Source organism: Streptomyces musisoli (assembly GCF_016741855.1).
GTDB lineage: Bacteria > Actinomycetota > Actinomycetes > Streptomycetales > Streptomycetaceae > Streptomyces > Streptomyces musisoli.
The window spans coordinates 1-110,903 of sequence record NZ_JAERRH010000020.1 but is presented as its reverse complement, the minus strand read 5'-3'; the positions used below and the strand labels follow the sequence as shown (position 1 = coordinate 110,903).

Below are 110,903 nucleotides of genomic sequence, written 5' to 3'. Positions count from 1 at the left end.
GGGCACGTCGTAGCTGGGCGGCGGGGACGTGGGCTCGGGCGTCTCGTGGCGGGGCTCGGGCACGGCGTGGCGGGGTGCGGGTGTGGCCTGGTCGCGGCGGTGCGTGGGCGCGCCGTAGGGGGCCGCAGGCGCGTCGTGGCGGGGCTCCGGGGGTGTGTGCCGCTCCGCAGTGTCGCCGTGCCGCTCCGGGGTGTCGTCGTGCCGCTTCGCGGTGTCGCCGGAGGGCCGCCGGGCCCTTCCGGACCGCCAGCGTGCCACCGTGCCCATCACGAACATCGTGAGGACGAAGAGGACCATCAGCTGGCCGATGAACAGACCCCAGAACAGACCCCAGCCGGACAGCCCGGCCGGCGGGGTGTCCGGCCAGGCGCCGGCGATGTCGTGCGGCCGGCCGATGAGATGGCGCATGGCCAGGGGGGTGCGGGTGAAGGTGACGCCGCCGGGCCAGGCGCCCCGGGCGAACCAGGCGGCGAGGCCCGTGGCCGTCCACACCAGGACGGTCATGCCGAGCAGGAAGGCGAGCAGGCCGATCAGCAGGCCGTCGGGGATGCCGCCCTGGCCCTGCCGGCTGCTGTCACGGCGATCGTCCGGTCTCACCCTGCACTCCCCTTACGCCACCGTCGACTCGGAGTCGCCCAGGTGCTGTTCCACGAAGGCCGCGGCCCGCTGCTCGGCCTCCAGCTCGGCGGCGCGCAGGGCGTCGTCGGGCGTCAGGTCGCTGGACGACTCGGTCATCGCGCGGTCGGTGAAGACCAGTGGCCGTTCCGTCTCCGTGATCAGGTGTTTGACCACCTGGACGTTGCCGTTGACGTCCCAGACGGCGATGCCCGGGGTGAGCGTCGGGATGATCTCCACGGCCCACCGGGGCAGGCCGAGGACCCGGCCCGTCGCCCTGGCCTCGTCCGCCTTCTGGGCGTAGATCGTCCTGGTCGACGCCATCTTCAGGATGGCCGCCGCCTCCTTCGCCGCGGCCCCGTCGACCACGTCGGACAGGTGGTGGACGACCGCCACGAAGGACAGGCCCAGCCGGCGCCCGAATTTCAGCAGCCGCTGGAAAAGCTGGGCCACGAAAGGGCTGTTGATGATGTGCCAGGCCTCCTCGACCAGGAAGATGCGCTTCTTCCGGTCGGGGCGGATCCAGGTGTGCTCCAGCCACACGCCGACGATCGCCATGAGGATGGGCATGGCGATGGAGTTGCGGTCGATGTGGGACAGGTCGAAGACGATGAGGGGCGCGTCGAGGTCGATGCCGACCGTCGTCGGGCCGTCGAACATGCCGCGCAGGTCACCGTCGACGAGCCGGTCGAGGACCAGGGCGACGTCCAGGCCCCAGGCCCGTACGTCGTCTATGGCGACGTTCATCGACTCGGCCGACTCCGGCTCGGGGTGCCGCAGCTGGTCGACGATGTCGGTCAGGACGGGCTGGCGGTCGACGATGGTCTCGTTGACGTACGAGTGCGCGACCTTCAGGGCGAAGCCGGAGCGTTCGTCCAGGCCGTGGCCCATCGCGACCTCGATGATGGTCCGCAGCAGCGCGAGCTGGCCGGTGGTGGTGATCGCCGGGTCCAGCGGGTTGAGCCGGATCCCGTGGTCCAGCGCCGCCGTCGGGTCCAGCCGGATAGGAGTTATCCCCAGCTCCTGCGCGATGAGGTTCCACTCGCCCACCCCGTCCTCGCCCTGCGCGTCCAGGACGACGACCTGACGGTCCTTGAACCGCAGCTGGCGCAGGACGTACGTCTTCTCCAGCGCCGACTTGCCGTTGCCGGACTCACCGAGGACCAGCCAGTGGGGGGCCGGGAGTTGCTGGCCGTAGAGCTGGAAGGGGTCGTAGATGTAGCCCTTTCCGGAGTACACCTCGCGGCCGATGATGACGCCGGAGTCACCGAGGCCGGGCGCGGCCGTGGGCAGGTAGACGGCCTGGGCCTGGCCCGTGGAGGTGCGTACCGGCAGCCGGGTCGTCTCGACCTTCCCGAAGAGGAAGGAGGTGAAGGCCTCGGTGAGGACGGACAGCGGATCCCGCATCGGTGAATCAGCCCCTACCTTCGGATGCCGGTGGCGAAGGGAAGTGTGTTCACGAAGGCGCGGTGGTGCTCTCGGTCGCACCACTCCAGCTTGAGGTACGACTTTCCCGCGGAGGCTCTTATCGTCCGCTTGTCGCGGGCGAGGGCGTCCGGGGTGCGGGAGGAGACGGTGATGTAGCCGACGAGGTTGACGCCGGCGGCGCCGCTGGCGAGGTCCTCGCCCCGCTGGTCGAGGCGGTTGTGCGCGGCGATGTCCCGGGGGTCGACCGTCCGGTTCATCTTGGCGGCGCGGGACGCCTCGGCCTCGTCGTTGGTCTTCTCGGTCAGCATCCGCTCGATGGCGACCTCGGTGGGCTCGAGGTCCATCGTGACCGCGACCGTGCGGATGACGTCCGGGGTATGGACGAGGAGCGGGGCGAGGAAGTTCACGCCGACCGGGGTCATGGGCCACTCCTTCACCCAGGCGGTGGCGTGGCACCAGGGCGCGCGGGTGGTCGACTCCCGGGTCTTGGCCTGGAGGTAGGTGGGCTCCATGGCGTCCAGCTCGGCCGGCCAGGCGTTGCGCTGGGTCATCGCCTGGATGTGGTCGATGGGGTGGTCGGGGTCGTACATGGAGTGGATGAGGGAGGCCAGCCGTCCCTGACCGAGCGGCTGCCGTACCCGGATGTCGGCCTCCTGGAGCCGCGAGCAGATGTCGGTCAGCTCACGGGCCATGACGACGGCGAGCCCGGCGTCCCGGTCGACCTTGCCGCCGTGGGCGCGGGCGGCACGGGCCATGGCGTGGGCCTCCGCGGCCAGTTCGCGGTTGTAGTGCATGCAGGCGACGAGGTAGGCGCGGTGCTGCTCGCTGCTGGTGGACACCATGGACTGGAGCTGGTCGTACGACTGCTGGAGCCAGTCCAGGGAGCGGTCGTCGCCGCGCAGGGCGACGTCCTTGGCGTGCGCGTCCGGGTCGGCGGGCAGGGTCCGGGCGAGCATCTGGAGCCGGGTGACGAACCCGTCGCCGTTGGCGACGTGCTTGAGCAGGGTGCCGAAGCGGTCGACCAGGGCCTCCTGGTCCTCGGAGTCGCGCAGGCCGACGCCGGGGCCCTCGATCTCGATGGCGGCCGTGACCGTCTTGCGGTCGGCGTGCAGGAGGACGGCGATCTCGTCGGGCCCGAAGGGCGCGGCGAGCCAGCTGATCCGGCCGATGCCGGGCGGCGGCCCGACCTCGATCTCCCGCCCGTCGAGCCGGGTGCCCGCCTCCACGGCGCCGGACCGGTAGACGGCGCCGTTCTTGAGGGTCCGCTTGAAGCTGCGGTTGATCTCGAACCACTTGTAGAAGGTGCGGCGCTTGTACGGCACGTAGACCGCGGCGAGCGCGAGCAGCGGGAAGCCTGTCAGCAGCACGATCCGCAGCGACAGGACGGGTACGAGCAGGCCGCACATCATGCCGAGGAACGCGCCGGCGATGATCAGGGCGATCTCGCCGGACTCGCGGTTCCGGCCGACGATCGCGTTCGGCCGGGCGCGGCCGATGAGATACGTACGGCGGGGCGTGACCGGATGGGACAGGTGGGACTCGGTCGTCAACGCCCTTCACCTCCCGAGCGGTTGTTGCGGGCGTTGCTGGCGTGCGGGGTGTTGACCGGGCTGGACGCGCGGGGTGCGGGCGTGGCGGAGGGGACGGCTCCGCCGACGCCCCCGGCGGGGGTGCGGCTGCTGTGGGCGGCGACGCCGCCGGAGGCCGGGTTGGCGGGGCGCGGTGTGCTGCCGCCCTGGCCGCCTCCGTTGCTGTCGGCGCGGGTGCTGTGGGTCTTGATGCCCTGGGCGACGAGGGTGGCGGGGGAGCTGATGACGGCGGCGGCCTTGCCCTCGGCGCCCTGCATGATGCGGTTGTTGCGGCCGCTGGCGATCTCGTCGCCGAATCCGGGGACGAAGCGGTAGATCATCGCGCTGGCGAAGATGGCGAGCAGGATGATGGCGAGGCCGGAGACGACGGCGGAGAAGGCGTCGGGGCCGTTGTCACCGGAGAGCGCGCCGGCGAGTCCGAGGACGATGACGATGACGGGCTTGACGAGGATGACGGCGATCATGATGCCGGCCCAGCGGCGTACGTGGCCCCACAGGTTCTTGTCGACGAGGCCCGCGTAGACGACGGTGCCGAGGAGGGCGCCGACGTAGAGGAGCGCGGCCCTGATGACGAGTTCCAGCCACAGGACGCCGGCGGCGAGGATGCTGACCAGGGAGACGACGATCAGCATGATGGGGCCGCCGCCGATGTCGGTGCCCTTGTTCAGGGCGCCGGAGAAGGTGCCGAAGAACGTGTCGGCCTGGTCGCCGGTGGCCTTCGCCAGGACGTCCGTCACTCCGTCCGTCGCCGATACGACGGTGTACAGGATCAGCGGGGTGAAGGCGGAGGCGAGCACGGTGAGCCAGAGGAAGCCGACGGCTTCGGAGATGGCGGTGGTGAGCGGTACGCCGCGCACGGCTCGCTTGGCGACGGCGAGCAGCCACAGGAGGAGGGTGAGGATGGTGGAGGCGGCGAAGACGATGGCGTACTGCTTCAAAAAGGCCTGATTGGTGAAGTCGACGGTGGCGGTCTCCTTCACGGCGTCACTGAGCTTGCCGACGGTCCAGGACGCGGCGTCGGCACACCCCTTCGCCAGCGAGGCGAGGGGGTCGAGGGTGTCGGTGAGGGGGGCATTGGGCGAGCCGGAGGACCCCTTGGAACCATTGTCCTTCTCGCAGAACTCCTTGGCTGCATCGCGAATCAGCGCACAGGGATCGCTGCTCTTACTGGGAGAAGGAGTAGGCGCGGCAAAAGCGCGAGCCGTCAACAGGAACGGGATCGTTTGCGCGGCGCCTAGGACAGCCGTGATCCTGAGTACGCGGTGGTTAGCGCGCATACGTGAACCCTCCGTACTCCTCGACGGCCTTCGTCATGTCGTCAGCGGTGGAGGCCGTCTGGTCACGACCTACAGGGACCGGACCGTCCTTCTGCTGGAAGTCGGCGATCTTCCAGTCACCCTCGACCCACTTCAGCGTGTACGTCGTGGTGTACCAGCTCTCGGTCACCGGATTTTTGGAGGCCTCACCGGAGAGGCCGAACAGCGAGGTGTACCAGACCTCGACCGTTGTGCTGTCCGCTCCCGACGCGGTGACTTTGGTGCCGACGGGGACGACCCGGGAGACGAACGTCTGGCCGGTAGGGGCCGCGCCGTTCTTGGCCAGGCCGATGTTGGCCAGGAACTTCTCATTGGAGTAGGCGCTGTCCATGGCCGACTGCTTGGCAGTGGCCGCATCCGGGGTGTAGACCGTGCCCACGATCTGGTGCCGCCAGGCGGTGTTGAACATGTCGGCCGATCCCAGCGCCACCGCGTAGTTCGCCGCCGCGCTCTGGGCTCCTTGGTCCGTGTGGGGGAAGCCTGTTGGGATGTTGCCGGACTTTGTCTCCACCGGTTTGCTTCCGCTCGCCGCGGTGGTCGCGGCTCTCGGCTGGTCGTCCTTCGTCGGCGCCCCGTCGGCGGGCGAGTCGTCCCCCCGATTGGCCAAGGCGATGGCCGCGATGAGGAGGACTACTACGCCGACCACCGTCACCAGGCTTCTGGAGGAGGAGCGGTTGGGGCGGCGGGGGGCGCCGCCGTAGGGGTCGGTGTCCGGGAGGCGGGTGCGGGTGTGGCCCGTCTCCGCGTAGTCGCTGTAGCCCTGCTCGTCTCCGGGACTCATGCCGCGTACGCCCCCTCCACCTCGTAGACATACGACGGTAGCCGTGCTGGTTCCCGCGCGGGCGCGGTGTGGTGACTCGACATCAGGGAAACGCAACCTCAGCCGGTGGGCACGACGGGTGGGTGGGGTGGAGGGGACAGCCGCGACCGGGCGTACCCGGAAGGGGTGGGGCTACACCGCCATGCCGTACACGATGGTGAACAGTGTGCCGAGGGAGCCGATGATGAAGACCCCGGTGAGGCCGGCGATGATCAGGCCCTTGCCCTGTTCCGCGCTGAAGGTGTCCCGGAGGGCCGTGGCGCCGATGCGCTGCTTCGCCGCGCCCCATACCGCGATGCCGAGGCAGAGGAGGATGGCCACGGCCATGACCACCTCGATCATCACCTTGGCCTCGTTGCCCAGGCTGCCGAAGGGGCCCCAGTCCGGAGCGATCCCGCCGATGATGGTGTTGATGTCTCCCTTGTCGGCCGCAAAGAGCATGTAAGTCACCGCCCCTGGTGGGTAGTTCCGTGAGTGCCCCTGCGGTGTGCAGAGGTCAGGCCTCATTGTCGCCGACAACGTCGCCAACGTATGTCGACTTGACGTCATTGACTGGCGGGTTTCGTACGAATAGCACGTATGGTCACTCTGTGTATCACGGCAGGTCACGCCGGGCAATGAGGTCCGACCGGAACCTGTCGTGTGGTTCTGTCGTTGTCCTCCTCTACGACCTGGCACGGTTTCTGACGGCCGGTCGGGTGAGGCGTCGCGTCGATGTTCTCACGGGTGCGCAGGGGCGGCGGACGGTGAGGCGGGGCGAGGCCGGTGCCGCCGGGGGCGGGCCGGCCGGCGCCGGGCGGTGCGGGTCAGCGCGGGCGCAGGCCGTGCAGCAGCAGGTGGACGTGTTCGTCCAGGCCGGCCAGGGTCTCCTGGGCGTCGAGTGCGCAGCCGGCGATGAGGGCGGCCAGGCCGTGCAGGCTCGCGGCGGCGACGGTGGTGATGCGCTCGGGGTCGCCTTGGACGATCTCGCCGCGCTCCTGGCCGTCCGCGATCATGCGGGTGAAGGAGCCGAGGGAGCGGTCGACGGCCGACGCGAGCTGGGCGGAGCTGTCCGGGTCGTGCTTGCGCGCGAACATCAGCTCCAGGAGCTCGGGGTTGTCGACGGCGAAGCCGAGGTAGGCGCGCGCGAGGGCGGTCACCCGCTCCTGGAAGGTCTGGTCCGGGCGGTCGGCGGCGGTGGCCAGGGCCTGGTTCATGCGCTCGTACCCGTCGAGCGCCAGGGCGTCCAGCAGGGCCTGCTTGTCCTTGAAGTGGCGGCCCGGAGCGGCATGGCTCACGCCGATGTCCCGGGCCAGTTCGCGCAGCGAGAGTGCGCCGGCCCCCTTCTCACGCAGGGTGCGTTCGGCGCTCCGCAGCAGGGCGGCGCGCAGGTCTCCGTGGTGGTAGGGGCGGCTTGTGGGCATGCGGACCATCGTAACTCGATGTTGACATCGGCAGCTTTGTTGGCGACGCCAGCATTGTTGTCGTTGACAGCATTGTTGTCGTTGCCTACATTGAGGGTATGGCTGACAAGAGCGAAGCGCGCGGTGCGCGCACATGGAACGCGACCCACCTCCCTGATCTGACCGGCCGTACGGCCGTGGTCACCGGTGCCAACAGCGGCATCGGCCTCGCCGCCGCCCGGGCGCTGGCCGGCGCCGGGGCGCACGTGGTGTTCGCCGTACGGGACCTCGCCCGGGGCGGCGCCGCCGCGGCGCGGGTGAGCGGCAGCACCGAGGTGCGCCGGCTGGACCTGGCCGACCTCGACTCGGTGCGCGAGTTCGCCGCCGGCTGGGACCGCCCGCTGGACCTGCTGATCAACAACGCCGGCGTGATGATGCTGCCGGAGCAACGCACCGCGCAGGGCTTCGAGATGCAGTTCGGCACCAACCACCTCGGGCACTTCGCGCTGACCAACCTGCTGCTGCCCCATGTGACCGACCGGGTGGTGACCGTGTCCTCCGGCGCGCACCGCATGGGCGGCAAGGTGATCCACTTCGACGACGTGAACCTGCGCGGCGGCTACGGCCCCACCCGCGCCTACGCCCAGTCCAAGCTGGCCAACCTCCTGTTCACCCTGGAGCTGCAGCGCCGGCTGACCGAGGCCGGGTCGGGCGTACGCGCTCTCGCGGCCCACCCCGGTTACGCGGCGACCAACCTCCAGAGCCACACCGCGAACCCCTTGGCCCGGGCTCTCATGGCGGTCGGCAACAGGTTCCTCGCCCAGGACGACAAGGCCGGCGCCCTGCCCACCCTGTACGCGGCGACCCAGGACCTGCCCGGTGCGGCCTACGTCGGCCCCGACGGCCCGGCCGAGATGCGGGGCGCCCCGACGCTGGTCGGCCGCAGCGCGGCGGCGAGCGATCCGGTGGCGGCCCGGCGGCTGTGGACGCTGTCCGAGGAACTGACGGGCGTGGGGTGGAAGCTCGCGGCCGCGCCGCGGTGACGGCCGGCCGGGGTTCACAGAAAAATCTCAGCTGAACCGAGGCGCGTTTCTCAGGTTGGCGGGAAAGAGATGGGGCGTGATGAAGCGCACCCCACGCATCTCGCCGACCTCACGGCCCGCGCTGCTCGGCGCCGTTGCGCTGCTCGCGCTGACCTCGGTCTCCGTGGCCACGGCCGACGAGGGGCGGCGCCCCCACGGCGCCACCGCCGGCACCTCCGGCAGGGCGGGCACGGCCGATGCCGCCGGCACCCGCGTCGTCGTCGGCGCCCCGCCCGGTGACCGCGTCGGTGCGCTGTTCGCGGCGGACGGGGCGGGGGGAGCGTCCGGCGGCCACTTCTGCACCGCGTCGGTGGTGCACAGTCCGCGGGGCGATCTCATCGTCACCGCGGCGCACTGTGTGGACGCCGACAACGGGGACGTGGTGTTCGCGCCGGGGTACCGGGACGGCCGGGCGCCGTACGGGATGTGGGAGGTGACGCGGCGGTTCCTGTCCGACGGGTGGGCGGAGGACCAGGACGAGGACAGCGACCTCGCCTTCGCCGTCGTCGCCGAGCGGGACGGCAGGCGGCTGGAGGACGTGGTCGGGGCCAACCGGTTCGCGACCGGGACGGTCACCGGTGCGGCCGCGGTGACCGTCACCGGCTACCCGGACTCCCGCGAGACGCCCGTCGCCTGCACCAACCGGCCGGCCCTCCAGAGCGGTACGCAGCAGCGCATCGCCTGCCCCGACTTCACCAGCGGCACCAGCGGCAGCCCCTGGGTCAACGGCGACCACCAGGTCGTCGGCGTCCTCGGCGGCCACGAGAAGGGCGGCGCCACGGCCGACGTCTCCTACAGCGTGGTGCTGGGAGAAGCGGCGGCGGACCTGTACCGGGAGGCCACGGGGGCTTCCTGACGCGTCGTGTGGTGGAGGATGCGCCTCACGCAGACACCTGCCGGATGAGTGGCCTGCCGCTCTTGCAGGTGCCCGTCTTTTCGACCGCTCCTCGTCGCGTCGGCCACGAGCCGGTTCCACTCTTCCCACGACATCGAGTCGCCTTTGCCGCCCTCGGCGTCCGTCTCGGTACGGTCCGGTGTTGCGCGTGCCGATGTGGGGGCCCGGCAGAGGACCATGGGGCTTGGCCGATGTTCTCGTGCCGTGACGCGTCCGCTTTTAGACTGCTCGCGATGGACTGGCCGACGGCGAGGGGCGGTTGACGGTGCGTAAGGCCTGGATCGTCGGTGGCGCCCTCGTGGGCACCGGGTTGAGCTTCGTCATGGTGCTCGTCGTCGGCGTCTACATCGTGGCCGGGAATCTGGTGAACGGGGTGACGACGGGGAGCCGGGGGCTCGCCAAGGGGGCCGTGCCGGCCGCCTACAAGTCGCTCGTGCAGCAGTGGGGCGATCTGTGCCCGGCGCTCAGCCCCGCGCTGCTCGCCGCCCAGCTGTACCAGGAGAGCGGCTGGAACCCGACCGTCGTCAGCCCGGCCGACGCCCGCGGCATCGCCCAGTTCATCCCCAGCACCTGGGCGACGCACGGCATCGACGGCGACGGTGACGGCAAGCGCGACATCTGGGACCCGGACGACGCGATCCCGTCGGCCGCCTCGTACGACTGCGAGTTGGCGAAGTACGTGAAGGACGTGCCGGGCAACGTCTCCGACAACATGCTCGCCGCCTACAACGCCGGCGCCTACCGGGTCATCAGGGCGGGCGGGGTTCCGGCCATCAGCGAGACGCAGAACTACGTCCAGCGGATCCGCAGTCTGGAGAAGAGCTTCGCCGCGCCGGTCACCAGGATCGACCCCACCCGGCAGGCCGCCGGCGCCATCGCCTTCGCGCAGAGCCGGCTCGGCACCCCTTACCTGTGGGGCGGCAACGGCACGGCCGACCAGGGCGGCCGCTTCGACTGCTCGGGTCTGACCAAGGCCGCGTACGAGAAGGTCGGCATCACCCTGCCCCGGGTCGCCAACGACCAGTACAACGCGGGCCCGCACCCCTCGCGGGACCAGCTGCTCCCGGGTGACCTGGTGTTCTTCTCGGACGACCACACCGATTCGCGGGCCATCCGGCACGTGGGCATCTACGTCGGCGGCGGGTACATGATCGACGCCCCGCGCACCGGTGCCGTGATCCGTTTCGACCCGGTCGACACCCCCGACTACTTCGGCGCCACCCGGGTGACCGAGGATGGCGCGAAAGCACTCCCCACGACCGTGTGAACCGAGCGTGAAGTCAGGCCCTGAGCTGCAAAGATGAGTCTCTCTTCGATAACGTCTGCGTGATCATTCAGTGGAGAGTGGAACGTATTGATGGTGTCCGTGCGTTCCTGTTGACGTAGCCGAGCGGACGTCAGTACGGCAGTGCAGCGGAAGCGGATCTACGTACCACGGGGGGCAGGAGCGACGCACACCCGGTGCGTCCGGACGAACGACGAAGGGGCCGCAGCACCATGGCTGTACTCGCCGAATCCGGATCGAACCCCGACGTCGACCTGCTCTACGACATCAACGGCCTGGCCAAGGACGCCCCCGGCTGGTTCGACCGGGTCATGGAATTCGTCGGCGAGTACGGCCTGTTGCTCGCGATGGTGCTGCTGGTCCTGTGGTGCTGGTGGTCCGTGCGGCGCCGGGGCGGCGAGGACGCGGCGCCCTCGGTGGCCGCGCTGGTCTGGGCCCCGCTCGCGGCCGGCCTCGCGGTGCTGGTGAACGTGCCGATACGCGGTTTCGTGGAGCGGCCCCGCCCCTTCGTGGACCACCAGGGCCTGGACGTCCTCGTCGACGGCAAGTCCGACTTCTCCTTCGTCAGCGACCACGCGACGATCACGATGGCGCTCGGTGTGGGACTCTTCGTCGCCAACCGGCGCTTCGGGCTCGCGGGCATCGGCCTGGCCCTGCTGGAGGGCTTCTGCCGGGTCTACATGGGCGTGCACTACCCGACGGACGTCGTCGGCGGCTTCGCCCTCGGTACGGCGGTCGTCCTGCTGCTGTCCCCGCCGGCCATGGCCCTGCTCACCCCGCTGATGCGGGCCGTGGAGCGTTCGCCCCGGGCGGGCCGGCTCGTCCGCCGCCGGCCGGCCGCCGGCAGCGGCCGCGACGCCCTGCTGCCCGGCGCCCGCAAGCCGGTGGAGACCGAGGAGCGCGACCTGGCGGCGTGACCGCACGCTCCGCCGCATGAGCGAGTCCTCCGCCACGGTGGGCCTCGCCCCCGAGGCCGCCGTGGCCGGCGTGCTCCACCACTGCCGACAGCCCCGCCCCCCCGCGGACCGTGTCCCGTCGCCGCAGCTCCTGCGTGCCGCCGGCAGTCGCTGCGCGCCGCCTACTGCCCCCGCGTGCCGCCTACAGCCCCTGCGCGCTGGAGAAGAAGCGCTGTGGGTCGTAACTCTTCTTCACCTTGGCCAGCCGGGCCGCCGCGTCCCCGTAGTACGCCTTCTTCCAGTCCTTCAGCGTCGGGTCGGTGTAGTTCTGGTAGGCGGCCCCGGAGGCGTACGGCCTCATCGCGTCGTGGGCCGTGGTCAGCCAGGACTGGGCGGTGCCGCCGGAGCCGCCCGCGCCCCAGGAGGCGATGTACTGGGTCAGCATCCGGGAGCGGCGGTGCACGAACGCGGTCGCGGTCGGGGAGACCCGGTTGACCGCGCCGCCGAGCGCGGTGAACGCGATGCTGCCCCCGCCGCCGCGCACCGCCGCGATCTGCTTCAGGACGGTCTGGATGCCGGCCGCGGACAGCGAACGGTCGAAGAAGTCGGAGCGGGCCGCGTACGTCTCGCGGCCCAGCTCGCCCTGCGGTGAGCGGCCCGGGGTGGAGCCGGGCAGATGGCACTGGGCGTCGGTGGAGAAGGAGGAGCAGCCGGCGTAGATCTCCATCGCCTCCTCGTAACCACGGCGGCGCAGCGAGACGGAGGCGGCGTTCGCGCCGGCCATGTGGGCCAGGCGGTCCACGGCGTTCTGCAACTCGCCGTAGGTGCCGAGGGAGAAGCAGGACACGGAGATGCTCGGGGTGCGGCCGGGGGAGCAGGACAGGTGCAGGGAGGACCAGATCTCGTCGGGCTGGTTCGGGCCCCAGTCCTGCCAGGCCTTGAGCACCTTGGCGGCCTTGGACCAGGGCCACGTCATGTAGGCGGTCACGGCCTGCGGTGCGGTGTGGGTCTTGAAGTGCAGCTCGGTGACGACGCCGAAGTTGCCGTTGCCGGCGCCGCGCAGCGCCCAGAAGAGGTCGGAGTGGTGCGTGGCGTCCGCGGTGACCTGGGTGCCGTCCGCCGTGATCAGGGTGGCCTGGGTGAGGCTGTCGCAGGTCAGGCCGTAGGCGCGGGAGGCGACGCCGTGGCCGCCGCCGAGCACCAGCCCGGAGACGCCGACGGTGGGGCAGGAGCCCGCGGGTATCGTCACGCCCTTCGCGGCCAGCCCGCGGTAGACGTCGATCAGCTTGGCGCCGGCGCCGACGACGGCCTGGCCGCCACCGACCCGGATCCGGTTCAGCCTGGACACGTCGACGATCAGCCGGTCGTTGCCGGAGGAGTAGCCCGCGTAGGAGTGGCCGCCGTTGCGTATCGACACCTTGATGCGGTGCGCGTGCGCGTACGCCAGGGTCGTACGGATGTCGGCGGCGTGCTGGACGTAGGCCACGGCGGCCGGCTTCAGGCCGTCGAAGCGGGTGTTGTACAGCTGGTGGGCCGTCTTCCAGGAGGCGTCGCCGGGCCGCACCAGGGTGCCGTCCAGGTCACGGGCGAGGGCCGCCCAGTTCGCGGCGGCGCCTGCGCTGGTGGTCTTCAGGTTGGCAAGAGAGGATGAACGCGACGGCGTACCGGTGTGCGCCGTCGCGGAGGAGTCCCCGCCCGCACTGCACGCGGCCAGTGCGGTCGTCGCCAGGGCGGCCGCGCCGCCCGAGATGAACGTACGCCGTTCCATGTCCGTCGCCTTTCCTCGGCTCTCCTGGAACGAGACGACGGCCCGCACCGCGGGGTTCCCCCGATCGGGTGATGAACGCCGGATCCGCCCGCGTGGAGGGGGCTGATGGAGGCCATGGAGACCCCGTCGTCGGAACCTGCGTGTGCCCTCCCCGTAAGCATTCCGTGACCTAACCAGGCCGACGGCAGGGGTTCACCCTCCGTTTACTTCTGGCCATCGGCGGCTTCACCTGTTCTGCCTAATTTCGGCCTTACCCGGTGCTGAGTGCGGTCGCAGACACGCTCTCGCACCAACCCTCGCGCGCCGCCGACAGCGGCGGCTCCTGGAAGGAACCCCTGAAAGTGAAGCTTCAGCGCAAGAACCGGCTGCGCGCCCTCTCCCTCGGTGCTGTCGCCGTCTCCGGCGCCCTGGCCCTGACGGCGTGCGGCTCCGACGACAACGGCGACGGCGGCACGGCCTCGGGCAACCCGTCCACGGCCGCCGCCGGCTCGATCAAGTGTGACGACGCCAAGGGTCAGCTGCTCGCAGACGGCTCCTCCGCGCAGAAGAACGCGATCGACGCCTGGGTCAAGCAGTTCTCCCAGGCCTGCAAGGTGCAGATCAACTACAAGGGTGGCGGCTCCGGCGCCGGTGTCACCGCGTTCACGCAGGGCCAGGTCGCCTTCGCCGGTTCCGACTCGGCGCTGAAGCCCGAAGAGGTCGCCACCTCCAAGAAGATCTGCAAGGGCGGCCAGGGCATCGACCTGCCCATGGTCGGCGGCCCGATCGCCATCGGTTACAACGTCCCGGGTGTCGACAACCTGGTCCTGGACGCCCCGACGGTCGCCAAGATCTTCGACAGCAAGATCACCAAGTGGAACGACCCGGCGATCGCCGCGCTGAACAAGGGCGTGAAGCTTCCCGACCTGAAGATCCAGGCCTTCCACCGCTCGGACGAGTCCGGCACCACGGACAACTTCACCAAGTACCTGATCGCCACCACCCCGGACAACTGGAAGTACGAGGGCGGCAAGGCCTGGCAGGCCAAGGGCGGCCAGTCCGCTCCGCAGTCCGCGGGTGTGGCCCAGCAGGTGAAGCAGACGTCCGGCGCCATCGGCTACTTCGAGCTGTCCTACGTCAAGGACGGCATCAAGGCCGTGTCCATCGACACCGGTGCCAGCAAGCCGGTCGCCCCCAGCTCCGAGAGCGCCACCGCCGACATCGCCGCCGCGAAGGTCGTCGGCACCGGCAAGGACCTGTCCCTGAAGCTGGACTACAAGACCAAGGCCGAGGGCGCCTACCCGATCACCCTGGTCACCTACGAGATCGTCTGCGACAAGGGCAACAAGGCGGACACCCTGCCCGCCACCAAGGCCTTCCTGCGCTACATCGCCAGCGAGGACGGCCAGAAGATCCTCCCGAGCATCGGCTACGCGCCCGTGCCCGACGAGATCATCGCCAAGGTCCGCACGACCATCGACGGCCTGAGCTGACCTGATCCGTAAGTGCGGCCCGGTTTCTCCACGACACCGGGCCGCACCGTCCGGTGCACCGCCGCCACGAGCCGGACCCCCTCACGGGTGTACGGCTCCGCAGACCGGAGATCCCGATGGACATATCGACGACAACAGACGCTCCTCCTCCCCAGCACAAGGTGGCCGAGCGGAAGCGCGACGCCCGCGGCGCGACCCGCCCCGGTGACCGCATCTTCCTCGGCCTGTCCCGCGGCTCGGGCATCCTGCTGCTGGTGATCATGGCCGCGATCGCGGGCTTCCTCACCTACCGCGCAGCCATCGCCATCGGCAAGGACCACGGCAACTTCCTGACCACCTTCGAGTGGAACACCAACGTCCAGCCGCCGACCTTCGGCATCGCGGTGCTGGCCTTCGGCACGATCGTCTCCTCGGTCGTCGCCATGGCCATCGCGGTCCCGGTCGCGGTCGCGATCGCGCTGTTCATCACGCACTACGCACCGCGCCGCATGTCCGGCCCGGTCGCCTACGTGATCGACCTGCTCGCCGCCGTGCCGTCCATCGTGTACGGCCTCTGGGGCGCGCTCGTCCTCGTGCCGCACATGAACGGCCTCTTCGGCTGGCTCAACGACTTCTTCGGCTGGACCGGGCTCTTCTCCTGGGAGGAGGGCGCGCCTCGCTCGATGCTGACCGTCGGCATCCTGCTCGCGATCATGATCCTGCCGATCATCACCAACGTGAGCCGCGAGGTCTTCCGCCAGGTCCCGCAGATGCACGAGGAGGCGGCCCTGGCCCTCGGCGCCACGCGCTGGGAGGTCATCCGCATGTCCGTGCTGCCGTTCGGCCGCTCCGGCGTGATCTCCGCCTCCATGCTCGGCCTCGGCCGCGCGCTCGGCGAGACGATGGCCGTGGCCACCGTCCTCTCCCCGTCCTTCGACATCCAGGCCAGCCTGCTCAACCCCGGCGGCGGCACCTTCGCCCAGAACATCGCCAGCAAGTTCAGCGAGGCGGACGAGTTCGGACGTGACGCGCTCATCGCCTCCGGTCTCGTCCTGTTCGTCATCACCCTGGTGGTCAACGGCGCGGCCCGGCTGATCATCGCCCGTCGCGCGGAGTACTCGGGGGCCAACGCATGAGCACCGCAGTCGTCACCGACAAGCGCCCCAGCACCCTGCGCGCCGCCAGCCTGCCCAAGTGGACGCCGTGGGCGATCGCCGCGGGTTCCGTCGCCCTGGGCCTCGGCATCAGCGCGGCCGCCGGCCTGGACAGCAAGATCCAGTGGGCTCTGATCGCCGCCCTCCTGTTCGTCCTGGGCACGTACGGCATCGCCGCCCGCGTCGAGGGCCGCCGCCAGGCCAAGGACCGCGTCGCGACCAGCCTCGTCTGGGTCGCCTTCCTGCTCGCCGTGATCCCGCTGGTCTCCCTGATCTGGGTGACCGTCGCGCGCGGCGTGAAGGTCCTCGACATCCACTTCCTGACCCACTCGATGGGCATCGTCGCCGACACCGAGCCCGGTGGCGGCATCTACCACGCCATCATCGGCAGCCTGGAGCAGGTCGGCCTCGCCACCCTCATCGGCGCCCCGATCGGCGTGCTCACCGCGATCTACCTGGTCGAGTACGGCCGCGGCCGGCTCGCCAAGGCCGTCACGTTCTTCGTCGACGTGATGACGGGCATCCCGTCGATCGTCGCGGGTCTGTTCATCCTCAGCCTGATGCTCATCTTCGAGATGCAGCCGTTCGGCTTCGCTGGGTCGCTGGCCCTGGCCATCCTGATGATGCCGGTGGTCGTCCGCTCCACCGAGGAGATGCTCAAGCTCGTCCCGAACGAGCTGCGCGAGGCCTCCCTGGCACTCGGTGTGCCGAAGTGGCGGACCATCCTGAAGGTGGTCCTGCCTACCTCGATCGGCGGTATCACCACCGGCATCATGCTGGCGGTCGCGCGTATCGCCGGTGAGACCGCGCCGGTGCTGCTGCTGGTGTTCGGCAACCCGTTCATCAACAACAACCCCTTCGAGGGCGCGCAGGCCTCGCTGCCGCTGTACATCTACCAGCAGTTCGCCAACAGCGCGGGCTCGGGTGCGGCGTACGACCGCGCGTGGGCGGCGTCGCTCACGCTGATCGCCTTCGTGATGATCCTCAACCTGGTGGCTCGCGGGATCGCCCGCTGGAAGGCCCCCAAGACCGGTCGCTGAGCATCGATCAGCGGCTATGGCCGCGCGGCGGCCCCCTCAGCGACCGAGCTTGATTTTCTGGAAGTGAAGTAGACATGGCCAAGCGAATCGACGTAAGCGGACTCACCGCCTACTACGGCTCCCACAAGGCGATCGAAGACATCTCGATGACCGTCGAGCCGCGCTCGGTGACGGCGTTCATCGGCCCCTCCGGCTGCGGCAAGTCGACGTTCCTGCGCACGTTGAACCGTATGCACGAGGTCACCCCCGGCGGCCGCGTCGAGGGCAAGGTGATGCTGGACGACGAGGACCTCTACGGCACCGGTGTCGACCCGGTGTCCGTCCGCCGCGAGGTGGGCATGGTCTTCCAGCGCCCGAACCCGTTCCCCACGATGTCGATCTTCGACAACGTGGCGGCGGGCCTGCGGCTGAACGGCAACTACCGCAAGGGCGAGCTGAGCGACATCGTCGAGAAGTCGCTCAAGGGCGCGAACCTCTGGAACGAGGTCAAGGACCGTCTGAACAAGCCGGGCTCCGGCCTCTCGGGTGGTCAGCAGCAGCGTCTGTGCATAGCCCGGGCGATCGCGGTCGAGCCGAAGGTCCTGCTCATGGACGAGCCGTGCTCGGCCCTGGACCCGATCTCCACGCTCGCCATCGAGGACCTGATCGGTGAGCTGAAGGAGCGGTTCACGATCGTCATCGTGACGCACAACATGCAGCAGGCGGCGCGTGTGTCGGACCGTACGGCGTTCTTCAACCTGGCCGCGGTGGGCCAGCCGGGGCGCCTGATCGAGATCGACGACACCGAGCGGATCTTCTCGAACCCGTCCGTCCAGGCCACGGAGGACTACATCTCCGGCCGCTTCGGCTGACGGACGCTGCCGTTCCGGCTGGGCCGGGGCGGTTTCGGACCCCTCGCGGTGCTGCATGGCGGTGCCACCGCGAGGATGCAAAAGGGCCCGCCCCTGGCTCCCGGGGGCGGGCCCGTCGCGTTCACCTCCGGCGCGGTTCCCCGCTCCCCGGGAGGCGGGGCAGGGGGCGATGACCCGGCCCGTCCGGACGCGGGATCCCCCCGGGGCGGGGGCTCAGGGTTTCGCGGGGGTGGGGGCGCGGGGAAGGGGGCTGGATGCACGTCCACCCTCCCGGTCGGCCGGGAGGGTGGACGAGAGGGGGCGTGAAGGGGGGTCAGAGGGCGACCAATTTGATCACCCCGAAGGCCAGCGCGGCGACCAGCGCGGCTGCCGGCATCGTGATGAACCAGCCCAGGACGATGTTCTTGGCCACGCCCCAGCGGACGGCGTTGACGCGCTTCGTCGCGCCGACGCCCATGATCGCCGAGGTGATGACGTGGGTCGTCGAGATCGGTGCCTTGAAGATGAACGCCGTGGTGAACATGATCGCCGCGCCGGTCGTCTCCGCCGCGAAACCCTGCGGTGGATCGAGTTCGATGATCTTGCGGCCGAGGGTCCGCATGATGCGCCAGCCACCCGCGTACGTGCCCAGCGACAGCATGACCGCGCAGACGATCTTCACCCACACCGGGATCGGGTCGCCGTACGTCTCGTGGCCGGAAATCACCAGCGCCATCACCACGACACCCATCGTCTTCTGGGCGTCCTGGAGACCGTGGCCGAGCGCCATGCCCGCGGCCGAGACGGTCTGGGCGATACGGAAGCCGCGCTTGGCCTTGTGCGGGTTGGAGCGGCGGAACAGCCACATGATCGCGGTCATGACCAGGTAGCCGATGATCAGGCCGACGACCGGCGACAGGAACATCGGGATGATGACCTTGTCGACGACGCCGTTCCACAGGACCTCCGTGCCGCCCGCGAGGGCCGCGCCCACCAGGCCGCCGAACAGGGCGTGGGAGGACGAGGACGGCAGGCCGAAGTACCAGGTGATCAGGTTCCAGACGATGGCGCCGACCAGGGCCGCGAAGAGGATGCCCATCCCCGTGGAGCCCTTGGGCGTCTCGATCAGGCCCTCGCTGACGGTCTTGGCGACGCCGGAGCCCAGGAAGGCGCCGGCGAGGTTCATGACGGCGGCCATGGCGAGGGCCGCCCGCGGGGTCAGCGCCCGCGTCGACACCGACGTCGCGATCGCGTTCGCGGAGTCGTGGAAGCCGTTCGTGTACGTGAAGAAGAGCGCGACCGCGACGGTCGCGATCAGGGCGAAGGTGTCCATCGACGCCTCAGGACTCCTTGACGGCGATGGTCTCCACCGTGTTCGCCACGTGCTCGAACGCGTCCGCCGCCTCTTCCAGGACGTCCACGATCTGCTTGAGCTTCAGCACCTCGATCGCGTCGTACTTGCCGTTGAAGAGGTGGGCGAGCAGCTTGCGGTGGATCTGGTCGGCCTGGTTCTCCAGCCGGTTGACCTCGATCCAGTACTCGGTGAGGTTGTCCATCGTGCGGAGGTTCGGCATGGCCTCCGCCGTCAGCTCGGCCGCCCGCGCCAGGACCTCGATCTGCTGCTCGACGCCCTTGGGGAGTTCCTCGACGTTGTAGAGGACGACCAGGTCGACGGCTTCCTCCATGAAGTCCATGATGTCGTCCAGGGAACCGGCGAGGGCGTAGATGTCCTCGCGGTCGAACGGCGTGATGAACGAGGAGTTCAGCTGGTGGAAGATCGCGTGCGTGGCGTCGTCACCCGCGTGTTCCGCGGCCCGCATACGCTCTGCGATCTCGGCCCGGGCAGACGCGTCCGCCCCGAGCAGTTCCATCAGGAGTTTCGAGCCGGTGACGATGTTGTCCGCGGACGCGGCGAACATGTCGTAGAAGCTCGTCTCCCTGGGGGTCAGACGAAAGCGCACGTGGGGTCCTCGGGGTGCTTCGGTTTCGGTCAGGCTGATGCTAGGCGCATCATCCGGCCACGGCTATCGGGCCGCATCCCAGTGTCGCCCATGGGGCAGAGTGATCAGCACGGGGGCGTACCAAGGGCCCCCTACCCCGCAAAGTTCGTTACCATATACCCAGTAGGGGTATGCATCCCTTTTGTCCGCAGCTTGTCCCGAGACGGAGGCCCGCGATGACGACGACGACCGAGGCCGGCGCCACGCACGGCTACCACAAGCAGAAGGACGAGCACCTCAAGCGGCTGCGCCGGATCGAGGGGCAGATCCGTGGCCTCCAGCGGATGGTGGAAGAGGACACCTACTGCATCGACATACTCACCCAGGTCTCCGCCTCGACCAAGGCCCTCCAGTCCTTCGCGCTCCAGCTGCTGGAGGAGCACCTGCGGCACTGCGTCGCGGACGCGGCCCTCAAGGGCGGTGACGAGATCGACGCGAAGGTGGACGAGGCGACGAAGGCGATCGGCCGCCTTCTCCGCACCTGACGCCCCGCTTGCTGCGCACCCGACCCGGCCGCTTGCTGCGTACTCGCCCCGGCCGCCTGCTCCGCGCGCCTGCGGCCGGCGGCTCCGCACCTGAGGCGGCCTGCCGCGCCGCGTGCGAGCCGGCTGCCCGCCGAGCTTCCGATCCGCACGGACCGCACAAACCGCACGGGCCGCGGGCCGTGCGGACCACGCCGTCCCTTGTCGAGCGCGCCGGGCGCCCGGGCCGCGCTCAGGCCGGATCTTTTTCCTCGGCGACCCGCAGCACCTCGTCGATGCACTCCAGGCTGAGCCGGTCCTCGGCGGCCGAGGCCGCGATGATCAGCTCTCCGCACAGCTCGATCTCGGCGAGGGCCACGTGGTCCTGAACCGCCGTGCCGCCGACCGGAGCCACCCGCCTCACCTCTTTTCTGCCGTCACCCGCTCCCTAGGGTAGGCAGCGGTCCACACACCGCGCATGGCACGGACGGGCTACTTACGGGAGGGCGTCCCGGACTAGTGCACCGGCCGGATTCAGGCGCCGTCCCGGGACGCGTCCTCGGCGATCCGGCCCGCGTAGATGTCCTCGGGGGCCGGCAGCCGGACGTCCACGGGCGTGCCGAAGGCGTAGAGCAGCAGGGTCGAGGCGACCGCCACGCTGGTCTTCTCGTGGCCGTTGACGAAGCTGAAGCGCTGCCGGAGCTTGCGGATGCGGCCCTGGTCGTCCAGGTAGGCGTCGAACGGAACCCGGGCGGCGGCGAACCCCTTGGCCGCCGCGGCCAGGGCCGCCTTGTTCCTGGCCGACGCGTACCGGGCCGCCCGGCCCAGGTCGGCGGTGCCCCGGTAGTGCCGCACCGGCGTCCCGGCGATCTCGGTCCACCCGACGAAGGCCGCCTGCCGCGTCCCGCGCAGCACCTCGGCGGCCGCGTACGGGTCGGTCGCGCCGCCGGTGACCAGGTTGCCGTCGGACAGCGTCGCGGTGTCCACCCGCACCCATTTGTCGGCGGGGACCCCCGCACCCCGGTTCTTCATGAACAGGGCTCCCGGCGCGAGGAGTTCGGTGATGGGCCGGTGTTCGGGGGTGCCCGCGGGGTCCTCGGGCAGCATCACGGTGAGCCGGCCGAGCCGGTGCCGGTAGTCGTAGACGCCCTTGCCGCGGATGGTGACCCGGGTGCCGCCGGTGGCCATCTCCATCGAGGTGCTCGCCTTGGAGCTGCCCGCGTCCCGCAGTGCGCCGGCGGCCCGGTGCAGGGCGGTGACGGGGTCGCCCCCGCCCTTGACGTCCTCGGCGGCGGCCCCGCTGCCGGAACAGCCCGCGGCGCCCGTTCCGAGGCCGAGGAGGATGCCCACCGCGGCGACCGTTCTGCCCGCGCGCCTGTGCTGCCGCCCATCCATCGTCTGCCTACCCCCAGCCGGTATGTCCGTCACGGGCCCCCTGTCGCTCGGTTAACGACGGGTAGGGGGCGTCGTCACGCGTCGCCGGGGGCCGGGGGGAGCCGTACGGACCCTTTTCCCGCGGGCTGGGTAACGTTGTCCGAGTGGCATTCACCTCGGCGCAGCAAGGCGGGCCGGAGCAGGTCCGGCCCGGGCAGGAACACCTGACGACGACGACCGAGCAGGGCCGCTTCTGTGTGGCCCGGTGCAGCTGCGGCTGGCGCGGCCCCGCCCGCCGGGCCCGCAGCCAGGCCCGCACGGACGCGGAGGGACACGCGGCGGGCCGGTGACGGGACGGGCCACCGCCCCGTGACGGCGCCGCCCCGTGACGGCGCCGCACGGGACCGCGTACGGCGCCCCGTGCGTGATCGTCTGCGGCGGCCTTGGGTGATCGCGTGCCGGCGGTCCGTGTGCCTTCGTGCGGGCCGGCTCAGGCCCGTCGTTCCCGGTGGCCCGACGGCCGGCCGAGCGCGTCCACCAGGTCCCGGTCGCGGAACTGGGTGAGCCGGGAGCGGGCCGCGGCCGGGGAGAGCCACAGGATGCGGTCCACCTCGGGGTTCGGCGTGAAGTGGCCGGAAACCGCCTGTGCGGCCCAGTACCGCACCCGCTTCAGGCGGCCGGCCACCGCATAGTGCACGGCCGGCAGTTCGCCGCCGGGCTCGGCCGTGTACCCGGTCTCCTCCGCGACCTCGCGCAGCGCACCGGCGAGCGGGTCCTCACCCCGCTTGAGCTTGCCCTTGGGGTGGGACCAGTCGTCGTACTTGGGCCGGTGGACCAGGCAGATCTCCAGGTCGCCGGAGACCGGGGAGAAGCGCCAGAGCACGCAGCCGGCCGCCTGGACCACGGTGTCGTTCACACCGCCTCCTCTACGGATTCAGGGCGCGTCGACGGTCTGCCGCTGCCACGCCTGCTGGAACGCGAACCTGGCCGCCTCCACCTCGTGCCGCTGGTCGGCGTGGAGCACACCGAGCGCGTACGCGGTGGCCGGGGTGATCCGGGGGGTACGGGCGGCCTGGGCCGCCGCCGCTGCCGCCTCCGAGGCGTCCCGGTGCCGGTTCAGCGCCTGGCCCGACGTCAGCAGCCGTACGTCCGCGTGGGCTTCGCCGCCGTGCAGCACCTCGCGGGCGTACCGGTGCAGGCGCAGCAGCAGCCGGACCTGGTGCCAGGGGCCGTCCTGGGGGTGCGGGGAGGGTTCCGGGGACAGGCCGTGGACCAGGGCCTCCGCGTTGTAGGGGTGGCCGGCGGTGACCAGGGGGAGCGCGGCGACGGCGTCCGTGAGGCGCTCCTGGGCCGCGGCGGCGAGGGGGCGCAGGTCGGTGCCGGGGGCGGTGGGGGTGAGGGGGACCTCGCTGGCGAGTACGGCGACCTTGTCGGCGACGGCGTGGAAGCGGGAGGAGCCGAGGGCCTGGAGGGCGGTGGAGTGGGCCCGGGTCCGGGCGAGGGTGAGCTGGCGTTCGAGCAGGGCGCCCGCCTTGGCCGCGCCGACGGTGAGGTTGCCGCGTTCCGGTGCCGCCGTACGGCCGGCCGGGCCGCCGGTGCCGGGTGCCGCCTTCAGCGGGACGGGTGCCGCCCCGGCGGCCCGGCCGCCCGCGGTCACGGCGGTGGCCGTGTCGCCCCCGCCCGCCGTCGCGGCCGCGCGGCCGCCCGCGGTCACGTCGACCGGGGCGGCAGCGGCGGCGGTGACCGTCTGCGCGGGGAAGGCCGTGGAACCCGACAGCCTGTGCAGCGCCAGCAGCAGCCGGTCCAGGCGCGCCTCGTACGCGTGCTCCAGGCCCAGCGTGCCCGACAGCCAGGCCAGTTCGGGGCGCATCTCCTCCGACCAGTCGGGGTCGAGGAGGGGGCGGAACGTGTGCAGGCTGCCGCTGATGCGGCGGGCCGAGCGGCGCAGGGCGCGGGCCGCGTCGACGGACGCCTGCGCGCTGCCCGTCGCCGCGTGGCCGCGCGCGCCGGCACCCGCGCCGTTGCCGCCGGTCTCCCGGCGCAGGCGCAGGGCGCGCAGGAACTCCGTGGCCTGGGCGCGCAGGTAGCCCGCGAGGGCGTCCCCGGTCACCGCCTCGGCCGTGGGGTCCGTCGGGTCAAGGTGTTGCTGTGCCACGCCGGCGCCTCCGGGCGTCTATGAGCATCTCCTGGACGTTGCGCAGGGGTTGGCCGTCCGCGTCGGTCGCGTGCCGCGTCCACTCGCCGTCCGGGCCGAGGTGCCAGGAGGCGGTGCCGTCGGACATGCCGGTGTCCAGCAGCCGGTTGAGGGCTGCGCGGTGGGCGGGGTCGATGACCCGGACCAGGGCCTCTATCCGGCGGTCGAGGTTGCGGTGCATCATGTCGGCGCTGCCGATCCACACCTCGGGCTCGCCGCCGTTGCCGAAGGCGAACACGCGGGAGTGTTCGAGGAAGCGGCCGAGGATCGAGCGCACCCGGATGTTCTCCGAGAGGCCCGCGACGCCCGGGCGGACGGCGCAGATGCCGCGGACCCAGACGTCGACCGGCACGCCCGCCTGGGAGGCCCGGTAGAGGGCGTCGATGACCGCCTCGTCGACCATGGAGTTGACCTTGATGCGGACGAAGGCCTGCCGGCCCGCGCGGTGGTGCTGGACCTCCTTGTTGATCCGGGCTATCAGGCCGTCCCGCAGGGACTTGGGGGCGACGAGGAGGCGGCGGTAGGTCTCCCGGCGCGAGTAGCCGGACAGCCGGTTGAAGAGGTCGGAGAGGTCCGCGCCGACCTGCGGGTCCGCGGTGAGCAGGCCGAGGTCCTCGTACAGGCGGGCCGTCTTCGGGTGGTAGTTGCCCGTGCCGACGTGGCTGTAGCGGCGCAGGGTCTCGCCCTCCTGGCGGACCACCAGGGACAGCTTGCAGTGCGTCTTCAGCCCGACCAGGCCGTAGACGACGTGGCAGCCGGCCTCCTCCAGCTTGCGCGCCCACTTGATGTTGGCGTGCTCGTCGAAGCGGGCCTTGATCTCGACCAGGACGAGGACCTGCTTGCCGGACTCGGCGGCGTCGATGAGCGCGTCGACTATCGGGGAGTCGCCGGAGGTGCGGTACAGGGTCTGCTTGATCGCGAGGACGTCCGGGTCGGCCGCCGCCTGCTCCAGGAACGCCTGCACGGAGGTGGAGAAGCTGTCGTACGGGTGGTGCAGGAGCACGTCCCGGGCGCGCAGGGCCGCGAAGATGTCGGGCGCGGACGCCGACTCCACCTCGGCGAGGTCGCGGTGGGTGCCGGCGACGAACTTCGGGTACTTCAGCTCCGGCCGGTCGAGGCTGTGGATGCGGAAGAGGCCGGTGAGGTCCAGCGGGCCGGGCAGCGGGTAGACCTCGGCCTCGGAGATCTTCAGCTCGCGGACCAGCAGGTCCAGCACCTCGCGGTCGATGGACTCCTCGACCTCCAGGCGCACCGGCGGGCCGAAGCGGCGCCGCATGAGTTCCTTCTCGAGGGCCTGGAGGAGGTTCTCGGCGTCGTCCTCCTCGACCTCCAGGTCCTCGTTGCGGGTGATCCGGAAGGCGTGGTGCTCCAGGATCTCCATGCCCGGGAACAGCTCTTCCAGGTGGTTGGGGGCCGCGATGACGTCCTCTATGGGGACGTAGCGGCCCGGGGAGGCCTCCAGGAAGCGGGACAGCAGCGGCGGCACCTTCACGCGCGCGAAGTGCTTGTGGCCGCTGACCGGGTTGCGTACGACGACGGCCAGGTTCAGCGAGAGGCCGGAGATGTACGGGAAGGGGTGCGCGGGGTCGACGGCCAGCGGGGTGAGGACCGGGAAGATCTGGTGCCGGAAGAGCGTGAAGAGGCGGGCCTGCTCCTTCTCGGTCAGCTCGGTCCAGCGGACCAGGTGGATGCCCTCCTCCGCGAGTGCGGGGGCGACGTCCTCGTGGTAGCAGGCGGCGTGCCGGGCCATGAGTTCGCGGGAGCGGGCCCAGATCATCTCCAGCACCTCGCGGGGCTGGAGGCCGGAGGCGGAGCGGGTGGCGACGCCGGTGGCGATGCGGCGCTTCAGACCGGCCACCCGGACCATGAAGAACTCGTCCAGGTTGCTGGCGAAGATGGCGAGGAAGTTCGCGCGCTCCAGCAGCGGTGTGCCGGGGTCCTCGGCCAGCTCCAGGACACGCTCGTTGAAGGCGAGCCAGCTGCGCTCTCGGTCGAGGAAGCGGCCCTGCGGCAGCGGCGCGCCGTCGGCCTGGGACTCTTCGTACGCGTCGAGGTCCGCGTCGATGTCCGGTTCCAGGTCGGAGACCGCGGCGGCCACGGTGTGCGGGCGGTGCGCGGCGATGGAGCCCACGGAGGGCTGCGGGTGCTGGACCTCGGCCTGGGTGTCTGACTGGCTCATGAACCCATTCTTCCGCGCGACGGGCGACACAGGCGCGTCGGAACGCGCGGGTGGGAGCTTGACGGCCCCGTTCCCCGCGGCGGCCCCCTCGGGGGGCGGCGAAGGCTCTGGCACGGCGGGCTTCATTGGCCGAGCGTCGCAAGCCCGGCTGAATCAATGGTTACGACGACATGACGTGCGGGATAGCGCGGAGCGGCTCGAAGGGGCTCTCGGACGCGGGAACACCGGTCCGCCGCGTCCCTCCCCCGTGGCGGGACGCGGCGAACCGGTGGCGTTGCGGGGGCTCAGGCGGTCCGGCGGCGCAGGACGGCGTACGCGGCGACGGTGACGCCCGCGGTGAGGACCAGCACCATGCCGGTGGCGGCCAGGTGCAGGGGCCGGAAACCGGTCAGCGGGCCGCGCAGCGGCTCCCACAGGTCGCGCAGGTACAGCCGCAGGACCACGCAGGCCGCGCAGGCGACGGCCAGGGCGGGGAGCGCACGGCGCAGGGCCAGGCCGGCCAGGGCGCCGGCGGCCAGCCCGAAGAGCACGAGTGCGGGCAGCAGCGGGCCGCGCGGCACGAAGACGCGGTCCCAGTCCCAGTGCGCGGCCAGGACGTCCTGGTCGGCCGACCAGACCGAGTCGAAGACCAGGGCGAGCACCGAGGCGCCGGTGAGGAGTGGCAGCGCGGCCATCGTCAGCTTCGCGGTCAGCCAGTGGACCGGGGTGACGGCCTGGGTCCAGACCAGCTGTGCGGTACCGGACTCCAGCTCGCGGCCGATCAGCGCGGCACCGGCCCAGGCGGCCACCGCGCAGGGGGCGTAGCAGAGGGCCTCGCCGAGGAGCCGCATGACGCCGTCGGCGCCGGCGAAGGTGGTGTAGGCGCACCAGTGCCGTGCGCAGGTCCGCTCCTGGGGTGCGGCCGAGTAGTGGACCCAGAGCAGTTCCCCGGCTGCGAGGAGGACGAACGCGGTCCACGCGAGCAGGGCCGGGCGGTGCAGTCGCAGCAGGGTGCGGCGGGTGGCCGGGCGGGCGGGGGCGAGGGCGGTCATGCGGTGGCCTTTTCGACGGAACGGGGGGCGCCCGTGCTGCGGCGCAGCACCAGGAAGGAGCCGAGCGCCAGCAGTGCGGTGACGGCCAGGACCAGCGCGCTGGTGGTGAGCTGGAGCGGCCAGTGGTGGGAGTAGGGGTGGTACGTGCTCCAGCGGCCGCTGATGTCGGCGTACGCGGCCCGGCACTGCGCCTCGGTGTGGCACGCGGGGACGGGCAGCCGGGCGCCGGAGCGGGTGACCACGCCCTCGTCGACGCCGAGTCCCGCGCCCAGGGGGCCCTGGTCCGTCGTGGAGACGCGGGTGACCGCGGGCCACAGGTGCGGCAGGGCGATCTCGGTCATGCCCCGCAGGGCCGCGGTCGCCACCATGCCGGCGAGGAGGGCGGGCAGCGTCCGGCGGAGCACCAGGCCCGCGAGCACGCCGGCCGCGAGTCCGGCGAGGGCCAGGACGACGGCGGTGGGGCCGCCCGCGTAGAAGGTGAAGCGGTCGTACCAGTCCTTGGCGGTGTCGATACGGCCCCGGCCCGCGTTCCAGGCGAGGTGGTGCAGCCAGGACAGCAGCGCCGCTCCCGCCGCGACGGCGATCGCCGGCACGGCGAGCCGGACCGCCAGCCAGCGCGCCGGTGGCGTGCCCTGTGTCCAGGCCAGCAGGGCCGTGCCGGACTCCAGCTCCCGGCCGATCAGCGCGGCGCCCGCCCAGCCGGCCACCAGCATGGGCAGCGCGTTCAGGGCGACGGTGGCGTAGTCGTAGTAGTCCTTGTAGCGGAGGATGGCGTCCTGGTCGTAGGAGCACCTGGCGGTGCCCGGGCAGGCGTTGTACTGCCGCCAGCCCTCGGCCGCCGCGTCGGCGAGCGGTCCGCGCAGGCCGAGCAGCAGGGCGGTCAGCGCCACCAGCAGGCCCGCCCAGGCGTACAGCGCGGGCCGGTGCAGGCGCAGTACCCAGCGGGTCAGGCGCGGTTTCCGGGCGGCCCGCGGTGCGGGGGTGCCGGTCAGGGCGGCGGTCACGCGGCGCTCTCCTCGTGCAGGGCCGGCGCGCCGGGGTTGCGCAGGTGGGCGAGGATCAGTTCCTCCAGCGAGGGGGCGGAGGTGCGCCAGTCGCCGGGGAGCGGTCCGGCCGGGCGGACCAGCGCGGTGAGCTGGCGGCCGGTGACCCGTGACTCCACCACCGTGGCCGCGTCGAGGCCGCCCGCGTCCGCGGCGCCGGTCACCCGCAGATGGGCGGCGAGCAGCTCGTCGATCTCGCCGGACAGCCGGATCCGGCCGCCCCCGACCAGCAGCAGATGGTCGCAGGAGTCCTCCAGCTCGGCGACGACGTGGGAGGACATCACGATGGTGGTGCCGTACTGGGCGGCCTGCGCCATCAGCGTGCCCATCAGCTCGTGCCGGGCCAGCGGGTCGAGGTCGGCCATCGGCTCGTCCAGGAGCAGCAGTTCGGGCCGCTTGCCGACGGCGAGGGCGAGCGCGACCCGGGTGCGCTGGCCGCCGGAGAGGGAGCGGATCCGGGCCTTCGGGTCCAGGCCACCGCCCGTGACGACCTGTTCGGCGACGGCCGCGTCCCAGTGTTCCGGGTTGAGGTCGGCGCCCATGCGCAGCGTCTCGGCGATGGTGAGCTGCGGGTAGAGCGGCTTGTCCTGGGCGACGAAGCCGACCCGGGGGCGGGCCGCGGCGGGCGTGGTGCCGAGGACGGTGACGCTGCCCTCGGTGGGTGCGGTGAGCCCGGCGGCCAGGGCCAGCAGGGTGGACTTGCCGGCGCCGTTGGGGCCGACGACGGCGCACACCCGCCCGGCGGGCAGCCGGAACGAGCAGTCCCGCAGGGCCCAGCCCCCACGGCGGCCGAATCGTTTCCCCAGAGCGTCGGCCCTCAACGCCGCGTCGCTGCTCATGACGGGTCTCCCTGGAAGTGCTTGTCGAGTACGGCAGTGAAGAGTGCGGCCACGTCGTCCCGCTCCAGCCCGGCGGTGCGGGCGCGCTCCGCCCACGCCTCCAGCTCCGTGCGCAGCGGGGAGTCGGCGGGGGCGGTGCCGAGGGACCGCCGGACGAAGGTGCCGAGCCCGCGGCGCGCCTCCACCAGGCCCTCGCGTTCCAGTTCGCGGTACGCCTTCAGGACCGTGTTGGGGTTGATGGCGGTGGCCTCCACCACCTCGCGCGCCGTGGGCAGCCGGTCACCGGGCTCCAGCAGGCCGAGGCGGAGGGCCTGCTTGGTCTGCTGGACGATCTGCACATAGGTGGCCACGCCGCTGTGCCGGTCGATGCGGTACTCGACCATCGGTACAACCACCCTTTCACTAATTGAGTAGTGAAAGGGTGGTGCAAAAGAGGGGCGGCCGTCAACCCGGCCGCCCCTCTCGTGCAGGTATGTCAGGTTTCGCTGCGGTACATCAGGTCCGTCTCGTGGACCGTGAAGCCCAGCCGCTCGTACACCGACACCGCCGCCTTGTTGTCGGCGTCGACGTAGAGCATCGCGGTCGGCAGCTGCTGGGCGGCCAGATGACGCAGTCCGACCGTGGTCAGCGCCTTGCCGAGCCCGCCGCCCTGCTCCCCGGGCCGCACCCCGAGGACGTACACCTCGCCGAGCCCCTCCTCGGCGTGCACCTTGGTCCAGTGGAAGCCGATCAGCTCCCCGCGGCGCTCGGCGAGGAAGAACCCGGCCGGGTCGAACCACGGCTCGGCCTTGCGGTCGTCCAGGTCGCGCTGGGTCAGCGAGCCCTGCTCCGGGTGGTGCGCGAAGGCCGCGGCGTTCACCGCGAGCCAGGCCGCGTCGTCCTTGCCGGGCACGAAGGCGCGCACGGTCACACCCTCGGGAAGCACCGGGTCGGGCAGCTCCAGGCCGGCCAACGGGCGCCGCATCTGCCGCAGTTCGCGGAACAGGGTCAGGCCGAGCACCTGCGCGAGATGCCGGGCGGCGGGGTGTCCGCCGTGCGCCCACACCCGCAGCCGCTTGCCGGAGGCGGCGAGCAGGGCGGAGCCGAGCGCCCGGCCGTGCCCGTGTCCGCGCTGCGCGGGATCCACGACCAGCTCGGCGGCCGGCGCCTCGACCGGGTCGGTGTCCTCCAGCTGGGCGTACCCGACGAGTTCGCCGTCGACCGACAGCAGCAGATGCGAGACGCCCTCGCGGGCTCCGCCGCGCAGTTGCAGCCGGCCCTGCTCGGACACCGGCTGCTGGCCGTCGACCCGGGCGGCCTCGCCGAGCAGGCGCAGGACGGCCTCGGCCCGGTCCGGGGTGAGCGCGGAGAAGGTCTCGATGGAGCGGGCGGGGAAGCCCCGCACGATGTCGTCGCTGCTCATGCGTACGAGGGTACGGGGCGGCCGGGGCGAAGTCCCGGTACGCCGGTCGCAAAGGAACGGACGCACCGGCCGCGCGGAGCGCCGGCGGTGCGGGGCAGGCGTCCCGGCCGGCCCCGCAAGCAGGCAAAGGGAAACCAGGATGTAACCCCGAACCCCCTGTCGCGCTACGCGCGTTGACCCTAGGCTGCGCGAGCCACCACAGCCGACCCACAGGGGGGTTTCCATGCCAGCCGCGCCCCGGCGTCCCAGACGCCGTACCTATGGCCTCCTCGCGACCGCAGCCGGTCTCGCCACGGCGGCGGCGCTGACCGCCGCCCTCCCGGCGGACGCGCACGAGAGCCACCACCACCGTCCGGGCCGCTACCAGGACGTCCAGCTCCTCTCCTTCAACGACCTGCACGGCAACCTGGAGCCCCCGTCCGGCTCTTCCGGCCGGGTCACCGAACTCCAGCCGGACGGCACCACGAAGACGGTCGACGCGGGCGGTGTCGAGTACCTCGCCACCCACCTCCGCCAGGCCCGCGAGGGGCACCCGTACTCGATCACCGCGGCCGGCGGCGACATGGTGGGCGCCTCCCCGCTGCTGTCGGGCCTGTTCCACGACGAGCCCACCATCGAGGCCCTCGACAAGCTGGACCTGGACGTCACCTCGGTCGGCAACCACGAGTTCGACGAGGGCGCGCGGGAGCTGGCCCGTCTGCAGAACGGCGGCTGCCACCCGACGGACGGCTGCTACGCGGGCAAGAGGTTCGAGGGCGCGGACTTCCCCTACCTGGCCGCCAACGTCCTGGACGAGAAGACCGGCCGGCCGATCCTGAAGCCGTACTGGGTCTGGCAGAAGAAGGGCGTCAAGATCGGCTTCATCGGGGTCACGCTCGAGGGCACCCCGGGCATCGTCTCCGCCGACGGCATCAAGGGCCTGACCTTCAAGGACGAGGCCGAGACCATCAACAAGTACGCCAAGGTGCTCCAGCGCCAGGGCGTGAAATCGATCGTGGCCCTGATCCACGAGGGCGGCTTCCCGGCCTCCGGCTCCTACAACTACGACTGCGACTCCCCGGGCGCGGGCGACGGCATCTCCGGCCCGATCGTGGACATCGCAAAGAACGTCACGCCCGCGGTGGACGCCCTCGTCACCGGCCACACCCACACCGCGTACGTCTGCACGATCCCGGACCCGTCGGGCCGGCCCCGCATGGTCACCTCGGCCGCCTCCTTCGGCCGCCTGTACACCGACACCACGCTGACGTACGACCGCCGCACCGGCGACATCGTGCGTACGGCGGTGAAGTCCGCGAACCACGTGGTCACCCGGGACGTCCCCAAGGCCCAGGACATGACGGACCTGATCGGCAGGTGGAACACCCTGGCCGCCCCGATCGGCAACCGCGCCATCGGCTACATCTCCGCCGACGTCGACAACACGGGCACCGAGTCCCCGATGGGCGACCTGATCGCCGACGCGCAGCTCGCCTACGGCCGTGAGCTGGACCCGAAGACCAGCCTGGCCCTGATGAACCCGGGCGGGGTCCGGGCCGGCCTGACCTACGCGGCCAAGGGCGCCGAGGGCGACGGCGTGGTCACCTACGCCGAGGGCTTCACCGTCCAGCCGTTCGCCAACACCGTGAACCTCCAGGACTTCACCGGCGCCCAGCTGGTCCAGGTGCTCAAGGAGCAGGTCAGCGGCCCCAACGCGGCGGCCGTGAAGATCCTCCAGCCGTCGGCGAACCTCACCTACACCCTGGACCTCACCAAGTCCGGCGCGGACCGCGTGGTCACCGACTCCATCCGGCTGAACGGCGCCCCGATCGACCCGGCGGCCACCTACCGCGTCGCCACCAACAGCTTCCTCGCGGGCGGCGGCGACGGCTTCCCGACGCTGGCCCAGGGCACGGGCGACCTGGTGGGCACGGACGACCTGACGGCGCTGGAGAAGTACCTGACGGCGAACTCGTCGGCCGCGAACCCGATCACCCCGCCGAAGGCCGACCGGATCACCATCGTGCAGTAGTGGCCGGGCAGCGAAGGCCGTACAGCGAAGGCCGGGCGGTGAAAGCCCGGCGGTAGAACCTGTGTGAGCGTTCCACGGGTTCCCGGATACCCCTGAGAGCTCTTTCTCAGGGGTATTTCGCCGAAGCGCCCGGTGGGGGCACGGGCAGGCGCCGCCGGGATCGGGCGTCGGCCTCGTCCACAGCTGTGGAAAGTGCGCTCAGTTCGCCTTCCGCCGGTCGAACCAGATCGTGGCCGCCGTCGGGGCCAGCCCCGCCCAGAAGACGATCTGCGGGACCGGCCGGTCCGCCCACGGCACCTGCGTGAGCAGCAGCGCGCACAGCATGGCCCAGGCGGCCTGGCCGAGCACGATCCGGGGCCAGCGGCGGCGCCGGATCAGCGAGCGGAGGTTGTACTGGACGCCCTTGCGCAGCCGCCGGAAGCGGAGCAGGGCACCCACCGCCCAGAGCGCGGCGAACGGAACCAGCGTCCACAGCCGTTGGCCGACGGGCACCGGCAGTTCGCGCTGGGCGTGGCCGTCGGTGGCGAAGAGGTCGAGCATCGCCCCGGCGAGTCCCACGCACAGCAGGGCGATCCAGCGCACCCCGCGCAGCAGCCGGTACGAGGCGTCGTCCAGGCCCTGCCGCATCGGGGCCGAGTCCGGGGCGGCGGCGAGGGCGTCGGCGTAGAGCGTGGCGGCCTCGGCGGCCTTGACGCCCGGTGCGGCGGCGGCCTGCCGGGTGTGCCGGGCCAGCGCCTGCGGATGGTTCGGGTCGATCCGCAGGATCGCCTGGTCCATCTCGGCGGCGAGGGCCCGGTCGCCCGACAGGTCGGCGATCGTCCGGCGCACCTCGTACGGGAACACCTCCTCGGGCGCCAGCCGGACCGCCTCGCGGGCCAGTTCGTCGGACTCCCTCAGGAAGGAGTCCATGGCCTCCCGGGTGACCTCGCCGCCGTTGGCGTGCCCGAAGCGCAGGGCCCGGATGCGGTAGAGCCAGTGGCCGAGCTGCGCGTAGCCGACCCAGTAGCCGGGGTCCAGCCGGATGACCTCCCGCAGGACCTCCTCCGTGTCCACGAGCCGGCCGGCCGCCTGGAGGGCGTAGGCGCGCTGGATGAGGGCGCCCGTGTCCTCCGGGGCGAGCGCGAGCGCCCGGTCCGTCGCCTCCAGCGCCCGGTCCGCCTCGCCCTCCACCCGCAGATGGCAGCGGGCGAGCCGGACCCAGGCGCGGACGTCCTCCGGGTCCTCGGCGAGCCGCTGCCCGAGCAGCGTCTTCACCTCGTCGTACCGGCCCAGTGCGTACAGTGCGTCCGCCCGCTCCAGGGCCGGGTGCAGTCCGGTGCTCACAGCTTCCGCCGCTTCTTCAGATAGGCGATCAGGTCGTCGTACATCCCGCCCTCGTTGGCGAACATCGCCACGTTCCGGGCGGCGGCGAACCACGGCTCGGCCGACGGCACGACCTCTTTCGCGGCCGCCAGCAGGTCCTTCATCCCGATCAGGCGCACGGTGCCCGTCCGGGCCGAGTCGAGGAGCGCGCGTTCGGCGGCGGCCTCGCAGACGTGGGCCAGGTCGGCCCCGGAGAGCCCGTCGGTGACCTTGGCCAGCTTCGCCGGGTCGACGTTCTCGATGGGCCGGTCCCGCAGGTGGTACCGGATGATCGCCTCGCGGGCCGGCGCGTCGGGCGGCAGCACGAGCAGGGTGCGGTCCAGCCGTCCCGGCCGGCGCAGGGCGTTGTCCACGTCCCAGGGCACATTGGTGGCGGCGAGGACGAACACCCCCTCGTTGGCGGCGGAGTCGATGCCGTCCAGCTCGGTCAGCAGCTGGTTGACGGTGTTGCGCATCCCGCTGTGCGCGGTACGGCTGCGCTTGGCGCCGAGCGCGTCCAGCTCGTCGAGGAAGACCACACAGGGGGCCTGCCGGCGGGCGGTCCGGAAGACCTCGTGCATGTTGCGCTCGGAGTTGCCGATCCACATGTCGAGCACGTCGTTGACCGACACCGACAGGAAGGAGGCCCCGAGTTCCCCGGCGACGGCCCGCGCGATGAACGTCTTGCCGCAGCCGGGCGGCCCGTACAGCAGCAGCCCGCCCCGCAGGCTCTTGCCGTACAGCTTGCGCAGCTCGGGGTTGCGCAGCGGCGCGAGGAAGGCGGCCTCCAGCCGGTCCTTGACCTCGTGCATCCCGCCGACGTCGGCGAGCCGTACGCCACCGGGTTCCTCGACGTCCCACGCGTCGGCGTCCCCCGGGTCGCCCTCCCCGTCCGCCCGCACCGGGGCCTCGACGAACCGGGGCGGTACGACGTCCCCGACCTGCTCCTCGGCGGCCCGCCAGTCGAAACGGGGGCGACCGCCGGGCGCCGGCGCCTGCTCCTGGCCCGAGGCCGGCCGGGGCTCCGGGTTCGACGTCGGGCGGGACTCCGGGGCCGACGAGGGGTGGGGCTCCTGGACCGGTGCCGGGTTCTCCTGGGCCGGGGCCGGATTCTCCCGGGCCGGTGCCGGGTTCTCCCGGGCCGGTGTCTGCGGGGGCACGCCCATGGCCCGGACCATGAGCTGCCGCGCCTGCGCGTCACCCGGCGCGTGCTGAAGGGCGACGGCCACCTCGGCGACGGCCGCCTCCGGCTGACCGTCGGTCAGGAGCAGTTCGGCCAGGTGCAGTCGGAGCGGTACGTCGGCGGGCGCGGCACCAACCGCCGTACGCAGGCTCTGTATCAGGGGTGAGTCTTCCGGCATGGCGCCCACCCTACGGAACCGGTCCCGGTCAGGAGGCGGCAGGCGTCCGGTCCCCCGGCCGGCAGCCGGCATCCCGCTGCGCCGCCCGGATGCCGGTCGGTCGGGGTCCGCCGGGGAGGAGGCCGGCCCGCGGGGGCGGCGGGGGTCGGCCGTCACCGGTCCAGCAGTGCGCCCCAGTCCTGCCCGGACGCCCACGCGCCGAAGGTGTGCCAGCCGACCTCGGGGTAGGCGTGGCGCAGGCCGGCGACGTCGACGTCGAGACCCGTGCCGGTGAAGTAGGCGAACATGGCCGCCAGATCCTCCGAGTGGGTGCGGACGTACGCCAGGGGGACCTCCTCGTGTGTGATCGGACGGCCCGCTGCGGCGCCGAGGGCGGCCGCGATCTGCGCGGGGGTGCAGGCGTCGGAGGCGATGTCGAGGCGGTGGCCGGCGAAGTCGTCCCGGCGCCCGAGGACGAGGGCGGCGAACGCGCCGATGTCGGCGGCGGGGATGAGCGTGAGCGGCAGATCGGACGGCATCGGCCAGGCGAAGTTGCCGGAGCGCAGCCCGTCGAGGGTCCAGCCGCCGGCGTAGTTGTCCATGAACGCGGCCGGGGCGATCACCGTCCAGGGCAGGCCGGAGGCGCGCAGATGCCGCTCGATCACCCACTTGCTCTCGTAGTGCGGAACGCCCGTGCCGCGGTCGGCGTGGGCGGCGGAGGTGAGGACGACATGGCCGATGCGGGCCCCGGCCGCGGCGTCCACGAGGGCCTTGCCCTGCCGGATCTCGGTGTCGGTGCCGGTGCCGAACGGGGTGGTGACGGCGAAGAGGGCGTCGGCGCCGGCGAGGGCCGCGTCGAGGGAGGCGCGGTCGTCGAAGTCGGCGTGCCGGACCTCGGCTCCCAGCTGGCGCAGGGTGTCGGCGGCGGGCGAGTCCGGGCGCCGGGTCAGGGCGCGGACGTGGTGGCCGGCGGCGAGCGCGGCGCGGGCGGTGGCTCCGCCCTGGGCGCCGGTGGCGCCGGTGACGGCGACGGTGAGCATGATTCTCCCCCGGGGATCGATAGACTTGCTGCGTGACGCATCAGCTGCGCCACGCAGAGATTAGCGGAGTTCGCTGCGCCGCGCAGTAATTTTTGGGAGGCATCCATGACGGACCCGAGCCGGGCCCGGCTCTACGAGGAGCTGGCCGCGGAGTCCCGGCGCTATCTGGCCGCGTACACGCTGTTCAACCAGGCCGTCGCCGACCACCTCGGACTGCACCCGACCGACGTGCAGTGCCTGAGCCTGCTGACCGCCGAGCCGGAGCCGCTCACGGTCAAGCAGATCGCCGGGATGACCGGTCTCACCACGGGCTCGGCCACCCGCCTCGTGGACCGGCTGGAGCGCGCGGGCTACGTCACCCGCACGCCCGACCGGCAGGACCGCCGCCGTGTGCTGGTCACCCCGGTACCGGAACGCGTCGCCCGCGTCACCGCGCTGTGGGACGACCTCGGACAGACCTGGCAGACGGTCTTCGACGACAACAGCGAGGACGAACTGAAGGTGATCACCCGGCACATGCGCCGGGCGAACGACCTCAGCCGGACCCAGATCGAGCGCCTGCGCACCATGCCCAAACCCGGCTGAGGGACCGCGTCAGCCGGCGGGCGTCTCCGGCGGCGGGGTCGGCGCCCCCGGCAGCCGTACCGTCGCCACGGTGCCGCCGCCCTCCGCGCGGGCCAGGGTGACCTCGCCGCCCGCCTCCCGGACCGTACGGGCCACGATGGACAGGCCGAGGCCGGAGCCCGGCAGGGCCCGCGCGCTGGGGGAGCGCCAGAAGCGGTCGAAGACGTGCGGGAGTTCGTCCTGCGGGATACCGGGGCCGTGGTCGCGGACGGTCAGCACGCCCTCGCACAGCCGCACCTCGACCGTGCCGCCCTCCGGGCTGAACTTCACGGCGTTGTCGAGGACGTTGACGACGGCCCGTTCCAGCGCGGAGGGCTCCGCCCGCACGAACCAGGGTTCCAGGTCCGCGGTGATCGACAGCTCCGGGCCGCGCAGCCGGGCCCGGCGCAGGGCCGACTCGACGGTGTCCTGGAAGGCGACCACCTGGACGCGTTCGCCGCGCTGGCCCTCCGAGCGGGACAGCTCCTGGAGGTCCCCGATCAGCGCCGCCAGTTCGGTCATCTGCGCCTTCACCGAGGCGAGCAGCGCCTTGCGGTCCTCCGCCGGGATCGGCCGGCCCGTCTCCTCGCTGCGGGTGAGGAGTTCGATGTTGGTCCGCAGCGAGGTCAGCGGTGTGCGCAGCTCGTGCCCGGCGTCCGCGATCAGCTGCTGCTGGAGCTCGCGGGAGCTGGCCAGCGAGGCGGTCATCGAGTTGAAGGACCGCGAGAGCCGGGCGACCTCGTCCTCGCTGTCGTCCGCCACGGGGATCCGGACGCTCAGGTCCTCGGTACGGGCCACGTGTTCGACGGCCTCGGTCAGTTCGTCGACGGGACGCAGACCGACCCGGGCGACCGCGAGCCCCGCGGCCCCGGCGCCGACCACCCCGATGGCGGAGACGAGGAGGAGGATCAGGGCGAGGTCGTTGAGGTTCTTCTGGGTGCTCGTGAGCGGTACGGCGATGAGCACGCCGACGTTGGGTCCGCGCCCGCCGCTCGCGGTCGAGGTGGGGCCGAAGGGCTTGGTGAGCACACGCAGCTCGTTGCCCTCGTCGTCGCTGCCGTTGCGGAAGTAGAGCGTGTCGGGGTCCAGGCGCTCGATCTCGGACTTGTCCGCCTGGGTGACCTTGATCTTGCCCGAGGCGGACCCGAAGAGGCAGACCTTGCCGTCCTCCGTGACCAGCTGGGAGTACCTGTCCCGGAGGAGGAAGTCGCCGGCCTGCGGGGTGTCGGTGCAGTTGTCGAGGGTGTACTGCAACTGCCCCATCTGCGTCGTGTTCCGCAGGGACTTCTGGAGGTCGCCGTCGAGCTGCTCGTACAGCTTCCGTTCCACGATGAACCAGCACGTCACCGAGACCGCCGCCACCGCGAACGCCACCGCCGCCGCGACCAGCATGGCGAGGCGGGCCCGGATGGGCAGCGCGCGGTACCGGCGCACCAGGTGCTTCACTCGGCGCCGCCCTGCCTGAGGACGTAGCCCACCCCGCGCACGGTGTGCACCAGCCGCGGCTCACCGCCGGCCTCGGTCTTGCGGCGCAGGTACATCACGTAGACGTCGAGGGAGTTGGACGAGGGCTCGAAGTCGAAGCCCCAGACGGCCTTGAGGATCTGCTCGCGGGTGAGGACCTGCCGCGGGTGCGCCATGAACATCTCCAGCAGGGTGAACTCCGTGCGGGTCAGCTCCACCCGCCGGCCGCCGCGTGTCACCTCCCGGGTCGCGAGGTCCATGCGCAGGTCGCCGAAGGTGAGGGCCTCGTCCTCGTGCGCCTCGACGGACCCCGTCGTCGCGTACGAGCTGCGGCGCAGCAGTGCGCGGACACGGGCGAAGAGCTCGTCCAGTTCGAAGGGCTTGACCAGGTAGTCGTCGGCGCCCGCGTCCAGTCCGGTCACCCGGTCGCCGACCGTGTCGCGGGCCGTGAGCATCAGGATCGGGGTGGTGTCCCCCGCACCCCGGATCCGGCGGGCCGCCGTCAGGCCGTCCATGCGCGGCATCTGGATGTCCAGCACGACCAGGTCGGGCCGGTAGGCGGTGGCCTTCTCCAGGGCGTCCGCGCCGTCGACGGCGACCTCCGTGCCGTACCCCTCGAAGGCGAGGCTGCGCTGGAGTGCCTCGCGTACGGCCGGCTCGTCGTCGACGATCAGGATGCGCTGGGGGTCACGGTCGCCTTCGGCGGGGCTCATCGCTCGCGATTCCTCGGGGGTGCGGTGGGGCGGGTGAACGGGTGGTTCTCAGCGTGCCACGTCCCGCCGGCCGGTGAGGGGCACGCGGGCCGGTCAGGCCCGGACCGTGCTCAGCCGGTGCAGCGGCACCTTGCGGCGGTGCGGGCGGGCGGCCGAGGTACGCAGGCCCATCAGCTGCGGGACCGGGTTCACGGCCACCTCCGGGGCGCGGGGCGGGGGGACCGGCACGTGCAACTCGGACGCGATGGAGAGGGCCAGCGTGATGCCGGCCGGACCGCGCTCGGCCATGTGGTGGGGGAAGTGCTTGATCATGACCTGCTCCCTTGCTGAGTGTCGCGCTGACTGCCGCGCGGTGTGGTGCTAGCTAGCTGTCGGAACCGCCCGCCCGCAGTGCGGCCAGGCCGGACTTGACGGTGTCGATGGGGATGGCGAAGCCGAGGCCGACGCTGCCCGCGTCCGAGGACGAGGACGCCTGCGAACTCGACGAGTACATCGCGGAGTTGATGCCGATCACATGACCGCCGGCGTCGATCAGCGCACCGCCGGAGTTGCCGGGGTTCAGGGACGCGTCGGTCTGGATGGCCTTGTAGGTGGTCGTGGACGAGCCGGTGTCGCCGTTGAACTCACGGCCGCCGAACTGGAACGGCCACTGGCCGTCGCCGCCCCTGCCCTGCCCCTGTCCCTCGTCGGTGGAGACGGTGACGTCCCGGTTCAGGGCGGAGACGATGCCGCTGGTGACCGTGCCGGTCAGACCCTCGGGGGAGCCGATCGCCACGACCGAGTCGCCGACCTGGACGTCACCGGAGTCGCCGAGCGCCGCCGCCTTCAGCCCCGAGGCGCCGTGCAGCTTGATCAGCGCGAGGTCCTTGGAACTGTCGGTGCCGACGACCTCGGCGGCGTAGCTCTTGCCGTCGCTGGTGCGCACCTTGATCGAATCGGCGCCGGAGACGACGTGGTTGTTGGTGACGATCTCACCGCCGGAGGTGATGATCACGCCGGAACCGGTGGAGGAGCCGCCCGCGAGCGTCGCGTTGACCTCGACCACGCTCGGGCTGACCGCGGCCGCTATGGCGGCGACGTCACCCCTCTTCGAGGTCGGCACCACGGTGGTGCTGCCGCCGGCGGTGGCGACCGCGTCCTTGCCGGTCAGCTCCTGGAAGGCGTAGGCCGTGCCGCCGCCGACCGCCGCGGCCACGATCGCGACCGCCGCGAGGAGGCCGACGGGTCCGCGGGTGCGCTTCTTCTTGTGCGGAGCGGGCGCCACGGCCGGCTGGTGCGGCGGCGGGGGCGGCCACTCCGGGTTCACGGGGGCGGGGTAGGAGTGCGGCTGCTCGTAAGTGCCCTGGCTCTCGGTCATGACAGAAGAGTCCCCCGTGACCATGAGAGCTTCCTGAGTGCTCCCTGAGAAGCCCGGCAGAACCTCGTTTGCCCGTTGTAAAGACGGCTCCCGCGTCTTGGGGAAGCCTCTCAGCCGGCCCTCATCACAGCAGCCCACGGGCCCGGTTCGTACGAATGTGCGACCCCGCCGAGCGGGTACGACCGGTCAGCGGCACCGGTCAACGGGCACGACCGGTCAACGGGCACGACCGGTCAACGGGCACGACCGGTCAACGGGCACGACCGGTCATCGGCGGGCGCGGGCACCTCCGCCCGGCCACGGCGGCTAGACGCAGCCACAGCTCGTGCGGACCACCAGCCGCGACGGGAACGTCTTCAGCCGCTCGCGCCGCGACCCGGCGATCCGCAGCCCGTCGTCCAGCACCAGGTCGACCGCCGCCCGGGCCATCGCCGAACGGTCCGAGGCGACCGTGGTCAGCGGCGGGTCGGCGAGCGCGGCCTCCTTGATGTCGTCGAAGCCGGCCACCCCCAGCTGCCCCGGTACGTCGATGCGCAGCTCGCGCGCGGCCCGCAGCAGGCCGATCGCCTGGTCGTCGGTGGAGCAGAAGACCGCGGGCGGCCGGTGCGGGCCGGAGAGCAGCTCCAGGGCCACGCGATAGGCGTCGTAGCGGTTGTACGGCGCCTCGAACAGCCGGCCCTCGGTGGGCAGGCCCGCCTCGGCCATGGCCCGCTTCCAGCCCTCGACGTGGTCGGAGACCGGGTCGCCGACGGCCGGCGTCTCCGCCGTGCCGCCCATACAGGCGACGTACTCGTAGCCGTGCTCCAGCAGGTGGCGCACGGCGAGCTGGGCGCCGCCCAGGTCGTCCGTCACCACGGCCACGTCGTCGATGGCCTCCGGACGCTCGTGCAGCAGCACCACCCGGGCGTCCCAGGCGTCGATCTCGGCGGCGGCGAGATCGTTCAGGGCGTGGGAGACGAGGATCAGGCCCGAGACGCGCATGCCGAGGAAGGCGCGCAGATAGTGGACCTCGCGCTCGCCGATGTAGTCGGTGTTGCCGACGAGGACCATCTTCCCGCGCTCGGAGGCGGCCTGCTCGACCGCGTGCGCCATCTCCCCGAAGAAGGGCTGGCGGGCGTCCGGGATGATCAGTCCTATGAGGTCGGTGCGCCGGGAGGCCATCGCCTGGGCGACCCGGTCGGGGCGGTACCCCAGTTCCTTGATCGCGGCGAGGACACGCTCGCGCGTGGCCGGGGCGACCGGCCGGGGTCCGTTGTTGATGACGTAGCTCACGACGGCGGTGGAGGTTCCAGCCAGCCGTGCCACGTCATCCCGAGTCACCTTGGCCACGCGCGGAGTCTACGCGGATTGACCCCCGCTGGGCAGGGCGTATCACAAGGCGGGCGGGTGAGGAGGAGGACCCCGGGCACCGGTCACGCGGCGGCTACGCCTCCGCGTGAACCTCCGCACCGTCCAGGGCGGCGGTTGCGTCCATATCGTCCCGCTTTGCCCGGCCGGACCTGCTCTTGGCGTCCTCGGCCGACCGGTCGGGCTTCTCGGGCGTAACGAATCGATAACCGACGTTCCGGACGGTTCCGATCAGCGACTCGTGCTCCGGGCCGAGCTTGGCGCGCAGCCGCCGTACGTGCACGTCTACCGTGCGGGTGCCGCCGAAGTAGTCGTAGCCCCACACCTCCTGGAGCAGCTGGGCGCGGGTGAAGACCCGGCCCGGGTGCTGCGCGAGGTATTTGAGCAGCTCGAACTCCTTGAAGGTCAGGTCCAGGACCCGGCCCTTGAGCTTCGCTGAGTAGGTGGCCTCGTCCACCGACAGGTCGCCGTTGCGGATCTCCATGGGGGAGTCGTCGTTGACGATCTGCTGCCGGCCCATGGCGAGCCGCAGCCGTGCCTCCACCTCCGCGGGGCCCGCGGTGTCGAGGAGCACGTCGTCGACGCCCCAGTCGGCGGTGACGGCGGCGAGACCGCCCTCCGTGACGACGAGGAGCAGCGGACAGCCGGGGCCGGTGGACCGCAGCAGCTGGCACAGGCTGCGCACCTGCGGGAGGTCGCGCCGGCCGTCGACCAGGATGACGTCGGCGCCGGGGGTGTCGACCAGGGCCGGCCCCTCCGCGGGAGCGACCCGCACGTTGTGCAGGAGCAGGCCGAGGGCCGGGAGCACCTCCGTCGACGGCTGGAGGGCGTTGGTCAGGAGCAGCAGAGAACTCATACGTCTGGTTCCTCCTCGGTCCCTGCGAGGACTGTGCGGACGGGCACTGCTCTGCGATCCCGGGGGCCCCGTACGCCGGCGGGCCACCCGAGGTCTCCCGCTGTGCATACAACGCGTCCGAAAGCACAAAAGGACCCGGGGGCTACGCTGCCCGAGTCCTCTGCCCAGCAGAATAGCCCACATGAGCAACCGTCCGGCAGGTCATGTGGCGTGTTCCACCGTTCGTCCGAATCGCGAGACAGACAGACGGGCCCCTATCCGGACGTTCCTGCGCACCGCCGACGGGATCCCGGTCGATTCCGTATACGATCCGGGCCCGGTCGTATACGAAGCCCCTCCGCAGGCTCCGGACGCCTCCCCTTCCCCCTCCTCTTCCTCCTCCCGCGACGTGGTCTTCGTCGTCGCGCACGGCTTCACCGGGGACGCGGACCGGCCACACGTACGACGGGTGGCCGGCGTGCTGCGGGGTTACGGCGCGGTCGTCACCTTCTCCTTCCGCGGCCACGGACGCTCCGGCGGCCGGTCCACGGTCGGCGACAAGGAGGTGCTGGACCTCGCCGCCGCCGTGGAGTGGGCCCGCGGCTTCCACCACGCGCGCGTGGTGACCGTCGGCTTCTCCATGGGCGGCTCGGTGGTCCTGCGGCACGCGGCCCTGCGGCCCGGCACGGTCGACGCGGTGGTCTCGGTGAGCGCGCCGGCCCGCTGGTACTACCGGGGCACGGCGCCCATGCGCCGCCTGCACTGGCTGGTCACCCGCCCCGAGGGCCGCCTGGTGAGCCGCTACGGCCTGCGCACCCGCATCCACCACCGCGACTGGGACCCGGTGCCCCTGTCACCGGTGGAGGCGGTTCCCCGGCTGGCCCCGACCCCGCTCCTGCTCGTCCATGGGGACCGCGACGGCTACTTCCCGCTCGACCACCCCCGGATGCTCGCCGAGGCGGCCGGCGACCACGGCGAACTCTGGGTCGAACCGGGCATGGGCCACGCGGAGCACGCGGCGGACGACGCCCTGGTGGCCCGGATCGGGGACTGGGCGGTGTCGGCGGCGGGCTAGCCTGACCCCACACAGACTTTCCAGTCCCTGCCGTCGATTGAGGATCGAGATGCCCAAGGTCACGGTGCGCTACTGGGCCGCCGCCAAGGCCGCGGCCCAGGTCGCCGAGGAGCCGTACGAGGCGGACACGCTGGCCGGCGCGCTGGCCGCCGTGCGCGAGCGTCACCCCGGAGAGCTGACGCGCGTGCTGAAGCGCTGCTCCTTCCTCGTCGACGGCGACCCCGTCGGGACCCGCGCGCATGAGACGGTACGGCTGGCCGAGGGCGGCACGGTCGAGGTGCTCCCGCCGTTCGCAGGAGGGTGAGCATGACCGATCAGCCGTACCAGGGCGGCCCCTACGAGGGCTACGACCCCTACCAGCAGCAGGACTGGCCCGGACAGGAGCCGCGGTACGGGCAGCAGCCCGGCCACGACGCGGAACTCACCCAGCAGTGGCAGGGCCAGACCTGGGAGACGCAGACGCACGCGCCGGTGCAGGCGGCGGAGACGGCGTACCTGCCGCGGCAGGAAGAGCAGCCGTACCGGCAGCCCCACTACCAGGACCCGCAGTACCAACAGGCGCACCAGCCGCAGGCCCGGTACGGACACCAGCAGCAGGCCCCGATGCAGCACCACCAGCCGCAGCAGGCACAGCAGTCCCTGGGCCCGCACGGGCAAGAGGCGTACGGACAGGACGCGTACCCGCACGACGCGTACGACCAGAACCCGCACGCGCACGGACACCACCCGCAGGACGCGTACGCGCAGGAGCCGCACGCGCACGGGTCGTACGCGGCGGAGCCGTACGCATCCGGTGCACAGCCCGCGCCCGCGCCCGGGCCGGCGGTGTCGGCATCGGCATCGGCATCGGCACAGGTACCGGCGGCCGATCCGGTGGCCGGGCAGGCGCCGGAAGCGGTGGCCGAACCGGCCGGTGACTCCGCCGGGCCCGCCTACGGCCCCGCCACCCTCGCCGGCAACGCGCGGATCACCGATGCCCAGCGGGCGCGCCTGGAGGGCCGTTCCCCGATCATCGAGCCCGGCCTCCAGCCCGCGGCGCTCACCGCGCTGCTGGGCCTGCTGCTGGCCGCCGCGGCGCCCATCGCCTCGTACGCCCTGGCCGTGCCGCTGGTGGTGCTCCAGGCGGTCACGGCCGCGGGCTGGTTCCGGCTGAACGGCATGTGGCCCGCCCGGCAGGGCATCGCGCTGGCCTTCGCGGGGGCGCTGACGGCCGACGTGGCGGTCCTCGCGGCCGGCCGCGACCACGCGCTGGTGGCCATCCTCGGGTCCCTCGGCCTCTGGGTCCTGCTCTCCCTCGTCCTCCAGCTGCGTTCGCACGCCTCGCCGGACGAGCGGATGTACGGCCTGATGGCGACGATCGCCTCGGCGGCGCTCGCGGTCCTGGCGACGGGCTTCCTGGCCGCCGACCCGCACGCGGTGTCGGTGGGAGCGGCGGCGGTGGCGGTGGCCGTCCTCGCGAGGGCCCTGCCGATGCCGGCCCCGGCCTCGGTCGTGGTGTCCCTGCTGGCCGCGGCGGGCGCGGGAATCGCCGTGGGCGGCATGACCGGCTACGACACGAAGGGCGCCGCGCTGGGCGCGGCGGCGGGCGTCTGCGCGCTCATCGGCCACCGGGTGGCCAGCTACGACTACCCGTCCCGCTTCGTCCACTTCACGGCAGGCGTGGCCCTGCCCCTATCGGCGGCCGCCCCGATGGTGTGGGCCCTGGGCCGAGCCCTGGGCTAACTCCGCCGGCCGCCGCCCGGCGGCGGCCCCGGGCCGCCCCCGGCCGCCCCCGGCGAAGTCGGTGATTGGCCGATCCGTGCCAGTCTTCCCGGCCCCGCCCGCCCGCTCACCTGCGACTTTGCCCCCGGGCCGTGGAACGGATCTGCCCATCACCGCACCGGTGGGGGGAGGAGGGAGGCGAAGGGCCGTATCCCCTATTGGCGTCCAACCCGGGGGATACGGCCCTTCGGCTCGTCACTGAGTTCTCTTGGCCGCTCAGACGGCGATCGCTACCTCGGCGAGGCCGCCCTGCTGGGCCACGACCGTGCGGTCGGCGGTGCCGCCGGGCACCAGCGCCCGCACGGTCCACGTGCCCTCGGCCGCGTAGAAGCGGAACTGGCCGGTCGCGGAGGTGGGCACCTCCGCGGTGAATTCGCCGGTCGAGTCGAGGAGACGGACGTAGCCCGTCACCGGCTCGCCGTCGCGGGTCACCTGGCCCTGGATCGTGGTCTCACCGGGCTTGATCGTCGAGGCGTCCGGGCCGCCGGCCTTCGCTCCGCACATGCTGATTCTCCAGAGGGGTCTGACCGGAAGGCCGGTCGGGATGGGTTACTTTTCGGCGCCGAGCTCGATCGGCACGCCGACGAGGGAGCCGTACTCGGTCCAGGAGCCGTCGTAGTTCTTGACGTTCTCCACGCCGAGCAGCTCGTGCAGCACGAACCAGGTCAGGGCCGAGCGCTCACCGATGCGGCAGTAGGCGATCGTGTCCTTGGCCAGGTCGACGTTCTCGTCGGCGTAGAGGGCCGTCAGCTCCTCGTCCGACTTGAAGGTGCCGTCGTCGTTGGCGTTCTTCGACCACGGGATGTTGCGGGCGGTCGGGACGTGACCCGGACGCTGCGACTGCTCCTGCGGCAGGTGGGCCGGGGCGAGCAGCTTGCCGGAGAACTCGTCGGGCGAGCGGACGTCGACCAGGTTCTGCGCGCCGATCGCGGCGACGACGTCGTCACGGAAGGCACGGATCGAGGTGTCCTGCGGCTTGGCCTTGTAGTCCGTCGTGTCGCGCTCGGGCACCTCGGAGCCGTCGACCAGCTCGCGGGCGTCCAGCTCCCACTTCTTGCGGCCGCCGTCGAGGAGCTTGACGTTCTCGTGGCCGTACAGCTTGAAGTACCAGTAGGCGTACGACGCGAACCAGTTGTTGTTGCCGCCGTAGAGGATCACCAGCGTGTCGTTGGCGATGCCCTTCTTCGACAGGAGCTTCTCGAAGCCCTCCTGGTCGATGAAGTCACGACGGACCGGGTCCTGGAGGTCCTTGGTCCAGTCGATGCGGATCGCGTTCTTGATGTGGTTCTTCTCGTAGGCGGACGTGTCCTCGTCCACCTCGACGATCGCGATGGTCGGGTCGTCCAGGTGCTCCTGGAGCCAGTCGGCGTCGACCAGGACGTCGCTGCGGCTCATGCTCTTTCTCCTCCGGGGCAGTCGCGGCGGGGCGTGCGAGTAGAGAGGGGGGCGCGCTCGATGCCCGAGCGGCGCACGTGTGCCCTGGCAGCAGGGCGGGGTGAGATGCGGGAGCCGGGGCTTCCGCTCAGAAGGGGCGACAGAGCATGGCGGCAACGCGGCACAGGTCCACTGCCCGCCGCTTCGTGAGATCCGCCTGTCGCTTCATGGGCTCGATCGTAGGGACGTACGGGCGGACATGTCACCGGTGTGTCATATGGCGAGATGCGATCGTCCGAATGGCGATACGAGAAGAGCGTCCGGAGATCCCCGCGGGGCCTCCGGACGCTCGCCGTGTCAGTGCATCTACGCTGCGGACTGGATCGTCTCGCCAGTCGGACAGCCCGTGTCCATAGCCGGAGAGCCCGTGTCCGTCCCGGCTTTCCCCGTCCCTACCCGGCCAGCCGCACGCCGGAACCCTTCACGCTGATCTCCACGCCGTCCGGCGCGGCCTGCACCTTGTCCAGCTTGATGCCGCCGGGCAGCTGGTCGATGACCTGCTGGAAGTCGGTGATCGTGCGGATGCGGTCCTCGGCGATCGCGGTGCTGCCCAGCTTCGGCAGGGAGTCCGCGTGGACCTCGACCTTGTTGTTCACCACGCTCACGGAGCTGAGCACGGACACGGTCTGCTTGATCCCCAGGGACGACACCGTGCCCTCCACCGCGACCTTGATCTTCCCGTTGCCGCCGTCGGAGAGGCCGACGACCTTGGCCGTGATGCCGGGGGCGACCTCGGTCGGCTCGGACTTGGCGGTCTTCAGCAGCTCGGAGTAGGAGACCGTCGCCGTGCCGGTCGCGGTGGCCGCGGTGGCGGAGCTGTAGTCGCCGGAGAACTCGACGCCCTTCATGTCGGCCTTCAGGTCGTCGATCCGGATGGTCTGGCCGGCCTTCCCCGTCTCCGCCTCGTAGTCGTCGATGCCGACCTCGACGTCGTCCAGGGAGCCGCCGGCGACCTGGGTGAGGAACGGGAAGCCCTTGATGTCCACGTCCGGGGTGGAGGCCAGGTTCTCCGTGGACTTCAGCTTGTCCGCGGCCTCGCCCTCCGCGAAGTGCACGGCCACCCGGTCCACGATGACGAACAGCGCGCCCAGGACCACGACGACGATCAGGAGTATTCGCAGGGCTCGCATGTGGTGGTTCCCCCGGGTCGGTGACGGATTTCAGGAGTCCGGAACGGATACGCCACGGTAACTCTGCGGCGCCCGGCCGGACGGAAATTGTGGATCAGTTGTGACAGGGGCCGCCGGCCCTACTCTGGAACCATGTACGCCCGGCGACGGCACATCTACTTCGCCATGATGGGGACGTGTATCGGCCTCTTCGTCCTGGCCTGGGCGGTCGTGCGCATCTGGTCCGTCCCCGCCGCCGTGGGCCTGTGCGTCGTGGCCATGGTCATCCCGCCGGTCGCCGCGATGGTCGCCAACCGGCGGGGCCCGGAGGACCGCTGGTGGGACGACCCCTCCGGCGATCCGCAGTCGGACGAGTGGTGGGACGAGCTGGACGGCAAGAAACGTCCGAGGCCGTGAGGACGTCCCGGGGTCCGGCGCACGAACGGCGCTGACGAACCGGAGACCCTCGGCGGACGTGCCGCAGGCCCTCGGTGGGCGTGCCGGAGGTGCTCAGTAGACGAGCGCCTGTGTCTCGTCTCCCAGGGCCTCCTGTACGAAGACCTGCGCGCCCGCGATCCGTACGCCCTCGAGGACGTCCTTCTCCGTGATCTCCCGGCGGGCGGCGCACTGCGTGCACAGCGTGATGCGCCCGGCGGTCAGGACGGACTCGATCAGGTCGGGCAGCGGTGCGGCATGGGGCAGTTCGAACTCGGCGGCCCGCCCCGGCAGCGCGAACCACGACGACTCCCCGGTCAGCCACAGGGAGACCTCGACGCCGCTGGCCACGGCCACCGCGGCCACCGTGAACGCCTGCGAACAGCGCTCGGGGGCGTCCGCCCCGGCCGTCACCTTGATCACGAGCTTCTTCGCCATAGCCGAATGGTAATCCGCTTCCCCTCAAGTCCATGCACATGCCATGAGTTGCCGGAAAGGACGCGGACGGGGAGCCGTGATCTCGATTCCACGGGGGGAGACCTTGGAGGCGAGGAAGTTTTTCGACTACGGCCTGCGGCGCATCGCGGGCGCGAGGGCGGTGTGAACGCCGTGCCGTTCCGGCCGGCCGCGACCCTCCGGACCGAGCCGCTCGCCTGAGCGGCCCTCGCAGGGAGAGCCCCGCCCAGGCCGCGTAAGCTGGGCTGCGGCTCTGTCGTATGCCCACCCTCGCTCAAGGAGCACCCGTGGAGATCTTCTTCGAAACCCTGCTGGTCCTGGTCTGCGTCGGCGTGCTCGCCTTCGCCGGTCTGACCGTGAAGAAGCTGTACCAGGGCCAGCGCTGACCCCGAACCAGGAAAGCTTCCGCTCATGATCGAGATCCCGTCCGACCTGCACAAGGACCTCGTCCCCCTCGCCTTCCTGCTCGGCAACTGGGCCGGCGCGGGCGTGCACGACTTCCCCGGCTCGGAGAAGTGCAACTTCGGGCAGGAGGTCACCTTCAGCCACGACGGCCGGGACTTCCTGGAGTACCACTCCCGCACCTGGGTGCTGGACGAGAACGGCGACAAGGTGCGCCCGCTGGAGTCGGAGTACGGCTTCTGGCGGATCGACGCCGACCGCAAGGTCGAGGTCACGATGACCCGCGACGACGGTGTCATCGAGATCTGGTACGGCGAGATGGCCGACAAGAAGCCGCAGATCGACCTGGTGACGGACGCCGTCGCCCGCACCGCCGGCTCGCAGCCCTACAGCGGCGGCAAGCGGCTGTACGGCTACGTGAAGAGCGACCTGATGTGGGTCGGCGAGAAGCAGACCCCCGAGGTCCCGCTGCGTCCCTACATGTCGGCCCAGCTGAAGAAGGTCGTCACCCCCGAGGACGTCGAGCGCTGGGCCAAGGCCCTGCCGGACGACATGCCGGACGACGGCATCGCCTTCTTCAAGTAGTCCTAGACTCGTCGGTGTGGTGAGCACCGACTGGAAGAGCGACCTCAGGCAGCGCGGCTACCGGCTGACGCCGCAGCGGCAGCTTGTCCTCGAAGCCGTCGACACCCTTGAACACGCCACCCCCGACGACATCCTCGTGGAAGTGAGGAAGACGGCGTCGGGGGTCAACATTTCCACCGTCTACCGGACGCTCGAACTGCTGGAGGAACTGGGCCTGGTCAGCCACGCCCACCTCGGGCACGGCGCGCCCACCTACCACCTCGCCGACCGCCACCACCACCTGCACCTGGTCTGCCGGGACTGCGAGGACGTCATCGAGGCGGACGTGGAGGTGGCCGAGGAGTTCACGGCCAAGCTGCGGCAGCAGTTCGGGTTCGACACCGACATGAAGCACTTCGCGATCTTCGGCCGGTGCCGGGACTGCTCCCTGAAGAGTTCAAATACCACGTCGTAGGCTTGCCGTATGAAGAGCCCCCTGCTGTCCCTGCCCGGCGCCGTCCCCGCCGAGGGCGTGGACGAAGGTGTCGCCGCCCACTACGGCGACCTGTTCCGCGAGCAGCGTGCCCTCGCCGACGGCACCGGCTTCGTCGACCTCTCGCACCGCGGTGTCGTCACCGTCACCGGCGAGGACCGGCTGAGCTGGCTGCACCTGCTGCTCACCCAGCACGTCAGCGAACTGCCCGTGGGTGAGGCCGCCGAGGCCCTGATCCTCTCCGCGCACGGGCACATCGAGCACGCGCTGTATCTGGTGGACGACGGTACGACCGTCTGGGCGCACGTGGAGCCCGGCACCCAGGACGCGCTGATCGCGTACCTGGAATCGATGAAGTTCTTCTACCGGGTGGAGGTCGCCGACCGGACCGACGGTTACGCGGTCGTCCACCTGCCCGCCGGGTCCATCGCCGAGGTGCCGGAGGGTGTCGTCGTGCGCGAGACGGCGTACGGCCGCGACCTGTTCCTGCCGCGCGACGCTCTGGAGTCCTTCGCCGCGACGCACGGCCCCGCGGCCGGACTCCTCGCCCACGAGGCGCTGCGCGTGGAGCACCACCGCCCCCGCCTCGGCTTCGAGACCGACCACCGGACCATCCCGCACGAGCTGGGCTGGATCGGCACCGCCGTGCACCTCCAGAAGGGCTGCTACCGGGGTCAGGAGACGGTTGCCCGCGTCCAGAACCTGGGCAAGCCGCCGCGCCGCCTGGTCTTCCTCCACCTCGACGGCAGCGAGGTCCATCTGCCGGTGCCGGGCACGGAGATCCGGGTCGCGGACGAGGGCCCGGAAGGCCGCAAGATCGGTTTCGTGACGACGTCGGCCCGCCATCACGAACTGGGCCCGGTGGCCCTGGCGCTGGTCAAGCGGAACGTGCCGGTGGACGCCAGGCTCCTGGCCGGACAGACGGCGGCCGCGCAGGAGGTCGTGGTCGAGCCGTAGCGTCGGGCGCGCCCTGCCGGGACGGGTCCGCCGGCCCCGTCCCGCTCGCGGCCCGCGCGGCCGGAGGATCCGTCCGCTCGTGCCCCGCGTGACCGGTGGGCCCGCCCCGCTCGCCACCCGCGACCGGTGGGCCCGACCCGCTCGTGGCTCGCTAGATCTCCAGCAGCACCGTGAACGGGCCGTCGTTCGTCAGCGACACCCTCATCTGCGCGCCGAACCGGCCCGTCGCCACCGTCGCGCCGAGGGCGCGCAGCTGCGCCACCACCTCGTCCACGAGCGGCTCGGCGACGTCCCCGGGGGCCGCCGCGTTCCAGGTCGGACGGCGGCCCTTGCGGGCGTCGCCGTAGAGCGTGAACTGGCTGATCACCAGGAGCGGGGCGGCGATGTCGCTGCACGACTTCTCGTCGTGCAGCATGCGGACCGACCACAGCTTGCGGGCCAGCTGGGCCGCCTTCTCCTTGGTGTCCTCGTGGGTCACCCCGACGAGGACGCACAGCCCCTCGCCCTCGATCGCGCCCACCGTCTCGCCGTCCACGACGACGCTCGCGCCGTCCACCCTCTGCACCACCGCACGCATGCGGACCATCATGCCCGGTGCTCCGCGCCCGCCCACGGGGGGCCCAATATGGATCTGTTACCCCCCATCTAGGGCCGTTCGGGGGGACTCGGTCACATTGCGGTCGGTTGGGGTGGCACCATGCTTCCACACGCCGGGCGAGGGGACGGTCACAGCAGATGAGCACACCGAGTACCAGTGGGCGGCTGGGGACGCACCGGCCGCCCGCGCAGCGCGCCGACGGCACCGCGGGCCCGACGCTGCCCGCCGAGCCTCCCGAGCACGACCTGGCCCGGCTGAGCCTGCCCGAGCTGCGTGCCCTGCGCCGCGACGCCCAGCGTGACGAGGCGGACCTCAGCTATGTACGGAGGCTGCTCCAGGGCCGCATCGACATCCTGCGCGCGGAACTGGGCTGGCGCGGCCGGACGGCCGTGCCGGCGCCGGCGGACGGGTCCGTGGTCGACCGCCTCCCGGAGATCCTCCAGGACGCCCCGGCCCGGCAGCGCTCCTCGGCCCGCCATGTCACGCTCGGCACCCCGCACAACGAGGAGTACCGGCAGCTGGCCGCCGAGATGCTGGCCGAGGTCGAGCTGTCCGACCTGACGGCCCGGACGGACCTCGAACTGAGCGCTGCGATGGGCCGGTTGGTGCGTTACGAGCAGGAGGTCTCGCGGCGCCGGCAGCGGTTGCAGCGTACGGCCGACGACTGCAGCGGGGAGATCGCGCGCCGGTACCGGGTGGGCGAGGCGCAGGTGGACGATCTGCTGACCTGACGGACGAGAGGGCGCCGCCCGATGAAGGCCGACGCCCTGTCCTGAGCTGTTTCCTTTCTGCCGGCCACGCGCCGACACGTGCCGGCTGCACCGGTCGCGCCGGGTGGTGCTGCGTGCTGTTCATCCGTAGCGAGCTGTTCAGTTGTGGCTGTGCGCTGTGGCTGTGCAGCTGTCGCTGTGCAGCTTTCGGTGTTCAGTTGTGGCTGTGCGGGATGTTCAGTTGTGACTGTGCGCTCCGGCGGCCGTCTCCTGCCCGGACTCCCGGCTCCCCTCCGGGAGGGAGCCCGGTCGGCCAACCACTGGAAAGTTTGACCATGTTTCTCAAGTTGGCGACCAACTTCACTGTACTTATCTCCGCGGGACGCGACTCATAACCAGCCGTCGGTGAACTGCCGTAAGTTGGCGAGAAGTTGTAGGGTTCGTTCGTGGACCCGGAGCACGTCTCCGCCAGTGGACGGACGAAGTCGCAGCGGCCCCGTTCGTCCCACCGCGAGATCGCCGACGAACTGCGCAGCCGGATCAGGTCCGGGGTGCTGCGGCCGGGTGAGCGCATGCCCACGCAGGCCAGGCTGGCCGACGAGTTCGGCGTGGAACGGGGTGCCGTGCGGCAGGCGTTGCGCATCCTCCAGTCGGAGCGGCTGCTCACCAACGTGTCCAAGGGCAGCCCCGCCACCGTGGCGGCTGTGCCGGGGGCGGTGCGGCCCCCGGCCGGGCCCGGGGCGCCGCCGGAGCCCACCATGGTGGGTCTCGCCCCGCGCATCGCCGCCGCCTTCGCCGTCCCGCACGTGCGCATAGACGCGCTCTGTCTGACGTCGGTCTCGCTCACGCTGGCGATCGGCGAGCCGCTGCGACAGATCCACGCGGGACGGCTGAAACCGGCCAAGATCGACGTCCGGCTGCTGTTGCCCAGCCGGGACATCGACCTCGCCTTCCCGGCACCGGTCGACGCCGCCGACGGCGGACTGCTGCACCGGCGGTGGCTGGCCCAGCGCAACGCCCAGGGCATGGTGCTGCGGCAGAACCTGCTGGCGCTGTGCACCACGCACGGCATCGACGTGCGGGTCTCCTTCCGGGCCCTGCCGTTCACCCCGCCGGTGAAGCTGTACCTGGTCAACGGCGCGGAGGCGCTGTTCGCGTACTACACGCTGGGGCGCCGTGAGCGGGAGATCGAGCACGAGCACGTGGAGCTGTACGACGCCGACGGCACCCGCTCCATGCTGTTCGCCTTCGAGCGGCGGGCCGGGGAGCGGGACGCGGCGTTCGTGGAGCAGTCGCGCCTGTGGTTCGACGCGCTGTGGGAGACGATCAGTTCGGAGCTGGTGCTGACGCTATAGCGCGGGCCCGGCCAGGAGCACCGCGAGCAGGACCGCGCCGGCGGAGCTGACGGCCGGGCTCTTGGCCTTGACGCCGACGGTGAGCAGCAGCAGGCCGACGATGCCGGTGGCACCGAACCTCCACTGGACGAGCTGTTCGAAGCCGACGACGAACAGGGCGGAGAGGAGCGCGAGGACAGGCATGGACGTTCCCCCTTTTGGAGTGCCAACTCGACCAAGTTGGCGACCAACTCTGTTTAAGTTGTCCCCACTTGGCCGATGATTACAAACAACTTCGCTACAACTCCCGGAAGATGGATGGCGGTTGTAGCTTTTGGCCGTGACCCAGGAGAACGTGGCAGTGAACGGAAGCAGAAGGCCCGCGCCCCAGGTGATCGCCGACACCCTGCGCGAACGCATCCGCACCGGCGTCCTCCGGGCCGGCGAGCGCCTGCCCACCCAGGCCGAGCTGGCCGAGGAGTTCGGTGTGGAGCGGGGTGCCGTACGCCAGGCGCTGCGGGCGCTTCAGGAGGACGGCCTGCTCAGCAATGTCAGCAAGGGCAGCCCGCCCCGGGTCGCCGGTCCGGCCCCCGCGCGCGACGAGCCGCAGCCGACCATGGTCGCCCTCGCCCCCCGGCTGACCGAGGCCTTCTCCGCGTCCCACGTGCGGATCGACGCCGTCTGCCTGACGGCGCAGAGCCTGATCCCCGCCCTCGGCGAGCCGCTGCGCCTGATCCACGAGGGGCGCATCAGGCCCGAGCGGATCGACGCCCGGATCCTGCTGCCGTCCCGGGACATCAACCTCGCCTTCCCGGTCTCGGTCGACGCCGCGGGTGACGACGACGCCGTCCACCAGCGCTGGCTGGCGATGCGCAACGCCCAGGGCCAGGTGCTCCAGTACAACCTCCAGGCCCTGCGCGGCACCCACGACATCGACGTCCACGTCACCTTCCGGGCCCTGCCCTTCACCCCTCCGGCGAAGCTGTACCTGCTGAACGGGTCGGAGGCGCTGTACGCGTACTACATGGTCACGCGCCGCGCGGAGCCCACCGAGAGCGGAACGCTGGAGATGTACGACACCCTCGGCTCCGAATCCCTGCTCTTCTCCTTCGCGAGACGGGCCGGGCAGCGGGACGCGGCGTTCGTGGAGCAGTCGCAGAAGTGGTTCGACGCCCTCTGGGAAACCATCACGACGGACCTGACACTCTCCTAGTGACTTCTGATGCGAAGACGCGGACCGAACAGACCGCGAACGACACCGAACGGCTGCGGGGTCTGATCGAACGCGCCCGGGTGGTGCTGTGGGACTTCGACGGACCGATCTGCCGTCTGTTCGCGCGGCACAAGGCGGAGCGGGTGGCGGCCGAGCTGGTGGACTGGCTGGCCGGGCGCGGGCTGCACGACCTGCTCAGCGACTCCGAGCGCGATTCGCTGGACCCGCACGCGGTGCTGCGTGCCGTGGATCGCCGGCGCCCCGGCAGCGACCTCGTGGCCGAGCTGGAGGAACGTCTCACCCAGGAGGAGCTGAGGGCGGCCGGCTCCGCGTGGCCCACCGCCTACGCCGACCCCCTGATACGCACCTGGACCGCGGCCGGTTCCCGGCTGGCCATCACCACCAACAACTCCCCGAAGGTGGTCCGCGCCTACCTGGACGGTCGCGGCCTCGGCTCCTGCTTCGCCCCCCACGTCTACGGCCGCACGACCGACCTGCACCTCCTCAAGCCCGACCCGCACTGCCTCAACCGGGCCCTGAGCGCGATGGGCTCCGCCCCGTCGGCGGCCCTGATGATCGGCGACTCGCCGTCCGACCTCGCCGCCGCGAACGACGCCGGCGTGCCGTTCCTCGGCTACGCGCGCACCGAGCGGAAGGGCAAGCTCCTGCGGGAGGCGGGAGCCGGGTGCGTGGTCGGATCGCTGGAGCCGTTGCTGCGGATGCTGCGCGGCCGCTGACCGGCCGGGCCGAGAGCCCGGGGAGGCGGCCGGGTATGCGATAGCATCCGCGCAACCGTGAGGGCGACCGCTCCGGTTTCACGTACGGGACGGCGAACGGGCCCGTTCCGGCGCACAGGACGCGGGCGAGGGGCCGACCACCCGTTGGGCTGCTCGTCCGGCCTCTGGGCGTGTCCCGCTCCACCAGGGGAGATAGCGTTTCCCCGACCCGTATCGTCCCCCTCCAGCGCAGCGCGATCGAACCCCGGAGCGGCCAGTGGGCGCACCCCCCGTCCCCCACGACACGGCCGGGGCGCGTGCCGGTCGGGCTCTGCCCGAAGCCGTCTGCCGTCAGTTCCTGGCGCAAGCCGCCGTCCGGGGACGTCCCTGCGGCGGTCTCCACCATCGCAACCATGTGCTGCCGCTCACCGAGCCCATGGCCCGGCTGCTCGGCCGGGAGCCGGGCACCCCGGTGACCGTGCGGCTGCCGCGCGCGGACGTCCTGCCCGTGGTGATCCGGACGTGGCGGAGCGAGGGAGCGGTCCTGCGGGCCGTCAAGGGGGTGCTGCCGCGGGTGCCGGAATGCCTGGCCGAGGGGGACGGCTTCGCCATCCACAGCCATGTGGAAGGCGTGCCCCTCTCCAGCGTCTGCCGTGCCGGCAAACCGGTCGACGCCCTGCTGATCAGGGCGCTGGCCGGCCTGTTCGCCCAGGCGGCCCAGGTGCGCGGCGCGGCGCTGCCGCCCCTGCCGTCGCCGTGGCCCCGCAACCACACCGACAGCCAGGGCTTCCTGCGGACCCTGGCCGGCCTGGCCGATGCGCAGATCCGCATGCCCAACCGGCAGCTGTTCGGGGGCCTGTTCGCCGCACTCGGCATTCCCGAGGACGCCCTCGTCCGGCTGGCCGAACGGGTCCCCGCCATGTCCCGCCGCCCCTACGGCCTGCTCCACGCCGACCTGCACCGGGACAACGTGATCGTGTCGCCCGGCGGCGACTCGCCCCCGGCCTGGATCGACTGGGAACTCGCCGGCTACGGCGACCCGCTGCACGACCTCGCCGTCCATCTGGTCCGGATGCGCTACCCGGACCACCAGTGGGACGAGGTCGTCGAGGCGTGGGTGCGGGCCGTGCGCGAGGTGCGGCCGGCCGCGGTCAACGGCGTCGGCCGGGACCTGCGCCACTACGTCGCCTTCGAACGGGCGCAGTCCGTGTACCCCGACGTGATGCGGGCCGCGAAGTCGTTGGAGGAGTCCTTCGACCAGAAGGGCCTGGACGAGGCGACGGCGCGGGTGCACCGGGCCGTGTCCGCGGCGGCGGAGCCGCTGCGCCTGGACCGGGTGCCGGGCCGGGAGGAGATCGAGCGGATCCTGTTCCGCTGGCGGGCGTCCGTGCGTCCCGGTACCGGGACGGGGACCGGAGCCGCGGCCCCGGCCGGCGGCGGGGCGCGGCGGGCGCGGGTGGTCCGGGCGATCGGCTGGAGGCCGGACCGGCGCGTGCCGGAACACCCCGACTTCCCGCACTCCGCCGTCGCCGACGCACTGACCCTGGAGGGCGCCGCCCCGGCCCACCGGGTGTTCAAGGGCACCGCGCACCTCAACTCGGTGCTGCGGGTCCCCGGCACCCCCTTCCCGGTCGTCGTCCGCCGCAAGGTCGTGCACGTCACCCGGCGCGAGCGCAGCTTCCTCAGCGAGCACGCCGTGCTCCAGGCCATCGAACGGTCCGGGGCGGCGGTGGCCGCGCCCCGGGTGCTGGCGCTGGGGGAGAGCCACTCGAAGGACCTCTCCGGCATCCGGACCTACTCCGGGGACGTGTTCGCCGTCCACACCTACGAGGGCCCGCCCGACGCGGACCGGCGGCCCGAGCATCCGGTGAACGGGCTGCTCCCGCACGAGGCCGACTGCCTGGTCGACCAGCTGATCGCGCTGACCGGGGTCGACTACGCCCCGGTCGACCCGCTGGCCGGCCGGCCGGGCTTCTACACATGGCTCAGCGACCAGCTGGTCGCACTGGTGGCCCGGCTGCCCAGGGAGTCCCAGCAGCTGGCCCGTTTCCTCGGCCTGCCCGACGCGCCCAGGCTGCGCGAGATCCTCGCCCGGCACCGGGTCACCGACCGCACCCCCGCGCTGCTGCACGGTGACCTCAACCCGTGGAACCTGGTGCGCCGCGACGACCGTCTGGCGCTGACCCTGATCGACTGGGAACTGGCCCTGGTCGGCGACCCGCTGTACGAGCTGGTCCGGCACATGCACCTCACCCCGACCCGGCCGGAGATCCGCGAGCGCATGTTCCGCCGCTGGGCCGGCCGGCTGCCCGCCCGGTACACCAGGAACTGGCAGGAGGACTGGCGCGTGTACCGGTGGATCGAGATCGTGCGCTCCGCCTACGTCGACCTCGACCGGCTGGTCACCGGAGCGAGCCTGGACGCCCCCAACGTGCGCCGCGCGGTGGACTCGTACGCGATGACCCTGGCCGCGGCCACCGCCTCGCTGGGGCTGTCGTCCCGGCGCCGGACCGCCCCGTGCCTCAGCCGCGCCCTGGCGTGGCCGACCCGGCCGGGCGGCACTGCGTAGGCTCCCCCCATGGGTGAGATGGGCCTGCGTGAGCGCAAGAAGCAGCGGATGTACCAGGACGTGTCGGACACCGCCGTGCGGCTGTTCCTGGAGCGGGGCTTCGACGCGGTGTCCGTGGCGGAGGTGGCCGCCGCGGCCGGGATCTCCAAGCCGACCCTGTTCCGGTACTTCCCGGCCAAGGAGGACCTGGTCCTGCACCGGATCGCCGATCACGAGACGGAGGCCGCGCGGCTGGTGGCCGGGGCGGCCGACCCGGTGGACGCGCTGCGCCGGAACTTCCTCGCCGGGCTGGAGCGGCGCGACCCGGTCACCGGGCTGAACGACCACCCCGAGGTGCTCGCCTTCCACACCCTGCTCTACGGCACTCCCTCCCTGGTGGCGCGGGCGTACGCCCATCTGGAGCGGTCGGAGGCGGCGCTCGCCGAGGCGCTCGGGGGCGGGCTGGACGCGCGGCTGGCCGCCGGGCAGATCATCGCCGTCCAGCGGGTCCTCGCCCAGGAGAACTGGCGCCGGATCGCGGCGGGGGAGCCGGTCGGGGACGTCGCGCCGGATGCCGTCCGGGCGGCCGAGCGGGCGTTCGGGAGGCTGGCCCGGGCGCTCACGGTCTGAAGCCCACTCGATGAGACTTGGTTAAAAACGTAACTCGGTAACGTTTTGGCGGTAGGGTAGCCGCCATGACGTCACTCGAGCCCGCCCTCACGGACACCCTGCACAGCGAGCGCGCCTACCACGACACCTGCCGCACGGCCCTCACCGCGATGGTCGAGGGAGCCGCCGAACAGGTCGTCGTCGGCGAGGACGTCTCCGCCTCCGGGGCCGACGCCGAAGTCCTCGGCTACCGCCTGCGCAGCCGGGCCAAGGCCATGCGCGAACTCCCGCCGGGCCCGCTGTTCTTCGGCCGGCTCGACTTCTCCGCCGACGACCCCGGGCACGGCGGGCAGCACTACCACGTCGGCCGGCTCCGGATCACCGAGGACCCGGCCGCCCCGCCCCTCGTCGTCGACTGGCGGGCCCCCGTCTCCCGCGCCTTCTACCAGGCGAGCGCCCGCGACCCCCGGGGCGTGGAGATCCGGCGCCGGTTCGGCTGGGCGCCCGGCAGCCGCGGCGAGTCCGCCGACCTGACCGGACTGGAGGACGAGCACCTGGGCCGCGGTGAGTCACGGACCAGCGACATCGTGGCCCGCGAGATCGAGCGGCCCCGCGTCGGACCCATGCGGGACATCGCCGCCACCATCCAGCCCGAGCAGGACGACCTCGTACGCGCCGCCCTCACCGACTCGGTGTGCGTCCAGGGCGCGCCCGGCACCGGCAAGACCGCCGTCGGCCTGCACCGCGCCGCCTACCTCCTGTACACCCACCCCAAGCGGCTCCAGCGCTCCGGCCTGCTCATCCTCGGCCCCAACCGCACCTTCCTCCACTACATCGCCGAGGTGCTGCCCGCGCTCGGCGAGTCCGGCGTCCGCCAGTCGACCCTCCTGGAGGAGATCGCCCGCCACCCGGCCACCGGCACCGACCCCGTCGCCACGGCCACCGTCAAACACGACCCGCGCATGGCCGAGGTGCTGCGCCGGGCGCTGTACGCGCGCGTGACCACCGACGGCGTCACCGACCTCGCCGTACCGGACGGCTCCTACCGGTGGCGGGTGCCCGCCGGTGAGCTGGCCGACCTCGTCGCGGAGGTCCGCGCCGAGGAACCGCCGTACGCCATCGGCCGCGAGCGGGTCCGCACCCGGGTGGTACGGCGGCTGCGCGAGCAGGCCGAACGGCGCTCCGGGGTGCTGCCCGCCTCCTGGGTGCGCCGCGTCGAACGGGCCCGGCCGCTCACCGCCCACCTCGACGCGGTCTGGCCGAAGGCCCGCCCCGAGGAGATCCTCGCCGAACTCCTCACCGACGCCGCGGTGCTGGCCCGGGCCGCCGACGGTCTGCTGGACCCCGACGAGCAGGCGGCGCTCCTGTGGCCCCGCCCGCCGCGGTCGTTCAGGTCGGCCCGCTGGTCGGCCGCCGACCTGGTCCTGCTCGACGAACTCGCCGGACTGGTCGAACACCCCGAGGGCTGCGGCCACATCGTCGTGGACGAGGCCCAGGACCTGTCGCCGATGGAGTGCCGGGCCATCGCCCGCCGGGCGGCCTTCGGCTCGCTGACCGTCCTCGGCGACCTCGCCCAGGGCACCACCCCGTGGGCCGCCCGGGACTGGTCCGTGCAGCTGCGCCACCTAGGCCGGCCGGACGCGGTCGTGGTCCCGCTGACCACCGGGTTCCGGGTGCCGGCGGCCGTCGTGGAGCTGGCCAACCGGCTGCTCGCCCGCCTCGGCGTCGCCGTGCCCGCCGCCACCTCCCTGCGCACCGACGGGGAACTGACCCTCCGGCCGGCCGAGGACCTGCTCGGCACCACCGTCGCCGCCGTACGCGACGCCCTCGCCCGGGAGGGCTCGGTCGGGGTGATCACGGCCGACGCGGACGCCGACCGGGTGCGGGCGGCGCTCGCCGAGGCCGGCCTCGGCCCGGCCGGACCGGACGCGCTCGGCGCCCGGCTGACCGTCGTACCCGCGAGCATGGTCAAGGGCCTGGAGTACGACCACGTCGTCGCCGTCGAACCGGCCGCCGTGGCGGAGGCGGAGGACCGGGGCCTCCACCGCCTCTACGTGGTCCTGACCCGAGCGGTCTCCCGCCTGGACGTGGTCCACGCCCGGCCCCTGCCCTTCTGAGACGTCACCCGGCGACGTACTCCGCCAGGTGCTCGCCCGTGATGGTGGAGCGGGACGCGACCAGGTCGGCGGGGGTGCCCTCGAAGACGATCCGGCCGCCGTCGTGGCCGGCGCCGGGGCCGAGGTCGATGATCCAGTCCGCGTGCGCCATGACCGCCTGGTGGTGCTCGACGACGATCACCGACTTGCCGGCGTCCACCAGCCGGTCGAGCAGGCCCAGCAGCTGCTCCACATCGGCCAGGTGCAGACCGGTGGTCGGCTCGTCCAGGACGTAGACCCCGCCCTTCTCGGCCATGTGCGTGGCCAGCTTCAGCCGCTGCCGCTCGCCGCCGGACAGGGTGGTGAGCGGCTGGCCGAGGGTGAGGTAACCGAGGCCGACGTCGGCCAGGTTGCGCAGGATGCGGTGGGCAGCCGGCGTGCGGGCCTCCCCGGAGCCGAAGAACTCCTCGGCCTCCGTCACCGGCATCGCCAGCACCTCGCTGATGTCCCGGCCGCCGAGGTGGTACTCCAGCACCGACGCGTCGAACCGCTTGCCCTCGCAGTCCTCGCAGGTCGTGGCGACCCCGGCCATCATCGCCAGGTCGGTGTAGACGACCCCGGCGCCGTTGCAGCCGGGGCAGGCGCCCTCGGAGTTGGCGCTGAACAGTGCCGGCTTCACCCCGTTGGCCTTGGCGAACGCCTTGCGGATCGGCTCCAGCAGCCCGGTGTACGTCGCCGGGTTGCTGCGCCGCGAGCCGCGGATCGGAGCCTGGTCGACGGAGACGACACCCTCGCGGGCCGGGACCGACCCGTGGACGAGCGAACTCTTCCCGGACCCGGCGACACCGGTGACGACGGTCAGCACGCCGAGCGGGATGTCCACGTCGACGCCCCGCAGGTTGTGCGTCGCGGCACCGCGGATCTCCAGCGCCCCGGTCGGCTTGCGTACCGTCTTCTTCAGCGTCGCCCGGTCGTCCAGATGCCGTCCGGTGAGCGTGCCGCTCGCCCGCAGCCCGGCTACGGTGCCCTCGAAGCAGACGGTGCCGCCTGCCGTACCGGCGCCGGGGCCGAGGTCCACCACGTGGTCGGCGATCGCGATGACCTCCGGCTTGTGCTCCACGACGAGCACCGTGTTGCCCTTGTCCCGCAGGCGCAGCAGCAGGTCGTTCATCCGCCGGATGTCATGGGGGTGCAGACCGGTGGTCGGCTCGTCGAAGACGTACGTGACATCGGTCAGCGAGGAGCCGAGGTGGCGGATCATCTTCGTGCGCTGGGCCTCGCCGCCCGAGAGCGTGCCCGAGGGCCGGTCGAGAGAGAGATAGCCGAGGCCGATCTCCACGAACGAGTCGAGGGTCTCGCCCAGCGCGGTGAGCAGCGGTGCCACGGACGGCTCGGTCAGGGCCCGCACCCACTCGGCCAGGTCGCTGATCTGCATGGCGCAGGCGTCGGCGATGCTGATGCCCTTGATCTTCGAGGAGCGGGCCGCCTCGCCGAGCCGGGTGCCGTCGCAGTCGGGACAGGTCGTGAAGGTGACCGCCCGGTCCACGAACTCCCGGATGTGCGGCTGCATCGACTCCCGGTCCTTGGCGAGCATCGACTTCTGGATCCGCGGGACCAGACCCTCGTAGGTCATGTTGATGCCCGCGATCTTCATCCGGGTCGGCTCGCGGTACAGGAAGTCGTCCAGCTGCCGCTTGGTGAACGAGCGGATCGGCTTGTCCGCGTCGTAGAGGCCCGACTCGGTGTAGAGGCGGTGGTTCCAGCCGCCCGGCTTGTAGCCGGGGACGGTGAGCGCGCCCTCGCTCAGCGACTTGTCCGCGTCGTAGAGCTGGGTCAGGTCGATGTCCGTGACCGTGCCCCGGCCCTCGCAGCGCGGGCACATGCCGCCGGTGATGCTGAACGCGCGGCGCTCCTTGACCGTCTTCCCGCCGCGCTCCACGGTGACCGCGCCCGCCCCGCTGATCGAGGCGACGTTGAAGGAGAACGCCTTGGGCGAGCCGATGTGCGGGGTGCCGAGCCGGCTGAAGAGGATGCGCAGCATCGCGTTGGCGTCGGTGGCGGTGCCGACCGTGGAACGCGGATCGGATCCCATCCGCTGCTGGTCGACGATGATCGCGGTGGTCAGCCCGTCGAGCACGTCGACGTCGGGCCGCGCCAGCGTGGGCATGAAGCCCTGGACGAACGCGCTGTACGTCTCGTTGATCAGCCGCTGCGACTCCGCGGCGATGGTGTCGAAGACGAGCGAGCTCTTGCCCGAGCCGGAGACGCCCGTGAACACCGTCAGCCGGCGCTTGGGGATCTCGACGCTGATGTTCCCGAGGTTGTTCTCGCGCGCACCGTGCACGCGGATCAGCTCATGGCTGTCGGCGGCGTGCGCCGCGTCCGCCGGTGCGTCGGTCCGCATGGTCATGCTCATCGTCTCTCCGTCCGTGGGGCCGCCGCCGCAACGCTAACCGCGACGGCCCGCCCGTCGCTTCTCCATTCCTGACCGGACCCGTCGCCTCTCCATCCCCGACCGGTTCCCCGGCCGGCCGGGGGAGCCGGAGGGTGCCGGAGGCCGCGGCGGCCCCCGAGCCGCCGTCCGCCGGGCCGGCCGTGGTGGCCGCGGAGGCGGTGGCGTTCAGCGCGGGATCACCCAGTCCGGCGTCCAGGTGCCGGGGGCGTCGTGGCCGGCCGTGGTGGCGGCGAGGTGGGCGCGGAGGGCGGCGAGCGCCGGGTGGGGGTTGTCGCGGTGCCAGACGAGCGAGTGGGGGTAGACGGGCGCCGGGCCGGTCACCGGGATGCGGCGCAGGCCGTGGCCGGCGGGCCGGACGTCGGGGGCACCTGCCGGCGGTAGCCGGGGGAGGGTGTGCTCGCCCATGAACGTGGCAAGCTCCGGGGAGCCGGCGATGGTGTCGAGGAGCGCGTCCGAGCCGAAGTTGGGGCCGGTCGCCTCGATGGTGACGCCGAACCGGGCGACGAGGTCGTCGTAGTAGGCGGTCCACTCGGTCCCGGGGACGACGCCTGGCATCCAGATCCGGTGCCCGGCGAGCTGGGCGACGGTCACCGACCGGGCGCCCGCCAGCGCGTGGGCGGGGCCGGTGAGGAGCTGGAGCGGCTCGTCGAGGACCCGGACGGACTCGATGTCCTCGGGGAGGGGCCGGCCGGGCATGGCGACGGCACGGAACGACGCGTCGATCGTGCCGGAGCGGATGGCGTCGAGGGCCGTCCCGATGTCGTGGAGCATCACCACGTCGAGGTCGATCGCGGGGTGCGCGCGGTGGAAGGCCCGCATCAGGCCCGACGCCGCGCCGCGCGAGGTGATCACGTCGACGCGCAGCGCACGGCGGCCGGTGCGCACGGACGCGACCGCGCGCTCGGCGACGCGCAGCAGCTCGCGCGCGTGGGGCAGGAACGCCTGCCCGTCGACGGTGAGCCGGGCGCCGCGCGCGGTGCGGGTGAACAGCCGCACGCCGAGGGCGCGCTCCAGCACGGCGATGCGCTTGGAGACGGCCTGCTGGGTGACCGCCAGCTCGGCTGCCGCCTCCTGGAACTGCCCCGTGTCGGCGGCGGCGACGAACGTCCGGACGGTGTCGAGGTCCATGCCGACACCCTAGGGACACAACCGGTGGTTGTGGCTCGGGGCTCCGTGGTTGTTTGATCCCCGGTCACGGTGCTCGCTTTGATGCCTCGGAACGCGGATCGGTCGTACGGGTGAGGGCGGGGAGCGTCGGGCATGGGGAGCGGGCACCGCCGGGGACGGCCGTCCGGGCATCGCCGGGGAGAGCCGTCCGGGAATCGCCGGGGAGAGCCGTCCGGGCATCGCCGGGGGACAGGTGACCGGGCATCGCCGGGGGGACAGGTGACCGGGCATCGCCGGGGGCGGTTGCCCGGGCATCGGCTGGGGCGGCGGTTCGGGTGGCTCTGGGCGGCGTACGGGGCGAGCGCGCTCGGCACGTGGCTCGCCTTCGGCGCGCTCCCGCTGATCGCCATCCGGGTGCTGCACGCCGGACCGGCCGAGGTCGCCGCCCTCTCCTCCGTGGGGGCCGCGGTCGGCGCGGCCGTGGCGGTGCCGCTCGGCCCGTGGGTGGAGTTCCGCCGCAAGCGGCCGGTGCTGATCGGGGCGGACCTCGTGCGGTGCGCGGCGCTGCTGACCATCCCCGTCGCGTTCGCGTTCGACGCGCTCACCTTTCCGCAGCTCCTGCTGGTCTCGGTCGTCGTCGCGGCGGCCGACATCACCTTCCGGGCCGCCTCCGGCGCGTACCTGAAGACGCTGCTGCCGGCCGAGGACCTGCTCGTCGCCAACGCCCGGTTCGAGTCCACGGCCTGGACGACCACGATCATCGGACCGCCGCTGGGCGGCGCGGCGATCGGGCTCCTCGGACCGGTGGCGACGGTGGCGGCCGACGCGGTCAGCTATCTGCTCTCGGCCCTCGGCATCCGCGCGACGGGCGGGCACGAGCCGCGGCCCGAGCGGCGGGAGACCCCGCGCCTGCGGGCCGGGGACCTGCTCGACGGCTGGCGGTACATCCTCGCCGACGCGACACTGCGTCCGCTGTTCCTCAACACCGCCCTGTTCAACGGCCTGGTGATGGCCGCCGAGCCGCTGCTGGCCGTCCTGATGCTGGGCCGGCTCGGGTTCACGCCCTGGCAGTACGGCCTCGCCTTCGCCGTGCCCTCGGTCGGCGGGCTGATCGGTGCCCGGCTGGCCCGCCCGCTCGCCACCCGGTTCGGACGGCACCGGGTCCTGGTCGCGGCCGGGACGCTGCGCGCGCTCTGGCCCGTCGGCCTGGCCTTCCCGGGGCCGGGCGGTGGAGGACTGCTGCTGGTGATGGCCGTGGAGCTGGGGCTCATCTCCTGCTGCGCGGTCTTCAACCCCGTCTACGCCACCTGCCGTCTCGAGCGCACCGCGACCGACCGGGTCGCCCGCACCCTGTCCGCCTGGACGGTGACGACCAAGGCCACGACCGCGCTCCTGACGGCCGTCTGGGGCGTGCTGGGCGCCCTGCTCGGCCCGCGGACGGCCATCGCCCTGGCCGGCGTGCTCCTGCTGGCCACCCCGCTGCTGCTCCCCCGCCGCGCGGCGGCCCTGCCCCGAGAGCCGAAGCCGACACCGAGCCGCACCTGACGAACCGACGAACCCCCACGGCCGTCACCCCGCCCGGACCCTGACCCGACGGACCCCCACGGCCGGCGCCGCGGTCCGTGCTGTCGGTCGGCGCGCGACACACTCTTGCAAGCGGGTGCTTGCAATTGTTAGCGGGGGTGGGGCAAGGTGGAGGCATGGCATCGCTGAACGTCGGCAATCTCGGTGAGTACCTGCGCGAGCAGCGGCGAAACGCCCAGCTGTCGCTGCGGCAGCTCGCCGACGCCGCCGGGGTGTCCAATCCGTACCTGAGCCAGATCGAGCGCGGGCTGCGCAAGCCCAGCGCGGAGGTGCTCCAGCAGGTCGCCAAGGCCCTGCGCATCTCCGCCGAGACCTTGTACGTCCGCGCCGGCATCCTCGACGCCGAACGGGACCGCGACGAGGTGGAGACGCGTGCCGTCATCCTCGCCGATCCGTCGCTCAACGAGCGGCAGAAGCAGGTGCTCCTGCAGATCTACGAGTCCTTCCGCAAGGAGAACGGATTCGGGACCGGCGAGCCCGTCGACGGCGAGACGGACGGGGACGGATCCGTGGGCCAGGGGACCGGCGGCGGCAGCCGTACGGCCGGCGGAGGCGATGCCGCCGTAAGCGACACGGACACCGGTCCGCGGCAGACGGCCGGATAACGCCGGACCAGGGCTCCGGACGCCCGCCGCGGACCACACCAACCCAGTCGAACGCGAATCCGATCCGGGAGGACCCTCACCATGGCCATCACCGACGACCTGCGCAAGACCCTCAGCGACCCGACCCCGCTCTACTTCGCCGCCGGCACCGCCGACCTGGCGATTCAGCAGGCCAAGAAGGTGCCGGCCCTGGTCGAGCAGCTGCGCGTCGAGGCCCCGGCCCGCATCGAGGCCGTGCGCAACACCGACCCGAAGGCGGTGCAGGAGAAGGCCACCGCCCGCGCCAAGGAGGCGCAGGAGACCCTTCAGACCAAGGTCAACGAGTTCATCGGCGCCCTCGACGTCGACCTGAAGAAGCTCGGCGAGACCGCCCAGGACCTCGCCCTGCGCGGTGTCGGCGTCGCCGCCGAGTACGCCGTGAAGGCCCGTGAGACCTACGAGAAGGTCGCCGAGCACGGCGAGCAGACCGTGAAGACCTGGCGCGGCGAGGCCGCCGAGGAGATCGAGGACCTGGCGATCGCCGTCGAGGGCAAGCCGGAGCCGGTGCAGGTCAAGGACGACCAGCCGAAGCCGGCCGAGGAGCGGAAGCCCGTGGCGAAGAAGACGCCGGCCGCCCGCAAGGCCACCACCGCGAAGAAGACCACGCCGCCTGCCAAGTGACCACGACCGCAGGGACGGATGCGGGCCGGGCACCTTTGGGGTGTCCGGCCCGTTCAGTGGGTACGGTGGCGGCGTACCTGGGATCGGGATTCAACGGGCGGTGGACAGCATGCTGATGTTGGGCTTCGCGGGCTTCATGGGGATCTTGAAGATCGTTCTGATGGCGCTGGCCGCGTTCGGGCTGTTCGACGCCGCGTTCCGGCGCGAGGACGCGTTCCGCGCGGCCGACAAGCAGAACAAGGTCTTCTGGCTGATCATCCTCGGCATCGCGCTCGTGGTCAGCTACCTGTTCTCGCTCCTGTCCATCCTGCCGATCGCCGGCGCGGTCGCGAGCATCGTGTACCTCGTGGACGTACGCCCCGCGCTCCGGCAGGTCGGCGGTGGCCGTGGCTGGGGCAGACGCGGTGGGAGCAGCAGCGACGGTCCCTACGGGCCGTACAACGGCGGCCGCTAGCGGCATCCGCCGCAGGGCCACCGGACGATCACCGGCCGCGCCCTGCCGTCGTCACCGCTGTCGTCGTGGTCCGGGTGGCCGTCGCCGGCTGCGGGGCGTTCGCGGCCGGTCGCGCGGTTCCCCCGCGCCCCTCGGGTGGGGCGAGCCGCGGCCTGCCCAGGGGAGCGGCGACGGTGAAGCACCCCACGGCGACGGTGAAGCACCCCACGGCGACGGTGACGCACCCAACGGCGACGGTGACGGCCCCCCACGGCGACGGTGACGGCCCCCCCCCACGGCGACGGTGACGTCCCCCATGGCGACGGTGTCGCCCCGCACGGCGGGTGCCGGTCAGCCGGCGCGGTCCAGGAGCACCACGGCGACGTCGTCGGTCAGCTCGCCCCCGTTGAGGTCACGGACCTCGCTCACCGCGGCCCGCAGCAGTTCCTCGCCGCGCAGCCCCTCGGACAGCTGGCGGCGGATCATCTCCACCATGCCGTCCTGACCGAGCCGCTCCCCGTCCGCGCCGACCCGGCCCTCGATCAGGCCGTCGGTGTAGAGCATCAGGCTCCACTCGCGGCTCAGCTCCACCTGCATCCGGGGCCAGCGGGCGCCGGGCAGCAGGCCCAGGGCGGGGCCGTTGTTGTCGTAGGGGAGCAGCCGCGCCGGCCGGCCGGGGCGGGCGATCAGCGGCGCCGGGTGGCCGGCCAGGCACAGGCCCGCGCGGCGTCCGTCGGGCGCGATGTCGACCGTGCACAGCGTCGCGAAGATCTCCTCGTCGGAGCGCTCGTGCTCCAGCACCTGCTGGAGGGTGTTCAGCAGCTCGTCCCCGCACAGTCCGGCCAGGGTCAGCGCCCGCCAGGCGATGCGCAGCTCCACGCCGAGCGCGGCCTCGTCCGGGCCGTGCCCGCAGACGTCGCCGATCATGGCGTGCACGGTGCCGTCCGGGGTGCGGACGGCGTCGTAGAAGTCGCCGCCGAGCAGGGCCCGGGAGCGGCCCGGGCGGTAGCGGGCGGCGAACCGCAGCGCGGAGCCCTCCAGCAGCGGGGTGGGCAGCAGACCGCGCTCAAGGCGCCGGTTCTCCTGCGCGCGCAGCCGGCCCTCGGCGAGCCGCCGCTCGGCCGTGTCGGAGCGCTTGCGCTCCACCGCGTAACGGATGGCGCGGCTGAGCAGCCGGCCGTCCAGCTCGTCCCGGAAGAGGTAGTCCTGCGCGCCCACGCGCACGGCCTCGGCGCCGCGCTCGGCGTCGCCGGAGGCGGTCAGCGCGAGCACGGCGTGCCGGGGCGCGAGCTGGAGGACGTGCTTGAGCACGGCCAGCTCGTCGTCGGTGTCGCTGCCGCCCGGCGCCGGGAGCGCCAGGTCCAGCAGGATGCAGTGGACGTCGTCGGTGAGCAGCCGCTCGGCCTCGGTGAGGTTGCGGGCGGTGCGCACGCGGATCGGCTTGCCGGCCGAGTCCAGCAGGTCGGGCACGATCGGCGAGCCGGCCGGGTCGTCCTCGATCAGCAGCAGGGTGAGAGTGGCGCCGGTGCCGTTCACGGCCGTGGCGTCGCGGTGGGCCTCTTCCTTGAGGGGGCCGCCGACACTGTGGGCGGCCTGCGCCTGACCACTCTCCACGGCCGGGATCGCTCTCTGCCGCGGTACGGGTACGGGCATCGTCTTGGGTTCCTTCCCTCCCCCCGAGGGCACGGCGGTGTCGAGGGGTCTCGACCCACCGACCGGGACCATAGCGGCTGGGACCGCCCCGATGGAATGGTGTGAGCCGCGTCGCTCGGGCGCCCGCCGCTGTCATATGCCGCGTTCCGTACCGCAGTTGGACACGTCGACGGCCCGGAGGGGATGACGAAGCTCACGTCCGGCCAGGGTTTGGGCGGTGTTTGGCGGTGTGTTGGGTCACGTGGCCTGGGTCACGGGGGTGTGGGCGGCGTGTGCCGAGAGGGCGTATATGGCACGCGTCACGGGGATTCCCGCCGGGGCGGGGCCGGATCCGGCAGGCGGCCCCGCCCCGTGGCCGCGGCCGCCGCGGCGGGATCCGCACCCGGCGGGCGACCACGGCCCGACGGCACCGCGCCGTCCAGCACGCCCGGCCGAACGGCGCCCGACGGCACCGCACCGTCCCGCACGCCCCGGCCGTGCGGCCTACGCGTCCGGCCGTACGACGCCCAGGATCGGCATCGAGCCGGCGCCCGCGATCGTCACCGTGCGCCCGGGGCGCGGCGCGTGGATGATCGCGCCGTCGCCGATGTACATCGCGACATGGCTGGCGTCGTCGAAGTAGATGACGAGGTCGCCGGGGCGCATGTCCTCGACCTCGACGTGCTTCAGCTGTTTCCACTGCTCCTGCGAGGTGCGCGGGATGGGGTGCCCGGCCGCCGCCCAGGCCTGGGAGGTCAGGCCCGAGCAGTCGAAGGCGGCCGGGCCCTCGGCGCCCCACACGTACGGCTTGCCGAGCTGCTCGGTGGCGTACTTCACGGCCTTCTTGCCCTGCGCGGTGGCCTTGCCGTCGATGTCATCGAGGACGCCGGTGTCCAGCCAGGCGGTCTGTGCCTTGTTCGCGGCCTCCTGCTCCAGCTGGGCGAGCCGTTCCTTCTCCTTCTTCTCCAGCCGGGACTCCAGCTTCTCGGCCGTGTCGATCTGCTTCTGGATCTTCTTCTTGGCCGCGGCCTTGGCCTTGCGGTTGGCGTCCAGCTTCTTCCACTGGGCGGAGGCGTCGTCGGCGTACTGCCGCAAGTCCTTCTGGGTGCGGGTCATTTCGGCCATCAGCTTGTTCGCCGCCTGCTGGCCCTGGAGCACCCGGCCCGCGCCGTCCAGGAACTGGCCCGGGTCGTCGCTGAGCAGGAACTGGGCGGTGGACGACAGGCCGCCGGTGCGGTACTGGTCCCGGGCCGCGGCACCCGCCTGGTTCTTGAGCTTGTCCAGCCTCTGCTGTCCCTGGTCGATCTTCTTCGCCAGTGCCACGATCTCGGCGGACTGCTTCTTGGCCTTCTCCTCGGCCGCGTTGTAGGCGTCGGTGGCCACGGCGGCGTCGTGGTAGAGCTTCTCCAGCTTCTCGCGGATCTCCTCAAGGTCCTTGCCGGGCCGGGGAGTCGGCGTGGGCGACGGCGAACCGCCGGTCGTCGGTGCGGGCGTGGGAGCGGGGGCCGCGAAGGCCGCGCCCGGTGCCGCGAGGACGGTCACCGCGCAGACCACGGTCAGGGCGGCCGTGAGGAGGCCGCGCTTGCCCGAACCCATACCTCTTCCCCCAAACTGATTTACCGTCAGTAACTTACGGTCGCCTGAGGGATCGTGCCACGGTCGCGCGCAAAGCGACAGAGGCCGTCGGAAAGCGGAATTCCCCCACCGACCGCCGGGTATGACGATCTCCCCGCCGATGTGACGAACGACGCGCGCAGGGCGTTCCCTCGTCACCGAGACGGACTTGAGGCGCCGGTGCGGGCAGGGGGCCGCGGACTTGAGGCGCGGTGTGGGCAGGGGGGTCGCGGACTTGGGGTGCCGGTGTGGGCAGGGCTCCGTGGACTCGGAGTGCCGGAGTGCCGGTGTGGGCAAGGCGCTCCGCGGACTCGGGGCGTCGAGGCGGGGGGCGGTCCGCGCGCCGGTGCCGGGCGCTCAGCGCACCGGCGCCAAGGCCCCCCAGGCGACGGTCACTTCGCCCTGCCGCCAGCGGGCGGGGGAGTCGGTCACCGGCCAGTCGGCCGCCAGGTCCCGTACCGCGCGGATCCAGCGCTGCCGGGCGCCGTAGGAGGCGTAGGGGGCGGCGGCGGCCCAGGCGCGGTCGAAGTCACGGAGGAAGGCGTGCACCGGCTCGCCCGGGACGTTGCGGTGGATCAGCGCCTTCGGCAGGCGCTCGGCGAGATCGGAGGGGCGGTCCAGGGAGCCCAGCCGGGTGGCGAAGGTGACCGTGCGGGGACCTTCGGGGCCGAGCGCCACCCACACGTGCCGGCGGCCGATCTCGTCGCAGGTGCCCTCCACCAGCAGCCCGCCGCGTGAGCCGCCGCCCGCCGGGGCGAGCCGCGCGCACAGCCGCTCCCACACCGTGGCGACCTCGGCCTCGTCGTACTGCCGCAGCACGTTGGCGGCCCGGACGAGCAGCGGGCGCCCGGGGACCGGCATCTCGAAGCCGCCGTGCCGGAAGGTGAGCCCCTCCCGCTCGTAGGGCCGCGCCGCCGCCACGCGGTCCGGTTCGATCTCGATGCCGACCACGCGGACGCGGGGCGCCGCCGCGCGGAGCCGGGCCAGCAGCTCCACGGCGGTCCAGGGTGCGGCGCCGTACCCCAGGTCGACGGCCACCGCATCGCTCGCGCGCCGCAGCTCGGCGCCGTGCGTGGCCGCGATCCAGCGGTCCATGCGGCGTAGCCGGTTGGGGTTGGTCGTCCCGCGCGTCACCGTTCCCACGGGGCGGGAGGCTGCGCGGGCTGTCATGCGTACGAGGGTAAGGGGGTGCGCCCCGAAGGGGTGCGGGACCGTGTCGACGTGCGGTTTCGTCGTGCGGGCGGGTCCGGCGGCGAGGTGCCCCGCGGCCGAGGGGGCGGCGGCCGGGACGACGGTGTTATCGAACGGTTGAGCGATAAAAGGTAATGATTAGGCAAAGGTGCCTGATCGGGAAATGGCAGGGCACCCGCTCGCTGTTGGACCCCCTTGGAGGGTGCGGTGGGCCCTTCCCAGGCATGCCGGCAGCAAGGAGGACCGCCAGGTGAGCCAGTACGTCAACAGGCTCGGGCGACGTTCCCCGTCGGCCGCCGCGAGGCTCCGGCTGTACCGCAGGCCCCGCCGGGTCGCGATGCTCTCCGTGCACACCTCCCCGCTCCATCAGCCCGGCACCGGCGACGCCGGCGGCATGAACGTCTACATCGTGGAGCTGGCCCAGCGGCTGGCCGCGATCAACATCGAGGTCGAGATCTTCACCCGGGCCACGACCGGCGGCCTGCCCCCCACCGTCGAGCTGTCCCCCGGCGTCCTCGTCCGGCACGTGGACGCGGGTCCCTACGAGGGGCTCGCCAAGGAGGACCTGCCCGCCCAGCTGTGCGCCTTCACCCACGGCGTGATGCAGGCGTGGGCGGGCCACCGCCCCGGCTACTACGACCTCGTCCACTCCCACTACTGGCTCTCCGGCCACGTCGGCTGGCTCGCCGCCCAGCGCTGGGGCGTACCCCTGGTGCACGCGATGCACACCATGGCCAAGGTCAAGAACGCCAGCCTGGCCGACGGCGACACCCCCGAGCCCGCCGCCCGGGTCATCGGCGAGACCCAGATCGTGGCCGCCGCCGACCGGCTCATAGCCAACACCGCCGAGGAGGCCGGCGAGCTGGCACGGCACTACGCCGCCGACCCCGCCAAGGTGGCCGTCGTCCACCCCGGGGTGAACCTGGAGCGCTTCCGCCCCTTCCCCGAAGGCGAGCCGCAGGACTCCGCCGCGACCGGCTCCCGCGCCGCCGCCCGCGCCCGCCTCGGACTCCCGCCGGACGCCCTGATCCCGCTCTTCGCGGGCCGCATACAGCCCCTGAAGGCACCGGACGTCCTGCTGCGCGCCGTCGCCCACCTGCTGGAGGAGCGTCCCGAGCTGCGCTCCCGCCTCCTCGTCCCGGTCGTCGGCGGCCCCAGCGGCAGCGGGCTCGCCAAGCCGGAGGGCCTGCAGAAGCTCGCGGCCCGGCTCGGTGTCGCGGACGTCGTGCGGTTCCGTCCGCCGGTGGGCCAGGAGCAGCTCGCGGACTGGTTCCGGGCCGCGTCCGTCCTCGTCATGCCGTCGTACAGCGAGTCCTTCGGTCTGGTCGCCATAGAGGCGCAGGCGGCCGGGACCCCGGTGCTCGCGGCCGCCGTCGGCGGTCTGCCGGTGGCCGTGCGCGACGGCGAGACCGGCTTCCTCGTCCAGGGCCACGACCCGGCCGACTACGCGCGGCTGCTGGGCCGGTTCGCCGACGATCCGTCCCTCTCGGCGCGGATGGGACGCGCCGCCGCACGGCACGCCCGGTCCTTCGGCTGGGACACGGCCGCCGCCGCCACCGCCGACGTCTACACGGCCGCGGCCCAGTCCCACCGCCGTCGCGTACGCTCCCACCATGGGTGATGCCGAGAAGGCCGGACGGGTCCTGGAAGACGTTCTCAAGGACGCCGAACTGGAGTGGGAGAGCCCCGAGCCCGGGAGCTACGTGGTCAAGCTCCCCGGGACCCGCAAGCTCTCCACGACGGTCTCCTTCCTCGTCGGCCGGCACTCCCTTTCGCTGAACGCCTTCGTCATCCGCCACCCCGACGAGAACGAGCCGGGCGTCCACCGCTGGCTGCTGGAGCGCAACCTCAAGCTCTACGGCGTGAGTTACGCCGTCGACCGGCTCGGCGACATCTACGTCACCGCCCGGCTGCCCCTCGCCTCCGTCACCCCGGAGGACGTCGACCGCCTCCTCGGCCAGGTCCTGGAGGCCGCCGACGGCGCCTTCAACACCCTGCTGGAGCTGGGCTTCGCGTCCTCGATCCGCAAGGAGTACGCCTGGCGGGTCGCGCGTGGTGAGTCCACGCGCAACCTCGACGCGTTCAAGCACCTGATCGAGCGTCCGGCGGACTGACCCGGGGCCGACCGGAGGTTCAGGACGGGTCCGGCTGCGGCGTGGCGTTGTCGCCACCGCGGCCGAGTCCGTCGGCGAAGGCCCGCAGGGCGTCGGCCAGTTCCCTCTTGGCCGGCAACCGGTCGACCTTCTTGTCCAGTTCCGTGATGCGCCGGTTCAGGTCCTCGAGGTCGCTGCTCCCGTGACCGTGCCGCCGTCCGTGGTGCCGCCGGACGCGCCCCCGGTGGACGTGCCACCCACCGGAGTTGCCCTCGCCGGACGTGCCTCCGGTGGCCACTTCCCTCGAACCGTCCCGGGTTCCCGTCCGACCCCTTCCGCTGGGAGAGGCAGGGTGGCATGCTCATGGTCGACGCATTCCTGAACGTCATTCACACATATGGATTGAATCCCAAGGGGCGGCGGGTGGACATGAGCGGCACGCACCTCACGAGACGGACCCTGCTGGCCGGCGCCTCGGCGATGGCGCTCGGCGCGACGGCCGGCCGGGCGGCGGCCACCGACGTGGCGGCCACCGACGCGGCGGCCGGAATCCCCACCCTGTGGAAGGAGTTCCGCCGCACCCCCCTCACCCACCCGCAGATCCCGTACATCGGCCGGGCGGGCTACCGGGGCGGCGCCACCCGCTTCCCCCGCCGCCGGGTCGTCGCCGACGTCACCGACCACGGGGCCGTGGCCGACGGCACCACGGACTGCGCCCCCGCGATCAACCGTGCCATCGCCGCCGCCGGACGGGCCGGCGGTGGCACGGTCACCATCCCGCCCGGCACCTACCGGATCGACGACGTCATCCGCATCGGCGACTCGAACGTCGTCCTGCGCGGCGCCGGCAGCGGCCGTACGGCCCTGTACGCGACGAAGAACCTCACCGAGCTGATCGGCGTCTACGGCTCCCGCTACGGCGGCGACAAGTCCTCCTGGTCCTGGGCGGGCGGCCTGATCTGGCTGGCCCCGAGCGCCCGCTGGGACTCCCTGACCACCGCCATCAGGGCCCGGGCCTGGCCCTTCGAGGGCTGGACCGGCAACCGGCGCGACGAGTGGACCACCCTGACGACCGTGGCACCGGCCCGGCAGGGCTCATGGACGGTCACGGTCGCCGACGCCTCCGCCCTGCGCCCGGGCCGGCTCGTCCTGCTCCGCCTCGCCGACGACCCCGCCCACACCCTCCTGCGGCACATGGCGGGCGGCGGCCCCGGCCCGGCGGCGTACGTCTGGGACGACAAGACGAAGCTGACGTCCTACGTGCCCTACGAATGGCCCGTCCGCATCGCCCGCGTCCACGGCCGCCGGGTCACCCTCGAACGCCCCCTGCCGCTGGACGTCCGCCCGGAGTGGGACCCCCGCCTGACCACGCACGTGCCGGAGCTGACCGGATCGGGTGTCGAGGGGCTGACCCTGGAGGCGGCCCAGACCCCGCAGGCGCCCCACCTCCTCGACAAGGGCTACAACGGTGTCGTCCTCCAGTGCGCCTACGACTGCTGGGTGGACGACGTCACGGTCCGGCACGTCGACAACGGCTTCGGCCTGGTCGCCGCCTCCGCCTGCACCCTGCGCCGCACCCGGGTCGCCGGCCGGGGCTCGCACCACCCGTACTTCTGCCGCGAGGGCTCCCACGACAACCTGGTCGAGGACTTCACCGTCGAGGAGCGCACGGTCCCCGCGCCCGCCGGCACCCAACTGCACGGCATCAACGTCGAGGGCCTGTCCTCGTACAACGTCTGGTCGCGCGGCGACATGCGGATGGGCACGTTCGACAGCCACCGCGGGCTGCCCTTCGCCAACGTCCGCACCGACATCACCGTGAACAACGACGGCCGGCACGGCGGGGACGCAAGCGCGGGACCGCTCTTCGGCGCGCGGTTCACCCACTGGAACATCCGGGTCACCAACGGCCGGGCGGGCCTGATGAGGATCGACGGCCTGGCCCCGTACTCGGCGACGGTGGGACTGAACGAGGTCAGGGAGTTCGACCAGACCGACCTCCCCGACTTCACCGGCGACCTGCACTCCCGCCTGGAGCTGTACGGCACCACGGACGCCGTGCGCCCGCGCAACCTGCACGAGGCTCAGCGCACCCTGCTCCGGTAGCCCCGGTAGCCCCGGTAGCCCCGGTAGCCCCGGTAGCCCCGGTAGCCCCGGTAGCCCCGGTAGCTCCGGTAGCCCCGGTAGCCCCGGTGGCCTGGACCTGGTGGGGCTGGCGGTGTACGGCCCGCGGTGCGGTGTGGACGAGGTGCTGAAGGGCGCACGGATGCACCCGTGAGCCGGGCCGGTCGGCCGTCAGCCGAACATGCCGGGCACGTAGTCGCCGGCGGGCTGCCGGACGATGACGTTGGCCCGGTTGTAGGCGTTGATCACGGCGATGATGGACACCAGGGCGGCGAGCTGCTCCTCGTCGTAGTGCTTGGCGGCGTCCGCCCACGCCTCGTCGGTCACCCCGCCGGACGCGTCGGCGATCCGGGTCGCCTGCTCGGTCAGCTCCAGGGCGGCCCGCTCGGCCTCGGTGAACACGGTGGCCTCCCGCCAGGCCGCGACCAGGTGCAGCCGGGTGGCGGTCTCACCGGCCGCGGTGGCGTCCTTGGTGTGCATGTCGGTGCAGAACCCGCATCCGTTGATCTGGCTGGCACGGATCTTCACCAGCTCCTGCGTGGCGGCCGGCAGCGTGGAGTCCGCGATCGCCTTGCCCGCCGCGTTGAAGTGCTTGAAGACCTGCTGGGCGACGGGACTGGCGAAGAGGTTGAGGCGAGCGTCCATGTCCTGCTCCTGTGTGGTGGCGGCTGCTTACACCTCACTGACGCCCGCGCCCGGGCGGATGTGACACGGACGGAAGTGACCTGGGTCACTGCTGCCGGGCGGCGTCGCCGGCCGCCTGGGCGGTACGCACCCCGGCCTCCGTGTCCGCCTGTTCCGGCGCCGCGGCCGGCACCGGGGGTTCGGGGGGCAGGCGGCGCATGAGGAGGCCGTAGCCGAGGCCGGCCGCCGTGCCGACCGCCGCGCACGTGCCCCACAGCCACTCGGCGCCGAGGCGGTCGATGACCGCGCCCGACATCAGCGGGGCGACCAGGGCGGCGAGAGACCAGGACATGGTGTACACGCCCTGGTAGCGCCCGCGGCCGTGCACCGGGGAGAGGCGGACGACGAGACCGGTCTGGGTCGGGGCGTTGACGATCTCGGCGAGGGTCCACACGCACACGGTCAGCATGAAGACACCGACCGACCCGGCGAACGCGGTCAGCCCGAAGCCGTACCCGGCCAGGACCGAGGAGGCGACCAGGAGCGTGCGCGGATCGCGGTGCTCGATGAAACGCGTGACGGGGATCTGGAGCGCGACGATCAGGACGCCGTTGACGGCGACGGCCAGACCGTAGTCGGCGGCGGAGAACCCGGCCCGTCCCATGGCCACCGGCAGCCCGACCGAGCCCTGCTGGAAGACCAGGGCGACGAGGAAGGACAGCCCGACGACGGCCATGTACCGCCCGTCTCGCAGCACCGTGCCGAGACCGACGTCCGCATCCGCCTCGCGGGCCGTGGCGGTGGGCCGGGACTCCGGCAGCTTGGCGAAGACGACGACCGCGCAGGCCAGGGTCATCCCGGCCTCGATCAGGAACCCGGCGAGATAGCTGAACTCGGCGATGAACCCGGCGGCCATGGAGGAGACGGCGAAGCCGAGGTTGATGGCCCAGTAGTTGAGCGAGAAGGCGCGCACCCGGTCCTCGGGGCGGACGATGTCGGCCAGCATCGCCTGCACGGCGGGCCGGGAGGCGTTGGAGGCCATGCCGACGAAGAAGGCGACGGCGGCGATGGCGGCCGGGTCGGTCATGAAGCCGAGCACGGCGACGGAGACGGCGGTGGCGGTCTGGGACACGAGGAGTGTGGGCCGCCTGCCGAGCCGGTCGGCCATCACCCCGGCGCCCAGCGAGGACACGACCCCGCCGAGCCCGTGCAAGGAGGCGACGAGCCCGGCGTACGAGGCGGAGTAGCCGCGGTCGAGCGTGAGGTAGAGGGCCATGAAGGTGGCCACGAAGGCACCCAGCCGGTTGACGAGGGTGCTGGTCCACAGCCACCAGAACTCACGGGGAAGCCCGGAGACGGACTCCCGGACGGCACGTCTCACACGGGCTGGTGACATCGACGATCCCCCACGTCTGTAAGCGGCTCAAGCGGCCGTCACAAATTACAAACGCGGGGGTCGGGGGTGCCACTGGATTAGCAGGTCGCGTCAATCGACCCGCCGGGCCTCCTTCAGCCCGGCCGGCTGCGCCTGCCGCCCGGGCCGCCCCACCCGACGCGCGGCCGGGCGGCTGCGGGACACCTCGCGCGGCTCCGCCGGGTACGCGGCGGTCCGCGAGACCCGCTCGAAGCGGCTCGGGAAGGGGAACCTGCGCTCGAGGAAGGCGTGGATGGCCGCCTGGGCCGCCGCCCGGTCCTTCGGGTCGGTGTCCACGTCGTTGAGGCAGAAGAAGTCCACGTCCTCGCCGGCCGCGAGCCGGGCCAGCCGCCGCCGCATGTCCGGCGTGCCCAGCTGCACGTACCGGAAGCTGTAGTCGGCCGGAACGGCCCGGCCCGTCGCGATCGCCCAGTGGTGGTGCAGTGTGGACGCCGGGGCGACGTCGGCGGTGGACCGGAAACGCGAGTACGACGTCCGCTCCAGTTCCTCGATGCCGAGGCCCTCCATCTCCCGCATGACCGACAGCAGTTGCGGATGCGGGGTGTGCAGCGACTTGTGCGTGATGTACCTGCCGTGGAAGCGCCGGATCACCTCGCGGGTGTTCTTCCCCGCGGAGTTCGGCGCCGGCTCCAGCGGGTGCGGGGCACCGACCCCGAGCTTGAGCGGGGAGAACGGGATGCGGGCGATGCCGCTGCCGTGGAAGAAGCTCTCGGCCCCCACCGGGCGGTTGATGAAGACGTCGTCGTTGAAGTAGAGGTAGTGCTCCGACAGCCCCGGTATGTGGTGCAGCCGGCTCTCGATCGCGTGCGAGTTGAACACGGGCAGCGCGTCCGCCGGGAGGATGTCCCGGTGGTCGATCACCGTCAGGCCCGCCGCGTCCGGGTTCAGCCAGGCCGGCGTCTGGGAGTCGGTCACCAGGTAGATGTGCCGGATGAAGCCGGCGTACATCTCCAGCGACCGCAGCGCGTACTTGAGTTCGTCGTGGCTGGTGTAGCGGGAGGCGCCGGTCTCGCGCGGGGCGATGACGTTGTCGGAGACCGCCTGGTGGGCATGGCGTTTCGCGGCCAGCACCGGGTCGTCACCGTCGACCCAGGTGTACACGGCGTCCACGGGGAAGCAGACCTGGTCGATGCCGGGTTCGGCGAACGCCGCGAACGTCGGCACACCGCGCGGCGCGCCCGCGACCGCCGCCGACTGCCGCTCCACCGGCGTGGCCGGCCGCTGCCCCGCCGGGGCGGACGGCCGCTGCCCGGCCACCGCGTCGGCGTGCTGCCCGGTGACCGTGACGGCAGGCTGCTGCCCGGCCACCGGGTCCAGGCGCTGCCCCGGCACCGCCGGCTGCTGCCCCGCCACCGCGGCGGGCTGCCAGGCCGTCGCCGGCAGCACCTCGGAGACGGCGTTGCGGCGCGGAGCGACCAGCGCCGGGCCGAAATCGTCCTGAAGCCGGGTGCCCGGCACGGTGAGATACGCGGGTTCCGCGCCCAGGTCCCGGCCGTACCGCCAGAACTCGATGTCGCAGCCCGCCTCCAGACCGGAGAGCACCTGCCCCCGGGGCCCCAGCCGCACGACACCGATCCGCAGGACCGGCGCCCCGCGCAGCCCCCGCGGCAGCCTCCCGTCGGCCCACAGCACCGCCCGCGTCACGGCACCGTCCGGACCCACCGCACCGACGAAGTCGGCGGTGCGGGCGAAGTGCTGACGGGCGCGGCCGAGGACCGCGCCACGGTACGACTCCTCCACCCCGACCACCGGCCGCGGCACCCCGGGCCCCCGCTCGGCGGGGACCAGGAAGTACGGCACACCCGCCGCCTCCAGCAGGTCGCACACCTGCTGGAGGTCGTCGGCTGCGGCCTCGGCTGCCGTGTACCCGGAGACCGTACGCCCGTACAGCCGCACGGGTCCGCGGCCGGTGGGACGCAGCCCCGGGACGGCGCCGCGCAGCCGGCGACGAGCCGGGGCCGTGCGCAGCGCCCAGAACCGGGCCGACAGCCACAGCCGCAGGTGCAGCAGGAGGTCCCGGGCGGCCCGCAGACCGGGCGACGGCGCCGCGAGCTTGTGGCGGATGTCGATGGCCATGACCGTGGCGCCCGTCAGTTCTGCTTCTCGAAGGGGCTCGGGAAGGGGAAGTAGTTCTCCAGGAACTCGTGCATCCGGACGCTCACCTGCTCCCGCTCCTCCGGTGGCACGTCGACGTCGTTGAGGCAGAAGAAGTCGAAGCGGCGGTTGCGGCGCAGGTCGTTCAGGCGCCGGTCGGCGTCCGGCCGGCTGATGTTCACGTACCGGAAGCTGAACTTGCCGGGCACGCCACGGCCGGTCATCAGCGCGTACTGGTACAGCAGCGGGGCCGTCATGGCGATGTCCTGCGGCGAGCGGAACCGGGACGCCGTGGTGCGCTGGACGTCCTCCGGGAACAGCTCCTCCAGCGCCTGAAGCGCCCCGCGCTGCTGCGGCAGCGGGGTGTGCATGAAGTTGTTCGTCGTCATCCGCCCGAACTTCTCCAGCAGCAGCTGCCGCACGTTCTTGCTGGCGGAGTTGGTCGCGGTCTCCTCGGCGTGCGGCTTGCCGACACCGATCTTGAGCGGGGAGACCGGAACCTTCATCAGACCGCTGCCGAAGAAGAAGTGCTCCGGGGTGACCCGGCGGCCGACGAACACGTCGTCGTTGAAGTACAGGTAGTGCTCGGACAGGCCCGGTATGTGGTGCAGCCGGGTCTCGATCGCGTGCGAGTTGAAGACGGGCAGCACGCCCTCGGGGAAGATGTCGCGGTGGTCGACGACCGTGATGCCCTCGGCGGTGTCGTCGAGCCAGTGCGGCTTCTGGCCGTCGGTCACGATGTAGATGTGCCGCACGAAGTCGGCGTACATCGCGAGCGAGCGCAGCGAGTACTTCAGCTCGTCGTGGCTGGTGTAGCGGGAGGCGTTGGTCTCCTTGTCCAGGATCTCGGCGATGCCGCGCCCCTGGTACTGGGCACGCTTCGCCTGCATCGCCGGCTCCTCGCCGTCGACCCAGGTGTAGACGACGTCCACGGGGAAGGTGACCTGGTTCACGGTCGGCAGGGTCAGCGGGACGAAGCTCGGCAGCTCCCGTTCGCCGACCCGCACGGTGGCGGGCTTCTGCTCGCTCGCCGGCAGCACGTCCGTCACGCCGTTGTTGCGGGGCGTGACGAGCGACTCGGCGAAGACGTCCTCCGAGGCCTGCGGCTGCACCTTGGCCAGGCGCCGGGGCCCGTCGGCGGTGGCGAGCAGCGCTGCGCCGTCCTCCCAGAACTCGATGTCGCAGGCCAGCTCCGGTCCGGCGAGCAGCTGGCCGGCGGGCCCGAGGAGGTTCTCGCCGACGCGCAGCACGGGGGCCGTGCGCAGCTGCGGGGGCAGGACGCCGTCCAGGAACAGCGCCGGGTGCTTGAGCTGGCCGCCGGGCAGGGGGCGGCCGATGAACACGGCCGTACCCGCGTTCCGCGCCTCCAGCGCGGCGAGGATCCGCTCCCGGTCGACGATGTTCACGCCGACCGTGTAGCGGGTCCGGGACGTGGGCACCAGGAAGTAGGAAATACCTTCCTGCTCCAGTGCGGAGACCACGAGATCCAGGTTGGACGCGGCCGCCTCGGCCGCGGTGAACCGGTCGACGACACGGCCGTAGAACTGCTGGCCACGCACCGCTACCGGGCGCAGCACCGGGTCCGTGACCGCTGCCTTGCGGCGCCGCCGCATGGTACGCAGCTGCCACACCCGCTCGGCGGCCTTCCGCTCGACTCGCGGTCGCATCCGCCGCGCAAAGGAACGCACGGTCACGTTCAGTGCTCCTCTTCCTGCCGCCTGATCCTTCTGGCGATTACCAGACAGATGAATGTTCTGAAAGGTTGTACACGAGTTAACCCGATTTTGGTGCAGGGCAGAGCGCGCGAACAGGCCTTCTGCGGTCAGGTGTGTTAGGGCCCACACGCGCGACGCGGCCCGCAGGATCGTTAGGTAGGCTCAGGACCATGGCCGACGCACCGTACAAGCTGATCCTCCTCCGCCACGGCGAGAGCGAGTGGAACGCGAAGAACCTGTTCACCGGCTGGGTGGACGTGAACCTGAACGAGAAGGGCGAGAAGGAGGCAGTCCGCGGCGGCGAGCTCCTGAAGGACGCCGGTCTCCTGCCCGACGTGGTCCACACGTCCCTCCAGAAGCGCGCGATCCGCACGGCCCAGCTGGCCCTCGAGGCCGCCGACCGCCACTGGATCCCGGTCCACCGCTCCTGGCGCCTGAACGAGCGCCACTACGGCGCTCTCCAGGGCAAGGACAAGGCGGCGACGCTCGCCGAGTTCGGCGAGGAGCAGTTCATGCTGTGGCGCCGCTCGTACGACACCCCGCCCCCGCCGCTGTCGGAGGACTCCGAGTTCTCCCAGGCGCACGACGCGCGCTACGCGACGATCCCGCCGGAGCTGCGCCCGGACACCGAGTGCCTCAAGGACGTCGTCGTCCGCATGCTGCCGTACTGGTACGACGGCATCGTCCCCGACCTGCTGGCCGGCCGCACGGTCCTGGTCGCCGCCCACGGCAACAGCCTGCGCGCCCTGGTCAAGCACCTGGACGGCATCTCCGACGCCGACATCGCGGGCCTGAACATCCCGACGGGCATCCCGCTCGCCTACGAGCTGGACGCCGACTTCAAGCCGGTGACCCCGGGCGGCACGTACCTCGACCCCGAGGCGGCCGCGGCCGCGATCGAGGCGGTCAAGAACCAGGGCAAGAAGAAGTAACCCGGCCACTGATCAAGCCCCCTGTCTGCGGTTCCTCCGCCGGCAGGGGGTTTTCGCTGCCTCTGGGCCGTCAGGGCGATGGGGCCGCGTGCTCTCCGGGCTCCGGCTCCTGTCTCCACTCCGCTCTGGCGCCGGCGCTCTGGAGCACGGCGACAGCGGACTGGGCCCTGCACGCGGACAGACCCCCAAGGAGGGTCACGGGGGCTTGGCGCGCCAGGACCCGGCTGTGCCACAAGCTCTGCCCGGTCACCTTTCGCACCGCCAGGATCACATCCATCTCGCGGGGCCCACAGTCGACGAGCACCACCTCGTGGGACGGGTCGTCGCAGAGCAGCGTGTAGGACTCGGTGGAGTCTTCGTCGGACATCTCGCCGTCCTGCCTCAGCGGACGGGAGCGTATGCGCCCTCGAAGACGGCAGCCACGGCTTTTCGGGTGCGTTCCTGGCTGGACGGCATGAGGTGTGCGTACACGCGGCGTCGGTGTCGGCGGCCGGTGTCGGCGGCCGGTGTCGGGCGCGGGTCGGCGTACGGGTGGAAAACGCGCAGTTACTTTTCCTGCGCTGGGAACTCGGACGGTGCCGGGATACTGGTGGTCCATGTCGGTGGAGCGTCTGTCGCACCGGGGGTGATGTCATGCCGCCCGAGGGATCCGGGTCGTCGGCCGGTGGTGGCCTGCCCCCCGATGCCGAAGTCCGGCTACGGGTCAGTGAGACGCTGGCCGCCGCCGCGCGCGGTGCCGACGATCCGCAGGCGGTGCCCAGCGCGCTCTGCGCCGCCTGCGTGCGGCTGCTGCCGATCTCCGGGGCCTCGGTGTCGATCTCCGGCGGCACGGGCATCCGCATGACGTGGTGCGCCAGCGACCGGGTCTCGGCCCGGCTGGCCGAGCTTCAGTACACCGTGGGCGACGGCCCCTGCCAGAGCGCGCTCGACGAGGGCGCCCCGATCATCGCGGCCGACCTCAGCCGGGGCCCCGACGCCCGCCGCTGGCCGATCTTCGCGCACGAGGCGGTTGGCCTCGGCGTCCGCGCGGTGTTCTCGTTGCCGCTCGGCGTCAGCGGGGCCGCCGTCGGCACGCTCGACCTGTACAGCCACCGGTCGGGCGGGCTCGCGGAACCGGACCTGCGGACGGCGCTGTGGGTGCGGGACGCGGTCACCTTCGCGTTGATGAACCTCCAGGCCGGCGACCACGGCGGCACCGGGGAGGACACCGGTGAGGACACCGAGAACGAGGTAGCGTCCTGGGTGGCGGCGTCGGAGGCCGACCACACCGAGGTCTACCAGGCGGTCGGCATGGTGATGGTGCAGCTGGACGTGGATCCCGAGCAGTCCCTGGACAGGTTGCGGGCCCGCGCATACGCCGAGGGCCGCACGGTCAGCCAGGTGGCCCGGGACGTCCTGGCCCGCCGGCTGAGCTTCCGGCCGGATGCGTACGACGAGCCGGTGGCGTACGGCGAGCCGGAGGCGCGGGACGAAGCGGTGGCCTACGACGAGCCCGAGGCGCGGGACGAAGCGGTGGCGTACGGCGACCCGGGCCGTCCGCAGGGCGGTGATCCCGGCCGTCCGTACGGCGGTGATCCCGGCCGTCCGTACGGTGGTGACACCGGCCACGAGTACGGGGGCGACCCCGGCCGGCCGTACGACGGTGATCCCGGCCGTCCGCAGGGCGGTGACACCGGGCGGTACGGCGAACACGGCCCCGAACGGCCCGTCGGGGAGGACGGCGAGCGGGACAGCGGTGACGAGGGAAGGGACGGTGAACGGTGATGGGCCGTGAACAGCAGCTCGCCGAGGCGCTCGTCGGGCTGGCCGACTCGTTCGCCGACGACGTCGACCCCGTCGTCCTGGCCGACCGGCTGGCGCGCAACTGCGTCGACCTCGCCGGCGCGGACGCGGTCGGCGTCCTGGCGGTGACCTCCCGCGGTGACCTGCGCACGATGGCGGTCACCGAGGAGCGGGCCGCCTTCCTGGAGTTCTTCCAGCTTCAGGCCGACGAGGGCCCCTGCCTGGACGCCTTCCGGGAAGGCCGCCGTTTCGACGTACCCGATCTGGAGGACAGCGCCGACCGGTGGCCCGCCGTGGCCCCCTTCGCGGTTCGGTGCGGCTACCACTCCCTGCACGCCCTCCCGCTGCGCGTACACGGGCAGACCGTCGGCGCGGTCAACCTGCTGCTGCGCAGGCCCGGCGGTCTTTCGGCGCTGGACGTGGAGCTGGCCCAGGCACTCGTCGACGTCGCGGCCGTCGCCCTGGTCAGCTGGCGTCCGGAGGCGCCGCGTGCCACCGACATCAGCGCCCGCGTCCAGGTCGCGCTCGCCGCGAAAGCGACCGTCGACATGGCCACCGGCATGCTCGCCGAGGCCGGCGGTCTCACGCTCGGGGAAGCCCGCAAGGCCCTGCGCCGGTACGCCGAACACGGCCATGCGCGCTTGACGGACACCGCCCACGCCCTGGTCCGCCGCACTCTGCGGCCGGAAACCGTCCTCGGCGGCGCACCGATCCCGGACCAGGCTGACTCGCCTGCCGTACCGGACTAGCCCGGCCTACGGCCACACCCCGTCCTCGGCGGCGTACCGGATCCGGTCAGGCTGACTTGCCCTCCGTACCGGACTAGCCTGAAGGTGCCGGGCCGCGCACGGGGCGGCGAGCCGTGCGACCCCGGGCTCTCGCGGCGGGCGGCAGGCATACAGGCGGGAGGCCCGTCATGCCGAACTTCTCCTGCCGGACTGTGCTTGACGTGGACCTGCCTGGCCTGGTGACGGGCCGGCTGACCGTGCTGGCGGTGTACGGAGACACCGGAGTCGGTACCGCCCTGGAGTTGGCCCTCGCCGCACAGGGGGAGACCCAGCTCGTCGTCGACCTGGGCAGCCTGGACCGGCTGTCCCCGGACGCGGCCGAGATCCTGCTCCGGTTCGCCGCCGCCGGGGCCGCCCGGGGCCGCTTGCTGCGGCTGGCCGCCTGCCCCGCCGACGCGGCCGCCGTCATGGACCGCGCCCGCGGCACCGGAGCCGCCGGACCCGAGCTGTATCCGACGGTGCCCGACGCGCTGACCGCCGCCGTCACCACCGCCGCCGCCTCCGGTACGGGCGCGGAGCCGGGTGCCGCGCTGCGCCCGCACGCCCTGCGGCTGCGCCACCGACTGCTCGCGCAGGCCTGCATCGCCCGCGCACAGGGAATTCTGGTGGAGCGGTACGGCCTGCGGGACCCACAGGCCGCCGGCACCCTGCTGCGGGCCGTCGCCCGGGCGCACGGGATGACCCGGGCGGTGCTGGCCGCCGAGCTCACCAGGACACCGCGGCCCGGGCCCGGCGAGCCGGGTTTCCCGGACACCGGCCCCACCGCCCAGCCCGCCGTGGGCTTCCTCGGCTCACCGGGCGCCCTGCCGCTGACCCAGGCGGCCTTCCTGGACGCGCTGCGGGACGCCGTCTGCGCGGTCGCGCACGCGCGGATGGCCGACGTCCAGCTCCTGGACCGGTCCGACAACACGCTGTGGCTGGAATCCCACTGCGGTTTCCCCGACGTCTTCGTCCGCTTCTTCGCGGTGATCGACGACGCCGTCACGACGGCCTGCGGCGAGGCCGCCCGCAAGAGCGAACGCGTCGTCGTGGAGGACGTCGTCACCGCCCCCTACTTCGACGAGGACTCACGGGCCGTACTGCTCGCCGCCCACTGCCGCTCCCTTCAGAGCACGCCCATCCCGGGGGCCGGGGGCCAGCCGCAGGGCATGTTCTCCACCCACCACGCCCGCCCGGGCCACGCCTACACCGCGGCCGAACTGGGCGCGCTGGACCGGATCGCCGAAGAGGCGGGGGCGTGGCTGGACTGGCACCGGAGGACGACGCTCCACCGCGCCCTGGAGGATCTGCACGACCGCGCGCGCATGATCTGAGACCGGGAATCCGGGGGTACGGCACCGGGCGCGGGCGTCCTCAGACCTCGCGGGCGTCCTCAGACCTGGAGCGGTACCGGATGCACCTCGTCCGCGCGGTGCCCGGCGCGTTCGTGGACGCGCTGGACGGCCTCGGCCGAGGGGGCCTCGGAGAGGCAGTAGATGTGACCCGACTCCGGGTCCGCCCAGGCGTGCTCGAAGTGCACGGACTCCTCCTCCTGGATGGCGAGGTCGGCCCGGTGCGCCTCCATCAGCTGGTCGGCCGTGATGCCCTGCATTCCGCGGTGTACGTCCATGAACTTGGCCATGGCCACGTCTCCTTCCCGCCGGTCCTTCACACACGTCCATGCTGCGCCCGGCGGCCGGGATGGGCATCCGGTGCGGGCCGGGGAACGAGGTGGACCGGTTGCGGGTGAAGGGCCGGTCTCATGCGGGACGGCGAGGGGCCGCTGCGCCTGGGCCGCTGAGGGGCCGGCGCGTGTCAGGGACGTCCGGCGGCCGGCGCGTGTCAGGGACGGCCGGCGGCCGGTGCCTTCCGCGACGTCCTGCGGCCGGTGCGTTCGCGGTGTGGCGGAGGGCCGGTGCGAACCGCGTTCGCACCGGCCCCGACGTCGTTCAGCCGCACTGGCAGGGATTGCCCGACTGGCACCCGCAGCCGCAGCCCGATCCGCAGCCGCACGCGCCGAACAGCGGCAGGCTCCTGATCTCGACGGACTGCTCGGTCTCGCGCTCCTGGGTGGGGTCGGGGGTCGTTCCGGGGGATTCGGCCATGGGTCCCTCCTAGACCTCGGGGCAGGGGTGCCCTCGCCCATTTCATGCCCGTTCGGCCGGGCGCATCAACGGCGCACGGAGGCGCCCGGCCGGAAAGGCCCCCGCTTCCCGCGGGAGTTACGCGCCCTCGACGCCCGTCACCGGCTGGATGTCCGTCTGGAGGTCGTCCGCGTGCTCGCCGGTGACCAGGTAGACCACGCGCTTGGCGACGGCCACGGCGTGGTCGGCGTACCGCTCGTAGTAACGGCCCAGCAGGGTGACGTCGACGGCCGTCTCGATGCCGTGCTTCCAGCGGTCGTCGATCAGGTGCTGGAAGAGGGTGCGGTGGAGGAGGTCCATCTCGTCGTCGTCCTGCTCCAGCTGGAGCGCGAGGTCGACGTCCTTCGTGATGATCACTTCGGCGGCCTTCGCCATCAGGCGCTGCGCGAGCTGGCCCATCTCCAGGATCGTGGCGTGCAGGTCCTGCGGGACCGCGCGCGACGGGAAGCGCAGCCGCGCCAGCTTCGCCACGTGCTGGGCGAGGTCGCCGGAGCGCTCCAGGTCCGCGGACATGCGCAGCGACGTCACCACGATCCGCAGGTCCGTCGCCACCGGCTGCTGCCGGGCCAGCAGGGCTATCGCCCGGGCCTCCAGGTCGTGCTGGAGCTGGTCGACCTTCTGGTCGGCCTCGATCACGCTCTCGGCCAGCTTCAGATCGGCATCGAGCATGGCGGTCGTGGCGCGCCCGATGGCCGACCCGACCAGCCGGGCCATCTCCACCAGTCCGTCGCCGATCGAGTCAAGTTCCTCGTGGTACGCGTCCCGCATCAGGGTTCCCTCTCGTGCGTCATCGTCCGGGGTTCATTCGGGGTCCGGGGGCGTCGCGGCACGCGTGCGCCTCCCGGCGAAACCGGTGGTACCAACCCCACGCTGCCACGCTGTGCCCCGCACGCGTCTGTTTCCGCCACCCCAAATGAACCAATACTGGCTCCAAGGTGAACTCTGGGCGACGAGTGTTCGAGGTCGCACCTGGACGGCTGTGGTCATGTCGTACGCCATGCCTAACCTGGATGCATGGACGTGAACGCGGCGGTCGCCGCAGCGGCAGCGATCGCCGGGGCGCTCACCGGTGTCATCGCCATGCTGGCGTTCCGCTGGAGCGAACGCGACCAGAAGCGACCCACCAGGACTTCTTTGCACACCGATCCCGTACTCCCGCCCGGCGTGGACACCGTTCTCTCGGTGCTGCGCTCCTCCGCCGTCGTCCTCGACGAGGCCGACGCCGTGGTCAAGGCCAGTTCCGCCGCCTACGCCCTCGGGCTCGTGCGCGGCGGCAAGCTCTCCGTGGAGCCGATGCTCCAGATGGCCCGGGACACCAGACGGGACGGGGAGATACGCCAGGTCGAGCTGGATCTGCCGCGGCGCGGCACCGGACGCGGCGAGGCCCTCGCCGTCTCCGCGCGTGTGGCTCCGCTCGGCTCCCGCCTGGTTCTGCTGCTGGTCGAAGATCTGACCGAGGCCCGCAGGATCGAGGCGGTGCGACGCGACTTCGTGGCGAACGTCAGCCATGAGCTGAAGACGCCCGTCGGCGCGCTCTCCCTTCTCTCCGAGGCCGTCATGGACGCCTCCGACGATCCCGAGGCCGTACAGCGCTTCGCCGGCCGCATGCAGATCGAGGCGACCCGCCTGACCAGCCTGGTCCAGGAGCTGATCGACCTCTCCCGGGTGCAGAACGACGACCCGCTGGAGGACGCCGAGCCCGTCCGGGTGGACGAGCTGGTCGCCGAGGCCATCGACCGCTGCCGCCACCAGGCGGGCACGAAGCAGATCACCATGGCCGCCGGAGGCGCCGCCGACCTGCACGTCTGGGGCAACCGCGGGCAGCTGGCCGCCGCGCTCGGCAACCTGGTCGAGAACGCCGTCAACTACTCCCCGGCCCGCACCCGCGTCGGCATAGCCGCCCGCCGGGTCACCGCCCCCGGCGGTGACCTGATCGAACTCGCCGTCACGGACCAGGGCATCGGCATCTCCGACCGGGACAAGGAGCGCATCTTCGAGCGCTTCTACCGCGTCGACCCGGCCCGCTCCCGGGCCACCGGCGGCACCGGTCTGGGGCTCGCGATCGTCAAGCACGTGGTCGCCTCGCACGGCGGGGAGGTCACGGTCTGGAGCGCCGAAGGCCAGGGCTCCACCTTCACCCTCAGGCTGCCGGAGGCGGGCGCGGCCCGCGACCGCGCCCAACAGCATCCGGACCTCGACGACGAGGCCGGCACCACCGAGTCATCCCCGTACGAACCGCTTCCTGCCCCGGAGGTCCTTCCGTGACCCGAGTGCTCGTCGTCGAGGACGAGGAGTCCTTCTCCGACGCCCTGTCGTACATGCTCCGCAAGGAGGGCTTCGAGGTCGCCGTCGCGGCGACCGGCCCCGACGGCCTGGACGAGTTCGAGCGCAACGGCGCCGACCTGGTCCTCCTCGACCTGATGCTGCCGGGCCTGCCCGGTACCGAGGTCTGCCGCCAGCTGCGCGGCCGCTCCAACGTCCCCGTGATCATGGTGACCGCGAAGGACAGCGAGATCGACAAGGTCGTCGGTCTCGAAATAGGAGCCGACGACTACGTCACCAAGCCCTTCTCCTCGCGCGAGCTGGTCGCCCGCATCCGCGCGGTGCTGCGCCGCCGCGGTGAGCCGGAGGAGGTCACCCCGGCCGCGCTGGAGGCGGGCCCGGTCCGCATGGACGTCGACCGGCACGTGGTGACCGTCGGCGGCTCCAAGGTCGACCTCCCGCTGAAGGAGTTCGACCTGCTGGAGATGCTGCTGCGCAACGCGGGCCGCGTACTCACCCGCATGCAGCTCATCGACCGCGTCTGGGGCGCCGACTACGTGGGCGACACCAAGACCCTGGACGTCCACGTCAAGCGCCTGCGCGCCAAGATCGAGCCGGACCCGGGTGCGCCGCGGTACCTGGTGACGGTGCGCGGTCTGGGTTACAAGTTCGAGCCGTAGAGCCTGGGCGAGTTCGAGCCATGAGCCGCTTCCGAGGGCAGGCACCTACGCCGGAGGGCGGCACCCCGCACGGGGTGCCGCCCTCCGGCGTACGGCTGGTCAGTGACCGGCGGCCGACTGCGAGGCCGAGTCGCCCGGGGTGACCGGCGTGCCGGAGGCGGAGCCGGACGGGGTCGGCTTGCCGCTCTTCTCCGGCTTGCCGCTGCTCGACGCGCCCGGGGCGCCGGGCTTGGACGCCGAGGGGGAGGCGGGCGCCGAGGGCGACGGGATCTCGGTCGGGCCCCACTTGTCGAAGTAGCTGGTGGCCGGGACCACGAAGGCGTTCAGGCTCACCTCGCCGGCCTTGCTGAAGGTGAAGGTGACCTTCTGCGCATTGCCGTCCTGGACCGACTCGCGGCCGCCCGGGATCAGGGCGTTGGCGTTGTCCTTGCCGCCGATGACCAGGGAGCCGTGCGCCGGGACGGTCAGGCTCTGGCCCTTGGCGGGGGTCAGCTGCACGGTCTCGTTCGAGCCCGCGACGGCGATCGACTGGAGCGTCTCCTCGGAGCTGCCCGAGTTGAACACGGTCGCGGAGACCGCGGCCGGCCCGGACGCCTTCAGGTCGGGCTGGGTGATGATCGTGGCGTTCTGGATCTTGATGTCGCCCACGGTCGTCGCCGCGTTGTCCGGCTTGACTTCCAGGGTCTGCGAGTTGTTGCCGGCGCCACAGGCGGCGAGCGAGGCGATCGAGAAGACGATGGCGGAGGCGGCGAGGGCGCCGCGTCGAAGGCTGCTGCTCACGGCGGCGGCAACTCCTTGAACGCACGGGCGGCTCCCTTATAAAGCCACCCTAAGTGTCTGTCAGCGGCCTTAGGTTACCGAGCCGTTCCCACGCCATCGCACCCGACCCTCCCCCGAGCCCCGGGCTTCCCTCCAGGTGGGGGTACCCCGCGGGGCGCAAGTGACGCCACGGTCACATTGCGGAGCCGCTCGTCTGTCATTCACATAACGCGACGGTGTCCGCCTCTCACGGCGCCTCGCGAAAATTCCGTGAAGGAATGCGCGGCCCTCCGGATATTGATCATCGGGGACCCCTCCGACAGCCGTTGATCAATTCTGGATTCGTCTCACATCGACCTCCGGTCACCGAACGGAGTAGCGGAAGTCGTACGCTTGAGACCGGACAAATCGGGACGTTCCGCCACTTGGAACGGGCTGTCAGGGTGTGTAACGTACGCGTTTCCCCTCGCCCGGAGAGCCCCTCCGACCTGCGAATACCCGCTTCCGCAGGCCGCTCGCAGCACGTTCCGGTTGCTGTTGTCAAGCCCCGAGATATGCCCTGACCTGCGAAAACGCCATTCAGAAGACGCCGTATCCGTGTTACCCTGGATAGCCACGGAAGGGGTACCTGTCACATGACGTTCAAGGTTGGCGACACCGTGGTCTATCCCCATCACGGGGCCGCGCTGATCGAGGCCATCGAAACTCGCCAGATCAAAGGCGTGGACAAGACCTACTTGGTGCTGAAGGTCGCCCAGGGTGACCTGACGGTACGTGTGCCAGCGGACAATGCGGAGTTCGTCGGCGTGCGTGATGTGGTCGGTCAGGATGGACTGGACCGTGTCTTCGAGGTGCTGCGCGCACCGTATGCCGAGGAGCCCACGAACTGGTCCCGTCGCTACAAGGCAAACCTGGAGAAGCTCGCCTCCGGCGATGTCATCAAGGTTGCGGAAGTCGTGCGCGACCTGTGGCGTCGCGAGCGCGAGCGCGGACTGTCCGCCGGTGAGAAGCGCATGCTCGCCAAGGCCCGCCAGATCCTGGTGAGCGAGCTGGCTCTCGCGGAGAACACGAACGAGGACAAGGCCGAGGCCCTGCTCGACGAGGTGCTCGCCTCCTGACGCGCAGCGGCAGCGAACCATCGCTTCCGGCACGCTCAGCACAGTGAAATGCCGCGGTGCCCGATGACACTGATCCTGTCGCCGGGCGCTGCGGCATGTTCGTCCCCGCGGACTGCGGCACCCCCGCAGCGGGTGTTCTCCGGGAAAACTCTGGATCAACCCCCTGATACTTGAGGTGCCGGGCCCGGGCGGATGGCTCGACCAGGGTCACGGAAAGGGTCCGGTCGGGGCGTCGCGCCCGGCACTCCTCCAGGCCATACCCACGTAGGTCGAGCACACAAACCTGACAGGATCCGATGTCTGACGAATCGCGCCCCACGCCCGCGCAGAACCCCGTCGCCGCCGTGATTCCCGCCGCCGGCCGGGGCGTGCGCCTCGGGCCGGGCGCCCCCAAGGCGCTCCGCGCCCTGAACGGCACGCCCATGCTCATCCACGCGGTCCGCGCCCTCGCCGCGTCACGCCATGTCTCACTGGTCGTCGTCGTGGCCCCGCCGGACGGCGCCGCCGAGGTGAAGTCCCTGCTCGACGCGCACGCGCTGCCCGACCGAACGGACTTCCTGGTCGTCCCCGGCGGGGAGTCCCGCCAGGAGTCGGTCCGGCTCGGCCTGGACGCCCTGCCGCCGCAGTACGGGACCGTCCTGGTGCACGACGCGGCCCGCCCGCTCGTCCCCGTCGACACGGTCGACGCGGTCATCGAGGCCGTACGCGACGGCGCCCCCGCGGTGGTGCCCGCGCTGCCGCTGGCCGACACGGTCAAGGAGGTCGAGCCCGCAACCGTGGCCGGGGCCCCGGAGCCGGTCGTCGCCACCCCGGAGCGGGCCCGGCTGCGCGCCGTCCAGACGCCGCAGGGCTTCGACCGGGAGACCCTGCTCCGCGCCCACGAGACCGTCACCGGGGACGTCACCGACGACGCGAGCATGGTGGAGCAGCTGGGGCTGACCGTCGTGGCCGTCCCCGGCCACGAGGAGGCCTTCAAGGTCACCCGCCCCCTGGACCTGGTCCTCGCCGAGGCGGTCCTGGCCCGCAGGAGGCTGAACGATGGCTTCTGACCTCCCCTTCGCGCTCCCCCGGGTCGGCATCGGCACCGACATCCACGCCTTCGAGGAGGGCCGCGAACTGTGGTGCGCGGGCCTGAAGTGGGAGGGGGAGGGGCCCGGTCTGGCCGGTCACTCCGACGCCGACGTCGTCGCCCACGCGGCCTGCAACGCGCTCTTCTCCGCCGCCGGGCTCGGTGACCTGGGTCAGCACTTCGGGACCGGCCGCCCCGAGTGGTCCGGTGCCTCCGGGGTCACCCTGCTCACCGAGGCCGCCCGGATCGTGCGCGAGGCGGGCTTCGCCGTCGGCAACGTCGCCGTCCAGGTGGTCGGCCCCCGCCCGAAGATCGGCAAGCGCCGAGACGAGGCGCAGAAGATCCTCTCCGAGGCGGCCGGCGCCCCGGTGTCCGTCTCCGGGGCGACGACCGACGGCCTCGGCTTCCCGGGCCGGGAGGAAGGCCTGATGGCGATCGCGACGGCGCTGGTGGTGCGCACGGCGGGCTGAGGGGCGGGCCTCGCGCGGCGCTGATGCGGATACACCGGGAGCGTGCGAGGGTACGCGGAGTGTGATCGAAGGTCTTGCTCCTCCGGAGGTATCCATGTCCGCGGCCCTGTCCGACGACCTCAAGTCCCTGCTCGACACCCCGGTGTTCATCATCGTCGGCACCATCCAGCCCGACGGCAGCCCGCAGCTGTCCCCGGTCTGGGTGGCGCGGGACGGCGACGACATCCTCTTCTCCACGACGATCGGGCGCCGAAAGGAGCGGAACCTGCGCCGCGACCCCCGCGTGACGGTCCTCGTCCAGCCCTTCGACGCGCCCTACACCTACGCGGAGATCCGCGGCACCGCCACCCTGACCACCGAGGGCGGCGCGGAGCTGATCGACGAGCTGAGCCTGAAGTACACGGGCAAGCCGTACGCGGAGTTCAACCCGGCGTCGAAGGACGACGCCCAGCGGGTCGTCGTGCGGATCACCCCGCGGAAGGTCGTCGGGCGGCTCTGAGGCCGCGGCATTGCGGGTAAGGGCGTGAGGCACTCCCCTGCGCCCACTACCCTGGAGTGGTGACTATTCGCCTGTACGACACCAGCGCCCGGCAGATCCGTGACTTCACCCCGCTCAAGCCGGGCTGCGTCTCGATCTACCTGTGTGGCGCCACGGTGCAGGCGGCCCCGCACATCGGCCACATCCGCTCGGGCCTCAACTTCGACATCATGCGCCGCTGGTTCGCGTACCGCGGCTACGAGGTGACGTTCGTCCGCAACGTCACCGACATCGACGACAAGATCATCACCAAGAGCCGCGAGCAGAACCGGCCCTGGTGGTCGATCGGCTACGAGAACGAGCGCGCCTTCAACGAGGGCTACGACGCGCTCGGTTGCCTGCCGGTCACGTACGAGCCGCGCGCCACCGGCCACATCACCGAGATGATCGAGATGATGCAGGGCCTGATCGAGCGCGGCCACGCCTACGAGGCCGACGGCAACGTCTACTTCGACGTGCGCTCCTTCCCCGGCTACCTCCAGCTGTCCCGGCAGGAGCTGGACAACCTGCTCCAGCCGTCCGCCGAGGGCGAGACCGGCAAGCGCGACCTCCGCGACTTCGCCCTGTGGAAGTCCGCCAAGCCGGGCGAGCCGAGCTGGCCGACCCCGTGGGGCCCCGGCCGCCCCGGCTGGCACCTGGAGTGCTCGGCGATGGCCCACAAGTACCTGGGCACCGCCTTCGACATCCACGGCGGCGGCCTCGACCTGATCTTCCCGCACCACGAGAACGAGATCGCCCAGGCCAAGGCCTACGGTGACGACTTCGCCCAGTACTGGGTGCACAACGCCTGGGTCACCATGGCCGGCGACAAGATGTCCAAGTCGCTCGGCAACAGCGTCCTGGTCGGCGAGATGGTCAAGCAATGGCGCCCCGTCGTCCTGCGCTACTACCTCGGCACCCCGCACTACCGCTCGATGATCGAGTACAGCGAGGAGTCGCTGCGCGAGGCCGAGTCCGCGTTCGCGCGGATCGAGGGCTTCGTCCAGCGCGTCACCGAGCTGGCCGGGAAGACCGTCGACCCGGCCGCCGAGGTCCCGCCCGCCTTCGCCGAGGCGATGGACGACGACCTGGGCGTACCGCAGGCCCTCGCCGTCGTGCACACCACCGTCCGGCAGGGCAACAGCGCGCTGGCCGCCGACGACAAGGAAGCCGCCGTCGCCCGGCTCGCCGAGGTGCGCGCCATGCTCGGCGTCCTCGGGCTCGACCCGCTCGACCCGCACTGGGCCGGCGAGGCGGACCGGGGCGAGGACCTGAACGGCGTGGTCGACAGCCTCGTCCGGCTCGTCCTCGACCAGCGCGAGTCCGCCCGCGCCCGCAAGGACTGGGCCACCGCCGACGCCATCCGCGACCAGCTCGGCCAGGCCGGCCTGGTCATCGAGGACAGCCCGCAGGGCCCGCGCTGGAGCCTCGGCGCACGCTGAGACCCCCTTCGATCCGGTGATCGATTGTGCCGCCCGGACCTCCGGGCGGCACACTGCATAGACGTAGACATCCGAACGCATCACAGAGACAGGTAGGTCATGGCCGCGAACAACCGTCGCATGTCCGGCAAGAAGGGCGCGCAGGTCGGCAGTGGCGGCCAGCGGCGCAAGGGTCTGGAGGGCAAGGGCCCGACCCCGCCGGCCGAGATGCGCAAGGGACACAAGAAGAACCGCATCGCCACCGCCAAGGCCAAGCAGGCCGCGCGCCGCCCCGTGGTCCGCGGCCGGGGCGGCAAGTCCGCCTCCGAGATGGTCGTCGGCCGCAACCCGGTCGTCGAGGCACTCCGCGAGGGCGTGCCCGCCTCGACGCTGTACGTCCAGCAGTTCATCGACAACGACGAGCGCGTCCGCGAGGCCCTGCAGCTCGCCGCCGAACGCGGCGGCATCAACCTCATGGAGGCCCCGCGCCCCGAGCTGGACCGCATGACGAACGGCCTGAACCACCAGGGCCTCGTCCTCCAGGTCCCGCCGTACGAGTACGCGCACCCCGAGGACCTCGCCGACGCCGCCTACGACGAGGGCGCCGACCCGCTGATCGTCGCCCTCGACGGCGTCACCGACCCGCGCAACCTCGGCGCCGTCGTCCGCTCCGTCTCCGCCTTCGGCGGCCACGGTGTCGTCGTCCCCGAGCGCCGCTCGGCCGGCATGACCGCCGGCGCCTGGAAGACCTCCGCCGGCACGGCCGCCCGCACGCCGGTCGCCCGCGCCACCAACCTCACCCGGACCCTGGAGGCCTACAAGAAGGCCGGCATCACGGTCGTCGGCCTGGCCGCGGACGGCGAGGCCGAACTCGGCGACCTCCAGGCGCTGGGCGGCCCGGTCGTCATCGTCGTCGGCAGCGAGGGCAAGGGCCTGTCCCGCCTGGTCGGCGAGACCTGCGACTTCCGCGTGCGCATCCCGATGCCGGGCGGCGCCGAGTCGCTCAACGCCGGTGTGGCCGCGGGCATCGTGCTGTACGAGGCGGCGCGCAGGCGGAGCTGAACAAGGGTCCGGACGGGCCCGAACGCCCGTCCGGAACTTCGCCCTTGCGGGGTATTTCAGGCGTCCATATGGCGTCCCGGGCGGCTTTGACGGGGTCCGGACACATCCGGCCGGTGGAAGCAGTGTCCTAACGCCACGTCACTCGGTTAGAAGAGTGTGGACACCAGAACACCCCGCACACCCACGGGGGACCGCTCGTCGGGATTCGACGACGCTCCCGCGCTGAGCATGGTGAAGGTGCCGAGCGATCCGGCGCAGGTCATCGTCAATCACGCCAGCTTCCGCGTGCAGCTGGGCGCGACGGCGAGGGGAACCCAATCCCCGCGGATCGCCAGACACCTGAGCGTCGGCCAGGACGCCGCCCGGCTGCCCGTCATGGGCACCGCGGGCCGGGCAGGCGCCGCCGGCCGCCGCCGTCCCGTCGTGTGGAGCGGCAAGTCCGCCCCCGACGACACCGGCGCCCACCGGCTCCTCCAGGCCGTACGGGGCAGCAGCGTCCGCCACGCCGAAGAGTCCGAGGCCGGCGCCACCCAGGTCATCCCACGCGTCCAGACGGGCTACGCCGACACCTACGACGTACTCGACCAGACCGTCGAGACCCCGCTCGTCGGCCATCAGCGCACCGCTCCCGACGCCGACGGCACCCGCCTGCTGCCGCACATGCGCACGGTCACCGGCGCCTACGACGAACCGTCCTACGCCGACGCCCCCTACGCCTCCTACGAGCCGTACGACACGTACCCGGCCGACATCGACGCCGACGCCGACGCCGCCGCCGACTCCGGCCCGGACACCGACGGAGCGCGCACCGCCAGGCGCCAGGGCGACGACCCGGCCCGGCACGCCTACTACCCCGGCCGCCGGATGAACCTCGGGGTCGTCCTCCTCCCGTTGCGCATCTTCCTCGGCTTCATCTCCATCTACGCCGGCATGGGCAAGCTGTGCGACCCCGTCTACTTCGACGGCGGCAAGCGCGGCTCCATGGTCAAGTGGCTCAACACCCTCCACCCCTGGGACGTCGCCGAGCCGCTGCGCCAGTTCGCCCTGCACCACCCGGTCGGCTCCGGCCTGGTCATCGCCTTCCTCCAGGTCGTCGTCGGCGTCCTGACCGTCCTGGGCTGCTGGCAGCGGGTGGCCGCGGTCGTCGGCGCCCTGCTCTCGGCCGCCCTGATCGTCACCGTGAGCTGGAAGACGGTCCCGGCCTACGACGCCCCTGACATCATCTACCTCGCTGCCTGGTCCCCGCTGATCATCGCCGGCGCCCCGGTCTACTCCGTGGACGGCCGTCTCGCGGGCAGCGCCTGGCGCCGGCTCGGCCCCCGCTCCGACATCTGGGAGCTGCGCCGCTTCGTCCTGCGCCGCGGCGCGCTGATCACCGTCATCACGGTCGGCCTGACCCTGCTCGTCGGCTCCCTGCTGGGCGGCGCGGTCCGCGACTCCAGCCGCGTGGTCGTCCCCGGCCCCGGCGAGGCCCCCCGCAACCAGCTCCCCGGCTCCCCGCTCCCGCAGCAGCCCGGCACGCGGCACAAGGAGAGCCCGGCGGCCTCCACCTCGCCGACGGGCGGTGCCACGGCCGGCGCCAGCCCGTCCGGTGCGGCGACGACCCCGGGCGCGAGCCGCAGCACCGGCGCCACCACCACGACGCCCAGCCAGACCCAGGGCACCACGGGCCAGGTCCCGCCCCGGCAGTCGGCCCCCACGGGCGGCGCCCCGAGCACGACGGCGGGCCCGACGAGCACGGGCGGCGCCACCTCGGCGGGCGGCGGTACGTCCACCACGGGCGGCGGCACCACCGGCTCCGGCGGCAGCACGTCCACCGGCCAGCCGGGCCTGGTGGGCGGCCTCCTGGGCTGACCGGCCCCCGAGCGGCAGAGGGCCCCGTACCGGGAGAGGTACGGGGCCCTTCGAACGCGCGCCGGGAAAGCCGGCCCGGGGGTGCCGGGAACGCCGATCCGAGGTGCCGGGAACGCCGACCCGGGGAGGCGCGGGCCGTGTGTCGGTCCGCGGTTCGCCGCAGCACACGGCACGCGCCGGTCCGGCGGAACGCTCAGCGGCCGAGTGCCGCCGGCTTCCTGGGCGTCGTGGTCGGCCGACCGGTCACCGCGTGCCCGCACACGGCACGCGCCGGTCCGGCGGAACGCTCAGCGGCCGAGTGCCGCCAGTTCCTTGGCCGCCTCGGTCAGGTCCTTCGCGGTGTCGATGGCCCGCCAGTACGCACCCTGCGGGATCGGGAACCCGGCGAGCTTCTTCTCCCGGGCCAGCCGGGGGAACGTGGTCCGCTCGTGGTCCCCGCGCTCGGGCAGCAGGGAGGCGAACTCGGGCGAGAACACGTACACGCCCGCGTTGATCTCGAACGTCGACGGCGGCGCCTCGATGAAGTCGGTGATGTGCCCGAACCCGTCGGTCTGCACGGCCCCCCACGGGATCCGCGGACGGGCCAGCGCCAGGGTCGCGACCGCGTCCCGCTCGGCGTGGAAGTCGGCCATGTCCCGCAGGGAGAACCGCGTCCAGATGTCGCCGTTCGTGGCGTACCAGGGCCGGTCGGGGTGGGGCAGATGCGCGGCCGCGTACCGCAGTCCGCCTCCGCGGCCGAGGGGCTCGCTCTCCACGACGGTGGTGACGGAGACGGGCAGGTCGGCCGAGTCCAGCCACTTCTGCAGCACGTCGGCGAGGTGGCCACAGGAGACCACCACGTCCGTCACACCTTCCTCGGCGAGCCAGGTGAGCTGGTGGCCGATGATCGGAGTGCCCGTGCCGGGGATCTCGACCATCGGCTTTGGCCGGTCGTCGGTGTACGGACGCAGCCGGGAGCCTTGGCCACCGGCCAGGACCACGGCTTGAGTGGGGCGCGACGCGGCGTTCGGATGGGTCATGACCGCACTTTACGTGGCGCCCCTGCGCGGGATGTCGGCGGCAGTGTGCTCGTCGGGAGCCGCCGTCTTGGTCTCCGCCTCAGCTGTGCGCGGCCAGGACGCCCGAGGCGAAGGCCGTGTCACACACCGGGCGGGCGTACGACTGGGCGCGCGAGGCGCCGTAGATGCGCACCGCTGCCGTGCCGAGGGCGCGGGCGATGGAGGAGCAGTGCCGGGCCAGCGACGGGTGCCCGTTGACGGCCCGCTGGAGGTGGGTGAGCACCGCGCCGGGGTCCTTGTCCTGGAGTTCGGTCATCAGCTGGTCGCGGAGCACGTCCTGCGGGGCGCGGGCGGCCGTCCTGGAGGGGGCCTCCGCCGCCGAGACGTCGGAGGCGGTCAGCACCGAGCCGGCGGGATTCCCCGTCCAGTTGACCCGGGTGACCGCGAGGGTCCCGGAGAGCACCATGACGACGGGCAGGACGAGGGCGAGAGTGCGGCCGATCCGGCGGGCAGGGCCGCCCCGATGGCTGCGTCGCGTCTGTGGGGTGGTGGAGTGCTTCACGCGTGTGAGGGTAGCGCCCGGTAATGACGCGAAGACAATGAGTCACTCTTATGGGGGATGAGAACGCGCCGCTTTCTGGGTAATGGGTTGACGGCCGGCGCCCGAAATGATCGCTGTGCCGGGGTATCCGCACCCAAGCGAAGGGCCCCGCGGTCAGACCGCGGGGCCCTGTCGTCGGACGGGTCAGTCGGACAGCCGCTCGCCCGTGGACGTGGAGAACACGTGGGTCTCGCCCGGCCGCGGCACGACGTGCAGCGTGGAGCCCTTCTCCGGCACCTGGCGGCCGTTGACGCGGACGACCAGGTCCTTGACCTCGCCGCTGACCTCGGCGGTGCCGTACACGTAGCCGTCGGCGCCCAGCTCCTCGACGACGTTCACGGAGACGGCGAGGCCGGCCGGGGCGTCGGCAGCGTCCTTGGAGAGGGAGGCCGCGACGGAGCCGCCCAGCTCGACCACGTCGAAGTGCTCGGGACGGACGCCGACGGTCACCGTACGGTCACCCTTGTCGGCGGCGGCCTTCAGGGCCTCCCGGTTGACGGGGACGACGCTGTTGCCGAACTTCACGCCGCCGTCGGTGATCGGGACCTCGACCAGGTTCATGGCGGGGGAGCCGATGAAGCCGGCGACGAAGAGGTTCGCGGGCTTGTCGTACATGTTCCGCGGGGAGTCGACCTGCTGGAGCAGACCGTCCTTGAGGACCGCCACGCGGTCGCCCATCGTCATGGCCTCGACCTGGTCGTGGGTGACGTAGACGGTGGTGATCCCGAGGCGGCGCTGGAGGGACGCGATCTGCGTGCGCGTCGACACACGGAGCTTGGCGTCCAGGTTGGACAGCGGCTCGTCCATGAGGAAGACCTGCGGCTCGCGGACGATCGCGCGGCCCATGGCGACACGCTGGCGCTGACCGCCGGAGAGCGCCTTCGGCTTGCGGTCCAGGTACTCGGTGAGGTCGAGGATCTTCGCGGCCTCCTCGACCTTCTGCCGGATCTCCGCCTTGTTGACGCCGGCGATCTTGAGCGCGAAGCCCATGTTGTCGGCGACGGTCATGTGCGGGTAGAGCGCGTAGTTCTGGAACACCATGGCGATGTCCCGGTCCTTGGGCGGCAGGTGCGTGACGTCGCGGTCGCCGATGCGGATGGCGCCGCCGTTGACGTCCTCCAGGCCGGCGAGCATGCGCAGCGAGGTGGACTTTCCGCAGCCCGACGGTCCGACCAGGACGAGGAACTCGCCGTCCTCGATCGCGATGTCGAGCGCGTCGACGGCGGGCTTGGTGGAACCCGGGTAGATCCGGGTCGCCTTGTCGAACGTGACAGTGGCCATGGTGATGGGCCCCCTTCTACCGGCAGGAACGTGCCGGACGATCCGTTGTAGGAAGGTGGTTGGTGTAGTCCACACAGGTGAACTGGCTCAGGACGGTACCTGCCGTTCACTCGCTCTGTCAGCACTTCTACCCCTGTGACCTTCGCGGAAATTCCCTGGCGGGCGAAAGCGGCCGGCTTCTGGCCCGCACGGGGCTTCCGCTTGGAGTGTGGAACTTCGTGGCCTGGGGAGACGGGCCCTGTGTACAGTGGAGCCGCTTTCGCGCATGCGTTGCCATGCGTGAGTGCCTCCTTAGCTCAGCTGGTCAGAGCGCCGCTCTTGTAAAGCGAAGGTCGTCGGTTCGAATCCGACAGGGGGCTCCTCGGCCCAGGCGGGACCTGTCCTTGCCTGGGCTTTCTCATGTCGGCCGGTGGGCGGCCCCGGTCGGTGGGGCCCGGCCCGGGCGGCCCGGCCGGCTCTCCGGGGATGTCGATCACGGGGCGGGCGGTACCGGCGTGCGTGAATCGGGGCATGCGAATTGTCCGGGGTCCGAGGGCGGCGTGGGCGTACGTCCTCGGCGCTCCCGGCACGTACGTGTGGCTCGGGATCCTGTTGGTCACGACGGTGGCGCTGCATCTCATGCCGGCGGAGTTCGAGGAGCACTTCCTGCGGCACCGGTCGACGAACATCCATGAGCTGTCGCGCAGTCCCGTGCGCGTGCTGGTGACGAGCGCGATGTGGATCGAGAGCGGGCACTGGCTGCCGTACGCCTTCCTCTACACCGTGTTCCACGCGTCGGCCGAGCGCTGGCTGGGGACGGCGCGCTGGCTGGCGGTGTGCGCGACGGCCCATGTTCTGGCCTCGCTGATCAGCGAGTCCATGCTGCTGGCGGCGATCCGCAAGGGTGTGGCTCCGGCCGCGGCGGTGGACACGCTGGACATCGGGGTGAGTTACGCGCTGGCGGGGGTGATCGCGGTGCTCGGCTACCGGATCGCGGTGCCGTGGCGGTTCGGCTACGTGTCCGTGGTGCTGGTGGTGTTCGCGTTGCCGTTGGCCGCGGGTCCGACGTTCACCGATGTCGGTCATTTCGTCGCCGTGCTGCTCGGTCTGGCCTGTTATCCGCTGGTCAGGGGGCGGGGAAAAGCATGGAATCCGAAGGAGACACTGGCCGCTCTCAGGGGTTAACGTCCCGGCCATGAGCAGCTGGGCAAGCAGTGTCGTCAACGGTGGCATCTCGTTCTGGTACACGGACGACGGTCTTCCGGCGGTGCGGGAGCCGCTGTCGGGGGACGCGTCGGCGGACGTCGTGATCGTCGGCGGGGGGTACACGGGCCTGTGGACGGCGTACTACCTGAAGAAGGCGGCGCCCTTCCTGCGGATCACCGTGCTGGAGCAGAAGTTCTGCGGGTACGGCGCGTCCGGCCGCAACGGCGGCTGGCTGTACAACGGGATCGCGGGCCGGGACCGGTACGCGAAGCTGCACGGCCGCGAGGCGGCGGTACGGCTTCAGAAGGCGATGAACGACACGGTCGCCGAGGTGATCGCGGTGGTCGAGGCGGAGGGTGTCGACGCCGATGTGCACAAGGGCGGTGTCCTGGAAGTGGCCACGACGCCCGCGCAGTTGGCGCGGCTGAGGGCGTTCCACGAGCACGAGCTGGCGTACGGGGAGAAGGACCGGGAGCTGTACGGGGCGCGGGAGACCGCCGAGCGCATCCGGATCGCGGACGCGGTCGGCTCGACCTGGACCCCGCACGGGGCCCGGCTGCACCCGGTGAAGCTGGTCAAGGGGCTCGCGGCGGCCGTGGAGGCACTGGGCGTCACGATCCACGAGTCCACGCCGGTGACGGAGATCCGTCCCAAGCACGCGGTCACCCCCTACGGCACGGTCCGGGCGCCGTACGTCCTGCGCTGCACCGAGGGCTTCACCGCTTCCCTGAAGGGGCAGAGGCGGACCTGGCTGCCGATGAACTCGTCGATGATCGCGACCGAGCCGCTCGGCGAGGAGCAGTGGGCGGCGATCGGCTGGGCGGGCCGGGAGACCCTCGGTGACATGGCGCACGCCTACATGTATGCCCAGCGGACGGCGGACGGGCGGATCGCGCTCGGCGGGCGCGGGGTGCCGTACCGCTTCGGTTCGCGCACGGACAACGACGGCCGGACGCAGGCGGCGACCGTGGAGGCGCTGCGCGAGATCCTGACCCGTTTCTTCCCGGCGCTGGCGGGGGTGCGGATCGAGCACGCCTGGTCCGGTGTGCTCGGCGTGCCGCGCGACTGGTGTGCCACGGTGACCCTGGACCGCTCCACCGGTCTCGGCTGGGCGGGCGGCTACGTCGGCTCCGGCGTCGCCACGGCCAACCTGGCGGCGCGCACCCTGCGCGATCTGGTCCGGCAGGACTCGGGTCAGGGCGGCCGCACGGAGCTGACGGACCTTCCGTGGGTGAACCACAAGGTGCGCAGGTGGGAGCCGGAGCCGCTGCGCTGGCTGGGTGTGCAGGGCATGTACGCCACCTACCGCACCGCCGACCGGCGGGAGCGCCTTCACCCCGGTGTGGAGTCCTCACGGCTGGCGAAGCTGGCGGACCGGGTGGCGGGACGACACTGACCCGTCCCGGCGGCGACCGGCCGGTGGGCGGTACGGGTTGCTTCAGGGCCACGGTGGTGTCCGGCCGGGGCGTGGTGCGGGTGGCCTCAGGATCCCGGCACGGGGTGACCAGCCGGGGCAGGCCGGGCCGTGGTGCGGGTGGCCTCAGGGTCCCGGCGCGGGGGTGTCCGGCCGGGGCGGGCCGGGGCGTGGTGCGGGCTGCTCAGCGTTCCGGGGCCGTGGTGACCGGCCGGCGCCGGACGGTGCCGCGGTACCAGTCCCCTCAGGGTTCCAGCACCACCTTCCCGATCGTGCCGCGCTGCTCCAGCGCCCGGTGGGCGGCGGCCGCGTCGGCGAGCGGGAAGCGGGTGACGGCCGGGCGCAGCCGGCCGTGGGCGGCTTCGGCGAGGGCGCGCAGCTCCAACGCGCGCAGACCGCCGGCCCGCTGGAGCATCGCCGGGCCGAGCACCGACTGCGAGACGCCGTCCACGAGGTGGCCCCGGCCCTGTCCGATGCCCTCCGCCGTCCAGCCGAAGACCAGGTGGCGGCCGCCGGGGCCGAGCAGGGCGACGGCCTCGCGGGCGATCGGGCCGCCGACGCCGTCGTAGACGATCGTGGCGGGCCGGCCGCCGAGGTGGGCGCGGACCTCGGCGGGCCAGTCGGGGACGGTGTAGTCGACGGCGAGGTCGGCGCCGTTCGCGCGGACCCGGGCGGTCTTGCCGGGGCCGCCGGCGAGCCCGATCACGGTGGCGCCGGCGTTCTCGGCGTACTGCACGAGCAGGGTGCCGATGCCGCCGGCGGCGGCCGGTACGACGACCACGTCGTCCGGTCCGGGCTCGGCGAACTGCACGATGCCCAGTGCCGTGCGACCCGTACCGATCATGGCGACGGCCGCGGCGGGGTCCAGGTTCTCCGGGATGTCGTGGAGCCGTTCGACCTCGGTGACGGCGAGTTCGGCGTACCCGCCGGGCACGAAGCCGAGGTGGGCCACGACGCGTCGGCCGAGCCAGATCGCGTCCACGCCGTCGCCGAGCGCGTCCACGACGCCGGCGACCTCCCGGCCGGGCACGGTCGGCAGGACGGGCGGCTCGGGCGCCGGGCCCTGGTGTCCCTCCCGCAGGGCCGCGTCGAGCAGGTGCACCCCGGCGGCGGCGACCGCGATCCGTACCTGGCCGGGGCCCGGGACGGGGTCCGCGACCTCCTCGTAGGTCAGATGGCCGGCCGGTCCGAAGGCGTGCAGGCGTACGGCGTGCATGGGCTCCCCCTGGGATGTGGCTCTGCGCCCCGGCTCGCGGCCGGCCGGCGTCCGGTGACCCCAGCCTCCGACCTCAAGCCTGCTTGAGGTCAAGGGCGGGGCGGCCGAGGATCAGGGAGACCGCGGTGACCGCGCTGTTGAAGGACACCTCGGCGAGCACGCCCGGGGCGGCCACCTGGTCGCCGGCGAGGTAGATCCCGTCGCCGCGGTCCAGGGCCGGCCGGTCCCGCCAGCTGCTGCCCGGCGGGTCCACGGCCCCGGTACGGCCGTCCGCCACGGCCTCCTGCCGCCAGGTCACCCGTTGCCGCCATCCCGGGAACCCCAGGTCGAGCAGCTCCTCGGCGCGGGCGAGGCCGTCGGCCCGGGGCGCGCCGGGCGCGAGCGGCACCTGCCCCTGGATCAGCTGTTCCCCGGCCGGTGCGAGCGACGGGTCCTGGGCGGTGAACCGCTCTATCCAGCCCGGCGCGTCGAGGTCGGAGACGGCGAAGGCGTCCCCGCGCCGGGTGCGGACGGCGAGGTCGACGAGGAGGGTGCGGCCGCCGGGCCAGGTCAGCGAGTCGTCGCGGAGGAGCCGCCGGGCGGCGGGCAGGGAGGTGGCGACGACGACCGGGGTGCGGTCGGGCAGGTCGTCCACCCGGGTCCCCGTCTCGATCCGCACGCCCAGGTTCCAGGCCCGTGCGGCCATCCGGTCGACGACCGAGCCCCAGCCGCCGCGCGGGTAGTGCGCCTCCGGCGGCAGTTTGGCGGCCCGGCGCAGGCGCTCCTGGACGAAGGCCGCGGACAGGCTGCCCGGGTCGTGGTGGAAGAGGGCCACGGCCGCGTAGTTGGCCGCCGCGCGGGCGCCCTCCTCGCCGGCGACACGGGTCGCCCAGCCGAGGAAGTCGGTGTCGACGGGGGCCGGGCCGAGCCGGGGCCGCAGCAGCTTGAGCATGGCGAAGGGCGGGGTGCGGCGGAGCCGGCCGTGGTGGCGCAGGCGCAGCCGGGCGGCCTCCAGGGGCGGCAGGGGGGCGAGGGGGCCGAGCAGGTCCCGCTGCCGGAGCCAGATCCAGTGCGGGCCGCCGGCGTAGAGCGCGTGCGGCCCCTCGTCGGTCCGGTACGGTCCCTCCGCCGTACGGGCCCGCCCGCCCAGGGTGTGGTGGGCCTCGTACACGGTGACCTCGGCCCCGGCCTCGGCGGCGGTGATCGCGGCGGTGAGCCCGGCGAAGCCGCCGCCGATGACGGTGATGTGGCGCATGGAGTCTCCCCTGGGTTCGGTTCACCTGCTCCCCGTGTACGACGCCCGGCCGGACCGGAATGTGACATCGCCGGTCCCGCGGCCGTGCCCTGCCCGCTCGGGCGGATTGTCAGTGGCGGGGTGCAGCATGGGCGCATGGTGAGGCGAGCGATGGGGAGCCGGTCCACGGACCGGGGAGCGGTGCGGGGCGCGCGGCGGCCGGAGGTGCGGCTGCCGGCCCTGGAGGCGTGGGCCGGGGACGGGCTGGAGCCGGACGGCGACTATGACGGCCTGGAGTTCCGGGGGCTGGACCTGGCTGGACAGGACGGCGCGGGTGCCCGGTTCATGGACTGCGCGCTGACGGGCTGCGTGCTGGACGAGACGGGGCTCGGCCGGGCGCGGGTGCTGGACTCGGTCCTGACCGGGCTGCGGGGCGTGGGCACGCAGCTGGCGGAGTCCACGTTCCGTGATGTCGAGCTGGTCGACGCGCGGCTGGGCGGCACCCAGCTGCACGGTGCCGTGCTGGAGAGAGTGGTGGTCCGGGGCGGGAAGATCGACTTCCTGAACCTCCGCGAGGCCCGTCTGACGGACGTCGTCTTCGAGTCGTGCGTGCTGGTCGAGCCGGACTTCGCGGGTGCCCGGCTGGAGCGGGTGGAGTTCACCGACTGCGCGCTGACGGGGGCCGACTTCGGCAACGCGACGCTGAAGGACGTGGATCTGCGCGGCGCCGCTCCGCTGGAGATCACCCGCGGACTGGACCGCCTGTCCGGCGCGGTGATCAGCACCGGTCAGCTGCTGGACCTGGCGCCGGTGCTGGCGGCGGAGCTGGGGATCCGGGTGGAGTAGGGGAGGCGGAGCAGCGGGCGAGGGGCGTGCGGTCAGCCGACCCGCGGGAAGCGGGCCTGGAGGGTCCAGACGGCCGGGTTCTCCGCGAGGTCCTCGTGGAGGTCGGTGAGGTCCGCGATCAGGTCGTGCAGGAAGTCGCGGGCCTCGCGGCGCAGTTCGGCGTGGGAGAAGGACAGCGGGGACTCCTCGGCCGGCACCCAGTCGGCGGTGATGTCGACCCAGCCGAAGCGGCGCTCGAAGAGCATCCGGTCGGTGGACTCGGTGAAGTCGAGTTCCGCGCGCTGGGGCCGGGCGGCGCGGGAGCCCATCGGGTCCCGGTCGAGCCGCTCCACGATGTCGCACAGCGCCCATGCGAAGTCGAGCACCGGCACCCATCCCCAGGCTGTGGACAGTTCCCGGTCCGACTTCGTGTCCGCGAGATAGACGTCACCGCAGAACAGGTCGTGCCGCAACGCGTGGACGTCCGCGCGGCGGTAGTCGGTCTGCGGCGGGTCCGGGAAGCGGTTGGAGAGGGCGTAGCCGATGTCGAGCACGGAAGAGATGGTGTCACGCCCGGGTGCCGGCCCCGGCACATAGGATCAGTGACATGTCCAGATCCGTGCGCCTTGTCCCGGCCGCCGCGGCCCTGCTCGCTCTCGTCCTCACCGGCACCGCGTGCGACGGCGGAGTGCACGGCACGCCAGGCGGCGCCGGCCTGCGCGACCCGTATTTCCCCAAGGCCGGCAACGGCGGTTACGACGTGGGGCACTACGGCCTCACCCTTGACTACACCCCCGCCACCCGCCGTCTCACCGGCACGGCCGTCATCACCGCCCGGGCCACCCGGGACCTGTCCGCCTTCGACCTCGACCTCGCCGGGCTGCACGTCGACTCGGTCACCGTCGAGGGCAGGAAGGCCCGCTTCAACCGCGCAGGGCAGGAACTCACCGTCCGCCCCCACGACGACCTGGACAAGGGCGAGACCTTCCGTGCGACGGTCCGCTACTCGGGCACCCCGCGCACCCTCACCGACCTGGACGGTGCCGAGGAGGGCTGGCTGCCCACCGCCGACGGTGTCCTCGCCCTGGGGGAACCCGCCGGCTCCATGGCCTGGTTCCCGGGCAACCACCATCCCTCCGACAAGGCCGCCTACGACCTCACCGTCAGCGTCCCCGAAGGTCTTCAGGCCGTCTCCAACGGGGAGTTGGCGGGCCGGTCCGTCAAGGACGGCCGCGCGACCTACCGCTGGCACACCGCCGAGCCCATGGCGAGCTACCTCGCCACGGTCGCCGTCGGCCACTTCCGCCTCACCCGCACCACGGGCCCGCACGGGCTGCCGATCCTCACCGCCGTCGACCCCACCCAGGAGAAGGCGAGCGGGAAGGTGCTCGCGAAGCTGCCCGAGATCCTCGACTGGGAGGAGACCAACTTCGGTCCGTACCCGTTCTCCTCGGCCGGCGCGATCGTCGACCGGCCGGGCGACGCCGGGTACGCCCTGGAGACCCAGAACCGGCCCGTCTTCCCCGCCGACCAGCTCGACACCGAAACACTCGTGCACGAACTCGCCCACCAGTGGTACGGCGACTCGATCACCCCTCGGTCCTGGCGGGACATGTGGCTCAACGAGGGCTTCGCGACCTACGCGTGGTGGCTGTACCAGGAGGACTTCGGCGGCCCGAGCGCCCAGGAGACCTTCATGGACCTCTACGACGGCGACGACGAGGCCCTGTGGGCCTTCCCGCCGGCGAAACCGTCGAGTGCGGCCCACATCTCCGACACCCCCGTCTACCAGCGTGGCGCGATGGTCCTCCAGAAGATCCGGCAGAAGGTCGGCGACGACACCTTCTACGACATCGTCCAGGGCTGGGCCGCCACCCGCCGGCACGGCAACGCGAGCACCGCCGACTTCACCGCGTACGTGGAGAAGAAGGCCCCGCACAAGGACTTCACCGGGATCTGGAAGGACTGGCTGTACGGGGACGGCAAGCCGGACCGCCCGTGACCGCGGACGCCCCGCGCCTCGGCGGCCGGGGCCGCGGCGGCCGGGAGTCGGGGCGTCCGCTCGGTACGACCGGGTGTCAGACGTTGACGCCGAAGTCCTGGGCGATGCCGACCAGGCCCGAGGCGTAGCCCTGGCCCACCGCGCGGAACTTCCACTCGGCGCCGTTGCGGTACAGCTCGCCGAAGACCATGGCCGTCTCGGTGGCCGCGTCCTCCGAGAGGTCGTAGCGCGCGATCTCGGCGCCGCCGGCCTGGTTGAGGATGCGGATGTAGGCGTTGCGGACCTGGCCGAAGTTCTGGCCGCGGTTCTCGGCGTCGTAGATGGAGACCGGGAAGACGACCTTGTCGATGTCGGCCGGGAGCCCGGCCAGGTTGACGTTGATCGCCTCGTCGTCGCCCGCGCCCTCGCCCGTGCGGTTGTCGCCGGTGTGGACGATGGTGTTGTCCGGGGTCTGCTTGTTGTTGAAGAACACGAAGTGGGCGTCCGAGTAGACCTTGCCCTGCGTGTTGACCGCGATGGCGGAGGCGTCCAGGTCGAAGTCCGTGCCGGTGGTGGTGCGGACGTCCCAGCCGAGGCCGACGGTGACGGCGGTCAGGCCCGGGGCCTCCTTGGTGAGCGAGACGTTGCCACCCTTGGACAGGCTTACAGCCATGTTGGGAGTACCTTCCCTTGATATCTGTGTATCTGTGCCGACGAAGCTACCGTCACCCGGGAGAACGTCGAGGGGGGTCCCGATGGTTCCGGATCCCTTTACCTTTTTTACCGAGCCGGAAATCCGGATGACGTGAGCCGGGCCGGGCCGGGAACATGGGATGCATGTCCGGGCCTTACCTCATCCGTGGCTCCGTCTCGCTTCCCGAGGCCGAGCTGATTTGGCGTTTCTCCAGGTCTTCCGGGCCCGGCGGACAGCACGTCAACACCAGCGACTCGCAGGTGGAGCTGCGCTTCGACCTCGCGCGCACCGAGGCGCTCCCCCAGGTGTGGAAGGAGCGGGCGCTGCACCGGCTGGCCGGCCGCCTCGTCGACGGGGTGGTGTCCGTACGGGCCTCCGAGCACCGCTCGCAGTGGCGCAACCGGGAGGCCGCCGCCGTGCGCCTCGCCACGCTTCTCGCGGAGGCCACCGCGCCGCCGCCGAAGCCGCGCAAGCCGACCCGCATCCCGCGCGGCATCAACGAACGCCGGCTGCGGGAGAAGAAGCAGCGCTCGGAGACCAAGCGCGGCCGCACGGGGCGGGACTGGGGCTAGTAGTGCTTCGTTAGGTCTTTTCGTTGTCGCTGATCAAGAGCATGTTGGGGCGTGTGGATGCGCATGAAGTGAACCGATTACGGGT

The 110,903-nt window shown here is 72.1% G+C and carries 109 protein-coding genes, 1 tRNA gene and 1 pseudogene (1 of these 111 running past the window's edge); 53 read left to right on the top strand and 58 right to left on the bottom strand.

Annotated features, from left to right (window positions below):
- The 7 genes from JK361_RS33970 to JK361_RS33940 all read right to left on the bottom strand — a co-directional run.
- On the bottom strand, window positions 1-597 hold the 5' portion of the coding sequence (locus tag JK361_RS33970; RefSeq protein ID WP_201825753.1) for a type IV secretory system conjugative DNA transfer family protein. The gene continues 1,068 nt to the left of window position 1, outside the view; 597 of the gene's 1,665 nt are visible here — the first part of the coding sequence; its start codon is at window positions 595-597; its stop codon lies beyond the left edge, outside the window.
- A gap of 12 nt (window positions 598-609) precedes the next feature.
- Window positions 610-2,022, bottom strand: a complete 1,413-nt coding sequence (locus tag JK361_RS33965; RefSeq protein ID WP_201825751.1) for an ATP-binding protein — start codon at window positions 2,020-2,022, stop codon at window positions 610-612.
- 14 nt (window positions 2,023-2,036) lie between these two features.
- Window positions 2,037-3,593, bottom strand: coding sequence for an SCO6880 family protein (locus JK361_RS33960; protein ID WP_201825749.1), 1,557 nt, complete (start codon window positions 3,591-3,593; stop codon window positions 2,037-2,039).
- Window positions 3,590-4,909, bottom strand: coding sequence for a hypothetical protein (locus tag JK361_RS33955; protein WP_201825747.1), 1,320 nt, complete (start codon window positions 4,907-4,909; stop codon window positions 3,590-3,592). Before JK361_RS33955 ends, JK361_RS33960 begins: the two co-directional genes overlap by 4 nt.
- Complete coding sequence (locus JK361_RS33950; RefSeq protein ID WP_201825745.1) at window positions 4,899-5,729, bottom strand: hypothetical protein; 831 nt, start codon at window positions 5,727-5,729, stop codon at window positions 4,899-4,901. Before JK361_RS33950 ends, JK361_RS33955 begins: the two co-directional genes overlap by 11 nt.
- A 171-nt stretch (window positions 5,730-5,900) precedes the next feature.
- Complete coding sequence (locus JK361_RS33945; protein ID WP_014673544.1) at window positions 5,901-6,209, bottom strand: DUF8827 family protein; 309 nt, start codon at window positions 6,207-6,209, stop codon at window positions 5,901-5,903.
- 365 nt (window positions 6,210-6,574) lie between these two features.
- Window positions 6,575-7,180: a TetR/AcrR family transcriptional regulator gene (locus JK361_RS33940; RefSeq protein WP_201825743.1), complete on the bottom strand. Its 606-nt coding sequence runs from the start codon at window positions 7,178-7,180 to the stop codon at window positions 6,575-6,577.
- Window positions 7,181-7,269: 89 nt separating this feature from the next.
- Between JK361_RS33940 and JK361_RS33935 the strand changes: the two genes are divergently transcribed.
- From JK361_RS33935 to JK361_RS33920, 4 genes are all read left to right on the top strand, one after another.
- Window positions 7,270-8,193, top strand: a complete 924-nt coding sequence (locus JK361_RS33935) for an oxidoreductase (protein WP_201825741.1) — start codon at window positions 7,270-7,272, stop codon at window positions 8,191-8,193.
- A gap of 79 nt (window positions 8,194-8,272) precedes the next feature.
- A complete protein-coding gene (locus tag JK361_RS33930) occupies window positions 8,273-9,088 on the top strand; it encodes a trypsin-like serine peptidase (protein WP_201825739.1) in 816 nt (271 codons plus the stop codon).
- Between the two features lie 298 nt (window positions 9,089-9,386).
- On the top strand, window positions 9,387-10,394 hold the full coding sequence (locus tag JK361_RS33925) for a C40 family peptidase (RefSeq protein ID WP_201825737.1): 1,008 nt from the start codon (window positions 9,387-9,389) through the stop codon (window positions 10,392-10,394).
- 230 nt (window positions 10,395-10,624) lie between these two features.
- Window positions 10,625-11,329 (top strand): phosphatase PAP2 family protein, encoded by a 705-nt coding sequence (locus tag JK361_RS33920; protein ID WP_201825735.1) that lies wholly within the window; start codon window positions 10,625-10,627, stop codon window positions 11,327-11,329.
- Window positions 11,330-11,510: 181 nt separating this feature from the next.
- Here the strand turns inward: JK361_RS33920 and JK361_RS33915 are convergent, their stop codons facing one another.
- Entirely contained in the window at window positions 11,511-13,076 is a 1,566-nt protein-coding gene (locus JK361_RS33915) for an FAD-binding oxidoreductase (protein ID WP_201825733.1), read from the bottom strand.
- 341 nt (window positions 13,077-13,417) lie between these two features.
- Between JK361_RS33915 and pstS the strand changes: the two genes are divergently transcribed.
- From pstS to pstB, 4 genes are all read left to right on the top strand, one after another.
- Window positions 13,418-14,548, top strand: coding sequence for a phosphate ABC transporter substrate-binding protein PstS (gene pstS, locus JK361_RS33910; protein ID WP_201825731.1), 1,131 nt, complete (start codon window positions 13,418-13,420; stop codon window positions 14,546-14,548).
- 116 nt (window positions 14,549-14,664) lie between these two features.
- Window positions 14,665-15,663 (top strand): phosphate ABC transporter permease subunit PstC, encoded by a 999-nt coding sequence (gene pstC, locus JK361_RS33905; protein WP_201825729.1) that lies wholly within the window; start codon window positions 14,665-14,667, stop codon window positions 15,661-15,663.
- Window positions 15,660-16,721 carry a phosphate ABC transporter permease PstA gene (gene pstA, locus JK361_RS33900; RefSeq protein WP_201825728.1) on the top strand — a complete coding sequence of 354 codons (1,062 nt, stop codon included), beginning with the start codon at window positions 15,660-15,662 and terminating at the stop codon, window positions 16,719-16,721. Before pstC ends, pstA begins: the two co-directional genes overlap by 4 nt.
- A gap of 74 nt (window positions 16,722-16,795) precedes the next feature.
- A complete protein-coding gene (gene pstB / locus JK361_RS33895; RefSeq protein ID WP_201825726.1) occupies window positions 16,796-17,572 on the top strand; it encodes a phosphate ABC transporter ATP-binding protein PstB in 777 nt (258 codons plus the stop codon).
- Between the two features lie 313 nt (window positions 17,573-17,885).
- Here pstB and JK361_RS33890 read toward each other — a convergent pair whose 3' ends face one another.
- Both JK361_RS33890 and JK361_RS33885 read right to left on the bottom strand, forming a co-directional pair.
- Window positions 17,886-18,884 carry an inorganic phosphate transporter gene (locus JK361_RS33890; RefSeq protein ID WP_201825724.1) on the bottom strand — a complete coding sequence of 333 codons (999 nt, stop codon included), beginning with the start codon at window positions 18,882-18,884 and terminating at the stop codon, window positions 17,886-17,888.
- Between the two features lie 7 nt (window positions 18,885-18,891).
- Entirely contained in the window at window positions 18,892-19,512 is a 621-nt protein-coding gene (locus JK361_RS33885) for a DUF47 domain-containing protein (RefSeq protein ID WP_030744448.1), read from the bottom strand.
- A gap of 215 nt (window positions 19,513-19,727) precedes the next feature.
- Between JK361_RS33885 and JK361_RS33880 the strand changes: the two genes are divergently transcribed.
- Window positions 19,728-20,036 carry a metal-sensitive transcriptional regulator gene (locus JK361_RS33880; protein WP_201825722.1) on the top strand — a complete coding sequence of 103 codons (309 nt, stop codon included), beginning with the start codon at window positions 19,728-19,730 and terminating at the stop codon, window positions 20,034-20,036.
- 229 nt (window positions 20,037-20,265) lie between these two features.
- Here the strand turns inward: JK361_RS33880 and JK361_RS33875 are convergent, their stop codons facing one another.
- Entirely contained in the window at window positions 20,266-20,427 is a 162-nt protein-coding gene (locus tag JK361_RS33875) for a hypothetical protein (protein ID WP_201825763.1), read from the bottom strand.
- A 119-nt stretch (window positions 20,428-20,546) separates the two neighbouring features.
- The gene (locus JK361_RS33870; protein ID WP_201825720.1) at window positions 20,547-21,407 is read right to left on the bottom strand and encodes an SCO4651 family lipoprotein; all 861 of its coding nucleotides are present in this window, start codon (window positions 21,405-21,407) and stop codon (window positions 20,547-20,549) included.
- A gap of 143 nt (window positions 21,408-21,550) precedes the next feature.
- Between JK361_RS33870 and JK361_RS33865 the strand changes: the two genes are divergently transcribed.
- Window positions 21,551-21,736, top strand: coding sequence for a hypothetical protein (locus JK361_RS33865; RefSeq protein ID WP_201825761.1), 186 nt, complete (start codon window positions 21,551-21,553; stop codon window positions 21,734-21,736).
- A gap of 140 nt (window positions 21,737-21,876) precedes the next feature.
- On the opposite strand, the gene JK361_RS33860 is transcribed toward JK361_RS33865, so the two are convergent.
- The 8 genes from JK361_RS33860 to mshD all read right to left on the bottom strand — a co-directional run bounded on the left by JK361_RS33860 (window position 21,877) and on the right by mshD (window position 30,074).
- Window positions 21,877-22,302 (bottom strand): NUDIX hydrolase, encoded by a 426-nt coding sequence (locus tag JK361_RS33860; protein WP_201825718.1) that lies wholly within the window; start codon window positions 22,300-22,302, stop codon window positions 21,877-21,879.
- Between the two features lie 18 nt (window positions 22,303-22,320).
- Window positions 22,321-23,541, bottom strand: coding sequence for a CHAD domain-containing protein (locus JK361_RS33855; RefSeq protein ID WP_201825717.1), 1,221 nt, complete (start codon window positions 23,539-23,541; stop codon window positions 22,321-22,323).
- On the bottom strand, window positions 23,522-25,885 hold the full coding sequence (locus JK361_RS33850) for an RNA degradosome polyphosphate kinase (protein WP_201825715.1): 2,364 nt from the start codon (window positions 25,883-25,885) through the stop codon (window positions 23,522-23,524). Before JK361_RS33850 ends, JK361_RS33855 begins: the two co-directional genes overlap by 20 nt.
- A gap of 158 nt (window positions 25,886-26,043) precedes the next feature.
- Window positions 26,044-26,790 carry an ABC-2 membrane transporter-related protein gene (locus tag JK361_RS33845; protein ID WP_201825713.1) on the bottom strand — a complete coding sequence of 249 codons (747 nt, stop codon included), beginning with the start codon at window positions 26,788-26,790 and terminating at the stop codon, window positions 26,044-26,046.
- Window positions 26,787-27,794, bottom strand: a complete 1,008-nt coding sequence (locus tag JK361_RS33840) for an ABC-2 membrane transporter-related protein (RefSeq protein WP_201825711.1) — start codon at window positions 27,792-27,794, stop codon at window positions 26,787-26,789. Before JK361_RS33840 ends, JK361_RS33845 begins: the two co-directional genes overlap by 4 nt.
- Complete coding sequence (locus JK361_RS33835; RefSeq protein ID WP_201825709.1) at window positions 27,791-28,672, bottom strand: ABC transporter ATP-binding protein; 882 nt, start codon at window positions 28,670-28,672, stop codon at window positions 27,791-27,793. The genes JK361_RS33840 and JK361_RS33835 overlap by 4 nt, the downstream gene beginning before the upstream one ends.
- On the bottom strand, window positions 28,669-29,055 hold the full coding sequence (locus JK361_RS33830; RefSeq protein ID WP_201825707.1) for a GntR family transcriptional regulator: 387 nt from the start codon (window positions 29,053-29,055) through the stop codon (window positions 28,669-28,671). Before JK361_RS33830 ends, JK361_RS33835 begins: the two co-directional genes overlap by 4 nt.
- Window positions 29,056-29,147: 92 nt before the next feature.
- The gene (gene mshD, locus JK361_RS33825) at window positions 29,148-30,074 is read right to left on the bottom strand and encodes a mycothiol synthase (RefSeq protein WP_201825705.1); all 927 of its coding nucleotides are present in this window, start codon (window positions 30,072-30,074) and stop codon (window positions 29,148-29,150) included.
- Window positions 30,075-30,297: 223 nt separating this feature from the next.
- Here mshD and JK361_RS33820 point away from each other — a divergent pair, with 223 nt between their 5' ends.
- A complete protein-coding gene (locus tag JK361_RS33820) occupies window positions 30,298-32,085 on the top strand; it encodes a bifunctional metallophosphatase/5'-nucleotidase (RefSeq protein WP_201825703.1) in 1,788 nt (595 codons plus the stop codon).
- Window positions 32,086-32,283: 198 nt separating this feature from the next.
- Here JK361_RS33820 and JK361_RS33815 read toward each other — a convergent pair whose 3' ends face one another.
- The 3 genes from JK361_RS33815 to JK361_RS33805 all read right to left on the bottom strand — a co-directional run bounded on the left by JK361_RS33815 (window position 32,284) and on the right by JK361_RS33805 (window position 35,806).
- Entirely contained in the window at window positions 32,284-33,408 is a 1,125-nt protein-coding gene (locus JK361_RS33815) for a tetratricopeptide repeat protein (RefSeq protein WP_307787382.1), read from the bottom strand.
- A complete protein-coding gene (locus JK361_RS33810; protein ID WP_201825699.1) occupies window positions 33,405-34,787 on the bottom strand; it encodes an ATP-binding protein in 1,383 nt (460 codons plus the stop codon). The genes JK361_RS33815 and JK361_RS33810 overlap by 4 nt, the downstream gene beginning before the upstream one ends.
- A gap of 152 nt (window positions 34,788-34,939) precedes the next feature.
- Window positions 34,940-35,806, bottom strand: coding sequence for an NmrA family NAD(P)-binding protein (locus JK361_RS33805; RefSeq protein ID WP_201825697.1), 867 nt, complete (start codon window positions 35,804-35,806; stop codon window positions 34,940-34,942).
- 105 nt (window positions 35,807-35,911) lie between these two features.
- Between JK361_RS33805 and JK361_RS33800 the strand changes: the two genes are divergently transcribed.
- Window positions 35,912-36,391 (top strand): MarR family winged helix-turn-helix transcriptional regulator, encoded by a 480-nt coding sequence (locus JK361_RS33800; RefSeq protein WP_201825694.1) that lies wholly within the window; start codon window positions 35,912-35,914, stop codon window positions 36,389-36,391.
- A 9-nt stretch (window positions 36,392-36,400) separates the two neighbouring features.
- Here JK361_RS33800 and JK361_RS33795 read toward each other — a convergent pair whose 3' ends face one another.
- The 6 genes from JK361_RS33795 to JK361_RS33770 form a co-directional block, all read right to left on the bottom strand.
- On the bottom strand, window positions 36,401-37,855 hold the full coding sequence (locus JK361_RS33795) for a HAMP domain-containing sensor histidine kinase (protein WP_201825692.1): 1,455 nt from the start codon (window positions 37,853-37,855) through the stop codon (window positions 36,401-36,403).
- Window positions 37,852-38,586, bottom strand: a complete 735-nt coding sequence (locus JK361_RS33790) for a response regulator transcription factor (RefSeq protein WP_201825690.1) — start codon at window positions 38,584-38,586, stop codon at window positions 37,852-37,854. The genes JK361_RS33795 and JK361_RS33790 overlap by 4 nt, the downstream gene beginning before the upstream one ends.
- A 93-nt stretch (window positions 38,587-38,679) precedes the next feature.
- Complete coding sequence (locus JK361_RS33785; RefSeq protein WP_201825688.1) at window positions 38,680-38,898, bottom strand: hypothetical protein; 219 nt, start codon at window positions 38,896-38,898, stop codon at window positions 38,680-38,682.
- Window positions 38,899-38,950: 52 nt separating this feature from the next.
- A complete protein-coding gene (locus tag JK361_RS33780) occupies window positions 38,951-39,943 on the bottom strand; it encodes a S1C family serine protease (protein ID WP_201825687.1) in 993 nt (330 codons plus the stop codon).
- A 306-nt stretch (window positions 39,944-40,249) separates the two neighbouring features.
- Window positions 40,250-41,272, bottom strand: a complete 1,023-nt coding sequence (locus JK361_RS33775) for a LacI family DNA-binding transcriptional regulator (protein WP_201825685.1) — start codon at window positions 41,270-41,272, stop codon at window positions 40,250-40,252.
- A gap of 94 nt (window positions 41,273-41,366) precedes the next feature.
- The gene (locus JK361_RS33770; RefSeq protein WP_201825682.1) at window positions 41,367-42,146 is read right to left on the bottom strand and encodes a winged helix-turn-helix transcriptional regulator; all 780 of its coding nucleotides are present in this window, start codon (window positions 42,144-42,146) and stop codon (window positions 41,367-41,369) included.
- 181 nt (window positions 42,147-42,327) lie between these two features.
- On the opposite strand from JK361_RS33770, the gene JK361_RS33765 reads away from it, so the two are divergent.
- Genes JK361_RS33765 through JK361_RS33755 form a run of 3 tightly spaced genes read left to right on the top strand, consistent with a single transcriptional unit; the run spans window position 42,328 to window position 44,922 of the window.
- Window positions 42,328-43,200 carry an alpha/beta hydrolase family protein gene (locus JK361_RS33765; RefSeq protein WP_201825680.1) on the top strand — a complete coding sequence of 291 codons (873 nt, stop codon included), beginning with the start codon at window positions 42,328-42,330 and terminating at the stop codon, window positions 43,198-43,200.
- A gap of 49 nt (window positions 43,201-43,249) precedes the next feature.
- Complete coding sequence (locus JK361_RS33760; RefSeq protein WP_201825678.1) at window positions 43,250-43,504, top strand: MoaD/ThiS family protein; 255 nt, start codon at window positions 43,250-43,252, stop codon at window positions 43,502-43,504.
- Between the two features lie 2 nt (window positions 43,505-43,506).
- Window positions 43,507-44,922: a hypothetical protein gene (locus tag JK361_RS33755; RefSeq protein ID WP_201825676.1), complete on the top strand. Its 1,416-nt coding sequence runs from the start codon at window positions 43,507-43,509 to the stop codon at window positions 44,920-44,922.
- 255 nt (window positions 44,923-45,177) lie between these two features.
- Here JK361_RS33755 and JK361_RS33750 read toward each other — a convergent pair whose 3' ends face one another.
- The 4 genes from JK361_RS33750 to JK361_RS33740 form a co-directional block, all read right to left on the bottom strand.
- Window positions 45,178-45,465, bottom strand: a complete 288-nt coding sequence (locus JK361_RS33750; protein WP_004986406.1) for a DUF1416 domain-containing protein — start codon at window positions 45,463-45,465, stop codon at window positions 45,178-45,180.
- A gap of 45 nt (window positions 45,466-45,510) precedes the next feature.
- Window positions 45,511-46,356, bottom strand: coding sequence for a sulfurtransferase (locus JK361_RS33745; protein ID WP_201825674.1), 846 nt, complete (start codon window positions 46,354-46,356; stop codon window positions 45,511-45,513).
- A gap of 127 nt (window positions 46,357-46,483) precedes the next feature.
- The gene (locus tag JK361_RS42740) at window positions 46,484-46,564 is read right to left on the bottom strand and encodes an Ms5788A family Cys-rich leader peptide (protein ID WP_350751515.1); all 81 of its coding nucleotides are present in this window, start codon (window positions 46,562-46,564) and stop codon (window positions 46,484-46,486) included.
- 223 nt (window positions 46,565-46,787) lie between these two features.
- A complete protein-coding gene (locus JK361_RS33740; protein WP_201825672.1) occupies window positions 46,788-47,525 on the bottom strand; it encodes an LmeA family phospholipid-binding protein in 738 nt (245 codons plus the stop codon).
- Between the two features lie 132 nt (window positions 47,526-47,657).
- Between JK361_RS33740 and JK361_RS33735 the strand changes: the two genes are divergently transcribed.
- On the top strand, window positions 47,658-47,921 hold the full coding sequence (locus JK361_RS33735) for a DUF3099 domain-containing protein (protein WP_201825670.1): 264 nt from the start codon (window positions 47,658-47,660) through the stop codon (window positions 47,919-47,921).
- Window positions 47,922-48,014: 93 nt separating this feature from the next.
- Here the strand turns inward: JK361_RS33735 and JK361_RS33730 are convergent, their stop codons facing one another.
- A complete protein-coding gene (locus JK361_RS33730; protein WP_201825668.1) occupies window positions 48,015-48,377 on the bottom strand; it encodes a DsrE family protein in 363 nt (120 codons plus the stop codon).
- Window positions 48,378-48,806: 429 nt separating this feature from the next.
- Between JK361_RS33730 and JK361_RS33725 the strand changes: the two genes are divergently transcribed.
- From JK361_RS33725 to ygfZ, 3 genes are read left to right on the top strand one after another with little or no spacing between them, the layout of a single operon-like run.
- Window positions 48,807-49,382 carry a heme-binding beta-barrel domain-containing protein gene (locus tag JK361_RS33725; protein ID WP_201825666.1) on the top strand — a complete coding sequence of 192 codons (576 nt, stop codon included), beginning with the start codon at window positions 48,807-48,809 and terminating at the stop codon, window positions 49,380-49,382.
- Window positions 49,383-49,398: 16 nt separating this feature from the next.
- On the top strand, window positions 49,399-49,836 hold the full coding sequence (locus tag JK361_RS33720) for a Fur family transcriptional regulator (RefSeq protein WP_201825665.1): 438 nt from the start codon (window positions 49,399-49,401) through the stop codon (window positions 49,834-49,836).
- 9 nt (window positions 49,837-49,845) lie between these two features.
- Window positions 49,846-50,811 carry a CAF17-like 4Fe-4S cluster assembly/insertion protein YgfZ gene (ygfZ, locus tag JK361_RS33715; protein WP_201825662.1) on the top strand — a complete coding sequence of 322 codons (966 nt, stop codon included), beginning with the start codon at window positions 49,846-49,848 and terminating at the stop codon, window positions 50,809-50,811.
- Window positions 50,812-50,962: 151 nt separating this feature from the next.
- On the opposite strand, the gene dtd is transcribed toward ygfZ, so the two are convergent.
- Window positions 50,963-51,388 carry a D-aminoacyl-tRNA deacylase gene (dtd, locus tag JK361_RS33710; protein ID WP_201825661.1) on the bottom strand — a complete coding sequence of 142 codons (426 nt, stop codon included), beginning with the start codon at window positions 51,386-51,388 and terminating at the stop codon, window positions 50,963-50,965.
- A 158-nt stretch (window positions 51,389-51,546) separates the two neighbouring features.
- Here dtd and JK361_RS33705 point away from each other — a divergent pair, with 158 nt between their 5' ends.
- Both JK361_RS33705 and JK361_RS33700 read left to right on the top strand, forming a co-directional pair.
- On the top strand, window positions 51,547-52,140 hold the full coding sequence (locus JK361_RS33705) for an RsiG family protein (RefSeq protein WP_201825659.1): 594 nt from the start codon (window positions 51,547-51,549) through the stop codon (window positions 52,138-52,140).
- A 425-nt stretch (window positions 52,141-52,565) separates the two neighbouring features.
- Entirely contained in the window at window positions 52,566-53,474 is a 909-nt protein-coding gene (locus JK361_RS33700; protein WP_201825657.1) for a winged helix-turn-helix domain-containing protein, read from the top strand.
- Here JK361_RS33700 and JK361_RS33695 read toward each other — a convergent pair.
- A complete protein-coding gene (locus JK361_RS33695; RefSeq protein WP_201825655.1) occupies window positions 53,469-53,657 on the bottom strand; it encodes a hypothetical protein in 189 nt (62 codons plus the stop codon). The two genes, JK361_RS33700 and JK361_RS33695, sit on opposite strands and share 6 nt — an antisense overlap.
- Window positions 53,658-53,787: 130 nt before the next feature.
- Between JK361_RS33695 and JK361_RS33690 the strand changes: the two genes are divergently transcribed.
- The 5 genes from JK361_RS33690 to JK361_RS33670 all read left to right on the top strand — a co-directional run bounded on the left by JK361_RS33690 (window position 53,788) and on the right by JK361_RS33670 (window position 60,656).
- Window positions 53,788-54,666 (top strand): winged helix-turn-helix domain-containing protein, encoded by an 879-nt coding sequence (locus JK361_RS33690; RefSeq protein ID WP_236053967.1) that lies wholly within the window; start codon window positions 53,788-53,790, stop codon window positions 54,664-54,666.
- On the top strand, window positions 54,666-55,403 hold the full coding sequence (locus JK361_RS33685) for an HAD family hydrolase (RefSeq protein ID WP_307787381.1): 738 nt from the start codon (window positions 54,666-54,668) through the stop codon (window positions 55,401-55,403). Before JK361_RS33690 ends, JK361_RS33685 begins: the two co-directional genes overlap by 1 nt.
- 256 nt (window positions 55,404-55,659) lie before the next feature.
- The gene (locus JK361_RS33680) at window positions 55,660-57,951 is read left to right on the top strand and encodes a phosphotransferase family protein (protein ID WP_201825651.1); all 2,292 of its coding nucleotides are present in this window, start codon (window positions 55,660-55,662) and stop codon (window positions 57,949-57,951) included.
- Between the two features lie 9 nt (window positions 57,952-57,960).
- The gene (locus tag JK361_RS33675; protein ID WP_201825649.1) at window positions 57,961-58,560 is read left to right on the top strand and encodes a TetR family transcriptional regulator; all 600 of its coding nucleotides are present in this window, start codon (window positions 57,961-57,963) and stop codon (window positions 58,558-58,560) included.
- Window positions 58,561-58,625: 65 nt separating this feature from the next.
- Window positions 58,626-60,656 (top strand): HelD family protein, encoded by a 2,031-nt coding sequence (locus JK361_RS33670; protein WP_201825647.1) that lies wholly within the window; start codon window positions 58,626-58,628, stop codon window positions 60,654-60,656.
- 4 nt (window positions 60,657-60,660) lie between these two features.
- Here the strand turns inward: JK361_RS33670 and JK361_RS33665 are convergent, their stop codons facing one another.
- Both JK361_RS33665 and JK361_RS33660 read right to left on the bottom strand, forming a co-directional pair.
- Window positions 60,661-63,051, bottom strand: coding sequence for an ATP-binding cassette domain-containing protein (locus JK361_RS33665; protein ID WP_201825645.1), 2,391 nt, complete (start codon window positions 63,049-63,051; stop codon window positions 60,661-60,663).
- Between the two features lie 204 nt (window positions 63,052-63,255).
- Window positions 63,256-64,218: a LysR family transcriptional regulator gene (locus JK361_RS33660; protein WP_201825643.1), complete on the bottom strand. Its 963-nt coding sequence runs from the start codon at window positions 64,216-64,218 to the stop codon at window positions 63,256-63,258.
- A gap of 258 nt (window positions 64,219-64,476) precedes the next feature.
- Between JK361_RS33660 and JK361_RS33655 the strand changes: the two genes are divergently transcribed.
- The 4 genes from JK361_RS33655 (at window position 64,477) to JK361_RS33640 (ending at window position 67,500) form a co-directional block, all read left to right on the top strand.
- The gene (locus JK361_RS33655) at window positions 64,477-65,742 is read left to right on the top strand and encodes an MFS transporter (protein ID WP_307787380.1); all 1,266 of its coding nucleotides are present in this window, start codon (window positions 64,477-64,479) and stop codon (window positions 65,740-65,742) included.
- A gap of 155 nt (window positions 65,743-65,897) precedes the next feature.
- The gene (locus tag JK361_RS33650; RefSeq protein WP_201825639.1) at window positions 65,898-66,386 is read left to right on the top strand and encodes a helix-turn-helix domain-containing protein; all 489 of its coding nucleotides are present in this window, start codon (window positions 65,898-65,900) and stop codon (window positions 66,384-66,386) included.
- Between the two features lie 81 nt (window positions 66,387-66,467).
- A complete protein-coding gene (locus JK361_RS33645) occupies window positions 66,468-67,046 on the top strand; it encodes a hypothetical protein (RefSeq protein WP_201825637.1) in 579 nt (192 codons plus the stop codon).
- Window positions 67,047-67,155: 109 nt separating this feature from the next.
- A complete protein-coding gene (locus tag JK361_RS33640; RefSeq protein WP_201825635.1) occupies window positions 67,156-67,500 on the top strand; it encodes a DUF2516 family protein in 345 nt (114 codons plus the stop codon).
- Between the two features lie 330 nt (window positions 67,501-67,830).
- On the opposite strand, the gene JK361_RS33635 is transcribed toward JK361_RS33640, so the two are convergent.
- From JK361_RS33635 to JK361_RS33625, 3 genes are all read right to left on the bottom strand, one after another.
- The gene (locus JK361_RS33635; protein ID WP_201825634.1) at window positions 67,831-69,132 is read right to left on the bottom strand and encodes a PP2C family protein-serine/threonine phosphatase; all 1,302 of its coding nucleotides are present in this window, start codon (window positions 69,130-69,132) and stop codon (window positions 67,831-67,833) included.
- Between the two features lie 483 nt (window positions 69,133-69,615).
- A complete protein-coding gene (locus tag JK361_RS33630) occupies window positions 69,616-70,707 on the bottom strand; it encodes a C40 family peptidase (RefSeq protein WP_201825632.1) in 1,092 nt (363 codons plus the stop codon).
- A 375-nt stretch (window positions 70,708-71,082) separates the two neighbouring features.
- Complete coding sequence (locus JK361_RS33625) at window positions 71,083-71,895, bottom strand: class I SAM-dependent methyltransferase (RefSeq protein WP_201825630.1); 813 nt, start codon at window positions 71,893-71,895, stop codon at window positions 71,083-71,085.
- 271 nt (window positions 71,896-72,166) lie between these two features.
- Here JK361_RS33625 and mshA point away from each other — a divergent pair, with 271 nt between their 5' ends.
- Both mshA and JK361_RS33615 read left to right on the top strand, forming a co-directional pair.
- Window positions 72,167-73,537, top strand: coding sequence for a D-inositol-3-phosphate glycosyltransferase (mshA, locus tag JK361_RS33620; RefSeq protein WP_201825628.1), 1,371 nt, complete (start codon window positions 72,167-72,169; stop codon window positions 73,535-73,537).
- Window positions 73,530-74,030 (top strand): type III secretion system chaperone family protein, encoded by a 501-nt coding sequence (locus JK361_RS33615; RefSeq protein ID WP_201825626.1) that lies wholly within the window; start codon window positions 73,530-73,532, stop codon window positions 74,028-74,030. Before mshA ends, JK361_RS33615 begins: the two co-directional genes overlap by 8 nt.
- 19 nt (window positions 74,031-74,049) lie before the next feature.
- Here JK361_RS33615 and JK361_RS33610 read toward each other — a convergent pair whose 3' ends face one another.
- The gene (locus JK361_RS33610) at window positions 74,050-74,307 is read right to left on the bottom strand and encodes a hypothetical protein (RefSeq protein WP_201825625.1); all 258 of its coding nucleotides are present in this window, start codon (window positions 74,305-74,307) and stop codon (window positions 74,050-74,052) included.
- A gap of 131 nt (window positions 74,308-74,438) precedes the next feature.
- Here JK361_RS33610 and JK361_RS33605 point away from each other — a divergent pair, with 131 nt between their 5' ends.
- On the top strand, window positions 74,439-76,115 hold the full coding sequence (locus tag JK361_RS33605; protein WP_201825623.1) for a glycosyl hydrolase family 28-related protein: 1,677 nt from the start codon (window positions 74,439-74,441) through the stop codon (window positions 76,113-76,115).
- Between the two features lie 85 nt (window positions 76,116-76,200).
- A pseudogene (locus JK361_RS41655) lies at window positions 76,201-76,287 on the top strand (DUF2000 domain-containing protein); the annotation flags it as partial.
- Window positions 76,288-76,304: 17 nt separating this feature from the next.
- On the opposite strand, the gene JK361_RS33600 reads toward JK361_RS41655, so the two are convergent.
- The 4 genes from JK361_RS33600 to JK361_RS33585 form a co-directional block, all read right to left on the bottom strand.
- Entirely contained in the window at window positions 76,305-76,778 is a 474-nt protein-coding gene (locus JK361_RS33600) for a carboxymuconolactone decarboxylase family protein (protein ID WP_201825621.1), read from the bottom strand.
- An 85-nt stretch (window positions 76,779-76,863) separates the two neighbouring features.
- The gene (locus JK361_RS33595) at window positions 76,864-78,153 is read right to left on the bottom strand and encodes an MDR family MFS transporter (RefSeq protein ID WP_201825619.1); all 1,290 of its coding nucleotides are present in this window, start codon (window positions 78,151-78,153) and stop codon (window positions 76,864-76,866) included.
- 90 nt (window positions 78,154-78,243) lie between these two features.
- Entirely contained in the window at window positions 78,244-80,268 is a 2,025-nt protein-coding gene (locus JK361_RS33590) for a stealth family protein (protein WP_236053965.1), read from the bottom strand.
- Between the two features lie 14 nt (window positions 80,269-80,282).
- The gene (locus tag JK361_RS33585; RefSeq protein ID WP_201825617.1) at window positions 80,283-81,980 is read right to left on the bottom strand and encodes a stealth family protein; all 1,698 of its coding nucleotides are present in this window, start codon (window positions 81,978-81,980) and stop codon (window positions 80,283-80,285) included.
- Between the two features lie 191 nt (window positions 81,981-82,171).
- On the opposite strand from JK361_RS33585, the gene JK361_RS33580 reads away from it, so the two are divergent.
- Entirely contained in the window at window positions 82,172-82,933 is a 762-nt protein-coding gene (locus tag JK361_RS33580; RefSeq protein ID WP_201825615.1) for a phosphoglyceromutase, read from the top strand.
- Between the two features lie 70 nt (window positions 82,934-83,003).
- On the opposite strand, the gene JK361_RS33575 is transcribed toward JK361_RS33580, so the two are convergent.
- Entirely contained in the window at window positions 83,004-83,300 is a 297-nt protein-coding gene (locus JK361_RS33575) for a ribosomal protein L7/L12 (RefSeq protein ID WP_201825613.1), read from the bottom strand.
- A gap of 266 nt (window positions 83,301-83,566) precedes the next feature.
- Between JK361_RS33575 and JK361_RS33570 the strand changes: the two genes are divergently transcribed.
- From JK361_RS33570 to JK361_RS33560, 3 genes are all read left to right on the top strand, one after another.
- Window positions 83,567-84,697: a GAF and ANTAR domain-containing protein gene (locus tag JK361_RS33570; protein ID WP_236053964.1), complete on the top strand. Its 1,131-nt coding sequence runs from the start codon at window positions 83,567-83,569 to the stop codon at window positions 84,695-84,697.
- On the top strand, window positions 84,697-85,464 hold the full coding sequence (locus tag JK361_RS33565) for a GAF and ANTAR domain-containing protein (RefSeq protein WP_201825611.1): 768 nt from the start codon (window positions 84,697-84,699) through the stop codon (window positions 85,462-85,464). The genes JK361_RS33570 and JK361_RS33565 overlap by 1 nt, the downstream gene beginning before the upstream one ends.
- Window positions 85,465-85,664: 200 nt before the next feature.
- Window positions 85,665-86,816: a GAF domain-containing protein gene (locus JK361_RS33560; protein ID WP_201825609.1), complete on the top strand. Its 1,152-nt coding sequence runs from the start codon at window positions 85,665-85,667 to the stop codon at window positions 86,814-86,816.
- 59 nt (window positions 86,817-86,875) lie between these two features.
- On the opposite strand, the gene JK361_RS33555 is transcribed toward JK361_RS33560, so the two are convergent.
- The 3 genes from JK361_RS33555 to phoU all read right to left on the bottom strand — a co-directional run bounded on the left by JK361_RS33555 (window position 86,876) and on the right by phoU (window position 88,394).
- Window positions 86,876-87,124 carry an SCO4226 family nickel-binding protein gene (locus tag JK361_RS33555; RefSeq protein WP_201825607.1) on the bottom strand — a complete coding sequence of 83 codons (249 nt, stop codon included), beginning with the start codon at window positions 87,122-87,124 and terminating at the stop codon, window positions 86,876-86,878.
- Between the two features lie 307 nt (window positions 87,125-87,431).
- Complete coding sequence (locus JK361_RS33550) at window positions 87,432-87,587, bottom strand: hypothetical protein (RefSeq protein WP_201825605.1); 156 nt, start codon at window positions 87,585-87,587, stop codon at window positions 87,432-87,434.
- A 117-nt stretch (window positions 87,588-87,704) separates the two neighbouring features.
- Window positions 87,705-88,394, bottom strand: coding sequence for a phosphate signaling complex protein PhoU (gene phoU, locus JK361_RS33545; RefSeq protein WP_201825603.1), 690 nt, complete (start codon window positions 88,392-88,394; stop codon window positions 87,705-87,707).
- A gap of 246 nt (window positions 88,395-88,640) precedes the next feature.
- On the opposite strand from phoU, the gene phoR reads away from it, so the two are divergent.
- A complete protein-coding gene (gene phoR / locus JK361_RS33540; protein WP_201825601.1) occupies window positions 88,641-89,891 on the top strand; it encodes a two-component system sensor histidine kinase PhoR in 1,251 nt (416 codons plus the stop codon).
- Window positions 89,888-90,568: a two-component system response regulator PhoP gene (phoP, locus tag JK361_RS33535; protein WP_014673455.1), complete on the top strand. Its 681-nt coding sequence runs from the start codon at window positions 89,888-89,890 to the stop codon at window positions 90,566-90,568. Before phoR ends, phoP begins: the two co-directional genes overlap by 4 nt.
- A gap of 99 nt (window positions 90,569-90,667) precedes the next feature.
- On the opposite strand, the gene JK361_RS33530 is transcribed toward phoP, so the two are convergent.
- Entirely contained in the window at window positions 90,668-91,348 is a 681-nt protein-coding gene (locus tag JK361_RS33530) for a copper chaperone PCu(A)C domain-containing protein (protein ID WP_201825600.1), read from the bottom strand.
- 614 nt (window positions 91,349-91,962) lie between these two features.
- On the opposite strand from JK361_RS33530, the gene JK361_RS33525 reads away from it, so the two are divergent.
- The 7 genes from JK361_RS33525 (at window position 91,963) to JK361_RS33495 (ending at window position 98,838) form a co-directional block, all read left to right on the top strand.
- Window positions 91,963-92,445 (top strand): CarD family transcriptional regulator, encoded by a 483-nt coding sequence (locus tag JK361_RS33525; RefSeq protein ID WP_003953493.1) that lies wholly within the window; start codon window positions 91,963-91,965, stop codon window positions 92,443-92,445.
- 296 nt (window positions 92,446-92,741) lie between these two features.
- Window positions 92,742-93,494 carry a 2-C-methyl-D-erythritol 4-phosphate cytidylyltransferase gene (ispD, locus tag JK361_RS33520; protein ID WP_201825598.1) on the top strand — a complete coding sequence of 251 codons (753 nt, stop codon included), beginning with the start codon at window positions 92,742-92,744 and terminating at the stop codon, window positions 93,492-93,494.
- Window positions 93,484-93,984 carry a 2-C-methyl-D-erythritol 2,4-cyclodiphosphate synthase gene (ispF, locus tag JK361_RS33515; protein ID WP_201825596.1) on the top strand — a complete coding sequence of 167 codons (501 nt, stop codon included), beginning with the start codon at window positions 93,484-93,486 and terminating at the stop codon, window positions 93,982-93,984. The genes ispD and ispF overlap by 11 nt, the downstream gene beginning before the upstream one ends.
- Window positions 93,985-94,078: 94 nt before the next feature.
- Entirely contained in the window at window positions 94,079-94,483 is a 405-nt protein-coding gene (locus tag JK361_RS33510; RefSeq protein ID WP_201825594.1) for a PPOX class F420-dependent oxidoreductase, read from the top strand.
- Between the two features lie 59 nt (window positions 94,484-94,542).
- Window positions 94,543-95,943: a cysteine--tRNA ligase gene (gene cysS, locus JK361_RS33505; RefSeq protein WP_201825592.1), complete on the top strand. Its 1,401-nt coding sequence runs from the start codon at window positions 94,543-94,545 to the stop codon at window positions 95,941-95,943.
- A 99-nt stretch (window positions 95,944-96,042) separates the two neighbouring features.
- Window positions 96,043-96,984, top strand: a complete 942-nt coding sequence (gene rlmB / locus JK361_RS33500; protein WP_201825590.1) for a 23S rRNA (guanosine(2251)-2'-O)-methyltransferase RlmB — start codon at window positions 96,043-96,045, stop codon at window positions 96,982-96,984.
- 156 nt (window positions 96,985-97,140) lie between these two features.
- The gene (locus tag JK361_RS33495) at window positions 97,141-98,838 is read left to right on the top strand and encodes a DoxX family membrane protein (protein WP_201825587.1); all 1,698 of its coding nucleotides are present in this window, start codon (window positions 97,141-97,143) and stop codon (window positions 98,836-98,838) included.
- A 287-nt stretch (window positions 98,839-99,125) separates the two neighbouring features.
- On the opposite strand, the gene JK361_RS33490 is transcribed toward JK361_RS33495, so the two are convergent.
- The 3 genes from JK361_RS33490 to JK361_RS33480 all read right to left on the bottom strand — a co-directional run bounded on the left by JK361_RS33490 (window position 99,126) and on the right by JK361_RS33480 (window position 101,718).
- Window positions 99,126-99,857, bottom strand: coding sequence for a nucleotidyltransferase family protein (locus JK361_RS33490; RefSeq protein WP_201825584.1), 732 nt, complete (start codon window positions 99,855-99,857; stop codon window positions 99,126-99,128).
- A 79-nt stretch (window positions 99,858-99,936) separates the two neighbouring features.
- Window positions 99,937-100,398: a hypothetical protein gene (locus JK361_RS33485; protein ID WP_201825582.1), complete on the bottom strand. Its 462-nt coding sequence runs from the start codon at window positions 100,396-100,398 to the stop codon at window positions 99,937-99,939.
- Window positions 100,399-100,581: 183 nt separating this feature from the next.
- Entirely contained in the window at window positions 100,582-101,718 is a 1,137-nt protein-coding gene (locus tag JK361_RS33480; RefSeq protein WP_201825579.1) for an ABC transporter ATP-binding protein, read from the bottom strand.
- A 285-nt stretch (window positions 101,719-102,003) separates the two neighbouring features.
- On the opposite strand from JK361_RS33480, the gene JK361_RS33475 reads away from it, so the two are divergent.
- From JK361_RS33475 to JK361_RS33465, 3 genes are all read left to right on the top strand, one after another.
- A tRNA-Thr gene (locus JK361_RS33475) sits at window positions 102,004-102,077 on the top strand.
- 151 nt (window positions 102,078-102,228) lie between these two features.
- Window positions 102,229-102,882, top strand: coding sequence for a rhomboid-like protein (locus JK361_RS33470; protein ID WP_201825576.1), 654 nt, complete (start codon window positions 102,229-102,231; stop codon window positions 102,880-102,882).
- 10 nt (window positions 102,883-102,892) lie between these two features.
- Window positions 102,893-104,299, top strand: coding sequence for an NAD(P)/FAD-dependent oxidoreductase (locus JK361_RS33465; RefSeq protein ID WP_201825574.1), 1,407 nt, complete (start codon window positions 102,893-102,895; stop codon window positions 104,297-104,299).
- Between the two features lie 262 nt (window positions 104,300-104,561).
- On the opposite strand, the gene JK361_RS33460 is transcribed toward JK361_RS33465, so the two are convergent.
- Window positions 104,562-105,533 carry a zinc-binding dehydrogenase gene (locus tag JK361_RS33460; RefSeq protein ID WP_201825571.1) on the bottom strand — a complete coding sequence of 324 codons (972 nt, stop codon included), beginning with the start codon at window positions 105,531-105,533 and terminating at the stop codon, window positions 104,562-104,564.
- Window positions 105,534-105,606: 73 nt separating this feature from the next.
- Complete coding sequence (locus tag JK361_RS33455; RefSeq protein ID WP_201825569.1) at window positions 105,607-106,767, bottom strand: FAD-dependent oxidoreductase; 1,161 nt, start codon at window positions 106,765-106,767, stop codon at window positions 105,607-105,609.
- Between the two features lie 135 nt (window positions 106,768-106,902).
- Between JK361_RS33455 and JK361_RS33450 the strand changes: the two genes are divergently transcribed.
- Window positions 106,903-107,592 (top strand): pentapeptide repeat-containing protein, encoded by a 690-nt coding sequence (locus JK361_RS33450; protein ID WP_201825567.1) that lies wholly within the window; start codon window positions 106,903-106,905, stop codon window positions 107,590-107,592.
- 32 nt (window positions 107,593-107,624) lie between these two features.
- Here the strand turns inward: JK361_RS33450 and JK361_RS33445 are convergent, their stop codons facing one another.
- On the bottom strand, window positions 107,625-108,125 hold the full coding sequence (locus JK361_RS33445; RefSeq protein ID WP_201825565.1) for a hypothetical protein: 501 nt from the start codon (window positions 108,123-108,125) through the stop codon (window positions 107,625-107,627).
- Between the two features lie 53 nt (window positions 108,126-108,178).
- Between JK361_RS33445 and JK361_RS33440 the strand changes: the two genes are divergently transcribed.
- Window positions 108,179-109,573 (top strand): M1 family metallopeptidase, encoded by a 1,395-nt coding sequence (locus JK361_RS33440; protein WP_201825562.1) that lies wholly within the window; start codon window positions 108,179-108,181, stop codon window positions 109,571-109,573.
- A 76-nt stretch (window positions 109,574-109,649) separates the two neighbouring features.
- Here JK361_RS33440 and JK361_RS33435 read toward each other — a convergent pair whose 3' ends face one another.
- Window positions 109,650-110,225, bottom strand: a complete 576-nt coding sequence (locus JK361_RS33435; RefSeq protein WP_201825559.1) for a TerD family protein — start codon at window positions 110,223-110,225, stop codon at window positions 109,650-109,652.
- Window positions 110,226-110,380: 155 nt separating this feature from the next.
- Between JK361_RS33435 and arfB the strand changes: the two genes are divergently transcribed.
- On the top strand, window positions 110,381-110,818 hold the full coding sequence (gene arfB / locus JK361_RS33430) for an alternative ribosome rescue aminoacyl-tRNA hydrolase ArfB (protein ID WP_201825556.1): 438 nt from the start codon (window positions 110,381-110,383) through the stop codon (window positions 110,816-110,818).
- The last annotated feature ends 85 nt before the right edge of the window (window positions 110,819-110,903 follow it).

What these genes read in the sequence shown, in the direction of transcription:
- JK361_RS33670 (WP_201825647.1), top strand. Translation starts at nt 58,626, where the DNA reads ATGACGTCACTCGAGCCCGCCCTCACGGACACCCTGCACAGCGAGCGC.
- JK361_RS33660 (WP_201825643.1), bottom strand. Translation starts at nt 64,218, where the DNA reads ATGGACCTCGACACCGTCCGGACGTTCGTCGCCGCCGCCGACACGGGG.
- JK361_RS33630 (WP_201825632.1), bottom strand. Translation starts at nt 70,707, where the DNA reads ATGGGTTCGGGCAAGCGCGGCCTCCTCACGGCCGCCCTGACCGTGGTC.
- JK361_RS33635 (WP_201825634.1), bottom strand. Translation starts at nt 69,132, where the DNA reads ATGCCCGTACCCGTACCGCGGCAGAGAGCGATCCCGGCCGTGGAGAGT.
- JK361_RS33870 (WP_201825720.1), bottom strand. Translation starts at nt 21,407, where the DNA reads ATGGATGGGCGGCAGCACAGGCGCGCGGGCAGAACGGTCGCCGCGGTG.
- JK361_RS33955 (WP_201825747.1), bottom strand. Translation starts at nt 4,909, where the DNA reads ATGCGCGCTAACCACCGCGTACTCAGGATCACGGCTGTCCTAGGCGCC.
- JK361_RS33800 (WP_201825694.1), top strand. Translation starts at nt 35,912, where the DNA reads ATGACGGACCCGAGCCGGGCCCGGCTCTACGAGGAGCTGGCCGCGGAG.
- JK361_RS33945 (WP_014673544.1), bottom strand. Translation starts at nt 6,209, where the DNA reads ATGCTCTTTGCGGCCGACAAGGGAGACATCAACACCATCATCGGCGGG.
- JK361_RS33950 (WP_201825745.1), bottom strand. Translation starts at nt 5,729, where the DNA reads ATGAGTCCCGGAGACGAGCAGGGCTACAGCGACTACGCGGAGACGGGC.
- JK361_RS33615 (WP_201825626.1), top strand. Translation starts at nt 73,530, where the DNA reads ATGGGTGATGCCGAGAAGGCCGGACGGGTCCTGGAAGACGTTCTCAAG.
- JK361_RS33770 (WP_201825682.1), bottom strand. Translation starts at nt 42,146, where the DNA reads ATGAGTTCTCTGCTGCTCCTGACCAACGCCCTCCAGCCGTCGACGGAG.
- JK361_RS33845 (WP_201825713.1), bottom strand. Translation starts at nt 26,790, where the DNA reads ATGACCGCCCTCGCCCCCGCCCGCCCGGCCACCCGCCGCACCCTGCTG.
- JK361_RS33780 (WP_201825687.1), bottom strand. Translation starts at nt 39,943, where the DNA reads ATGACCGAGAGCCAGGGCACTTACGAGCAGCCGCACTCCTACCCCGCC.
- JK361_RS33625 (WP_201825630.1), bottom strand. Translation starts at nt 71,895, where the DNA reads ATGACAGCCCGCGCAGCCTCCCGCCCCGTGGGAACGGTGACGCGCGGG.
- JK361_RS33665 (WP_201825645.1), bottom strand. Translation starts at nt 63,051, where the DNA reads ATGAGCATGACCATGCGGACCGACGCACCGGCGGACGCGGCGCACGCC.
- ispD (WP_201825598.1), top strand. Translation starts at nt 92,742, where the DNA reads ATGTCTGACGAATCGCGCCCCACGCCCGCGCAGAACCCCGTCGCCGCC.
- JK361_RS33590 (WP_236053965.1), bottom strand. Translation starts at nt 80,268, where the DNA reads ATGGCCATCGACATCCGCCACAAGCTCGCGGCGCCGTCGCCCGGTCTG.
- JK361_RS33785 (WP_201825688.1), bottom strand. Translation starts at nt 38,898, where the DNA reads ATGATCAAGCACTTCCCCCACCACATGGCCGAGCGCGGTCCGGCCGGC.
- JK361_RS33580 (WP_201825615.1), top strand. Translation starts at nt 82,172, where the DNA reads ATGGCCGACGCACCGTACAAGCTGATCCTCCTCCGCCACGGCGAGAGC.
- pstA (WP_201825728.1), top strand. Translation starts at nt 15,660, where the DNA reads ATGAGCACCGCAGTCGTCACCGACAAGCGCCCCAGCACCCTGCGCGCC.
- ygfZ (WP_201825662.1), top strand. Translation starts at nt 49,846, where the DNA reads ATGAAGAGCCCCCTGCTGTCCCTGCCCGGCGCCGTCCCCGCCGAGGGC.
- JK361_RS33790 (WP_201825690.1), bottom strand. Translation starts at nt 38,586, where the DNA reads ATGAGCCCCGCCGAAGGCGACCGTGACCCCCAGCGCATCCTGATCGTC.
- JK361_RS33740 (WP_201825672.1), bottom strand. Translation starts at nt 47,525, where the DNA reads ATGCGAGCCCTGCGAATACTCCTGATCGTCGTCGTGGTCCTGGGCGCG.
- JK361_RS33850 (WP_201825715.1), bottom strand. Translation starts at nt 25,885, where the DNA reads ATGAAGCCCGCCGTGCCAGAGCCTTCGCCGCCCCCCGAGGGGGCCGCC.
- ispF (WP_201825596.1), top strand. Translation starts at nt 93,484, where the DNA reads ATGGCTTCTGACCTCCCCTTCGCGCTCCCCCGGGTCGGCATCGGCACC.
- JK361_RS33450 (WP_201825567.1), top strand. Translation starts at nt 106,903, where the DNA reads ATGGTGAGGCGAGCGATGGGGAGCCGGTCCACGGACCGGGGAGCGGTG.
- JK361_RS33835 (WP_201825709.1), bottom strand. Translation starts at nt 28,672, where the DNA reads ATGAGCAGCGACGCGGCGTTGAGGGCCGACGCTCTGGGGAAACGATTC.
- JK361_RS33555 (WP_201825607.1), bottom strand. Translation starts at nt 87,124, where the DNA reads ATGGCCAAGTTCATGGACGTACACCGCGGAATGCAGGGCATCACGGCC.
- JK361_RS33645 (WP_201825637.1), top strand. Translation starts at nt 66,468, where the DNA reads ATGGCCATCACCGACGACCTGCGCAAGACCCTCAGCGACCCGACCCCG.
- JK361_RS33830 (WP_201825707.1), bottom strand. Translation starts at nt 29,055, where the DNA reads ATGGTCGAGTACCGCATCGACCGGCACAGCGGCGTGGCCACCTATGTG.
- JK361_RS33730 (WP_201825668.1), bottom strand. Translation starts at nt 48,377, where the DNA reads ATGGCGAAGAAGCTCGTGATCAAGGTGACGGCCGGGGCGGACGCCCCC.
- JK361_RS33510 (WP_201825594.1), top strand. Translation starts at nt 94,079, where the DNA reads ATGTCCGCGGCCCTGTCCGACGACCTCAAGTCCCTGCTCGACACCCCG.
- JK361_RS33650 (WP_201825639.1), top strand. Translation starts at nt 65,898, where the DNA reads ATGGCATCGCTGAACGTCGGCAATCTCGGTGAGTACCTGCGCGAGCAG.
- JK361_RS33930 (WP_201825739.1), top strand. Translation starts at nt 8,273, where the DNA reads ATGAAGCGCACCCCACGCATCTCGCCGACCTCACGGCCCGCGCTGCTC.
- JK361_RS33490 (WP_201825584.1), bottom strand. Translation starts at nt 99,857, where the DNA reads ATGACCCATCCGAACGCCGCGTCGCGCCCCACTCAAGCCGTGGTCCTG.
- JK361_RS33550 (WP_201825605.1), bottom strand. Translation starts at nt 87,587, where the DNA reads ATGGCCGAATCCCCCGGAACGACCCCCGACCCCACCCAGGAGCGCGAG.
- dtd (WP_201825661.1), bottom strand. Translation starts at nt 51,388, where the DNA reads ATGCGTGCGGTGGTGCAGAGGGTGGACGGCGCGAGCGTCGTCGTGGAC.
- JK361_RS33455 (WP_201825569.1), bottom strand. Translation starts at nt 106,767, where the DNA reads ATGCGCCACATCACCGTCATCGGCGGCGGCTTCGCCGGGCTCACCGCC.
- JK361_RS33765 (WP_201825680.1), top strand. Translation starts at nt 42,328, where the DNA reads ATGAGCAACCGTCCGGCAGGTCATGTGGCGTGTTCCACCGTTCGTCCG.
- JK361_RS33750 (WP_004986406.1), bottom strand. Translation starts at nt 45,465, where the DNA reads ATGTGCGGAGCGAAGGCCGGCGGCCCGGACGCCTCGACGATCAAGCCC.
- JK361_RS33745 (WP_201825674.1), bottom strand. Translation starts at nt 46,356, where the DNA reads ATGAGCCGCAGCGACGTCCTGGTCGACGCCGACTGGCTCCAGGAGCAC.
- JK361_RS33435 (WP_201825559.1), bottom strand. Translation starts at nt 110,225, where the DNA reads ATGGCTGTAAGCCTGTCCAAGGGTGGCAACGTCTCGCTCACCAAGGAG.
- mshD (WP_201825705.1), bottom strand. Translation starts at nt 30,074, where the DNA reads ATGAGCAGCGACGACATCGTGCGGGGCTTCCCCGCCCGCTCCATCGAG.
- arfB (WP_201825556.1), top strand. Translation starts at nt 110,381, where the DNA reads ATGGGATGCATGTCCGGGCCTTACCTCATCCGTGGCTCCGTCTCGCTT.
- JK361_RS33575 (WP_201825613.1), bottom strand. Translation starts at nt 83,300, where the DNA reads ATGTCCGACGAAGACTCCACCGAGTCCTACACGCTGCTCTGCGACGAC.
- pstC (WP_201825729.1), top strand. Translation starts at nt 14,665, where the DNA reads ATGGACATATCGACGACAACAGACGCTCCTCCTCCCCAGCACAAGGTG.
- JK361_RS33920 (WP_201825735.1), top strand. Translation starts at nt 10,625, where the DNA reads ATGGCTGTACTCGCCGAATCCGGATCGAACCCCGACGTCGACCTGCTC.
- JK361_RS33440 (WP_201825562.1), top strand. Translation starts at nt 108,179, where the DNA reads ATGTCCAGATCCGTGCGCCTTGTCCCGGCCGCCGCGGCCCTGCTCGCT.
- phoU (WP_201825603.1), bottom strand. Translation starts at nt 88,394, where the DNA reads ATGCGGGACGCGTACCACGAGGAACTTGACTCGATCGGCGACGGACTG.
- JK361_RS33605 (WP_201825623.1), top strand. Translation starts at nt 74,439, where the DNA reads ATGAGCGGCACGCACCTCACGAGACGGACCCTGCTGGCCGGCGCCTCG.
- JK361_RS33565 (WP_201825611.1), top strand. Translation starts at nt 84,697, where the DNA reads ATGGGCCGTGAACAGCAGCTCGCCGAGGCGCTCGTCGGGCTGGCCGAC.
- JK361_RS33600 (WP_201825621.1), bottom strand. Translation starts at nt 76,778, where the DNA reads ATGGACGCTCGCCTCAACCTCTTCGCCAGTCCCGTCGCCCAGCAGGTC.
- JK361_RS33940 (WP_201825743.1), bottom strand. Translation starts at nt 7,180, where the DNA reads ATGGTCCGCATGCCCACAAGCCGCCCCTACCACCACGGAGACCTGCGC.
- JK361_RS33640 (WP_201825635.1), top strand. Translation starts at nt 67,156, where the DNA reads ATGCTGATGTTGGGCTTCGCGGGCTTCATGGGGATCTTGAAGATCGTT.
- JK361_RS42740 (WP_350751515.1), bottom strand. Translation starts at nt 46,564, where the DNA reads ATGAAGCGACAGGCGGATCTCACGAAGCGGCGGGCAGTGGACCTGTGC.
- JK361_RS33705 (WP_201825659.1), top strand. Translation starts at nt 51,547, where the DNA reads ATGAGCACACCGAGTACCAGTGGGCGGCTGGGGACGCACCGGCCGCCC.
- JK361_RS33570 (WP_236053964.1), top strand. Translation starts at nt 83,567, where the DNA reads ATGCCGCCCGAGGGATCCGGGTCGTCGGCCGGTGGTGGCCTGCCCCCC.
- JK361_RS33890 (WP_201825724.1), bottom strand. Translation starts at nt 18,884, where the DNA reads ATGGACACCTTCGCCCTGATCGCGACCGTCGCGGTCGCGCTCTTCTTC.
- JK361_RS33480 (WP_201825579.1), bottom strand. Translation starts at nt 101,718, where the DNA reads ATGGCCACTGTCACGTTCGACAAGGCGACCCGGATCTACCCGGGTTCC.
- JK361_RS33675 (WP_201825649.1), top strand. Translation starts at nt 57,961, where the DNA reads ATGGGTGAGATGGGCCTGCGTGAGCGCAAGAAGCAGCGGATGTACCAG.
- JK361_RS33465 (WP_201825574.1), top strand. Translation starts at nt 102,893, where the DNA reads ATGAGCAGCTGGGCAAGCAGTGTCGTCAACGGTGGCATCTCGTTCTGG.
- phoR (WP_201825601.1), top strand. Translation starts at nt 88,641, where the DNA reads ATGGACGTGAACGCGGCGGTCGCCGCAGCGGCAGCGATCGCCGGGGCG.
- JK361_RS33805 (WP_201825697.1), bottom strand. Translation starts at nt 35,806, where the DNA reads ATGCTCACCGTCGCCGTCACCGGCGCCACCGGCGCCCAGGGCGGAGCC.
- JK361_RS33595 (WP_201825619.1), bottom strand. Translation starts at nt 78,153, where the DNA reads ATGTCACCAGCCCGTGTGAGACGTGCCGTCCGGGAGTCCGTCTCCGGG.
- rlmB (WP_201825590.1), top strand. Translation starts at nt 96,043, where the DNA reads ATGGCCGCGAACAACCGTCGCATGTCCGGCAAGAAGGGCGCGCAGGTC.
- JK361_RS33755 (WP_201825676.1), top strand. Translation starts at nt 43,507, where the DNA reads ATGACCGATCAGCCGTACCAGGGCGGCCCCTACGAGGGCTACGACCCC.
- JK361_RS33915 (WP_201825733.1), bottom strand. Translation starts at nt 13,076, where the DNA reads ATGGAACGGCGTACGTTCATCTCGGGCGGCGCGGCCGCCCTGGCGACG.
- JK361_RS33460 (WP_201825571.1), bottom strand. Translation starts at nt 105,533, where the DNA reads ATGCACGCCGTACGCCTGCACGCCTTCGGACCGGCCGGCCATCTGACC.
- JK361_RS33760 (WP_201825678.1), top strand. Translation starts at nt 43,250, where the DNA reads ATGCCCAAGGTCACGGTGCGCTACTGGGCCGCCGCCAAGGCCGCGGCC.
- JK361_RS33820 (WP_201825703.1), top strand. Translation starts at nt 30,298, where the DNA reads ATGCCAGCCGCGCCCCGGCGTCCCAGACGCCGTACCTATGGCCTCCTC.
- JK361_RS33965 (WP_201825751.1), bottom strand. Translation starts at nt 2,022, where the DNA reads ATGCGGGATCCGCTGTCCGTCCTCACCGAGGCCTTCACCTCCTTCCTC.
- JK361_RS33525 (WP_003953493.1), top strand. Translation starts at nt 91,963, where the DNA reads ATGACGTTCAAGGTTGGCGACACCGTGGTCTATCCCCATCACGGGGCC.
- JK361_RS33880 (WP_201825722.1), top strand. Translation starts at nt 19,728, where the DNA reads ATGACGACGACGACCGAGGCCGGCGCCACGCACGGCTACCACAAGCAG.
- JK361_RS33810 (WP_201825699.1), bottom strand. Translation starts at nt 34,787, where the DNA reads ATGCCGGAAGACTCACCCCTGATACAGAGCCTGCGTACGGCGGTTGGT.
- JK361_RS33725 (WP_201825666.1), top strand. Translation starts at nt 48,807, where the DNA reads ATGATCGAGATCCCGTCCGACCTGCACAAGGACCTCGTCCCCCTCGCC.
- pstB (WP_201825726.1), top strand. Translation starts at nt 16,796, where the DNA reads ATGGCCAAGCGAATCGACGTAAGCGGACTCACCGCCTACTACGGCTCC.
- JK361_RS33735 (WP_201825670.1), top strand. Translation starts at nt 47,658, where the DNA reads ATGTACGCCCGGCGACGGCACATCTACTTCGCCATGATGGGGACGTGT.
- JK361_RS33470 (WP_201825576.1), top strand. Translation starts at nt 102,229, where the DNA reads ATGCGAATTGTCCGGGGTCCGAGGGCGGCGTGGGCGTACGTCCTCGGC.
- JK361_RS33935 (WP_201825741.1), top strand. Translation starts at nt 7,270, where the DNA reads ATGGCTGACAAGAGCGAAGCGCGCGGTGCGCGCACATGGAACGCGACC.
- JK361_RS33695 (WP_201825655.1), bottom strand. Translation starts at nt 53,657, where the DNA reads ATGCCTGTCCTCGCGCTCCTCTCCGCCCTGTTCGTCGTCGGCTTCGAA.